General features: G+C 72.2%; 93 protein-coding genes and 3 pseudogenes. 49 read left to right on the forward strand and 47 right to left on the reverse strand.

Annotated features, from left to right (window positions below):
- The 7 genes from ABZX40_RS33415 to ABZX40_RS33445 all read left to right on the forward strand — a co-directional run.
- On the forward strand, positions 1–128 hold a 128-nt coding region (locus ABZX40_RS33415), incomplete at its 5' end, for a Fe-Mn family superoxide dismutase (protein ID WP_355746314.1).
- 383 nt (positions 129–511) lie between these two features.
- Positions 512–1,204, forward strand: a complete 693-nt coding sequence (gene cseB / locus ABZX40_RS33420; protein WP_355746317.1) for a two-component system response regulator CseB — start codon at positions 512–514, stop codon at positions 1,202–1,204.
- 5 nt (positions 1,205–1,209) lie between these two features.
- Positions 1,210–2,541 carry a HAMP domain-containing sensor histidine kinase gene (locus ABZX40_RS33425; protein WP_355746062.1) on the forward strand — a complete coding sequence of 444 codons (1,332 nt, stop codon included), beginning with the start codon at positions 1,210–1,212 and terminating at the stop codon, positions 2,539–2,541.
- A gap of 118 nt (positions 2,542–2,659) precedes the next feature.
- On the forward strand, positions 2,660–3,721 hold the full coding sequence (locus ABZX40_RS33430) for a D-alanyl-D-alanine carboxypeptidase (protein WP_355746065.1): 1,062 nt from the start codon (positions 2,660–2,662) through the stop codon (positions 3,719–3,721).
- On the forward strand, positions 3,718–4,710 hold the full coding sequence (locus ABZX40_RS33435; RefSeq protein ID WP_355746068.1) for an endonuclease/exonuclease/phosphatase family protein: 993 nt from the start codon (positions 3,718–3,720) through the stop codon (positions 4,708–4,710). Before ABZX40_RS33430 ends, ABZX40_RS33435 begins: the two co-directional genes overlap by 4 nt.
- Positions 4,711–4,816: 106 nt before the next feature.
- Positions 4,817–5,305 carry a potassium channel family protein gene (locus ABZX40_RS33440; RefSeq protein WP_355746071.1) on the forward strand — a complete coding sequence of 163 codons (489 nt, stop codon included), beginning with the start codon at positions 4,817–4,819 and terminating at the stop codon, positions 5,303–5,305.
- Between the two features lie 798 nt (positions 5,306–6,103).
- Positions 6,104–7,009, forward strand: coding sequence for a S1 family peptidase (locus ABZX40_RS33445; protein ID WP_355746074.1), 906 nt, complete (start codon positions 6,104–6,106; stop codon positions 7,007–7,009).
- A 243-nt stretch (positions 7,010–7,252) separates the two neighbouring features.
- Here the strand turns inward: ABZX40_RS33445 and ABZX40_RS33450 are convergent, their stop codons facing one another.
- The 4 genes from ABZX40_RS33450 to ABZX40_RS33465 all read right to left on the reverse strand — a co-directional run bounded on the left by ABZX40_RS33450 (position 7,253) and on the right by ABZX40_RS33465 (position 10,956).
- Positions 7,253–8,221 carry a hypothetical protein gene (locus tag ABZX40_RS33450; RefSeq protein ID WP_355746076.1) on the reverse strand — a complete coding sequence of 323 codons (969 nt, stop codon included), beginning with the start codon at positions 8,219–8,221 and terminating at the stop codon, positions 7,253–7,255.
- 676 nt (positions 8,222–8,897) lie between these two features.
- The gene (locus tag ABZX40_RS33455) at positions 8,898–9,716 is read right to left on the reverse strand and encodes an SAM-dependent methyltransferase (protein WP_355746079.1); all 819 of its coding nucleotides are present in this window, start codon (positions 9,714–9,716) and stop codon (positions 8,898–8,900) included.
- Positions 9,717–9,892: 176 nt separating this feature from the next.
- Positions 9,893–10,426, reverse strand: coding sequence for an EF-hand domain-containing protein (locus tag ABZX40_RS33460; RefSeq protein WP_355746082.1), 534 nt, complete (start codon positions 10,424–10,426; stop codon positions 9,893–9,895).
- 125 nt (positions 10,427–10,551) lie between these two features.
- Complete coding sequence (locus tag ABZX40_RS33465; protein WP_355746085.1) at positions 10,552–10,956, reverse strand: ATP-binding protein; 405 nt, start codon at positions 10,954–10,956, stop codon at positions 10,552–10,554.
- 258 nt (positions 10,957–11,214) lie between these two features.
- Between ABZX40_RS33465 and ABZX40_RS33470 the strand changes: the two genes are divergently transcribed.
- Together ABZX40_RS33470 and ABZX40_RS33475 are read left to right on the forward strand one after the other, a co-directional pair.
- Entirely contained in the window at positions 11,215–12,477 is a 1,263-nt protein-coding gene (locus ABZX40_RS33470) for an XRE family transcriptional regulator (protein ID WP_355746088.1), read from the forward strand.
- Entirely contained in the window at positions 12,474–13,007 is a 534-nt protein-coding gene (locus ABZX40_RS33475; protein WP_355746090.1) for a GNAT family N-acetyltransferase, read from the forward strand. The genes ABZX40_RS33470 and ABZX40_RS33475 overlap by 4 nt, the downstream gene beginning before the upstream one ends.
- A 121-nt stretch (positions 13,008–13,128) precedes the next feature.
- On the opposite strand, the gene ABZX40_RS33480 is transcribed toward ABZX40_RS33475, so the two are convergent.
- Positions 13,129–14,376, reverse strand: a complete 1,248-nt coding sequence (locus ABZX40_RS33480; RefSeq protein ID WP_355746093.1) for a hydrolase — start codon at positions 14,374–14,376, stop codon at positions 13,129–13,131.
- Between the two features lie 293 nt (positions 14,377–14,669).
- Between ABZX40_RS33480 and ABZX40_RS33485 the strand changes: the two genes are divergently transcribed.
- From ABZX40_RS33485 to ABZX40_RS33535, 11 genes are all read left to right on the forward strand, one after another.
- A complete protein-coding gene (locus tag ABZX40_RS33485; protein ID WP_355746096.1) occupies positions 14,670–15,854 on the forward strand; it encodes a histidine kinase in 1,185 nt (394 codons plus the stop codon).
- The gene (locus ABZX40_RS33490) at positions 15,851–16,516 is read left to right on the forward strand and encodes a response regulator transcription factor (RefSeq protein WP_355746099.1); all 666 of its coding nucleotides are present in this window, start codon (positions 15,851–15,853) and stop codon (positions 16,514–16,516) included. The genes ABZX40_RS33485 and ABZX40_RS33490 overlap by 4 nt, the downstream gene beginning before the upstream one ends.
- Positions 16,517–16,710: 194 nt before the next feature.
- Entirely contained in the window at positions 16,711–17,517 is an 807-nt protein-coding gene (locus ABZX40_RS33495; RefSeq protein ID WP_355746102.1) for an ABC transporter permease subunit, read from the forward strand.
- Between the two features lie 20 nt (positions 17,518–17,537).
- Positions 17,538–18,326 (forward strand): ABC transporter permease, encoded by a 789-nt coding sequence (locus ABZX40_RS33500; RefSeq protein WP_355746104.1) that lies wholly within the window; start codon positions 17,538–17,540, stop codon positions 18,324–18,326.
- Complete coding sequence (locus ABZX40_RS33505) at positions 18,319–19,185, forward strand: ABC transporter ATP-binding protein (RefSeq protein WP_355746107.1); 867 nt, start codon at positions 18,319–18,321, stop codon at positions 19,183–19,185. The genes ABZX40_RS33500 and ABZX40_RS33505 overlap by 8 nt, the downstream gene beginning before the upstream one ends.
- A 26-nt stretch (positions 19,186–19,211) precedes the next feature.
- Entirely contained in the window at positions 19,212–20,030 is an 819-nt protein-coding gene (locus ABZX40_RS33510; RefSeq protein WP_355746110.1) for a carboxymuconolactone decarboxylase family protein, read from the forward strand.
- A 416-nt stretch (positions 20,031–20,446) separates the two neighbouring features.
- Positions 20,447–21,241, forward strand: coding sequence for an amidohydrolase family protein (locus tag ABZX40_RS33515; RefSeq protein WP_355746112.1), 795 nt, complete (start codon positions 20,447–20,449; stop codon positions 21,239–21,241).
- A gap of 9 nt (positions 21,242–21,250) precedes the next feature.
- Positions 21,251–21,949 (forward strand): GntR family transcriptional regulator, encoded by a 699-nt coding sequence (locus ABZX40_RS33520; RefSeq protein WP_355746115.1) that lies wholly within the window; start codon positions 21,251–21,253, stop codon positions 21,947–21,949.
- A gap of 101 nt (positions 21,950–22,050) precedes the next feature.
- Positions 22,051–23,034, forward strand: coding sequence for an ABC transporter substrate-binding protein (locus ABZX40_RS33525; protein WP_355746118.1), 984 nt, complete (start codon positions 22,051–22,053; stop codon positions 23,032–23,034).
- Positions 23,035–23,126: 92 nt separating this feature from the next.
- Positions 23,127–24,209 carry a hypothetical protein gene (locus ABZX40_RS33530; RefSeq protein ID WP_355746121.1) on the forward strand — a complete coding sequence of 361 codons (1,083 nt, stop codon included), beginning with the start codon at positions 23,127–23,129 and terminating at the stop codon, positions 24,207–24,209.
- Positions 24,199–24,687, forward strand: coding sequence for a hypothetical protein (locus ABZX40_RS33535; RefSeq protein ID WP_355746124.1), 489 nt, complete (start codon positions 24,199–24,201; stop codon positions 24,685–24,687). Before ABZX40_RS33530 ends, ABZX40_RS33535 begins: the two co-directional genes overlap by 11 nt.
- Before the next feature lie 78 nt (positions 24,688–24,765).
- Here the strand turns inward: ABZX40_RS33535 and ABZX40_RS33540 are convergent, their stop codons facing one another.
- From ABZX40_RS33540 to ABZX40_RS33550, 3 genes are all read right to left on the reverse strand, one after another.
- On the reverse strand, positions 24,766–25,884 hold the full coding sequence (locus tag ABZX40_RS33540) for a PQQ-dependent sugar dehydrogenase (RefSeq protein ID WP_355746126.1): 1,119 nt from the start codon (positions 25,882–25,884) through the stop codon (positions 24,766–24,768).
- 106 nt (positions 25,885–25,990) lie between these two features.
- The gene (locus ABZX40_RS33545) at positions 25,991–26,863 is read right to left on the reverse strand and encodes an amidohydrolase family protein (RefSeq protein ID WP_355746129.1); all 873 of its coding nucleotides are present in this window, start codon (positions 26,861–26,863) and stop codon (positions 25,991–25,993) included.
- Positions 26,860–27,756 (reverse strand): aldolase/citrate lyase family protein, encoded by an 897-nt coding sequence (locus ABZX40_RS33550; RefSeq protein ID WP_355746132.1) that lies wholly within the window; start codon positions 27,754–27,756, stop codon positions 26,860–26,862. Before ABZX40_RS33550 ends, ABZX40_RS33545 begins: the two co-directional genes overlap by 4 nt.
- A 155-nt stretch (positions 27,757–27,911) precedes the next feature.
- Between ABZX40_RS33550 and ABZX40_RS33555 the strand changes: the two genes are divergently transcribed.
- The 3 genes from ABZX40_RS33555 to ABZX40_RS33565 are packed head-to-tail and all read left to right on the forward strand — an operon-like array spanning position 27,912 to position 30,694.
- Positions 27,912–28,883: an ABC transporter substrate-binding protein gene (locus ABZX40_RS33555; protein WP_355746134.1), complete on the forward strand. Its 972-nt coding sequence runs from the start codon at positions 27,912–27,914 to the stop codon at positions 28,881–28,883.
- On the forward strand, positions 28,870–29,436 hold the full coding sequence (locus ABZX40_RS33560; RefSeq protein WP_355746137.1) for a hypothetical protein: 567 nt from the start codon (positions 28,870–28,872) through the stop codon (positions 29,434–29,436). Before ABZX40_RS33555 ends, ABZX40_RS33560 begins: the two co-directional genes overlap by 14 nt.
- Before the next feature lie 13 nt (positions 29,437–29,449).
- Complete coding sequence (locus tag ABZX40_RS33565) at positions 29,450–30,694, forward strand: DUF5624 domain-containing protein (protein ID WP_355746140.1); 1,245 nt, start codon at positions 29,450–29,452, stop codon at positions 30,692–30,694.
- A 270-nt stretch (positions 30,695–30,964) separates the two neighbouring features.
- Here ABZX40_RS33565 and ABZX40_RS33570 read toward each other — a convergent pair whose 3' ends face one another.
- Positions 30,965–31,576 (reverse strand): TetR/AcrR family transcriptional regulator, encoded by a 612-nt coding sequence (locus ABZX40_RS33570; RefSeq protein WP_355746143.1) that lies wholly within the window; start codon positions 31,574–31,576, stop codon positions 30,965–30,967.
- A gap of 335 nt (positions 31,577–31,911) precedes the next feature.
- Between ABZX40_RS33570 and ABZX40_RS33575 the strand changes: the two are divergent.
- Positions 31,912–33,381: pseudogene (locus ABZX40_RS33575) on the forward strand (carboxylesterase family protein); the annotation flags it as partial.
- A gap of 19 nt (positions 33,382–33,400) precedes the next feature.
- On the opposite strand, the gene ABZX40_RS33580 reads toward ABZX40_RS33575, so the two are convergent.
- From ABZX40_RS33580 to ABZX40_RS33595, 4 genes are all read right to left on the reverse strand, one after another.
- A complete protein-coding gene (locus ABZX40_RS33580) occupies positions 33,401–34,069 on the reverse strand; it encodes a response regulator transcription factor (RefSeq protein WP_355746146.1) in 669 nt (222 codons plus the stop codon).
- Complete coding sequence (locus tag ABZX40_RS33585; protein WP_355746319.1) at positions 34,066–35,349, reverse strand: sensor histidine kinase; 1,284 nt, start codon at positions 35,347–35,349, stop codon at positions 34,066–34,068. The genes ABZX40_RS33580 and ABZX40_RS33585 overlap by 4 nt, the downstream gene beginning before the upstream one ends.
- Before the next feature lie 28 nt (positions 35,350–35,377).
- A complete protein-coding gene (locus tag ABZX40_RS33590) occupies positions 35,378–36,220 on the reverse strand; it encodes an ABC transporter permease (protein ID WP_355746149.1) in 843 nt (280 codons plus the stop codon).
- A gap of 205 nt (positions 36,221–36,425) precedes the next feature.
- On the reverse strand, positions 36,426–37,373 hold the full coding sequence (locus ABZX40_RS33595; protein ID WP_355746152.1) for an ATP-binding cassette domain-containing protein: 948 nt from the start codon (positions 37,371–37,373) through the stop codon (positions 36,426–36,428).
- 233 nt (positions 37,374–37,606) lie between these two features.
- On the opposite strand from ABZX40_RS33595, the gene ABZX40_RS33600 reads away from it, so the two are divergent.
- Complete coding sequence (locus ABZX40_RS33600; RefSeq protein ID WP_355746154.1) at positions 37,607–38,173, forward strand: hypothetical protein; 567 nt, start codon at positions 37,607–37,609, stop codon at positions 38,171–38,173.
- Between the two features lie 119 nt (positions 38,174–38,292).
- On the opposite strand, the gene ABZX40_RS33605 is transcribed toward ABZX40_RS33600, so the two are convergent.
- The gene (locus ABZX40_RS33605) at positions 38,293–39,471 is read right to left on the reverse strand and encodes an agmatine deiminase family protein (protein WP_355746157.1); all 1,179 of its coding nucleotides are present in this window, start codon (positions 39,469–39,471) and stop codon (positions 38,293–38,295) included.
- A 148-nt stretch (positions 39,472–39,619) separates the two neighbouring features.
- Here ABZX40_RS33605 and ABZX40_RS33610 point away from each other — a divergent pair, with 148 nt between their 5' ends.
- Complete coding sequence (locus ABZX40_RS33610; protein ID WP_355746160.1) at positions 39,620–40,210, forward strand: helix-turn-helix domain-containing protein; 591 nt, start codon at positions 39,620–39,622, stop codon at positions 40,208–40,210.
- 22 nt (positions 40,211–40,232) lie between these two features.
- Here ABZX40_RS33610 and ABZX40_RS33615 read toward each other — a convergent pair whose 3' ends face one another.
- Both ABZX40_RS33615 and ABZX40_RS33620 read right to left on the reverse strand, forming a co-directional pair.
- Positions 40,233–41,543 (reverse strand): DUF2254 domain-containing protein, encoded by a 1,311-nt coding sequence (locus ABZX40_RS33615; RefSeq protein WP_355746163.1) that lies wholly within the window; start codon positions 41,541–41,543, stop codon positions 40,233–40,235.
- 383 nt (positions 41,544–41,926) lie between these two features.
- Positions 41,927–43,123: an FAD-dependent oxidoreductase gene (locus ABZX40_RS33620; protein WP_355746166.1), complete on the reverse strand. Its 1,197-nt coding sequence runs from the start codon at positions 43,121–43,123 to the stop codon at positions 41,927–41,929.
- A gap of 113 nt (positions 43,124–43,236) precedes the next feature.
- Here ABZX40_RS33620 and ABZX40_RS33625 point away from each other — a divergent pair, with 113 nt between their 5' ends.
- A complete protein-coding gene (locus ABZX40_RS33625) occupies positions 43,237–43,812 on the forward strand; it encodes an amidase family protein (RefSeq protein ID WP_355746169.1) in 576 nt (191 codons plus the stop codon).
- Positions 43,813–43,920: 108 nt separating this feature from the next.
- Here the strand turns inward: ABZX40_RS33625 and ABZX40_RS33630 are convergent, their stop codons facing one another.
- Positions 43,921–44,505: a TetR/AcrR family transcriptional regulator gene (locus ABZX40_RS33630; RefSeq protein ID WP_355746172.1), complete on the reverse strand. Its 585-nt coding sequence runs from the start codon at positions 44,503–44,505 to the stop codon at positions 43,921–43,923.
- 196 nt (positions 44,506–44,701) lie between these two features.
- Here ABZX40_RS33630 and ABZX40_RS33635 point away from each other — a divergent pair, with 196 nt between their 5' ends.
- Genes ABZX40_RS33635 through ABZX40_RS33645 form a run of 3 tightly spaced genes read left to right on the forward strand, consistent with a single transcriptional unit; the run spans position 44,702 to position 46,310 of the window.
- Entirely contained in the window at positions 44,702–45,637 is a 936-nt protein-coding gene (locus ABZX40_RS33635; RefSeq protein WP_355746174.1) for an NAD(P)-binding domain-containing protein, read from the forward strand.
- 54 nt (positions 45,638–45,691) lie between these two features.
- Positions 45,692–45,952, forward strand: coding sequence for a hypothetical protein (locus ABZX40_RS33640; RefSeq protein ID WP_355746177.1), 261 nt, complete (start codon positions 45,692–45,694; stop codon positions 45,950–45,952).
- Positions 45,953–45,986: 34 nt separating this feature from the next.
- A complete protein-coding gene (locus ABZX40_RS33645) occupies positions 45,987–46,310 on the forward strand; it encodes a hypothetical protein (RefSeq protein WP_355746180.1) in 324 nt (107 codons plus the stop codon).
- Between the two features lie 102 nt (positions 46,311–46,412).
- Here ABZX40_RS33645 and ABZX40_RS33650 read toward each other — a convergent pair whose 3' ends face one another.
- The gene (locus ABZX40_RS33650; RefSeq protein WP_355746182.1) at positions 46,413–47,408 is read right to left on the reverse strand and encodes a helix-turn-helix domain-containing protein; all 996 of its coding nucleotides are present in this window, start codon (positions 47,406–47,408) and stop codon (positions 46,413–46,415) included.
- Positions 47,409–47,551: 143 nt separating this feature from the next.
- Between ABZX40_RS33650 and ABZX40_RS33655 the strand changes: the two genes are divergently transcribed.
- The 4 genes and pseudogenes from ABZX40_RS33655 (at position 47,552) to ABZX40_RS33670 (ending at position 53,816) form a co-directional block, all read left to right on the forward strand.
- Positions 47,552–48,670, forward strand: coding sequence for a saccharopine dehydrogenase NADP-binding domain-containing protein (locus ABZX40_RS33655; RefSeq protein ID WP_355746184.1), 1,119 nt, complete (start codon positions 47,552–47,554; stop codon positions 48,668–48,670).
- Between the two features lie 369 nt (positions 48,671–49,039).
- Complete coding sequence (locus ABZX40_RS33660) at positions 49,040–50,950, forward strand: alkyl sulfatase dimerization domain-containing protein (RefSeq protein ID WP_355746187.1); 1,911 nt, start codon at positions 49,040–49,042, stop codon at positions 50,948–50,950.
- Between the two features lie 1,050 nt (positions 50,951–52,000).
- Positions 52,001–52,474 (forward strand): annotated as a pseudogene (locus ABZX40_RS33665) (hypothetical protein); the annotation flags it as partial.
- 268 nt (positions 52,475–52,742) lie between these two features.
- Entirely contained in the window at positions 52,743–53,816 is a 1,074-nt protein-coding gene (locus ABZX40_RS33670) for a pyridoxal 5'-phosphate synthase (RefSeq protein ID WP_355746190.1), read from the forward strand.
- Positions 53,817–53,823: 7 nt separating this feature from the next.
- On the opposite strand, the gene ABZX40_RS33675 is transcribed toward ABZX40_RS33670, so the two are convergent.
- Positions 53,824–54,450 carry a molybdopterin-dependent oxidoreductase gene (locus tag ABZX40_RS33675; RefSeq protein ID WP_355746193.1) on the reverse strand — a complete coding sequence of 209 codons (627 nt, stop codon included), beginning with the start codon at positions 54,448–54,450 and terminating at the stop codon, positions 53,824–53,826.
- Positions 54,451–54,664: 214 nt separating this feature from the next.
- Positions 54,665–55,024: a metalloregulator ArsR/SmtB family transcription factor gene (locus ABZX40_RS33680; protein ID WP_355746196.1), complete on the reverse strand. Its 360-nt coding sequence runs from the start codon at positions 55,022–55,024 to the stop codon at positions 54,665–54,667.
- Positions 55,025–55,188: 164 nt separating this feature from the next.
- On the opposite strand from ABZX40_RS33680, the gene ABZX40_RS33685 reads away from it, so the two are divergent.
- The 4 genes from ABZX40_RS33685 to ABZX40_RS33700 all read left to right on the forward strand — a co-directional run bounded on the left by ABZX40_RS33685 (position 55,189) and on the right by ABZX40_RS33700 (position 65,033).
- A complete protein-coding gene (locus ABZX40_RS33685) occupies positions 55,189–56,712 on the forward strand; it encodes an MFS transporter (RefSeq protein ID WP_355746199.1) in 1,524 nt (507 codons plus the stop codon).
- A gap of 531 nt (positions 56,713–57,243) precedes the next feature.
- Positions 57,244–57,828: a TMEM165/GDT1 family protein gene (locus ABZX40_RS33690; protein WP_355746202.1), complete on the forward strand. Its 585-nt coding sequence runs from the start codon at positions 57,244–57,246 to the stop codon at positions 57,826–57,828.
- 300 nt (positions 57,829–58,128) lie between these two features.
- Positions 58,129–60,930: a hypothetical protein gene (locus ABZX40_RS33695; protein WP_355746205.1), complete on the forward strand. Its 2,802-nt coding sequence runs from the start codon at positions 58,129–58,131 to the stop codon at positions 60,928–60,930.
- Positions 60,927–65,033 (forward strand): hypothetical protein, encoded by a 4,107-nt coding sequence (locus ABZX40_RS33700; RefSeq protein ID WP_355746208.1) that lies wholly within the window; start codon positions 60,927–60,929, stop codon positions 65,031–65,033. Before ABZX40_RS33695 ends, ABZX40_RS33700 begins: the two co-directional genes overlap by 4 nt.
- Before the next feature lie 6 nt (positions 65,034–65,039).
- On the opposite strand, the gene ABZX40_RS33705 is transcribed toward ABZX40_RS33700, so the two are convergent.
- The 7 genes from ABZX40_RS33705 to ABZX40_RS33735 form a co-directional block, all read right to left on the reverse strand.
- The gene (locus ABZX40_RS33705; RefSeq protein WP_355746211.1) at positions 65,040–65,885 is read right to left on the reverse strand and encodes a S8 family serine peptidase; all 846 of its coding nucleotides are present in this window, start codon (positions 65,883–65,885) and stop codon (positions 65,040–65,042) included.
- The gene (locus tag ABZX40_RS33710; RefSeq protein WP_355746214.1) at positions 65,876–66,193 is read right to left on the reverse strand and encodes a hypothetical protein; all 318 of its coding nucleotides are present in this window, start codon (positions 66,191–66,193) and stop codon (positions 65,876–65,878) included. The genes ABZX40_RS33705 and ABZX40_RS33710 overlap by 10 nt, the downstream gene beginning before the upstream one ends.
- Positions 66,194–66,208: 15 nt before the next feature.
- On the reverse strand, positions 66,209–67,069 hold the full coding sequence (locus tag ABZX40_RS33715) for a hypothetical protein (RefSeq protein ID WP_355746216.1): 861 nt from the start codon (positions 67,067–67,069) through the stop codon (positions 66,209–66,211).
- A 37-nt stretch (positions 67,070–67,106) separates the two neighbouring features.
- Positions 67,107–67,316, reverse strand: a complete 210-nt coding sequence (locus ABZX40_RS33720) for a hypothetical protein (RefSeq protein ID WP_355746219.1) — start codon at positions 67,314–67,316, stop codon at positions 67,107–67,109.
- 40 nt (positions 67,317–67,356) lie between these two features.
- Positions 67,357–68,535 (reverse strand): hypothetical protein, encoded by a 1,179-nt coding sequence (locus ABZX40_RS33725; protein WP_355746222.1) that lies wholly within the window; start codon positions 68,533–68,535, stop codon positions 67,357–67,359.
- Between the two features lie 23 nt (positions 68,536–68,558).
- Positions 68,559–68,885: a hypothetical protein gene (locus ABZX40_RS33730; RefSeq protein ID WP_355746225.1), complete on the reverse strand. Its 327-nt coding sequence runs from the start codon at positions 68,883–68,885 to the stop codon at positions 68,559–68,561.
- Positions 68,886–69,066: 181 nt separating this feature from the next.
- Positions 69,067–69,981, reverse strand: a complete 915-nt coding sequence (locus tag ABZX40_RS33735; protein WP_355746228.1) for a helix-turn-helix transcriptional regulator — start codon at positions 69,979–69,981, stop codon at positions 69,067–69,069.
- 104 nt (positions 69,982–70,085) lie between these two features.
- Between ABZX40_RS33735 and ABZX40_RS33740 the strand changes: the two genes are divergently transcribed.
- Positions 70,086–71,555 carry an MFS transporter gene (locus tag ABZX40_RS33740; protein WP_355746231.1) on the forward strand — a complete coding sequence of 490 codons (1,470 nt, stop codon included), beginning with the start codon at positions 70,086–70,088 and terminating at the stop codon, positions 71,553–71,555.
- Positions 71,556–71,576: 21 nt separating this feature from the next.
- Here ABZX40_RS33740 and ABZX40_RS33745 read toward each other — a convergent pair whose 3' ends face one another.
- The 3 genes from ABZX40_RS33745 to ABZX40_RS33755 all read right to left on the reverse strand — a co-directional run bounded on the left by ABZX40_RS33745 (position 71,577) and on the right by ABZX40_RS33755 (position 73,578).
- A complete protein-coding gene (locus ABZX40_RS33745; RefSeq protein WP_355746234.1) occupies positions 71,577–72,179 on the reverse strand; it encodes a hypothetical protein in 603 nt (200 codons plus the stop codon).
- Positions 72,176–72,550, reverse strand: a complete 375-nt coding sequence (locus tag ABZX40_RS33750) for a PadR family transcriptional regulator (RefSeq protein WP_355746237.1) — start codon at positions 72,548–72,550, stop codon at positions 72,176–72,178. Before ABZX40_RS33750 ends, ABZX40_RS33745 begins: the two co-directional genes overlap by 4 nt.
- Before the next feature lie 122 nt (positions 72,551–72,672).
- Complete coding sequence (locus tag ABZX40_RS33755) at positions 72,673–73,578, reverse strand: helix-turn-helix transcriptional regulator (RefSeq protein WP_355746240.1); 906 nt, start codon at positions 73,576–73,578, stop codon at positions 72,673–72,675.
- 97 nt (positions 73,579–73,675) lie between these two features.
- On the opposite strand from ABZX40_RS33755, the gene ABZX40_RS33760 reads away from it, so the two are divergent.
- Positions 73,676–74,434 (forward strand): nuclear transport factor 2 family protein, encoded by a 759-nt coding sequence (locus ABZX40_RS33760; protein ID WP_355746243.1) that lies wholly within the window; start codon positions 73,676–73,678, stop codon positions 74,432–74,434.
- Between the two features lie 96 nt (positions 74,435–74,530).
- Here ABZX40_RS33760 and ABZX40_RS33765 read toward each other — a convergent pair whose 3' ends face one another.
- Positions 74,531–75,502, reverse strand: coding sequence for a hypothetical protein (locus ABZX40_RS33765; RefSeq protein WP_355746246.1), 972 nt, complete (start codon positions 75,500–75,502; stop codon positions 74,531–74,533).
- A 627-nt stretch (positions 75,503–76,129) separates the two neighbouring features.
- Between ABZX40_RS33765 and ABZX40_RS33770 the strand changes: the two genes are divergently transcribed.
- Positions 76,130–76,573 carry an SsgA family sporulation/cell division regulator gene (locus ABZX40_RS33770; protein ID WP_355746249.1) on the forward strand — a complete coding sequence of 148 codons (444 nt, stop codon included), beginning with the start codon at positions 76,130–76,132 and terminating at the stop codon, positions 76,571–76,573.
- Here ABZX40_RS33770 and ABZX40_RS33775 read toward each other — a convergent pair.
- From ABZX40_RS33775 to ABZX40_RS33790, 4 genes are all read right to left on the reverse strand, one after another.
- On the reverse strand, positions 76,554–77,504 hold the full coding sequence (locus ABZX40_RS33775; RefSeq protein WP_355746252.1) for an AraC family transcriptional regulator: 951 nt from the start codon (positions 77,502–77,504) through the stop codon (positions 76,554–76,556). The two genes, ABZX40_RS33770 and ABZX40_RS33775, sit on opposite strands and share 20 nt — an antisense overlap.
- Positions 77,505–77,659: 155 nt before the next feature.
- Complete coding sequence (locus ABZX40_RS33780; protein ID WP_355746255.1) at positions 77,660–78,691, reverse strand: alpha/beta hydrolase; 1,032 nt, start codon at positions 78,689–78,691, stop codon at positions 77,660–77,662.
- A gap of 143 nt (positions 78,692–78,834) precedes the next feature.
- Positions 78,835–79,842, reverse strand: a complete 1,008-nt coding sequence (locus ABZX40_RS33785) for an alpha/beta hydrolase (RefSeq protein ID WP_355746258.1) — start codon at positions 79,840–79,842, stop codon at positions 78,835–78,837.
- A 204-nt stretch (positions 79,843–80,046) separates the two neighbouring features.
- Entirely contained in the window at positions 80,047–82,845 is a 2,799-nt protein-coding gene (locus tag ABZX40_RS33790) for an AAA family ATPase (RefSeq protein ID WP_355746261.1), read from the reverse strand.
- Between the two features lie 411 nt (positions 82,846–83,256).
- Between ABZX40_RS33790 and ABZX40_RS33795 the strand changes: the two genes are divergently transcribed.
- Positions 83,257–84,483 (forward strand): hypothetical protein, encoded by a 1,227-nt coding sequence (locus ABZX40_RS33795; RefSeq protein WP_355746263.1) that lies wholly within the window; start codon positions 83,257–83,259, stop codon positions 84,481–84,483.
- A 267-nt stretch (positions 84,484–84,750) separates the two neighbouring features.
- Positions 84,751–85,179 (forward strand): annotated as a pseudogene (locus tag ABZX40_RS33800) (GtrA family protein); the annotation flags it as partial.
- Positions 85,180–85,304: 125 nt separating this feature from the next.
- On the opposite strand, the gene ABZX40_RS33805 reads toward ABZX40_RS33800, so the two are convergent.
- A complete protein-coding gene (locus ABZX40_RS33805; RefSeq protein ID WP_355746266.1) occupies positions 85,305–86,156 on the reverse strand; it encodes an alpha/beta hydrolase in 852 nt (283 codons plus the stop codon).
- Between the two features lie 717 nt (positions 86,157–86,873).
- Here ABZX40_RS33805 and ABZX40_RS33810 point away from each other — a divergent pair.
- On the forward strand, positions 86,874–88,040 hold the full coding sequence (locus ABZX40_RS33810) for an FAD-dependent monooxygenase (protein ID WP_355746269.1): 1,167 nt from the start codon (positions 86,874–86,876) through the stop codon (positions 88,038–88,040).
- A gap of 136 nt (positions 88,041–88,176) precedes the next feature.
- Here the strand turns inward: ABZX40_RS33810 and ABZX40_RS33815 are convergent, their stop codons facing one another.
- Entirely contained in the window at positions 88,177–88,326 is a 150-nt protein-coding gene (locus tag ABZX40_RS33815; RefSeq protein WP_355746272.1) for a hypothetical protein, read from the reverse strand.
- Here ABZX40_RS33815 and ABZX40_RS33820 point away from each other — a divergent pair.
- Positions 88,325–89,317 (forward strand): WD40 repeat domain-containing protein, encoded by a 993-nt coding sequence (locus ABZX40_RS33820; RefSeq protein ID WP_355746274.1) that lies wholly within the window; start codon positions 88,325–88,327, stop codon positions 89,315–89,317. The genes ABZX40_RS33815 and ABZX40_RS33820 overlap by 2 nt on opposite strands.
- A gap of 123 nt (positions 89,318–89,440) precedes the next feature.
- Here ABZX40_RS33820 and ABZX40_RS33825 read toward each other — a convergent pair whose 3' ends face one another.
- Complete coding sequence (locus ABZX40_RS33825) at positions 89,441–90,061, reverse strand: TetR-like C-terminal domain-containing protein (RefSeq protein ID WP_355746277.1); 621 nt, start codon at positions 90,059–90,061, stop codon at positions 89,441–89,443.
- A 179-nt stretch (positions 90,062–90,240) separates the two neighbouring features.
- On the opposite strand from ABZX40_RS33825, the gene ABZX40_RS33830 reads away from it, so the two are divergent.
- Entirely contained in the window at positions 90,241–91,512 is a 1,272-nt protein-coding gene (locus tag ABZX40_RS33830) for an MFS transporter (RefSeq protein WP_355746280.1), read from the forward strand.
- Between the two features lie 71 nt (positions 91,513–91,583).
- Positions 91,584–92,381 carry an alpha/beta fold hydrolase gene (locus ABZX40_RS33835; protein ID WP_355746283.1) on the forward strand — a complete coding sequence of 266 codons (798 nt, stop codon included), beginning with the start codon at positions 91,584–91,586 and terminating at the stop codon, positions 92,379–92,381.
- Positions 92,382–92,459: 78 nt separating this feature from the next.
- On the opposite strand, the gene ABZX40_RS33840 is transcribed toward ABZX40_RS33835, so the two are convergent.
- Both ABZX40_RS33840 and ABZX40_RS33845 read right to left on the reverse strand, forming a co-directional pair.
- The gene (locus tag ABZX40_RS33840; protein ID WP_355746286.1) at positions 92,460–93,899 is read right to left on the reverse strand and encodes an APC family permease; all 1,440 of its coding nucleotides are present in this window, start codon (positions 93,897–93,899) and stop codon (positions 92,460–92,462) included.
- Positions 93,900–94,109: 210 nt separating this feature from the next.
- Entirely contained in the window at positions 94,110–95,078 is a 969-nt protein-coding gene (locus ABZX40_RS33845) for an aldo/keto reductase (protein WP_355746288.1), read from the reverse strand.
- A 198-nt stretch (positions 95,079–95,276) separates the two neighbouring features.
- Here ABZX40_RS33845 and ABZX40_RS33850 point away from each other — a divergent pair, with 198 nt between their 5' ends.
- Both ABZX40_RS33850 and ABZX40_RS33855 read left to right on the forward strand, forming a co-directional pair.
- On the forward strand, positions 95,277–95,675 hold the full coding sequence (locus ABZX40_RS33850; RefSeq protein WP_355746290.1) for a RidA family protein: 399 nt from the start codon (positions 95,277–95,279) through the stop codon (positions 95,673–95,675).
- Positions 95,676–95,858: 183 nt separating this feature from the next.
- Positions 95,859–96,548, forward strand: a complete 690-nt coding sequence (locus ABZX40_RS33855) for a TetR/AcrR family transcriptional regulator C-terminal domain-containing protein (RefSeq protein WP_355746293.1) — start codon at positions 95,859–95,861, stop codon at positions 96,546–96,548.
- A 323-nt stretch (positions 96,549–96,871) separates the two neighbouring features.
- Here ABZX40_RS33855 and ABZX40_RS33860 read toward each other — a convergent pair whose 3' ends face one another.
- The 7 genes from ABZX40_RS33860 to ABZX40_RS33890 all read right to left on the reverse strand — a co-directional run bounded on the left by ABZX40_RS33860 (position 96,872) and on the right by ABZX40_RS33890 (position 106,568).
- On the reverse strand, positions 96,872–97,822 hold the full coding sequence (locus ABZX40_RS33860) for an aldo/keto reductase (protein WP_355746295.1): 951 nt from the start codon (positions 97,820–97,822) through the stop codon (positions 96,872–96,874).
- Between the two features lie 270 nt (positions 97,823–98,092).
- Positions 98,093–99,304, reverse strand: a complete 1,212-nt coding sequence (locus tag ABZX40_RS33865) for an FAD-dependent monooxygenase (protein WP_355746298.1) — start codon at positions 99,302–99,304, stop codon at positions 98,093–98,095.
- Positions 99,305–99,443: 139 nt separating this feature from the next.
- On the reverse strand, positions 99,444–101,660 hold the full coding sequence (locus ABZX40_RS33870) for a xanthine dehydrogenase family protein molybdopterin-binding subunit (RefSeq protein WP_355746301.1): 2,217 nt from the start codon (positions 101,658–101,660) through the stop codon (positions 99,444–99,446).
- 18 nt (positions 101,661–101,678) lie between these two features.
- Positions 101,679–102,650 carry a xanthine dehydrogenase family protein subunit M gene (locus tag ABZX40_RS33875; protein ID WP_355746303.1) on the reverse strand — a complete coding sequence of 324 codons (972 nt, stop codon included), beginning with the start codon at positions 102,648–102,650 and terminating at the stop codon, positions 101,679–101,681.
- Positions 102,650–103,282, reverse strand: a complete 633-nt coding sequence (locus ABZX40_RS33880; protein WP_355746306.1) for a (2Fe-2S)-binding protein — start codon at positions 103,280–103,282, stop codon at positions 102,650–102,652. Before ABZX40_RS33880 ends, ABZX40_RS33875 begins: the two co-directional genes overlap by 1 nt.
- 194 nt (positions 103,283–103,476) lie before the next feature.
- Positions 103,477–105,279, reverse strand: coding sequence for a methyltransferase (locus ABZX40_RS33885; RefSeq protein WP_355746308.1), 1,803 nt, complete (start codon positions 105,277–105,279; stop codon positions 103,477–103,479).
- Between the two features lie 62 nt (positions 105,280–105,341).
- On the reverse strand, positions 105,342–106,568 hold the full coding sequence (locus ABZX40_RS33890) for a 4-hydroxybenzoate 3-monooxygenase (RefSeq protein WP_355746311.1): 1,227 nt from the start codon (positions 106,566–106,568) through the stop codon (positions 105,342–105,344).
- Between the last annotated feature and the right edge of the window lie 206 nt (positions 106,569–106,774).

The raw sequence follows: 106,774 nt of genomic DNA on the forward strand, positions 1-106,774 counted from the left end.
ACCTCCAGTACAAGAACCAGAAGGTCGACTTCATCGACGCGATGTGGGCCGTCGTCAACTGGCAGGACGTGGCCCGCCGCTACGCCGCCGCCAAGGAGCGCGGCGACAGCCTGCTGCTGGCGCCGTGACGCGGTAGCACCCCCTGGCGCCCTGCCGCGTGATCGTCTTCTCACCGATCGACGGCAGGCGGCACGTGAAGGGCTTCCGGCACGGACAGGACATGACCTGACCGAGCCGGAAGCCCTTCGTCATGGAACGGGACCGCCGGTGCCGCCCGGCCGCATGGATAGGGACCGCCGATACCCGGCCGCATGCAACGGGACGCCGGTGCCGCCCGGCCGCCCGGACCCCGCCGCCCGCAGTCGACAAATCGCCAGAGGTAGGGTGATCAGCTCGGAACCGGATGGAGGGGACTGATGGAGGGGACTGAGTGAGCGCCGAAGCGGAAGGTGCCGTCGGGGGCGGTGACGGGGCAGGTGACGGGGGCGGGGCCGAGCGGAGCGCCCCGGCGCTGCTCCTGGTGGAGGACGACGAGGTGATCCGCACCTCGGTCTCGATGGCGCTGGAGCGCTACGGCTACCGGGTCACATCGGCCGCCGACGGTCTCACCGGCCTGGAGTACTTCCGGGACCGGACGCCCGATCTGCTGCTGCTGGATGTGATGCTGCCCGAGCTGGACGGGATCGGACTGTGCCGCAAGGTGCGGGAGACCAGTCAGGCGCCGGTGCTGATGATGTCGGCGCGCGGGGACGCGCTGGACGTGGTGTCGGGCCTGGAGGCGGGCGCCGACGACTATGTGGTCAAGCCCGTCGACACCCCGGTGCTGGTGGCCCGTATCCGCGCCCTGCTGCGCCGCGCCACCTTCACCCCCCAGGGCGCGGAGGCGCCGGAGCGGGCTGCGGGGCCGACTGCCGGGGCGGACCGGCTGGTCTTCGGGGATCTCACCGTGGACACCCGTGGCCTCGAAGTGTTCCGGGACGGGCAGCGGATCGCCCTGGCCCCGACCGAGCTGCGGCTGCTGCTGGAGTTCGTGGCCCACCCCGGGATCGTCCTGGACCGGCAGACCCTGCTGCGCAAGGTCTGGGACTACGGCTGGGACGGCGACAGCCGGGTGGTCGACCTGTGTGTGCAGCGGCTGCGCAGGAAGATCGGCGCGGACCGGGTCGAGACCGTCCGTGGCTTCGGCTACAAACTGCGGCGCTGAGCACCATGGACGTACGGAGCATGGCGGCCACGGTGTGGCGCAACCTGTGGAACTGGAGATCGCTGCGCTGGCAGATCGCCGCGCTGGTGGTCACCGCGTCCTGCGCGGTCGCGCTGGCCGTGGGACTCCTCGTCCACAACGCCACCGTCGACCGCCACCAGCGGGAGGGCGCGGCCCGTGCCGTCGAGGAGCTCACCTCCTCCGTGGACGCCTACCGGAGCAGCGGCGGCACACCCCCGCAGGGAGCCGTCATGGACCCGGCGGAGATGCCGTCCGAACTGCTGGACCAGGTGCGGGGCCCGGACGACCCGGTCGTCTGGTACGACACCGGGGACCGCAACGGCCCGTGGATGTGGGCCGCGCGGCCGGTCGACGGCGGGGTGCTCGCCGTCGCGGTGCACATGGGCAGCGAGCAGATGAACCTGGCCGCCCTCGACCGCACCATGGCCAAGGTGTCGGCGGCGACCCTCCTCGTGATCGTCCCCCTCTCCCTCGTCGTCACCGAACTCCTCAACCGCCGGCTGCGCAAGGTCGCGCGCACCGCCCGCCGGATCGCGGACGGCGAACTGGACGCCCGCACCGGAGCGGGCACCGGGCGCGGCGACGAGATCACGGAGATCGCGGGCGCCGTCGACTCCATGGCCCACTCCCTCCAGGCCCGTCTGCGCACCGAGCAGCGCTTCACCGCCGATGTGGCCCATGAACTGCGCACCCCCCTGATGGGCCTGGTCACCTCCACCGAACTGCTCCCCGAGGGCCGGGCCACCGCTCTCGTACGGGACCGGGTGGGCGTGCTGCGGGCGCTGGTCGAGGATCTGCTGGAGATCTCCCGGCTGGACGCGGGAGCGGAGGCCGCCGACGCGCGGCCCGTCCCGGTCGGCAGTGTCGTGGCGGACGCGGTGGCCCGGACCGGGCAGCCGACCCGCACGGTGGTCGCCGACAACCGGCGGATCATGACCGACCCGCGCCGACTGGACCGCATCATCGCCAACCTGGTCCACAACGCCCACCGCCATGGCCGGGCGCCGGTCGAGGTCCATGTCGACGGCGGGACCATCGTCGTACGCGACCATGGGCCGGGCTTTCCCGAGGCGCTGCTCGCGGAGGGGCCGCAGCGGTTCCGGACCGGGGCTCCGGAGCGGGGGCACGGCCATGGGCTGGGGCTGACCATCGCCCTGGGTCATGCCGGGGTCATCGGGGCCACCCTCGACCTGGCCAACGCGGACGACGAGGACGGCGGCGGTGCCGTCGCCGTACTGACCCTGCCGGAGCCGGAGCCCTGCGGCGACGAGGGCGGGGACGGGGTGGCGGCCGAATACCGGGGTGCCGGGCGCTGATACACGGCGGACACATTCCCGAGTGGTAACCGATGTGCCGTCTCCGCGGGCCGGAGATCACCGTTTCGCAGGGTGGGGGACACGCGCAGTTCCGCGCGCTCGTCCCCGGAGGCAGCCCATGTGTGACCGGCTCACCTACAGTCCCCGTCCCGGCCCGTCCGGCGGCCGTCGGCCGCCCGTGCGGACCCTCGTGCTGTGGGGCGCGCTGACGGCCCTGATCCTGACCACCCTCGGCGGCTGGGTCGTGGCCACCCAGACGGCACCGGACCGGGTGGGCACGACCGCCGAACCGGCCGCCGGGACTGCCGCACTGTCGCTGCCCTGGCCCGAGGAGGGGCAGGCCAGCGTCATCGACACGGGGAGCGGCCGTTCCGGGACGAGCGGGGCGCAGCGCCCCGTACCGATCGCCAGTCTCGCCAAGGTGATGACCGCGCATGTGATCCTCACCGGGCACCGGCTGGGGGAGCGGGAGTCCGGCCCCGAGGTGCGGGTCGACCGGCGGGCGGCGGAGGAGTCGTTCTCCTCGGCGGAGTCGACGGTGATCGTCCAGGAGGGGCAGCGGTTCAGCCAGCGGCAGCTGCTGGAGATGCTGCTGCTGCCCTCCGGGAACAACATCGCCCGGCTGCTGGCCCGCTGGGACGCGGGCAGTGAGGCCGCCTTCACCGCGAAGATGAACCGCGCGGCGACGGCCCTCGGGATGACCCGGACCACCTACACCGGCGCGAGCGGCATCGAGCCCACGACCACCAGCACCTCCGACGACCAGCTCCGGCTCGCCCGCGCGGTCATGAAGGACCCGGCGTTCCGGGCGATCGTCGCCACCCGCGAGACCACCATCGGGCAGGGCGTCGGGACGATCACCAACACCAACAAGCTGCTCGGCACCTCCGGCATCGTCGGCGTCAAGACCGGTTCGAGCACCCCGGCGGGCGGCGCCCTGATGTGGGCGGCCACGGCCCCCCGGGACCCGGCGGCGACCCCGCGAAGTCCCGAGGCGGCCCCGCGAAGCCCCGAGGCGGCTCCCCGGGACCCGGCGGCGGCCCCCCGGGACCCGGCGGGGCTGATCCTCGGCGTCGTCCTGCACCAGGACCCCGGCACGACCCCCGCCCAGGGACTCCGGACCGCGTTCGATGTGACGGAACGCCTCGCCGCCGCGGCCCAGCGCGGAGCCGGACGATGACCACGGCGCAGCAGGCGCGGGACAGGACGGAAGCCCCCCGGCCCCCCGACGTGCCCAGACGCTGGACCGACCCGCGCCGGGGCCGCCGGACCGCCGGACTGGGCGCGGCCTACGCGGTCGCCCTGCTCGCCCTCCCCCTCCTCCCCGACACCCCCGGAAACCTCGGCAGCCTCGCCGCGACCTTCCTCCCCTGGTCGGCCCTGGCCGTCCCCCCACTGCTCCTGTACGCCCTGCTCCGCCGCTCCGCGCTCGCGGTGATCGGTGTGCTGCTCCCGGCGCTGGCCTGGCTGACCCTGTTCGGGGACACGGTCACCGACAAGAGCGCCCGGGGCGGTGAGCTGACGGTGGTCACCCACAACGTCGGTGAGGACAACCCGGACCCGGCCGGTACGGCCCGCGCGCTGGCGGCGACCGGCGCCGAGGTGATCGCCGTGCAGGAACTGGCACCCCAGGCGCGGGACGCCTTCCGGGAGGCGCTGCCCGCCCGCTACCGGCATCACACCGTCCAGGGCGGGGTCGGGCTGTGGAGCACGTACGCGATGACCGGGGCCGAGGCCGTGGACATCATGCCGTGGCCCCGGGCCCTGCGCGCCACACTCATCACACCGGCGGGCCCGGTCACGGTGTACGTGGCGCATCTCGCGTCGGTGCGGGTGGCGGTGGGCGCCGGGTTCACGACCGCCCGCCGGGACGAGGCCGCCGGGCTGCTGGCGGACGCCGTGCGCCGGGACCGGTCGTCGCGCACGCTCCTCGTGGGTGACTTCAACGGCACCACCGACGACCGCGCGCTCGCCCCCCTCGTACGGTTGCCCGGGATGACCTCCGCGCAGGAGACGGCGGGAGCGGGCTTCGGGTTCAGCTGGCCCGCCGCCTTCCCCCTCACCCGCATCGACCACATCCTCACCCGGGGACTGCGCCCGGTCTCCGCGCGGACCCTGCCCGCCACCCCCAGCGACCATCTGCCGGTGAGCGCGTCCTTCGGCTTCTGACCGGACGTCACCGGCTGCCCGCGCGGGTGCGCTGTTCGGGTCCGGTTCGCGAGGGTGCGGCGGGTTGCGGTGGGCCGCGCCGGGGAGGGCGGCGCAGGATGCGGGGATGTTGCCCGGATTCCTGGCGCGAGCGGTCGAGGCGCTGCTGGGCCGCCATGGGCGCTCCCTGCACCTGAAGGCGGCGGGCGCCGCGACGGCGATCCTCATCGTCGTGACACTGGTGGGCGCCTACGGGATCGTGGCGGCCGAACGGGGAGCGCCGGGCGCGCGGCTGACGACCTATCCGAGGGCCCTGTGGTGGGCGGCGGAGACCGCGACGACCGTCGGGTACGGGGACTTCTACCCGGTGACCTTGTGGGGACGGCTGGTCGCCGTGGCCGTCATGCTCGTCGGGATCACCGCGTACGGGGTGGTCACCGCGGCTCTGGCGACCTGGTTCGTCGGACGGGACCAGGAGCGCCGGCACCGGGCGGTGCGGCGGGCGGAGGCGGCCGTGGAACGCGACTACGCGGAGGCGACCCGGGCGCTGCACGAACGGTTCGACCGGCTGGAGGAACTGCTGGGCAGCGGTGGCGGGGGTGGCCACGGGCGCTGACCTTCGCGGGTCGGGTGGGGACGGTGGGGCGAGGGTGCTGTGCCGCGCGGAGGCCCGCATCGGGGGCAACTAACCGGAGGTACAGCTTCCGAAGGGGTGGCGGAACGACTCCCTTCGGCGCGGACGCCGAACCGGACACCGGCGCCGGAGCCACAACGAGGGCAATCCACCCATACGGACCCGGCCGCCCGCCGCGCCCCGCATGCATTTCCCGCCGTCACGTGCGGCGCGCCCCCGGACCTTCCGCCGCCCCCTCCGCCGGGAGCGATAGATGCCCCCACCACGGGCCCGACCTCCTCCGGCACATCACACCGCGTACCGGAATCCTCCATTCGATCTTCGCGAATCGGCCACGCCGGAATCTGGGGCGGCCGGATCGGTCCTCTCCCCGGCGTCGATGTGACGCTGAGCAGCCATGCCTTTACCTCGCCTTGGGGTAAACAGGGAACGTCGGCGGCCCGGCGGATGGCGCGATTGCCCCGGACGCTCCCCGCCCGGCCCCGCGGCGGAATCCGCGGCGCGCTGACACGTAGAACCGACGGCGTGCGCGGCCCGCCGAACGCCCCCGCACGTGCCCCCGGATCGGGCAAGAGCGGCTTCCTGCCAACGATGTCGTGCGGATGAAATCCCTTGTGGGAGCGGCCGAAAGCCGAACTTGTTGTCAGGGACGAGTCACCTCGACCATCGCAACTGTCGCCGTGGCGACCCCAGGACGCCCGTCCGGTCCCCGGAGCCGCCGCGGACAACGCCGAGGGCCCGGACCGCCAACCGGACCCGCACCCCCACATCGGAGGACATGTGAAGGTCAAGACGTTCCTGCCGTCGGACTCCGTCACCCGGAGAGCCCGCGTCGCCACCGTCGTCGCCAGCCTGGCGGCCGTCTCCGCGCTCGTCGCGCCCACCGCCGTGGCGGCCCAGGCGCCCGCCGTCGCCAAGCCCACCGCCGGCCAGCTCGCCGCGGCGAGCGACGCCGTCCTCGGCGCCGACATCGGCGGTACCGCCTGGTACACCGACAAGGCGTCGGGCAAGATCGTGATCACCGCCGACAGCACGGTCTCGGCGGCCGAGATCAACGCGATCAAGCAGGCCGCCGGTGCCCAGTCCGGCGCGCTGGAGATCAAGCGCACGCCGGGCAAGTTCAGCCGTCTGATCGCCGGCGGCGAGGCCATCACCTCGGCCGGCGTCCGCTGTTCCCTCGGCTTCAACGTCATCAACTCCGCCCGCCAGTACTTCGCGCTCACCGCGGGTCACTGCACCTCCGGCCGGCCCAGCTGGAACATCGGCACGGCGGTGTCGGGCCAGACCGTCTTCCCGAACTACGACCACGGCGTCATCGCCCACTCCAACCCGGCCGCCGCCGACGGCCGCGTCTTCCTCTACAACGGCACCTACCGGGACATCATCAACTCCGGTACGCCCACCGTCGGTACACGTATCGAGCGCTCGGGCAGCACCACCGGCTACCGCACCGGCACGGTCACCGCGCTGAACGCCACCGTCAACTACGGCAACGGACAGGTGGTCTACGGCACGATCCAGACCAACGCCTGCGCCCAGCCCGGCGACAGCGGCGGCCCGCTCTTCGGCGGCAACACCGCGTACGGCCTGCTCTCCGGCGGCAGCGGCAACTGCACCGTCGGCGGCACGACGTTCTACGAGCCGGTCACCCGGCCGCTGGGCCTGTACGGCCTGAGCGTCTTCTAGACGGCCCGCGGGCCCGCCGCACAACCGAATCAACCGAACCAGTCCGTAGTACCCGGCGGTCGCCGTTCCTCAGGGCGACCGCCGGTCGGTTTGCCGGGCGTTATGGGCGGGGGAGTTGCTCGGTAGCGGCTGGGCCGTCGATGGGGCGACTGTCGGTCGGTTTGCCGGGTGCTACGGGCGGGGGGAGTTGCTCGGCGGCGGCGAGGCCGTCCATAGGGCGACCGCCGATCGGCTTCCCGGGCGCTACCGGCGCGAGGGCGGACCCGGCCGTCCGCCCGAGGAGAGCCGCTCCGCGGCCACCAGGGCGTTCATCCACTCCACGGGCAGGCAGGCGGAGGTCCCGGCCGCCTCGGGGACACCGGGAGCCTCGTCGGTGAGGAGCCGGGCGAGACAGTGCGGGGGCAGACCGGGGTTGCCCGCCGCCGCGGCACGGACCGGTGGCTCGCAGTCGGCGGCGAGCCGCTCCAGGAGGTGCGGCGCGAGCGCGGTGGCCGCGGCTGCCGCCCGCAGCGGGGCGCGCGGCGAGGAGGCCAGCCGGGGGAACGCCTCCGGCGGGAAGTCGGGGCGGCCGAGGATGCCGGGGCGGATCTTGCGGTGATCCCCGTGCTCCCGCACGACCCGCTCCAGTTCCCCCGGCGGCGGGGACACCGCGCGCAAGGCGGCGATCCGCTGCACCTGGGGATCCGGATCGCGCAGCAGCCGAAGGACCGCGTCACCGGGCAGCCCATCGCTACGCGAGGCCACGGCACGCCGCAGAAAGGCCAGGGGTGAACCGGCGTACCGCAGCCGCTCCCCGGCGGACGCCCGCCGCAGCCAGCCCAGTTCATGCCCCATCCAGGCCGCCCCGAGCACCGCGTCCAGCGGGAACCAGTCACCGCCGGGCGCGGCACTGGTCTCCTCATACAGCCGCTTCCGGTCCGGTTCCGGGGTGTGCGCCGACACCAGGAGCGCGTACCGCACTTCGTCGTGGTGCTCGGCGGCGAGTTCGTCGCGCAGTGCCTGCGGCAGCGCGGGGTTGAGGGCGACGGCGGCGCGCACCTCCTCGTCCGGGTCGCGGGCGAGTTCGGCGGCGAGGGCGGGGGTGAGTCCGGCGTGGGGGCCACCAGGGCCCGGGTCTCCGGGGCGGCCAGCAACCCTGGGCGGAGGTCCCCGGGCGGGACGGGATGCCGGGGCGAGCAGACCGCCGCGCGGACCGACGGCTCGGCGTCGCACAGCAGCACGCGATGGACCTCCGGCGGCGGCGTCCACCACCACGTCGCCAGCGCGACCCGCACCGCCACGGCCGGATCCGAGGCCAGCGTGGCGCGCACCGGGTCAGGTGTGTCGCGGTGGGCGGCGACCCCGGCCCTTACGCCGGGGTCCGGGTCGGACGCGAGCCGGGTCAGGGCGGCGACGGGGAGCGCGCGGCCGGGTTCGTCCGGGGGCCGCGCGAAGCGCCTGACCGCACTCGCCCGGACCTCGGCATCGGCGTGGCGGGCGAGGCGCTCGCGCACGGCGGCGGGCAACTCCCGGTTCCGCCCGAGCGCGACCGCGACCGTCCGGTCCCGGGGCTCCAGCAGCGCGGTGGCGAGTTCTACGGTCATCCGCTCCCGTCCGGCGATCTCCACCGCGGCGTCGGGCCTCGCGGCCATGAGCCGGTGCAGGACGGGCTCGGGGGCGGCCGGGTTGCGCGCCACCCCGGTGAGGACGCGGCGGCGGGCCGGGGCGGTGATCGACGGCAGTTCCATGGGCGGAGCGTAGTCAGCGGCCGGGTGACCGGGCGGCGGGGTGGCCGGGTGGCCGGGTGGCCGGGTGGCCGGGACCTGGAGTCACTAACCCCCGACCACCAACACCCGACCACCAACCCCCGACCACTAACCCCTGACCACTGAGCGGAGACCCGGTCGCGTCAGGGCTTGCGTCCCACGCCGCCGAACATGGCCACCTCGGCGGGAAGGTCGGCCTGGGGGTCGTCCGGACGCCAGCGGTTGGCGGACACCACGCCCGGGTCGAGGAGTTCCAGCCCGTCGAAGAAGCGGGTGACGGCGGCCGGGGTGCGCTGCGTCAGCTTCGGTGTGCCGTGCTCGTTCCAGAAGGCCACGGCGGCATCGACGTCCGGCATGTCGGACCGGGTGATGGTGTGGGTGAGGACGAGATGGCTGCCGGTGGGGAGTGCGTCCATCAGGCGCCGGACGATGCCGTAGGCGTCCTCGTCGTCCTCGATGAAGATGACGACCCCGAGCAGCATGAGCGCCACCGGCTGATCGAAGTCGAGGGTCTGTGCCGCCTGCTCCAGCACCGCGTCGACATTGCGCAGATCCTCGTCGAGGTAGGCGGTGCGTCCCTGCGGGGTGCTGGTCAGCAGGGCCTTGGCGTGAACCAGCACGATGGGGTCGTTGTCGACGTAGACGACCCTGGACTCCGGCGCGACGCGCTGGGCGACCTCGTGGGTGTTGTCGGCGGTGGGCAGACCGGTGCCGATGTCCAGGAACTGGCGTATCCCGCACTCCCCGGCCAGATGCCGCACGGCCCGTCCGAGGAGCAGCCGGTCGGCACGGGCGTAGTCGCCGATGCCGGGGTGCAGTTGGCGGATCTGGTCCCCGGCCGCCTGGTCGACCGCGTAGTTGTCCTTGCCGCCCAGCCAGTAGTTCCAGATGCGGGCGGTGTGCGGCTGATCGGTCTTGATACGCCGGCGGGCTTCGATCGAGGCGGCGGGTGTCTCGGTCATGCGTTGTCCTCCGGACCGGTCGATGAGAGGTCAAGGAGCAACCTAGCGAATGGAGTTGGGGGGTGGGGCGGGTTGTCCGGAGAGGGGCGCGTCGGGCGTCGGAGCCGGAGGTGGTGGCCCTGTCCATCCGGCGGCTCCGCTGGCCGCCGGATGGAACGGAGTGCCGGAACGGCGTGTCAGACCCCCGTACCGGTGACGAGATGGTCACCGGCGATGCCCGCCTTGTCCGGGGCGTAGTAGTCCTTGATCCCTTCGAGCCAGGTCGTCCCGAGGATGCGGTCCTCGGCGGTGGGGCCGAAGGCGTCGAAGAGGGTCTCGATGTTGGCGGGCCGGAAGCCGATCGCGATCATCAGGGCGGTGAAGTCGGAGCGCTCGATGAACCCGTCCCCGTCCGGGTCGCCGATCGCCACGAGGGCTTCCCCGAAAGCGGTGACCGCCGGCGCGAAACGCTCGGGCGACAGGACGCAGGCGGTGAACTCGTCCAGGCTGATCACCCCGTCGCCGTTGGCGTCGAGATGAGTGCGCAGGGCCGTCCAGTACCCCTCGAAGGCCGCGCGCATCGCGTCCTTGGTGTCCTGGTCGGCCAGGGGCGCCGCGTCGGCCACGCGGTCGTACATGAGCGTGAAGTCCTCGGCGTCCAGGACTCCGTTGCCGTTCACGTCGAACAGGGAGAACACGAGTGTGACCCGCTGAATGGCCTCGGTACGCATGACTCTGTCACCTTTCTCCACCATGACCACGGACCGGGCGTCCCGGCCCCGGAGTGGCTGCCCGGTCCGGGGCCGGGTAGTCGTGGACGGGGGCTGGTTGGCTCGAACGGGGGAGTGGTGATGCGTCAGCGCGGCGAGGGGTGTCCGGGTTCGGTGGGGGAACATCGGCCGGCATGGGGCTCGGTCTCGCATGACAGCTCGCCCCAGACCCGCTTCCCCCATGGGAAGAGGTCGGTGCCCCAGCGCTCGGAGAGGGCATCGACCAGGATCAGCCCCCGGCCGCCCAGAGAGACGTCCTTCAAGGAGAGATCCCCGTCTTCGCCGTCGGACCCGTTGACCTCGGGAATCTCCGGCATGGTGCGGGATGTGTCGACCACGGCGATCCGTACGTATCGCGTGCTCGGCCGGGAGATGACGACCCGGATGGAGCGGCTGTTGGTGTGCTTGACCGCGTTGGCCACCAGCTCGGTGACGAGGAGCTTTCCGTCGTCCGCCAGTTTCTCCAGGCGCCAGGCGGACAGTGCCGTCATGACGAGTGTGCGGGCGGCCCCGGTGCTCTCCTCCAGACCGGGGAGGGTCTCTGAAAATCTCGGATGCCCTGTCGGGCGCGGATGGGCTGACACGATCATCTGGACCTCAGGGGGTGTCGGCGTACGACGGCCTCGCTTCAGTCAACGGCCGTGGGGTTGCGCCGAGGAGGAAAAGTGAGGTGCCGGTGTCTCGCGGCAGACCGGAAAATTCTCGGTACGCCGTCTCACGGAGGTGATCCGAGTGGCTACCGTGGGTGCATGAAGGGGAACGTGAGCCTCGTCGGCGCGATGGCTGAGCTGGGCCTGAAGCAGGCTGAGTCGGCCGCGGTCGTCAACGACTTCCTGCGTGCTCGCGGGTACAGCGGTACGGTCGGCGACCGTACGGTCAGGAACTGGCTGAGCGGAAAAACCCGTTGGCCCCACCCCCGTCAGCGGGAGGCCCTCGGGGCAGTGTTCGGATGCACGGCCGAGGACCTGGGCTTCAGCCGGCCACCGGCAGGATCCATCACCACCGAACCGGAGTCGTCCGTGAGGCGCAGGAACTTCTTTTCCGCCACCACAGGCACCGCCGTCGCCGTGGCTGTCCCCGTGGACTCCAGACCGGCCCGTGTGGGTACCTCCGATGTGATCAGGCTACGGTCCGGTCTGGACGCTCTGATGGCCTTGGACGACAACCGGGGCGGCCACGAGGGTCTGGAACGGGCCGCCCTCGCCGGGGCCGAGGACGCGCTCGACAAGGTCAAGCAGGCGTCATCCCAGCGGATTCGTCAGAGGCTCTTCTCCGTGGCCGCCGACTACACCGCGACAGCGGCTTGGAGCGCGTTGGACGCCCGTCGGTCCGACCGGACTCAGCGGCACCTGGACCGGGCTCTGTACCTGGCGGGGATGGCCAACGACCCCATCGCCGAGATAAGGGTCTGGAACTCCTACGCGATGCTCGCCCACCAGCGGAGCCAGTACACCCAAGCAGTGGACGCCGGGTACGCGGCTCAGGCCACCGCCGTCACCCGACGAGATCCGTTCTTCGCCTCTCTTGCGCACGCCCGGACGGCCGTCGGCCACTCGACCCTCGGGGACCGCACGGCCGCCCTGCGTTCCCTGGGGTACGCCCAGGAAGCCCTGGCGAAGGCATCCCCCGACGAGCCCCGGCCGAGCTGGGTGGCCTTCTACGGAGGCGCCGAACTGTCCGCCATCACCGCGATCGTCCGGGACCGGATCGGGGACCCGACGCAGGCGGAGGCCGCGTCCCACCGGGCTCTGGCCGGTATCCCCGAGCAGTTCCGCCGGAACCGGGCGCTGGCCACCACACGGCTCGGTCTGGCGCAACTCCGCCAGGGGGACATCGATCAGGCCTGCGCCACGGCATCCACGGTCTTCGACCTGATGAACGGCGACCCACTGCCCGGGCGGATGCGGACTCTTCTCGGCGACTTCCACCGCGCACTGATCACCCTTGCGCCGGACTCCGGAGCCGCACGAGAGTGGGGCGACCGCTTCCGATCCCCGTGGAGTCGATCGTGAGTTCCGCAGGTCTGACCGTCCGCCGCTTCACGCACGCTGACCTCCCTAAGATCCGCCAGACACTGATCGATGTGCACGCCGATGCCTATGCGGACGCCATGGACGACGAGTTCAACCAGCGCTTCCCCTGGTTCGCCGACCACTGGGGCAGTAACCCCGATTTCGACTGTGTGATCGCGTACGACGGCGACGAGGCGGTGGCCTTCGCCTACGGAGCCCCGTCGGCCGCCTACCGCGAGTGGTGGCGCGAGTACCTGTCATCGGCCCCCGAGCCCGGGAAGGACCGGACGTTCTCCTACTCGGAGCTGGCCGTCCGGACGGGGTACCGGAAGCAGGGGGTGGCCGAGTTGGTCAGCCGGGCGCTCTTGGAGGCACGGCAGGAGGATCTCGTCGTCCTGCTCGTCGACACACGACACCCACGCGTCCAGGTGATGTACGAAGGCTGGGGCTTTCGGAGGGTGGGCGAGCGGCAGCCGTTCGCGGACTCCCCGGTGTACGCCGTGATGCTGGCCGAACTCCCCCTGGAGTAGGCCCGGAACACAACAGGTGGAGTTCGGTCGCCGGAACGGAGCCCGGGGCGGCGCTTGAGGAAGGTGGGGCATGTCCCGTCACCCGTCACCCGTCACCCGTCCCCCCAGCACCCGTCACCCGTCACCCCAGCACCTCCACCTCCGGATACCGCGCCCCCGGCCGCTCGAAGAAGCCCGTCGGCCGGTTCCTCAGGTGGAGGTCGAAGAACGCTGTCACCGCCGTGCGCTGGGCCGCCAAGGAGCGGGCGGGGGAGATCGTGCCGATCAGCTCCGCCGCCGCGGGGATCTCCAGATGTGGGGTGAGCTGCGGCAGGATCGTCTGGAGGTCGGTGTACGAGCCGTGTGCGGAGCCGCGTAGTCGCAGTGCGCGCTTCCAGCCGGTCGAGGCGGCCCAGAAGGAGTCCCAGCCGGGGACGGTGTCGAGGGAGTGCGGGCCGGAGGCCAGGAGGAGGAACGGTGTGGTGACGCCCGAGTCGGCCACCGGGCCGATGAACTCGCCGTCCAGGTTGACCGCCGCGCCGACGCGCGGGTCGTCGTGGGCGAGCTGCGCGGCCACCGAACCGCCCAGCGACTGGCCGAGCACCCCGGTGCGGGAGAGGTCCAGTGCCGCCGCCAGGCCGGGCGGGAGCGGTCGCGCCCCGGCGTCGGGGTTGCCTCCCTGGGCCAGGGTCTCGATCTGGCGGAGGACGAATCGGGCGTCCGCCAGGCGTGCGCGGGAGTGCTGTGCCAGGAGCGCCGCGATGATCTCCGGGGTGAGTTCGTCGGGCAGGGGGACGGCTCGTTCGACCCGGCCGCCGGGGAACTCGACCTGGTCCGCCTCATAGGTGGAGTCGACGGTGACCACGGCGTAACCCCGGGCGGCCAGTTCCTCGACCAGGGTGGTGCCCAGCGCGCGGACGCCGCCGTCGCCGGGGAAGAACAGCACCACCGGGAGCCGTCCCGCCGAGCGGGCGACCGGGGCGCCGGTGCGTGCGTGGGTCCGGATTCCCTGCCAGTCCACCGCTCCGGTCGGGATCGTCAGGCCCGGTGCCGAGTGCTGGTCCCAGTCGGCCGCCGCGGCCGGGCGCAGCCACGGGGCGGTGGGGTACGTACCCCACCGCTGCGCCGGGTACCAGAGGCCGACCATCAGCTCCCGGAAGGGCTTCGAAGGGAGGAGGGGGTCGGGGCGTGTCCGGTCCACCAGGTGCAGTTCGGCGGTGCCGATCGGGTGGGGTGCGGTGGGCGCGGGGAGGGTCACGGGGCGGGAGCGGGGCTGGGGGGAGGGGGTGACCGGGCGGGCCTGCGCCGACCCGGCGGTGTGGGCGGTGGCCGTGGCGGCCAGGGCGGCTGCGCCCAGCTTCATCAGGGTTCGGCGGGTGGGGCGTGGCATGGCGCGGCTCCTTGCGGTGGGTTGGTGGTCAGGTGCGAGAAGTTTTTCAACGGGTGGTGGGCCGCGCGCCGTGCCGCCGGATGATCCGCCCGGGAGACGGCGGTCTCCTTCCGGGGCGGTCCTCCTCCCTGGGGAGGAGGGGCACGTCCGGATCCTCAGGGCGTACGCCGCTCTCCCTCCCTGGTCGGATCCGGATGGGCGGGGCGGGTGTCTAGCGTGGGGGAGCATCTGTTACCGCGGCAGCGGCAGCGGCAGCATCAGCAGCAGCGCAGAACTCACTAGGACGTACACCGATGACCCAAGCCCCGCCCGGCGGTCCCCGTCTCCCTCTGCCGGTCTTCTCGCAGGTCAAGCGTCTGCTGGTGCGTGTGGTGTCGTTGCCGTCCGTCGTGCAGGACTCGGTGCTCGCGGTGGTGCTCTTCGGGGTGACCTTCGGGCAGGGGCAGCTGGAGGGCGCCCGGGGCGTGGCGTTGCAGACGGCGCTGGTGCTGCCGCTGGTGTGGCGGCGGCGGGCGCCGCTCACCGTGTTCGGGGTGATCGCCGCCGTCGCCTGCGTGCAGTGGCTGCTGGGTGTTCAGCTGCCCGCCGATGCCGCGTTGCTGATCGCGCTCGGCACGGTCACCGCCCGCTCCCCGGCACGGCCCGCGCTGGTGGCCGTGGCCGTGCTGGAGGTCGGCGCCCTGATGTCGGCGGCGCGCTGGGCGCCCGAGGGGCGTCTCCTCGCCTCGGCCGGTGCGACGACCGCCCTGGTCGTCGCCTCCGCCCTCCTCGGGGCGAACGTACGGATCAGACGCCGGGCCCAGGAGGACCGCGTCGCCCATCTCGAACGCGAGCGGGACCAGCGGGCGCGGCTCGCCGTGGCCGAGGAGCGGGCCCGGATCACCCGGGAGATGCACGACAGCGTCACCCACAACCTGTCCGTCATCACCGCCCTCGCCGACGCGACCGTGCACACCCGGCCCGACGACCCCTTCCCGATGGTGGACCAGATCGCCAGGACCGGGCGGCAGGCGCTCACCGACATGCGCCGCTCGCTCGGCATCCTCCGGGCGGCGGACGGGTTCGACGCCGAGCGTCATCCGGCGCCCGGTGTCCCGCAGTTGGAGGCCCTGTGCGCGCAAGTGCGTGCCGTGGGGCTGCCGACCCTGCTGCGGCTGGACGGTGACCCGGCGGTCGTGCCCGCCGCGGCCCAGCTCACCGCCTACCGCATCGTGCAGGAGTCCCTGACCAACACGCTCCGGCACACACCCCCGGGCACCCGCGCCGAGGTCCGGGTGTCCTGCTCGCCGCGGGCCGTCACCGTCGAGGTGAGCGACGACGGTCCCGCCGTCCCCGCCCACCCCGCCGGGCCGCCCGGCCGCGGTCTCGCCGGGATGCGGGAACGCGCCGCCGCCTACGGCGGAACCCACCGGGCGGGCCCGGAACCCGGCGGGGGCTGGCGGGTCTTCACCCGTCTCGACCTGGAGGGCACCGTATGACGACCCGCGTGCTCCTCGTCGACGACGAGGAGTTGCTGCGCGTGGCGTTCACCATGATCCTGCGCGCCGAACCCGATCTGGAGCCGGTCGGCGAAGCGGCCGACGGCGAGACCGCCCTGCGGCTGACACGCGAACTGCGCCCCGATGTCGTCCTGATGGACATCCGCATGCCCGGCACCGACGGCATCGAGGCGACACGGCGGCTGCTCCGGGAGTCGCCGCACACCCGCGTGCTCATCCTCACCACCTTCGACCTGGACGAGTACGCCTTCGACGCGCTGCGCGCCGGGGCGTCCGGCTTCCTGCTGAAGAACACCCGGCCCGAGCAACTGCTCACCGCGATCCGGGATGTCGCCGCCGGGGAGGCGGCCGTCTCCCCGCGGGTCACCCGGCGCCTGCTGGAGACCTTCGCGCATCAGCTGCCCCCCACCCCCGGCGGCCCGGACGCCGACGACCGGCTGCGGCTGCTCACCGCCCGTGAGCGCGAGATCCTCGTCAGTGTCGCCCGTGGCCTCACCAACTCCGAGATCGCCGCCGCCACCCGGCTCGCCGAGCCCACGGTCAAGAAACACCTCGGCCGGATCCTCGCCAAGCTCGGACTGCGCGACCGCGTACAGGCCGTGATCCTCGCCTACGAGACCGGTCTCGTCCGCCCGCTCTGACCCTCCCCGAAGCCCGCATCCCGTGCCCCGCTGGACAAAAAGGGACGCAGCTCCCCTCCCGCACACCAGGGGTTCGGAGATATATCTGCCATGTATGCGCCGGGTTGGCCGGACTTACGATGCCGAGCACTTAGACGACCGGTCGTCTGGCCTCTACAAGGGAGTAGAACCATGCGCGAGCGCGGTGACACGTCATGATCGGCCTGAAATCACGCCCGGCGGCCCCCGGCCGACCACCGGCCGCCGAAACCGTCCCGGCCCGGGTCGCCCGCTGGGGCATCCTGCTGCTGGCCGGCCTCGCCCTCTGGCAGTGGCTGGCGGTGGCCGTCGACAGCCCGGTGCTCCCGACGGTACCCGCCTTCCGTAGCGCCGCCGCCCAGGTGGTCGTCTCGGACACCTTCTGGAACGCCCTCGGGCAGACCCTGCTCGGCTGGTCGATGGGGCTCGCCCTGGCCTTCCTCATCGGCGTACCCATCGGTCTGCTCATCGGGACCTTCACCATCCTGGACCACGCCACCCGGGTGTCCGTCGACATCCTGCGGTCCCTGCCCCTGATCGTGGTCACCCCGATCCTGGTGCTCACCTACGGGACCTCACTGCTCACCAAGGTGATCCTGGTCTTCCTGGCCACGGTCGCGCAGATGATCCTGCACGCCGCCTACGGGGTGCGCGAGGTGGACAAGGTCGCCAAGGAGACGGCCGTGTCCTACCACCTGACCCTGCCCGACCGGATCCGCTTCCTCTACGTCCCCAGCGCCGCCGGGTTCATCGGCACCGGACTGCGGATCGCGGCCACCATCGCCCTCGGGGTGTGCATCGGCGTCGAACTGATCACCAGCGTGCCCGGACTGGGCCTGGAGATCCTGCGCAGCAGCGCCAACGCCCGACCGGGTATCGCGTTCGTCTACTTCGTCGCCGCCTCGGTCCTCGGCCTGGTCATCGCGTACGTCTTCCAGCGCGTCGAGCGGACCGCCCTGTTCTGGAACCCCAAGTTCCGATGACCGCCCGGAAGGTACGACCGATGCCGCACCTCACGCGCAGGCGGGCGCTGACGACCGCCGTCGAGTTCTCCGTCCCCGCCGTCCTGGTCTTCGCCTGGTGGCTGAGCGGCGAACTGGGCATGACCTCCTTCTACTTCCCGGCGCTCAGCGCGATCTGGGACAGATTCGTGGAGACCTGGTTCTCGGAGCGGTTCTTCGACGATGTGATGCCGACGCTGTCGGCGATCGTGCTGGGCTACGCGTTCTCCGTGGTCCTCGGGGTCGCGCTCGGGGTGATCCTGGCCCGGCTGCCGCGACTGGAGCGGCTCATCGCCCCGCTGCTGGAGTTCTTCCGGGCCATGCCCGGCGCCGCCATCGTCCCGATCCTCATCGTGATCATCGGGGTCGGCATGGAGATGAAGGTGTTCCTCGTCGTCTTCTCCGCCATCTGGACCGTGCTGCTCAACACCCTCGACGGCGTCAAGGCGATCGAGCCGACGGCCCGCGACACCCGGCGCAGCTACCGGCTGTCCGGCCCGACCGCACTGCTCTTCGTGACCCTCCCGGCGGCCAGTCCGCAGATCGTCGCAGGTATGCGGGTCGCGCTGTCCCAGTGCATCATCCTGATCATCATCTCCGAGATGGTCGTCTCCTCCTCCGGCATCGGCAACTTCATCAGCCAGGCCGAGGGCGCGTTCGACATGACGGCGCTGTGGAGCGGGATTCTCGTCATGGCCTTTATCGGGTTTTTCCTTAACAAGCTGTTTCATCTCTTCGAGCACCAGGTTCTCGCCTGGCACCGCGGCCTGCACGGCAGGACGCATGCCTGAGCGTGAGCCGACCCACCCCGACGGGAGCGATCTGATGACGACGACGTCCGACGTCGAGCCCGCGGCGCCCGGCGCCGCGCCCACCACCCACCGCCGGATCGAGGCGAAGGGACTCGGCAAGACCTTCCAGACCCGCAACGGACCCCGGGCCGTCCTCGACGGCCTCGACTTCCGGGTCGACGCCAACGAGTTCGTGTCCATCGTCGGCCCCTCCGGCGCCGGCAAGACGACCCTGCTGCGCTGTATCGCGGGGCTCGAACGCCCCACGGCGGGCGGGGTCTACGTCGACGGCGACGAGGTGCACGAGCCGCCCCGGCAGGTCGCCCTGGTCTTCCAGGACTACGGCCGCTCGCTCTACCCCTGGCTGCGGGTCGAGGGCAATGTCGCGCTCCCGCTGCGCACCAAGCGGCTGAGCAAGAAGGCCCGCCGCACCGCCGCGCTGGAGGCGCTGGAGGCGGTCGGGCTCGCCGACGCCGCCCACCAGTACCCCTGGCAGCTCTCCGGCGGGATGCAGCAGCGCGTCGCCATCGCCCGCGCCCTCGCCTACGAGCCGGAAGCGCTGCTGATGGACGAGCCGTTCGCGTCCGTCGACGCCCAGACCCGCTCCGACCTGGAGGACCTCGTCCTGAGCATCCGCTCACGGTTCGACATGACCGTCATCCTGGTGACCCATGACGTGGACGAGTCGGTGTACATGGCCGACCGGGTGCTCGTCCTCGGGAAGGCGCCCGCGCGGATCATCGAGGAGGTGGTGGTCGAACTGCCCGCCGAACGGGACCAGATCAGCACCAAGTCCGACCCGGCCTTCGTCTCCGCCCGTACCCGCGTGCTGACCGCGGTCCAGAACGCGAAGGGCTGACCGTGCCCCGAGTTGCGTTCGCGCCGGTGCCCGGCGAAGTCGGTGAGCAGGTCCGGGCCCGGCGCGGGGGAGTCGTCACCGCGCTCGACGCCACCCTCGCCCACAATCCCGCCCTGCTCGACGCCTGGAACGGGTTCCTGGGCACGGTACGGGGTGGCCTCACGATCGGTGCCGATGTCGTGGAGACGGTCGCCCTGCGGGTGGCCGTCCTCAACGGCGCCGCCTATGAGTGGGCGGCGCATCTGCCGCCGGCGCGGGCGGCCGGGCTGGACGAGGGGGTGATCGAGAGCCTGCGTACGGAGGGGCCTGTCGGGTTGGGTGGGGCCGTGGGGCCTGTCGGGTTGGGTGGGGCGGAGGGTCCTGTCGGGTTGCGTGCGGCGGACGTTGCTGTCGGGTTGCCTACGGCGGACGGTCCTGTCGGGTTGCCTGCGGCGGACGGTCCTGTGCGGCTGGGTGAGGACGGCGGTCCAGTGGACCTGCGTGAGGGCGGTTCCGTGCGGTTGGGTGAGGACGGTGGTCCGGTGGACCTGCGTGAGGGCGGTTCCGTGCGGTTGGGTGAGGACGGCGGCTCGGTGGACCCGCCCGAGGACAGTCCCGTAGAGCTGCGCGAGGGCCCCGTACCGGGTGCCGCCGCCCGGCTGCGGGTCGTCGTCGCGGTGACCGACGAGCTGACCCGGACCGCCGGGCTGACCGACGCCACCGCCGCGCTGGCGGCGCGCGAGTTCCCGGAGCCGCAGCTCGTGGAGCTGTTCGCGGTCGTCTCCTGCTACAACATGGTGTCCCGCTTCCTCAACGCCGCCGGTCTCGCGCCCGAGGACCGCGTGGTCGAGGCGGGCCGCCCATGACCGAGCCGCGCCCTGAGCCCGCCGGCTCCCGTCCTGCCTCCCCGTCGCTCTCCGAGACCCCTGGCCTCCGTCCCCTGCCGGAGCGGTCGCTCCCCGAGACGCCCGGCCCTCGCCCCCTGCGGGAGCCGTCGCTCCCCGAGACCCCTGGCCCCCGTCCCTTGCCGGAGCCGTCGCTCTCCGAGGTCCCCACCCCCCGTCCCCTGCCGGAGCCGTCGCTCTCCGAGGTCCCCACCCCCCGTCCCCTGCCCGAGCCGTCGCCCCCCGGGACCCCCACCCCCCGTCCCCTGCCCGAGCCGTCACCCCCCACGACCTCCGCCCCCCGTCCCCCGTCCCCGCCGCGCCCCACCACCCCCGGTCCCCGCCCCCTCACCCGGCGTCCCCGGCTCGTGCCGCCGCCCGGCTCCTGTGACGCGCATGTGCATGTCTTCGGACCGCACGCCGTCTTCCCGTACGCCGACGACCGGCCCTACACTCCCGAGGACGTGCCCCTGGAGCGGCTGCGGGAACTGCACCGGGCGCTCGGCTTCGACCGCGCGGTCATCGTGCAGCCCACCTGCCATGGCCGCGACCACTCCGCCCTGCTCGACGCCCTGCACCGCGGCGCCGGACGCTACCGGGGCGTCGCCCTGCTGGACACCGCCACCGACCTCCCCACCCTGCGCCGCTGGCACGACACCGGGATGCGCGGCGCCCGGGTGCAGTTCACCCCCGCCTCGGAACCGGGCCGCGCCGAGTTCGCCCGGACCCTCGGCCTGGTCGCGGAACTGGGCTGGCACCTGGACGTCCATGTCATCGGCACCGGCATCCTGCGGTTCGCCGACCGGCTGCGCGCCGAGGACTACCGGGGCCGGGTGGTCATCGACCACATGGGCCGGATCGACCCCCGGGACGGCCCCCAGCGGGACACCCTCCGGACCCTGCTGGACACCGGCGACACCTGGGTCAAACTCAGCGCCGCCGACCGCCTCGCCCGCCGGCCGCCCGCCCTGGACGACGCGCTGCGGTTCGCCCGGGAACTCTTCGAGCACCGCCCCGACCGCTGTGTGTGGGGCTCGGACTTCCCCCACCCCAATACCCATGGATTCATTCCGGACGATGCCGATCTGGTCGACGGAATCTCGATTGTCTGTCACGATGAATCGACACTCAACCGGCTTCTCGTGGAGAATCCGGCCGAGTGTTTCGATTTTCCTCCCGTCCCGAACGGGTGATGATCTTCCATGACATTCCTGTGGCATCCCCAATCGGCGACGGACATCAGCCCGGCACCCTCATTGGGTGACCGCGTCAGTGAACACATGCGGGAAGCATTGCTGAATGCGACCTGGAAACCGGGCGATCTGCTGCTGGAGGCGGAACTCGCCGAACAGTACGGAGTCTCGAAAACCCCGGTGCGGGAGGCGCTGCGGCTGCTCAGTCAGGAGGGCTGGATCGACATCGCGCCCCGCCGCGGCTACATCGTGCGCCGGCTGCGACTGCACGACGTCCGGGAGATCTTCGAACTGCGGGTGATGATCGAACCCGCGCTGATCGCCCGCACCGCACGCTTCGCCACCCTGCGCGACATCAGTGAGCTGCGGCGCAGGACCGAGGAGCCGATCGACCCCGTCGACGGACTGGACGGCCAGTCGCCACCCGGCCGCGAGTTCCACCTCACCTGCGCCCGGCTGTCCCGCAACGAACGCGCCGCGACCACCGTCACCAATCTCCTCAACCAGGTGCGCCGGCTGCACCATCTGATGGCCGATATCGACACCCACCGCCCCATGTCGGTGATCATCGACGACCATCTCGCGATGGTCGACGCCCTGGAGTGCCGGAATCCGGAGACCGCGCACCGGCTCATGCGCGAACACATTCGCGCGGACGGGGCGAAAATGCTGGACCAGGCGAAGCGCAATCTCACCGCCGGGCACTGAAGATATATCTTCCATATCGCTGTCGGAACGCCCCTCCTATGCTCTGCGCAGGACGCGCCGCCACGTCGGAGCGCTCCCACCGGACTTCAGGAGCAAAGCAAATGCGTTCAATGACGAGAGCATGTGCAGCGGGCCTGGCGATCTCGATCGTCGCGCTGGCAGGATGCAGCGATTCCGGCGCCGATGCGGAATCCGCCGACGGACTCACGCCGGTCAGGGTGTCCGTCGGCGCCATCGCCGGATCCTCCACGCCGATGTACATGGCCGTGGACAACGGGACCTTCGAGGACCTCGGTCTCGATGTCACCATCGAGACCGCCACCAGCGGATCCCTCGCCGTGCCGACGATCCTGGCCGATCAGTTCCAGTTCGCCATGACCGGGTTCGACTCCTACATCAGCGCCCAGAGCGAGGGACTGCCGGTCACCATGGTCTCCGCCGTCAACCGGCTCCGGTCGGCCGACAGCGGCTACGACGGACTGATCGTCCCCACCTCCAGCACGGCGACCGACCTCGGTGATGTCAGCATCCTCGCGACCCCCGACTCCGCCCGCACCGCGCTGATGGACCTCCGGGTCACCGGCATGGGCGGCGACTACGAGGCGATGCAACTGCTCCAGGTGCCGCTGGGCTCGATCGGCGACACCGTGGCCAGCGGCGCCGCCGACGCCGGCTACCTCTTCCAGCCGTTCCTGGGTCAGGCCCTCGAAGGCGGCGACGTCAAGCTGCTGGAGAGCGGGTCCGCCGAGGACCTCACCGTGGCCGGTGCGCCCAGTGCCGTCCTCATCGCCTCCGAGGAGTACCTCGGGGACCACGAGGACACCGCGGAACGGTTCGCCCAGGGCGTCCTGGAGGCGTACGCGTACGCGGCGGCCCACCCCGACGAGGTCTCCGAGGCCAGCGTCGGCACCGGCCTCGTCGACGAACCCGTCCCCGCGGACAACCTGCCCGACTACGCCGCCGAGGCGATGCCCGTCGCGGTGGTCCAGCGGCTCCTGGACGTCTACTCCGAACTCGGCTACCTGCCCGAGGAGACCACGGCGAACGACATCGTCTGGCTCCCGGGCGGCAACTTCGCCGAATGACCCCCACCACGCAAGTGACCCCGCTCGCAGGTGATCCCACCCGCAAGTGGCCCCACTCGCAACTGATCCCACCCGGCAATGAGAGGAACCCCATGGGCAACGTGCTGTCCGAAATCCAGCGGATCCCCACCTCGGCGGCCCGCGCCGTCGAGTACTTCGAGGTGGACGGCGCCGGCCACCTGATCGTCCCGCAGCTCGCCTACGACGCCGAGGGCTCCCCGGGCGGCATGAACGGCGGCAACTCCAACACCGACGTCCTGGTGCTGCGGCGCGAGGGGGACACCTTCACCCCCGCCGGGAAGCTGCCCGGCACCGGCGGTGAGGACGCCGAGTTCTTCGAGATCGACGGACGCCGCTTCCTGGCCGTCGCCTCCATCCGGATCGGCAGCGGCCCCTACAACTTCCTCACCGGATCCCCGATCTACGAATGGGCCGACGGCGGCTTCGTACCGTTCCAGACGGTGTCGAGCTACGCCGCCAAGCAGTGGCGGCACTTCGAGATCGAGGGCACCCACTTCCTCGCCCTCGCCCAGAACCGGCCCGGCGACCTCGATGTCAGCTCCGCCGTGTTCCGGTGGAGCGGCGAGCGCTTCGAACGGTTCCAGGACATCCCCTCCCGGGGCGGCTACAACTTCGAGTACTTCTCCCTCGACGGCCAGCACTATCTGGCGCACGCCGACCATGTCCTGCCCAGCCGGCTCTACCGCTGGGACGGCACCGCCTTCGTCGACCACCAGGACCTGGTGCCCACCGGCGGACGCGCCTTCGCCCTGATCGCCACCGGCGGCACCACCTATCTCGCGGTCGCCTCGATGTTCTCCGAGTCGCAGCTGCTGCGCTGGAACGGCGGCGAGTTCGTCGCCCACGCCACCCTGGAGGGCGGCCCCGGCGGCCGTGAGTTCGCCGTCGTCGACGCCCCCGGCGGCCCGTACCTGGTCCGGGTCACCTTCGTCACCGGCGGCCAGGCCAACCCGACGCCGCAGCAGACGTCCTACGTGTACCGCATCCAGGACGGGAAGCCCGAGGTGGTCGACACCTTCGCCACCACCGGCGGCACCGACGCCGTGGTCATCCCGGCCGGTGACGGCGGCATCCTGCTGGCCGTCTCCAACGCGCTCGCACCGGATGTCACCTTCGCCACCGACACCGTCCTCTACCGGTTCGATGCCTCCTGACCACCGAACGGGCCGCCGACTCCTCGTCCTGGAGTCGGCGGCCCTCCGCCGTCCGCACCTGCGCCACCTCGTATCCCTGACGGACGACGGCCAGGAACTGGACCTGCACTACCTCACCACCGCGCCCGCCACGGCACCCGAGGCGTACACCCAGATCCACAGCTCCACGCCCGCCCCGGCACCGGACGCCGCGGTCGCCTGCCAGCTCCATGTCGCCATGACCTCCACCGACCCCGGCGCGCTGCTCGCCTGGTACCGCGACGAGCACATCCCACTGCTGCTGCGCAACCCCGACTGGCTGGCCGTACGCCAGTACCGCCGACTGCGCGGCACCGGCGAGGAGTTGCTCACCGTCCACGACCTCACCCACCCCGGCGCGACCGACCATCCCGCCTGGCGGACGGCGACGACCACCGCTTGGCGGGACCGCGTGCTGGGAGATGTCGTCCGGCGGACGCGGCGGCTTTATGGCTGCTGAGCACGGACAGGGGGACGACATGCCCGCGCGGCGGTCGCACCGTGCACGCGACCGCCGCGGGGACCGACTGCCCGCGCCCTAGCCGCCGTTCTCCAGCTCCACCGAGAGCAGCCGCTCGTCGCCCTCGCGCGGGTCGCCGTTGCCGTCCGAGTTGCTGGTCAGCAGCAACAGGGAACCGTCGGCTGCGACATCGACCTCGCGCAGCCGGCCGAACTCGCCGCGGAAGTGGGTCGTCGAGCGGGCGTCCGCCGGGTCGGAGACATCGATGGCGATGAGCGCCTCGCCGCGCAGCGCGGCCATGAACACCGTGTCACCGACGACCGCGATCCCGGCCGGGCTCGCGTCGGCCACCGACCAGGTGGCGACCGGCTCCAGGAAGTCGGACGAACCGCCCTCCCCCTCGACCTCCGGCCAGCCGTAGTTGCCGCCCGGCACGATCCGGTTCAGCTCGTCCCAGGCGTCCTCACCGAACTCGCTGGCCCACATCGTCCCGTCCTCCGACCAGGCCAGACCCTCGATGTTGCGATGCCCGAGGCTGTAGACATACGAGTCGGGGTCCGGGTTGTCGGCCGGTATCCCGCCCTCGGGCGTCAACCGCAGGATCTTCCCGGCCAGGGAGTCCGGGTTCTGGGCATGGGTGCGGTCCGGGTCGCCGACCGCCGCGTAGAGCATGCCGTCCGGGCCGAAGGCGATCCGTCCGCCGTTGTGCCGCTCGCCCGCCGGGATCTCCCCGAGGACCGTCTCGAACGCGCCGAGGGCATAGCTCCCGGCGCTCCCGGTCAGCGGCGCGCGCACGATGCGCTGGCCGTCGGTGGCCGTGTAGTAGGCGTAGAGATGGCTCGGTTCGCCGGGGAGGACCGCCAGGCCCAGCAGACCGGACGACCCCTCCGCGACGACCCCCTCGATCACCGCCAGCTCGCGCACCTCACCGTCCGGGGACAGCTCGCCGATCCGGCCGGTGTCACGGAAGCTGACCAGCGACGACTCCGCGTCCATGACGATCAGCTCCCACGGCGTGCCGGTCAGCCCCTCGGCCAGCACCCTGGGGTCACCGGCCGGGACCACGGCCGCCGAACCCGCCGGTGACGGTGCGCCCTGTGTCGCGGTCGGTGGTGTCTCGTCGGCGTTCCCGCCGGTGCAGGCGGTGAGAGTACCGACGAGGGCGAACGCGGCGGCGTACACGTACCGGCGGGGCATGGGGGGTCCCTTCATGAAGCGGATCAGGTGAATCGGGTGAATCGGGTGAATCGGGCGAGTTCGGCGCGTGGGGCGCGTCGGGTGACGTGGTCGCGGGGGTGGCGGCTCAGGAGTAGAAGAGCCGGGTCGGGCCGTCGGTGAGGATCGTGCGGCGGTCCCGTTCGTCGGGCGCCCAGTCGCGCAGCAGATTGAGCACCTCACCGGTGTCGCGCTGCCCGTCCGGCAGATGCGGCCAGTCCGAGCCCCAGACCAGCCGGTCGGCCCGCGCGGCCACCAGGGCCCGGCCCAGCGGCGCGACCGACGACAGCGGCGCGGACCCGGCGACCCGGTAGGGCCCGGACAGCTTGATCCAGCAGTTACCCGTGTCCAGCAGGCCGGTGAGCGCCTCGAAGTCGGCCTCGCCGAAACCGTCCGAGCGCTTCATGTACCCCATGTGATCGATGACGTAGGGCACATCGAGCGGGGCCAGATACGGGATCAGCGCGCGGACGACGGCGCCCGGCGCGTAGAACTGGAGATGCCAGCCGCGCTCCCGCACCCGCTCCGCCTGCGCCATGACATAGCTGCGCAGATCCTCCAGCGGCCAGTCGGCGCGGGCGAACAGGTCCAGCCGGATCGCGCGGACCCCGCGTTCGTGCCAGCCGTCCAGGACCCGGTCGGAGATGCCGTCGCCGACCCGGACGACGCCCCGCGCGCGGGGTCCGAGCCGGTCCAGGGCGTCGAGGAGCAGGGTGTTGTCGTCGCCGTAGAAGGTCGGCTGGACGAGGACCATCCGGTCGAACCCGAGATGCCCGGCCAGCTCCGCGTACTGCTCCAGCCGCCCGTCCGGGAAGGTGTAGAGCGGGGCGTCGACATGCGGGAACCCGTCCTCGAACACATGGAAGTGGGTGTCGCAGGCGCCCGGCGGCATGGTGAAGGCGGGCGCGGTGTTGGTGCCGGCCGCGCGCATCGGCAGGGTCTTCAGGGGCTGGATCGTCACGGTCGGCTTCCTGTTCCAGTCGTCTCGGAGAGGGATCCGGCGAGGGCGCCGGGCTCGGCGGTGGTGGGTCCCGCGACCGCCCCGGTCAGGGTCTCCTCGCACCACCGCCGATATCCGTCGGCGCGGCTGCGCGCGCTCGCGTAGAGCAGCTCGGTGTCCATACCGGTGAGGATCAGCGGGCAGGCGCCCCCGCGCAGATGCCGGGCGAGGATCTCCCGGTCGCCGACCCCGCCGAGCATGAACAGCTTGCCGTGCCGCCGGCAGGCGTCCGCGACGGCGGCCAGGGCCCGTTCCATCTCCGGGGTCGTGTAGTCGCCGGGGCTGCCCAGCTCCGCCGACAGGTCGTTCGCCCCGACGGCGACGATGTCCACCCCCGGCACGGCGGCGATCTCGTCGCACCGCTCGATGCCGAGCGGGCTCTCGATCAGGACCTTGACCACGGTCGCGGCGTTGACCGGCCCGTTCGTCACGCGGGCCGGCATCGGGGTGAGGCCGTACTGGAGCAGCTGCGCGGTCTGCGACCGGTGCCCCTCGGGCGGGAAACGGCACGCGCCCGCGATGTCCGCGGCGGCCACGGCCGACTCGATCCGGGGCGCGACGACACCGGTGGCACCGCCGTCGAGGAGCGGCCCGATCATGCCGTACTCGCGCTCCGGGACCCGGACCAGCGCGGCCAGCCCGAGATCGGTCGCCTCACGGCACATGGTGGTGGCGGTGTCCAGTGACATCGGCGCGTGCTCCAGATCGACGAGCACACCGTGATGCCCGGTGCTCGCCGCGATACGCACCGCGTCTCCGGTCCGCGCGCTGCGAATGCCCATGAGGAAGGTGGGCTCCCCGGCGCGCAGCCGTGCGACAAGGGGGACCGGCTCGCCGGCAGGGGTGGCAGTCATCCCGTCACGCTAGGCGCGGGGCGGCCGGAGCGGCGAGGTCACATATATCAGCGGTGCGCCCACAAATATCAGGGGCGGGCTCGGATATTTCAGAGCTGGAGCAGCCCGGCCGGGCTTCCTATCCTCACCCCACTCGATCTCTTGGAGGTGGAACCATGCGCACAAAGACGTCGCTCGCCGTTCTCCTCGTTCTCTCCGCGCTCGTGTCCTGTTCGGGCGGCGGAGAGACGGAACCCGAATCCGAATCCGGCACCACCACGGTCCGGGTCGCCGTCAGCCCGGCCGCCGGCACCTCGGCCCCGCTCTTCCACGCGGTGGAGTCCGGCACCTACGAGGACCTGGGCCTGGACGTGCGGCTCGACACCGCCACCGAGACCAGCGTGGTCGTCCCGCAGCTGATGAACGGCCAGCTGGACTTCGCGATGGCCAGCTTCGAATCGTTCATCAACGCCGCAGCCGAGGGACTGCCCATCCAGATGATCGCCCCCGCCAACATCCTGCGCGGCGGCGACAGCCGCTTCGCGGCGGTCATCGTGGACGCCGGCAGCACCGCCACCGACCTCAGCGATACCGATGTCTTCGCCGTCCAGGACGCCGCGCGCGGCCCGCAGATGGAGCTGGAGGTGACCGCCCTGAACGGCAACTACGACGAGATGGAGATGCTTCAGGTGCCGCTCGGCTCCCTCGCCGAGGCCGTCGCCAGCGGCGCGGCGGACGCCGGACACCTCTTCGAGCCGTTCCTCGGCCAGGCCCTGGACTCCGGCGATGTGGAGGTGCTCAGCTACGTCACCGACGAGATGACCCGGCCCGGCGCCCCCGGCGCGATCCTCATCGCCAACGCGGACGCCCTGGAGGACCGCCCCGAGGTCGCGCGGAGCTTCGTCGAGGGCACGATGGAGGCGTTCCGCTACGCCGACGCCAACCGCGAGGAGATCTCCGCCTACACGGTCGAGACCGGCCTCACCGACAACCCCGTCGCCCCCGCGAACCTGCCCCTCTACCCGGTCGAGCCGATGCCGGGCTCCGTGGTGCAGGACTTCATCGACTTCTACACCGAGTACGGCTACATCCCCGAGTCGCCGCCGCTCGCCGAGGCCGTCTGGCTGGACAGCGGTGCGTTCTCCTAGCCCACCGCCGTCCGTCCTGCTCCTCGTCGAGAGCGACCCGGGCGCCGTCGACACCGACGCCTTCCACCGCTGGTACGACGGGGAGCATGTGCCCGCGCGGATGGCGCTGCCCGGATTCCGGTCCGGCACGCGCTACCGCGCCACCGACGGCGCCCCCCCGGGCTGGCTGGCGCTCTACGACGTCGACCCGCGCACCCTGGAGAGTGCGGCCTACCGGCGGCTGCGCTCCCACCGCTCGGAGGCCGAGCGCCTCGTGATGCAGCGGCTGGCCGTGCTGCGGCGGCGGGTCCTGACCGTCGAGCGGCACCAGGGCGCGGCCCCGGCCGCCACGCCGTATCTGATGAGCGTCGGCCCCGGCGCGGCGCCGGACCGGCTGGGCGCCCTGCCGGGCTGGGTCTCGACCACGCGTTACGCTCCCACCGGCGCGGACGCCGAGCCGCTCACGCTCGTCCGGCTCCTTCAGGAACCCCCTCCCGACCCGGCCGGACGCCGCTTCGCCCTGTGGCGGCACTGGCCGGGGCCGGTCGGCGGGACCTCCACGATCCATGGATGAAAAGGCTTCGACGATGGAACGAAACGAGCTGCTCCGCACCGACATCCGCGAGTTCCCCGGGGCCTTCCCCGAGAACGCCGAGCTTGTCGAGCTGTTCCGCGCCTACACCAACCCGAGGGTGCCCGGCCGCGACTCGACCGGCGACCATCTCACCCAGGCCGCCTACGACCGCATCCTCGACTCACCCCTGATCGTCGCGACCGCCTCCGACCTCGCCCTCTACCCGGGCAGTGGCCGCCGCCCCAGCACCCAGCACTTCCGGCTGAACGTCCCCGGCTTCAAGGAACTCGCCGGGGTCTCCCACCTGGGGCCCGCCCTCGCCAGCGTGGTGCGCCTGGGCGAACTGGGCCTGGAACGGGAGTGGCGCGCGGACGCCGAACGGCTGCTGGCGGCATGCGTCGCCGCGCGGGACTCCCACTCACTGGAGTTCTGGCGCGACGAACTCAAGGCCGAGTCGTTCGCGGGCCGAGAGGAGGAGATCGCCGCCATGATGGACTACGGCCTCGCCGTCTCCATCCGCTATCTGCGCCGCGCCCTCGGTGAACCCGGCTATCTGTCCGCCCGCACCCTGCGCGACGACTATCTGATCGGCGTCGGACAGCCCGAGCTGCCGGTCCCGTTCACCAAGGTCGTCATCGCCACCTTCAGCCTCGTCGGCCTGGACTCCGTCAGCACCATCATGCGCTGGGTCACCTCGTTCGACCTGGACTGGAGCCGCACCTATGTGATGATCGCGGGCCGCCAGGGCCGCCCGACCAGCGGTATCACCAAGGGCACCAACTCGATGGCGCGGATCATCCACTTCGCCGCCCGGGGCGCGCTCCCCCCGTCGCATCTGCTGATCGCCCCGCACGCGCCGACGTTCCTCACCCCGCGCACCTCCGACGACCTGGACGAGGTGAGCCGCCTGGAGGACCCGCTGCGCTGGATGCTGGCCCGGGTCGTCGCCGGGATCGAACTGGCACCCATCATGTACGAGGGCTGGCCGTCCTACGAGGAGGCGCCCATGTTCGGCCCCGACCTGGAGCCGGGTACGCGCACCCTCTCCGACCTGCCGCGCATCCCCGCGCCCGACGCCTGGGACGTGATGTACGCCCGGCTGCGGCTGTCCCTGGAGGACCCCCGCCAACTCCTCGCCAGCGGAGTCTCCGACTATGTCGCCGAGCAGCTCGCCACCCGCCCGGACGGCGACTTCGTCGTACCGGGACTGGACAACGAGACCTATCCGCCCTTGGGTTCGACACCGGACATCGCCTGACGGCCGCCTGGGGCACGGGGCTCGACCGGGCCTGAGGGGGACCCGGATTTCACTTCCGCAACTCGGTTGCCGAAGTGAAATCCGGGTCCCCCTTCCGGCCGCCGACAACCATGCCGCTCTCATGACCGCCGCCCGGAAGATCCAGGCGGAACGGCCGTCCCGGTCAGCAGGATGCGTCACATCTCCCGCCCCCCTGCACCGATCTCACCGCGGCCCTGCGCCACCGTGACCCGTGACCTGCGGCCACTGCCGGACGGACTCACCCCCCGCTCAGGCCGGGTCCGCGAGCGCGGTGCCGAGCGCGGTGAGACCGGCCGTCAGCTGCCGCAGCGTGACATCCGCGACCAGATGGTGACTGATGATCAGGCCCGGCATGAGCGCGAAGAGCACGGCGGCGGTCGCCTCCGGATCGGCGTCGGCGCTCAGCCGGCCGTCGGCCCTCCAGCGTCCGGCGAGTTCGGCCAGCCGTTCGCGGGCGGCTGTGTAGCGGTCCTGCGCGAAGCTCCTCAGCCCGGGGTTGCCGAGGACTTCGGCCCATGCCTGGACGGCGAGTTTGGTCATGTCATGGCCGGGCTGGGCCATGCGGGTCTCCAGCTCGCCCACGAGGATCGCCAGGGTCTGGGCGGGGGTGGGGGTGGGGCGGAGGGTGAGGAGGCGCGCGAAGGTGTCGTGCACCAGGCCGAGCCCGCGTTCCGCCGCGGCCTGTATCAGCTCCTCCTTGCTGCGGAAGTGGCGGTAGACGGCGCTGGAGGACCAGCCGGTGGCGGCGATCACATCGTCCATGGACGTGGCATGGAACCCCTTCTCGGCGAAGCAGGTCAGTGCGCTGGTCAGGACGTGTTCGCGGCGCTGGGCGCGGGTCTGTTCGGTGAGCCGGGGCATGACCCCAGCATAAACGAAAACGTTCGTTTGCGTTTATGGGACCCCCGGCCCTAGACTGACGACGACGGAAGGCACCGGCGGTGCATTCCGCCCGTCGGCGGGAGCGGGCGGCCCGACCCGATGGCTCCCCCGGTCCGTCCCGGCGGAGAGCGCACGCACCTGGCCCCGTATCCCGTGCCGCCCCCGGCCCGTGACCGTCACCGAGCCCGCCCGAGCCGTCGAGACGCGCGCAGCGGCAGTGAGCCCTCCACGCCCCGCCGGAGCGGGCAGACCACTCCTCTCACCGGAGGCATCACCGTGCAGCCCATCGTCCAGACCCAGCAGGGCCCGTCCAAGGCTTCACCGAGCAGGGCGTCCACACCTTCCTCGGCCTGCCCTACGCCGAACCGCCCGTCGGCGCGCTGCGCTGGCGGTCACCCGTCCCGCCCGCCGGGTGGACGGACGTCCGGCAGGCGACCGAGTTCGGGCCCATCTGCCCGCAGACGGCCGGTGCGGTGTTCCGGACGCGGGCCTCGCGGGAGAGCGAGGACTGCCTGTATCTCAATGTCTGGACCGGCACGGTCGACCCCGAGGCACGTCAGCCGGTGATGGTGTGGATCCACGGCGGCGGCTACCTCGGCGGCGGAGGCTGCGAGGACGGCACGGACGGCTCCCACCTCGCGTCCCTGGGCGTCACCCTCGTCACCATCAACTACCGGCTGGGCGCCTTCGGTTATCTGGCCCACCCCGGCCTCGGCAGCAACTTCGGTGTCCAGGACCAGATCGCGGCCCTGCGATGGGTGCGGGAGAACATCGCGGAGTTCGGCGGCGACCCCGACCGCGTGACCGTCTTCGGCCAGTCCGCGGGCGGCCACTCCGTGCGCACCCTGCTGAGCGTGCCTTCGGCGGCGGGACTGTTCCAGCGCGCGATCCTCCAGAGCGGCGGGAGCGAGCGCTTCACCTTCGACCCCAAGCAGCCCGACGAGAACACCTACAACGCCAGCAGGACCTTCGTCGAACGCCTCGGCGGCGGGGGAGCGGACGCGCTGCGCGGCGTACCCACCCGGACGGTCAAGGAACTCTCGCACCGGCTCAGCGGGGTCATCCCGAAGAAGGGCCGGGTGCACACCCCCGCGAAGCTGACCTGGATGCCCGTCACCGACGGCGAGATCGTGCCGGCCGACGCCGACTCCCGCCCGCTGAGTGCGGTACCGCTGCTGCTCGGCCACACCTCGAACGAGTCGCGGTACTTCATCAAGCCGGGCATGCTCCCGTACAACACGCTGCTGCTCCGGGTCCTGACCCGTGCCCTGGCCGGTCCCCGGGCCAAGGCGGTGCGCCGGGAACTGGCGGCGCGGGGCGGGCCGATGTACGACCGCTTCGACCGCGTCTACACGGCCGCCGTCTTCGCCGAACCCCTCCTCGCCACAGCGGAACGACTCCTGTCGACCGGCCATGACTTCTTCTGCTACCGCTTCGACCGGGTCTCGCCCGGCGCCGAGAAGTCCGGCTTCCGCGCCCAGCACACCGCCGAACTCCGCTACCTCTTCGGCACCCTCACCCCCGACGTGTACGACGACGAGGACCGGCGGATCGCCACCTGGATACAGCGCCAGTGGATCTCGTTCGCCCGCGACGGCGCCCCGGCGGACCACGACCACTGGCCGCGCTACGACCAGGACGGCCTGATCGTGACCATCGACGGCACGCTCGGCCGGGGCCGCATCGACGACGACCCCGTCGTGTCCCTCCTGCACACGCGCCGGACGGCCGCGCCGCCCGACCCGGAGTTCCCGGGCCTCGGCCCCGAGCACAGCCGACTCTGACCCCACCGCCTGCCGGGGATCAGCGGGCGTTGGGGCGGGCCAGGCCGTGGTCGTAGGCGAAGATCACGGCCTGGATGCGGTCGCGGGCGCCTATCTTGGCCAGGACCCGGCCGACATGGGTCTTCACCGTCGACTCGGACAGCACGAACCGCGCGGCGATCTCGCCATTGGTCCAGCCCTTGCCGATGGCGACGAGGATCTCCCGCTCGCGTTCGGTGAGCGAGCCCAGGACCCGGTCCCCGGCCAGGTCCGTGCGAGGGGCCGGAACATAGCGGGTGAACTCGTCCAGGAGCCGCCGGGTGAGGGCGGGCGCGATCACCGCGTCACCGGAGGCGACGGCACGGATCGCGGCGAGGAGTTCCTCGGGGCGGGCGTCCTTGAGGAGAAAGCCGCTGGCACCGGCGCGCAGCGCGGAGTGCACGTACTCGTCCAGGTCGAAGGTGGTGAGCACCAGCACCCGGGAGCGGCCACCGGAGGCGACGATCCGGCGGGTGGCCTCGATACCGTCCATCCCGGGCATCCGCACATCCATCAGGACCACGTCCGGCCGCAGTTCGGCGGTCTTGCGCACGGCCTCGGTGCCATGGGCGGCCTCACCGACGACCTCCGTCTCGGGGACGGAGTCCAGCAGCAGATGGAAGCCGTACCGCTGGAGCGGCTGGTCGTCCACGATCAGTACGGTCGTCATCGGTCACCGTCCGCAGGGGTGAGGTCGAGGACGGCGTCCACGCGCCACCCTCCCTGGTCCGTCGGCCCCGCGGTGACGGTTCCGCCGTACAGTGCCGCTCGTTCGCGCATGCCCACCAGACCGTGTCCTTCCTCGCCGGGCGATCCGGGCCGGGCGGCCGGGCCGGTGTCCTCGACCCGGACGGTCAGCCGCCGCCCGTCCTCGGCATGGACCGCCAGCCGCACCCGGGTACCGCTGTCCGCATGCTTCAGGACATTGGTGAGAGCTTCCTGAACGAGACGGTAGACGGTGAGCTGCACGCCCCCGTCGAGGGTGTCCACCTCGCCGGACGTCCGGTAGACCACCTCCAGCCCGGCGGCCCGCACCGTGGCGCACAGCGCGCCGATATCGGTGACGCCGGGCTGCGGGCTGAGCGGGGCCGCGCCCGGGGGACCGTTCGTCGTCTCGCGCAGCACACCGAGCACCCGCCGCAGCTCGCCGAGGGCCTGACGGCCGGTGTCACCGATGAGCCGCAGTGTCTCCTTGCCCCGCTCGGGGTCGATGTCCGTGGCGTAGGCACCGGCGTCGGCGAGGGTGATGATGACGGCCAGATTGTGGCCGACGACATCATGCATCTCCCGGGCGACCCGGGTGCGCTCGGTCGCCGTGGCCAGCCTGCTGCGCTGATCGCGCTCGATCTCCAGCTGGGCCGCCCGCTCCCGCAGCCCCGCGAGCTGGGCCCGCCGGGTACGGATCATCAGACCGAGCGCCAGGGCCGCCGTCGCCGTGCTCAGCAGGAAGAACAACGTGTCCCAGACGGACACCGCCGCCGAGACCCGCACCGCGGCCAGCACCATCGCCCCCGCCATGGCCGCGCACGCCCACGGCAACTGCCGCAGCGGCCCGTGCAGCGCCAGGCTGTAGAGGGCGATGAAGAGGGCGACATCCGCGCGCAGCACGGCACCCAGCGACCACTGGAGGACGAACACCGCCGTGATCGCCGCGAACGCGTACAGCGGTCTGCGCCGCCGCCACAGCAGCGGCAGGACGAGACCGGCCTGCAACAGCAGCGTCGCCACCACCGGCAGGGGAACGAAGACCGGCCGCAGCCGGCGCGGCCCGTCGCCGTTGCCCACCGGGCCGTGCAGCAGATCGGGCAGGCAGAAAGCGAGGAAGACCAGGGCCACGACCGCGGTGTCCAGCACCCACGGATGCTCCCGGTCGGCCCGCCGCAGCCGCCGGCCGCCCCGGGACAGACGGGCGACCAGCGGTCCCATCGCGGTGATGTCATCGGCGGTCACTGAGGTCACCCTGCCATGGTGCGCCCGGTCAGGCGTCGGTGCGGACGAGCCGGTGGGCCGCGCCCGCCAGCGCCAGGCCGGTCCAGCCGAGGAAGACCAGCAGCCCGGCCGACGGCGACAGCGTGGTCGCGTCATGGGTGAGGGCGAACATCGCCTCCCCGGCGCGGGAGGGAAGGTAGGGGCTGATGTCGTCCTGCCAGGAGCTGGGCAGCAGCGAGATCAGCCCGGGGACCAGCATGAACGTCGCGACGAGGACCGAGATGCCGCCCGCCACGGACCGCAGCAGCGCGCCCAGCGCCGTCCCGATCACACCGACCAGACCGAGGTAGAGGCCCGCGCCCAGCAGACTCCGTGCCACCCCCGCGTCCGACAGGCTCAGGGCCGCGGGAGTTCCGGACAGGATCGCATTGCCGATCAGGAACGCGACGAACCCGCCCAGCGTTCCCACGGCCAGCGACACCAGCCCGTACACCGCCGCCTTCGACCACAGCACGGGCAGCCGGCGCGGTACGGCGGCCAGCGTCGAGCGGATCATGCCGGTCGAGTACTCCCCGGCCGTGACCAGCACACCGAGGACACCCAGGGCGAGCTGGGCGAAGCCGGTACCGAAGAGGGACAGACTGACCGCCGTCGCGTCGGCGAAGTCATCGCCCGGCCCGCCGGAGCCGGAGCCCGAGGTGTAGCGACTCGCCGAGATCAGACCGAAGGCCACCAGGAACAGCAGACCGAGGCCCAGGGTGATCCAGGTCGACCGCAGGGACCACAGCTTGGCCCACTCGGAGGCCAGCACCCGCCGTCCGGTCACCCGGTAGCGGGGGCGGACGGGGGCGGTACGGAGGTCGTCCCCGGTCGCTTCGGTGACGGTGCTCATAGGGGCCTCGCGGGGGTGTCGGGGCGGGTGGGGGTGGTCGTGGTGGTGCCTATGCGGGGCTCCCGGAGGGTGTGGTGACCCGGGGTGGGCGAGGGTGTCCGGCGATCACCTCGGTCTTCTGACGTCGTGTTCACACGGGCGTCCCGGAGGACCACGGCGACCCGGCGCGGGCCGGTGCGCTCACCCCGGTCTCCCCGGTGCGCGCTCACGCTGGCCTCCCCAGCCCGAGCCCGGCCTCGCCAGCCCCCGTCGAACCGTGGTACTCCACCGCGTCCCGCGTCAGATCCATGAACGCCGACTCCAGTGACACCGTCCGCGCGGTCAGTTCGAACAGCGCGATCCCGTGCTCGGCGGCCTTCAGCCCGATCTCGCGGGCGGTCAACCCGGCCACCTGCAACTCCTCGGAACCGATCCGGCCGGTGACCGAGACACCCGGCCCCGCCAGGATGTCCCGCAGCCGTCCCGGGTCCTGCGTCGCCACGGTCACCGTGTTCCCGCCCGCGTCGCGGATCAGGTCCGTCACGGTCGTGTCGGCCAGCAGCCGACCGCGCCCCACGATGATCAGATGGTCCGCGACCAGCGCCATCTCGCTCATCAGATGCGACGACACCAGCACCGTCCGCCCCTCCGCCGCCAGCGTCTTCAGCAGATTGCGGATCCAGAGCACCCCCTCCGGATCCAGCCCGTTCACCGGCTCGTCCAGCATCACCGTCTGCGGGTCGCCCAGCAGCGCCGCCGCGATACCCAGCCGCTGCCCCATGCCCAGGGAGAACGCGCCCGCCCGCTTCCGCGCCACACTGCCCAGCCCGGCCAGGTCGATGACCTCGTCGATCCGGCGCCCCGGAATGCCATGGGTCAGCGCGAGCGCCCTGAGGTGCTGATACGCCGAGCGCCCCGGATGGATCGACTTCGCCTCCAGCAGCGCGCCGACCTCCTGGAGCGGCGCCCGATGGCGGGCGTAGAGGCGGCCGTTCACGGTGACGGAACCGCTCGTCGGCGCGTCCAGGCCGACGATCAGCCGCATGGTCGTGGACTTCCCGGCACCGTTGGGCCCCAGGAACCCGGTCACCGAGCCCGGCCGCACCACGAAGTCCAGCCCGTCCACCGCCGTCTTCTCGCCGTACCTCTTGGTCAACTGCCGTGCCTCGATCACGCGCGCTCTCCCTGTCGGCCTCGGGCACCCGCTTCCGGCGCCACACCTGTGACGCTAGGCGCCGGAACACCCCGCCCCGGTGGTACCGGGAGGCCGCACCCACCCTCCGGGTGGTACCCCGGTACTACACCCGCCCGATGACGGACCGGCCCCCACCCGGCCCGACCGGAGCCCCTGCGGCCGTACGATGCCGACGGGCGGCGGGCCGGGGCCCACCGGGGGAGGCAGGGGACATGGAACAGCTGTGGCCGGCGCTCGTCGCGGGACTCGCCGGGCTCATCGGCGCCGCACTCGGTGGGTACTTCGCCCGCTCGGGAGCCATCACCGGCGCCCGGACGGCCGCCGACGCCATCGCCCGGCAGGTCGACCAGCAACGGGCCAACGAACTCCACCACTGGATCCGCCAGGAGCGCCGCACCGCCTACGACGAGGTCATCCGGGCCCAGGGAGTGCTGGCACGGCACCTGGCCGCGTTCCGCTCGGCGCTGGAGCACCAGGAGCCGCGCGACACGATCGACGAGGAACTGGACGCCGCGTGGGCATCGCTCTCGCTGGCGCTCAGCCGCACCCGCCTGTTCGGGCCCGAGCCGGTCTGGACAGCCGCCGTCCGGCTCCGGGACGCGGCCCACGCCGGACTCGCCGCCCACCGCGCCTTCGCCGGGCGGCTCGATTCCGCGCCGCCCGGCACCGCCTTCCCGGGGTGGCGGGAACTGACCGCTCCCCGTCAGGGGATGAAGGACGCCGGAGCGGAGTTCTTCGACCGGTGCCGGGCCGCGCTGGAGATTCCGCCGGACCGCTGAGCCACCGGGAGCACCCACCTCAAAGGATCTAAATCCAGGCTGAGTTGACACCCGGCGCAGTGTGCTCACAGGCGCCCGTACCCCCTTGACGCGCGTCAAGTCACCCCATGGGGCCGGGGTCAGTCGACCGGTTCCCCCGGCTGGTCGTGTGTGGCGCAGTGGATGCCGCCGCCCCCGGAGGCGACCGTGTCGATCACGACCGGCACGATGTCGCGGTCCGGGAAGTGTTCCTGGAGGATGCCCCGCGCCCGGTCGTCGGCCTTCCGGTCACCGAACCGGGGCAGGAACACCGAGTCATTGGCGACATAGAAGTTGGCGTACGTCGAGACGAAGTCGTCGCCCTCGCCCGTGATCCGGTCCAGGTCGGGCTGCGGCAGGTCGATCACCTCGAACCGCCGCCCCCGCGCATCGGCAGCCTCGCTCAGCACCGACCTCGCCTGATCGGCCGCCCGTGACCAGGAGTCCGGCGGCGTACCGGGAAACACCTGGTCCAGCAGCACCACCCCCGGCGCGGTGAACCGTACGAGACTGTCGACATGGGCGTCCGTGATGTCCTCGCCGCGCACCCCCTTGAGCCACACCACCTTCTCGACCCCCAGGGTGGCCATCAGGTCCGCCTCGATGTCGTCCCTGCTCAGACCGGGGTTGCGGTTCTCGTTGACGATCGAGCTCTCGGTGATCAGCAGGGTGCCCTCGCCATCGGTCTCGAAGGAGCCGCCCTCCGAGACCAGGGGCGCCGACATACGGGGGAGCCCGTACTCGGACAGCACGGTCCCGGCGACCCGGGCGTCATGGGTGTGCTCCTGCTTGCGGCCCCAGCCGTTGAAGTGGAAGTCGACCCCGACGACCCCGCCGTCCTCCTCCACGAACACCGGCACGGTGTCACGGGCCCACAGATCGTCGACCGCGATCGGAACGACCTCCACCTGCCTCCCGCACGCCCGCTGCGCGGCCTTGGTCTGCTCGGGCCGGGCCATCATGACGACGTACTCGTAGTCCGCCACCGCGCGCGCGATCCGGGCGATGTCCTCCCGGACGTACGGCAGATCCTCGCCCCACACCGACTCCAGGGCGGGCCATGACATGAACGTACGGGCGTGACTCTCCCACTCGGCACCGAAGCGGCGCCCGGCGGAGGCGTTCGGGGACGGGATCGCGGAGGGGGTTGTGGAGGCGGCTCGGGAGGCGCTGGACGCTCCGGCCGCGCCCGGTCCGCAGGCCGCCGCGCCGAAGGCGAGCGCGCCGAATCCGGCGAGGGTCCGCAGGGTGGTGCGGCGGGTGGGGGGAGGGTGGGACACGATGCGCTCCGAATGTTGCTGCGTCTGCTGCTTCTGCATTTGTTTGTGCTTTTGCTTCTACCTCGGTCTGTGCCCGCACTCTGACACTGACTGAAAATTCAGTCAAGCTGAGTGGTGGCGATGATCCACCCGGGTAGGGTTACGCGTCATGGCGTCCCGCAGTACTCGCAGTACCCAGATTCTCGAAGCGGCGGCCCGGCTGATCGCCCGGCGCGGTGTCCGTGGCCTGCGTGTGGAGGAACTCGCGGCCGAGGCGGGTGTCTCCACGGGGCTGATCTACTACCACTTCAAGGACCGCACCGGGATCCTGCGCCACACCCTGGAGTTCATCAACGACCGGGCCGAGCGCTACACCACGGCCCGCGACCCGGAGGCCCTCCAGCCGAGCCCGCGCGAGGAACTCGAACAGCTCCTCCTCCTGGAGTTGCAGGACACCGAAGAGGTCCGGGAGAACAGCGCCGCCTGGGGCGAGCTGCGGTCGAGCGCCGTCTTCGAACCCGCCCTGCGGGAGGACCTCGCGAGGGCGACGCTGGTGTGGGTGCGGGAAGTGGCCGCGCTGCTGGGCCAGGTGAGTCCGGCGACCCCGGCCGGGACCCTGACCGCCACCGCCGAGCGGCTCACGGCACTGCTGGAGGGCCTCAGCATGCGCTGGCTCAGCGGCGGGCTCGGCGTCGACCGGGCCCGGACGCTGATGCTGGGTGCCGTCGAGGCGGAACTCACGGGTCTCGACCGGCGCTAGCGCGACCGCCGTCCCGCGGCTCCTACTTCCCACCCAGCCCCTGATGGTCGGACCGGCCGGCCACCTCGTTCAGGAGGGGATCGGGGAGCGCGGCGGCGGTCAGCCGGCGCAGCGCGTCACGGCGTTCGAGGAGCGGGGCATGGCGCTCGGCCGGGGCGACGGCGAGCACCCGGTCCAGGAGGGCGTGCAGCCGCCGGGCGGCCTGAGGATTGCCCGCACCGTACAGAAGGGTCTCGTCCAGGGCGAGGGAGACCAGGCCGGGCCAGTCGGAGGCCGGGCACAGCACCCGGGGCCGGTCGGCCCGGTCCAGCAGCCAGGCGGGACCGAGGGGCCGCCCGGCGAACCGGAGCAGCCCGTCCTCGATCTGGTCCAGGGCCTGGACGGCGGTCGTGGGGTCATTGACGGCCGGGGACAGGGCACGTACGGCGATATCGGCGAGCAGCCGCAACCCGTACCCGGGATCCTGCTCGACGGTACGGCCGGGCCCGTACCGCAGACAGGCGGCGACCCGGCGGACGAGCCGCGCGCTGACCGGCCGGTCCCCGGCCCCCTCCACCCGCGCCACGACCGTGCCCGTGCCGACGAAGTCACCGACCGCGTGGGGCAGCCGGACCCGGAGATCGTGCCGGGCGGCGAGCCGGGCCAGCCGGGGTTCCTTCACGGCCTGGAGGATGGCCGGTCCGCCGCCGTACGGGACGGGCACGGTGCTGTCGCCGACGGGCGGGGCGAGGCCGGGTACGGCGGTGACCGGCGGGGCCGTCGGACTGGTCTCCTCGATGACGACGCGCAGCCGGTCGCCGACCGAGCGGGCCAGGCCGCCGCCGGTCACCGCGTGCCGCAGCGCGCCGATCAGGAGGAGCACGGTCACCGCGTCGATCAGCACCAGGCAGACGGCGAGGGTCACACTCGTGCGGGGCACGTTGTCGCCGCGCACATCGCTGAGCGCGACCAGCGCGTACAGGGCGGTGCCGATCAGCAGGCCGAAGAGGACCAGATACCGGCTGAAGTGACCGAGCGCCGCGACCAGCCGGGGGGACATGGACTGCACGGTCTGGATGACGAGGGTGATGGCCGTGATGATGAACCCGGCCAGGGTGATCATGCCGCCCGCGATGGCCGCGAGGGTCGCCTGCGCCGTGGACGCGTCGAAATCCAGCTCGGCGTCCGGCAGATGCCCCTCCCACCGGGGCAGCGCCCACCCGAGCACCGCCCCCGCGACCACCAGGAAGAGCGCCAGTCCGAGGCTGCGCAACCGGCGCCGCCGCTGACTGCCCCGGCCGCGGCGCGGATACCGGGTGCGCACGGCGGCGCCGGGGGGCGGTGGCAGGGTCATGGGCGGCGGCGGTCGGATGTCACCGGAGGGCACCTCCGCGCGGGAGAGGGAGGGGACATGATCAACGGTACGGTAACCGAAATGTCCGGTTGGCGGGAGCGGGGGAGGGCCGAGAGGGCGAAGGGGGCGAAGGGGGCGCTGTCGATGCGCGGGGGCGCGACCCGTGCTGCGGGTGGCCCGACCTGGGCTGCGAAGACGCGACCTGTGCTGCGGGTGGCCCGACCCATGCCGCGGAAGTGCGACCTAGGCTGCGGCGTCGCGACCTATGCCGCGGCGGCGCGACCTAGGCTGCGAAGACGCGACCTGTGCCGCGGGCGGCCCGACCCATGCCGCGGAGGCGCGACCTATGCCGCGGCGTCGCACCTACGCCGCGGTGGCCCGACCTATGCCGTGGTGGCCGTCACTCCCGCCCGGTCCGGCCCGGCGGTGTTGACGCGGTGCCTGCGCAGGGGTTTGCCGAAGGTCGGGTGGCCGATGCTCCAGGCGGCACCCCGGAGCACACCCGACTTGATCCGCGCGGCGGGTCGGCCGCCCAGGTACCAGGACTTCGGGCGGGCGTCCCCGTCCACCAGCTGGACGATCGCGTCCCGCCGACCGAGGCTGATGTGGTTGCCGTGGTACTTGAGCCCGGTGGACGGGACGTGACTGCCCGTCAGCCGGGCGACGATCGCGGCGATGGCCTGCTTGCCGGTGAACCCGGCCGAGGCGCAGGACATCGGCAGCGGCAGCCCGTTCTCACCGATCGCGTAGGCGCTGTCGCCTGCGACGTAGATGTCCGGGTGGGACACCGAGCGCATGGTGCCGTCCACGACGATCCGCCCCGTCCCGGTGACCTCCAGACCGGCGTCGGCCGCGAGGGGGTGCGCGGCGAACCCGGCCGTCCACACCGTCACCTCGGCCGGGATGGACGTACCGTCGGCGGCGACCGCCCGGTTCGGCTCCACGGCCTCGACGGCGGTGTGCTCGTGGACGGCGATGCCCAGCCGGTCGAAGGCGCGGCGCAGATGGGCGCGGGCCTTCGGGGACAGCCGGTCGCCGAGTTCGCCACGGGCGGCGAGGGCCACCGCGAGGTCGGGCCGGGACTCGGCGACCTCGGTGGCGGTCTCGATACCGGTCAGCCCCTCGCCGACGATCAGTACGGTGCCGCCCGCGCCCAGGGCCGCCAGCCGCTCGCGCAGCCGCAGCGCCGAGGGCCGTCCGGCCACATCGAAGGCATGGTCGGTGACACCGGGGACGCCGTGGTCGGCCACCGAGCTGCCGAGGGTGTGGAGCAGGGTGTCGTAGGGGAGGTCGCTGTCGCCGTCCTCGCCGCGCAGGGCGACGGTCCGGCGCCCGGGGTCGATACCGGTGACGCGCGCCACGCGCAGCTGTATGCCGGTGCCCGCGAAGATGTCGGCGAGCCTGCGGGAGCCGAGGTCCCGACCGGTCGCGAGCTGGTGGAGCCGCATCCGCTCGACGAAGTCGGGTACGGCGTTGACGACAGTGATCTCGATGTCCTCCCGGGAGAGCCGACGGGCCAGGTTCCCGGCGGTGTAGGTCCCCGCGTATCCGGCGCCCAGTACGACGATGCGGTGCTTCATGACAATCCTCCGGTCTCGTGTGGATGCCACTTGGACGAGAGGGCGGCCCGGTCCATGACATGGGGTGGGTGTGATGCCGGTCACTCGGGGTGGGGGGGCTTGGTCCTGGTCTCGTGGCCGCCCCGGGCGCGGGCACCGTCCCCCCGCCCGTACGACGGCGCGTCCGGGTCGGCTGGCCCGGCGACTGGACGGCCCCCGCCGACCCAGTGGTGAACGCGGTCTGCCGTGCCGCACTCGCGGCGCTGCCCGCCGCCATCGAGGTCGTCCCCCTGGATCTGCCGTTGACCGCCCGGACCTCGGTGACCGCCCATGTCGCCGTGCTCGCGGCGGAGGCGGCGACCGCGCTGGGGCCCCTGGTGTCGGACGGGTCCACCGATCCCCGCGCGCTCGCGCTGATCTCGGCGGGCGCGCACCTCACCGGGGACGAGGTACGTGCCGCGCACCGGCAGCGGCGGCGGATCGCGTGCGAACCGCACACCGCGCTGCGCTCGGTCGATGTGATCGCCACCCCCACCGTCGCCGTCACCGCACCGCCGATCGGCGCCACCGTGATGCCGCTGTCCGACGGGCGCACCCTGCGCCGGCCCGACATCGGCGACCACTTCACCGTCGCCGCCAACAGCACCGGCGTTCCGGCCGTATCACTGCCCGCAGCCAGGTGGACGGCCTTTCCGTCGGCCTCCATCTGATCGCCGGTCCCCACGAGGACGCCCGGCTGCTGCGGCTCGCCGCGCTGCTCGAACCCGCGCGGGAGTGACGGGCGGCCCGACGCCGCGCGGAGATCCGTCGGACCCTCCTCAGGGTCGGCTGGCGTCGATGAGCAGAGCCAGATGTCTGCCCGCGACCAGCAGCGGTGCCTCGGATCTGAACACCTGGGCGGTGAGTTCGGCGCCTTCGAGGGTGTTGATGACCGTCATCGCCAGCTCGCGCGCGTCGTCCTCGTCGAAACCGGCGGTACGCAGGGTGTCGGCGACCAGGTCCTGCCAGTGCTGGAAGACCTGGGCGACCGCGCGTTCGATCGCGGGGACCCGGCCCGTGGTCTCCAGCGCGGTGGCGCTGATCGGGCAGCCGTTCATCCAGTCGGACGCCTTGAGATGGGCGGCGAGCGCGCGGGCGCAGCCGTCGACGGCCTTGGCCGGGTCGGGCTCACCGGCCAGGGACGCCGTCAGCATCTCGGCGAACTCCTGATCGCCGTGCTCGATCGCGGCCACGGCCAGTTGCTCCTTCCCGCCGGGGAAGAAGTGGTAGACCGAGCCGAGCGTGGCCCTGGCCTCACCGGCGATCTGCTTGATGCCCGTGCCCTCGTAACCCCGCTGCTGCATCAGCAGTGAGGCGGCGCGCACGATGCGGTCCCGGGTGCCCAGTTCGGTCGTGGAAGTCATCTGCCCAGCGTACTGGTTAGAACGTTCATTTTAGGTTGCGGGTCGCGGTGCGCCCCTGTTAGCGTCGCCGTTGTTAGAACGTTCTATCTAACGCCCCTCGCTAGCGCAAGGGCCCGGAGCGGCGCTCCGCCCGGCTCCCCCCCCGACCCATCACCCCGCCGGTGGACACACCGAGCGACGAGAGGAACGAAACGACATGCCCGCGGACATGACCGCCGAGAAGTCACCCGACAAGGCACAGGCACCTGTCAAGTCACCCGTCAAGGCCCCCGTCACCGTCATCGGTCTCGGCCCGATGGGAGCGGCCATCGCCGCCGCGTTCGTGAACGCCGGCCACCCCACGACCGTGTGGAACCGCACCGCGGCCAAGGCGGACGCCCTCGTCGCCGACGGAGCCGTACTCGCCGCGTCCCCCGCCGAGGCCGCCGAAGCCAGCCCGCTGGTGATCGTCTGCGTGCTCGACTACGACGCCTCGGACGCGATCCTGCTGCCCCTCGCCGACACACTGAAGGGCCGTACGCTGATCAACCTCACCGCCGACACCCCGGCGCGCTCCCGCACCGCCGCCGCCTGGGCCGAGCGGCACGGCATCGACTACATCGACGGTGCGATCATGTCGCCCACCTTCACCATCGGCACCCCCTCCGCCGTCGTGCTCTACAGCGGCCCCGAGGGGACGTACCGCGCCCACCGCGAGACCCTGGCCGCGCTGGGCGGCTCGCACACCCATCTGGGCGCCGACCCCGGTCGCGCCGCGGGCTTCGATCTGGCGCTGCTCAACATCTTCTGGACATCCATGAGCGGTCTCACCCACGCCTTCGCCCTGGCGGAGGCCGAGGGCATCGACGCCGTGGATCTCGCCCCGTTCGCCCTGGGGATCGTCGGGCTGCTGCCCGAGTCCGTCGCCGACATGGCGGGCAAGCTCGATCGCGGCGAGTTCCCGGCCGACGGCTCCAGTATCGAGTCGAACGTGGCCACGATGAACCACATCATCCACGCCGCCGAGAGCCGCGGCATGGACCCCGGTCCGCTCGGGGCCGTCCGCCCCCTCGCCCAGGCGGTCATCGACGCGGGCCACGGCACCGGCAACTTCGCCCGTCTCACCCGCCACTACCTGGAGAACCGCTCCTGACACCCCGGCTGATCTCCGACGGCCCCCTTTGACGCGCGCCACCGAACCGAGACCGTGCCGCAGCCGCAGCCGCAGCCGCAGCCGCAGCCGAAGTCGCAGCCGAAGTCGCAGCCGAAGTCGCAGTCGAACCAGGAAGCGCCCCCGCCCAGGAAGGGATCAGCGGAAGCGGACGGGCCGACACCGCGGCGACGATGGACGGTACTGGCCGTCGTCCCCGTCGAACGCGCCGCAGCCTGGGTGACGGCGATTGCCCCGTACCTGGCCGAGGGCAAGGGGGCCCTGGCGTTCGAGCGGACGGTGGAGGAGATCGCCTGAGGGGGCCGACCACGCGCCGCGTACACTCCCGCCCATGGACGCGTTCCTGCCGTTCGTGATCGTCCTCGGACTTCTCGCCGTGGTCCTCGGCTTCTTCACCTGGCTGGCATCGCGTATCCGCCGCCGGGGTCTCGCGGGCGGGGCGATGAGCGCGGCGCTGGCCTCGTACGAGGAGGCGTTCCGGATCACGGCTCACGAGTCCCATGTCGAGATCCGGGCCCAGGCCGACCGCAAGGCACCGGTTCTGTCGCCGGACGCCCCCTGGGGGAGAGGCGGCTCCGGCGAGCGGGAACCCCGTCGGCCCCAGCCCCGCAGACGCCCCGGCCGCTGGACCCGCCGTCCGAGGCGGGGCCGCTGACCGGCGGCGGGGGTGCGCGGACGCCGGTGGCAGCGGGCAGCGGCGGTGCGGGGGTGCGGCGGTGCGGGGGTGCGGCGGTGCGGGGGTGCTCATGAAGTCACGTCATGAGTCCGCCAGCACCGACGAGACCCCCTCTCGACGTATCCCCTCATGCCCCACCGCCCGCGCGCGGAACGTACGCCGGTAGGTGTCCGGCGGGACGCCCACCGTGCGGTTGAAGTTGCGGCGCAGTGTCGTGGCCGTCCCCATGCCCGTGGCCGCCGCGATGCTGTCGATGCCGTCGTCCGTGGTCTCCAGCAGTTCCTGGGCGTGCCGGATGCGCTGGGTGAGGAGCCATTGCAGGGGGGTTGTTCCGGTCACGGATCTGAAGTGGCGGCCCAGATGGCGTGAGCTCATCCGGGCCTGGCGGGCGAGATCCTCGACGGTCAGCGGCTGGTCCAGGCGGGCGATGACCCAGGGGAGCAGCTCGGCGAGCGGGTGGTTGTCCGGCGCCGGGACGGGCGTGGTGACGTACTGGGCCTGCCCGCCGTCCCGGTGCGGTGGCACGACCAGGCGGCGGGCCAGGGTGTTGGCCAGCGCCGAGCCGTGGTCGAGGCGGACGATATGGAGGCACAGGTCCATGGCGGCGGCCTTCCCCGCCGAGGTGAGCACGCTGCCGCTGTCCACATAGAGGACATCCGGGTCGACCGTCACCCGGGGATGGCGCTCGGCCAGGTCGCGGGCGTGCGCCCAGTGTGTGGTCGCGCGCCTGCCGTCCAGCAGACCGGCGGCGGCCAGGATGAAGGCACCCGTGCACAGGGAGGCCACCCGCGCCCCCGCCTCATGGGCCGCGCGCACCGCGTCGACCAGTTCGGCGGGCGGCTCCCGGTCGATGTCGGTCCAGCCCGGGACGATCACGGTGTCCGCGTACGGCAGCCGGTCCAGCCCGTGATCGGGCTCCAGACGGAACGGGCCGACCCGCACCGCGCCCGGCCCGCAGACCCTGAAGTCGTACCACTGGCCGGTCACGCTCGCCGGGGGTGAGCCGAACACCTCGCACGCCAGGGCCAGTTCGAAATGCAGCATCCCGTCGGTGACGGCCAGGGCGACAGAGTCCATGTCCGTAATTGTACGAGGCCCGTCGTTTCGGACACTCGCAGTGAGGGTGGGGCACTCGACAGGATGGTCATGACGGAACGGCACATCACGGCGGCGGATCGGGCTCGATCGCGGCCGGTCGGCTCAACTGAGGGAGAACGGCCATGAGTTCAGCGCAGACGGTGACGGTGTTCGGCGCGTACGGGCACACCGGGCGTTTCGTGGTGGCGCGGCTGCGGGAGCGCGGGTTCGTCCCGGTCCTCTCCGGCCGCGACGCCGGAAAGCTGAAGGAACTGGCGGAACTTGTGGACGTGGCGGAAATGGGGGAAGCGGCGGAACCGGGTGAACCGGGTGATCTGCGGGAACCGGGGGGATCCGAGGCCGGGGCGGCGGGGCTCGACATCCGCCCCGCCTCCGTCGACGACCCCGCCGCGCTCGACCGCGCCCTGGCCGGCGCGTCCGCCGTCATCAACTGCGCCGGACCCTTCGCCACGACCGCCGCCCCCCTCATCGAGGCGGCCCTGCGCGCAGGCATCCCGTACGTGGATGTCGCCGCCGAGATCGAGGCCAACGTCGACACCTTCACCCACTTCGCCGACCGCGCCCGCGCCGCGAACGTGGTGGTCGTCCCCGCGATGGCCTTCTTCGGCGGACTCGGCGACCTGCTGGCCACCTCCGCGATGGGCGACTGGACGGCGGCGGACGAGGCACACATCGCATACGGGCTGAGCAGTTGGCACCCCACCGCCGGGACCCGCGCGGCCGGGGCGGTCTCCCGGGAGCGGCGGGACGGCGCCCGGGTCGTCTACACCGGCGGGGAGCTGACCCACCGTCATGACGCCCCGCCGACCCTGAAGTGGCACTTCCCCGGAACGATGGGGACGCGGGCCGTCATCGGGGAGTTCACCATGGCCGATGTCGTCACCATCCCCAGCCATCTGGCCGTCCCCGAAGTCCGCACCTATATGACGGTCGAGGCGGCCGGTGACCTCGCCTCCCCCGACACCCCGGCACCGGCCCCGGCCGACCCGCAGGGCCGGTCCGCGCAGACCTTCCTCGTCGATGTCGTCGTCCGCCGCGGTGACACCGAACGGCGTGCCACCGCCACCGGGCAGGACATCTACGCCGTCACCGCGCCCCTCGCCGTGGAGGCCGTCGAGCGCATCCTCACCGGCCGGACCAGGACGACGGGTGTCGCCTCCGCGGGCGAGATCTTCGACGCCCCCGACTTCCTGCGGGCACTGTCCCCGCACATCACGCTGGCCACCATGGACCGGGCGTGACCGGCACCGGAGACCGGGGACCCCGGGAGCCGCATCGTTGCCCGCCGATCCGGACCCTCACCGGTCCCTTCGGCACTCGCCCCGGCCCCCAAGCGACCCTCACCGGTTCCTTCGGCCCCCGCCCCGCCCCCCACGCGACCCGCACCGGCCCCCTCGGCACTCGCCCCGCCCTCCACGCGACCCCCACCGCCCCCCCTCGGAATCCCCACCACCCCGCCCCCGCGCTCACCCGCCCCGCCCCCGCGCTCACCCGCCCGGCCCTCACCCGTTCGCCGCCGCCCCCGGAGCGGGCCAGGGTGGCAGTGGCCGCCCGTTCGCGCCGGGCCGCCGGGCGAGGAGAGCGCGCCGGAGTGAGCGAAGGAGAGCCGCATGCCGCAGAACGCCGAACCCCGGCCCGCCGAACCGTCCGTCGCCCAGGCCAACGAGGACGTACTGCGGCGCTTCCCCTTCGACGACACCCAGGACCTCCAGGACGCCCGCCGCGGATTCATGGGCACGGCCAGGGAGAGCGTCGTACGGGACGCCGCCGGGCACACCGTCTGGGACCTCGGCGCCTACGGTTTCCTCGCCCAGGACTGCCCGGCCACCGCCAACCCCAGCCTGTGGCGGCAGAGCCGCCTCTGCTCCGACCACGGCCTCTTCGAGGTGACCCGGGGCATCTACCAGGTGCGCGGCTTCGACCTCTCCAACATGACGCTCGTGGAGGGGGAGCGCGGCATCCTGGTCATCGACCCGCTGATCTGCGCCGAGACCGCCGCCGCGGCCCTCGCCCTGTACCGCGAGCACCGCGGGGCACGCCCGGTGACCGGCGTCCTCTACACCCACAGCCACATCGACCACTTCGGCGGGGTGCACGGCGTCGTCTCCGACGCGGAGGTCGCCGCCGGCGTCCCCGTCCTCGCCCCGCACGGCTTCCTGGAGCACGCGGTCAGCGAGAACGTCTACGCCGGTACGGCGATGAACCGCCGCGCCGCCTATATGTACGGCGCCGCCCTCCCCAAGGGCGACCGCGGGCAGATCGGCGCCGGGCTCGGGCAGACCACCTCGACCGGCACCGCCGGACTGATCCCGCCCACCCTGGACATCACCCGCACCGGGCAGACGGAGACCGTCGACGGCATCCGGATGGTCTTCCAGCTCACCCCCGGCACCGAGGCACCCGCCGAGCTGAATCTGCACTTCCCCGACCACTCCGCCCTGTGCATGGCCGAGAACGCCACCCACAATCTGCACAACCTCCTGACCCTGCGCGGCGCCGAGGTCCGCGACCCGCGCGTCTGGGCCGCCTACCTCACCGAGGCCGTCGACCTCTTCGCCGACGGCACCGAGGTCGCCTTCGCCTCCCACCACTGGCCCACCTGGGGCCGCGAGCGGGTGATCGCGTTCCTCACCGGGCAGCGGGACCTGTACGCCTACCTCCACGACCAGACGCTGCGCCTGCTCAACCAGGGCCTCACCGGCCCCGAGATCGCCGAACGCGTCACCCTGCCCCCGGCCCTGGAACGGGCCTGGCACACCCATGGCTACTACGGCTCGGTCAGCCACAACACCAAGGCCGTCTACCAGCGTTACCTGGGCTGGTTCGACGGCAACCCCGCCCATCTGTGGGAGCACCCGCCCGTGGAGGCCGCCCGCCGCTATGTCGACTTCATGGGCGGCACCGCCGAACTCCTGAGCCGCGCCCGCCAGTCCTACGCCGACGGCGACTACCGCTGGGTGGCCCAGGTGGTGCACCACGCCGTCTTCGCCGACCCGGACAACGCCGAGGCCCGGACCCTCCAGGCCGACGCCCTCGAACAGCTCGGCTACGGCAGCGAGAACGGCACCTGGCGCAACTTCTACCTCATGGGCGCCCATGAACTCCGGCACGGCCCCGTCGCCACCCCCACCTCCACGGTCTCGCCCGACCTCCTCGCCGCCCTCACCCTCGGCCAGCTCCTCGACTCGCTCGCCATCCGGATCGACGGCCCCGGCAGCTGGGACGCCGACATCACCGTCCGCTGGCGGCTCACCGACGGTGACGGCGACCCCCTCACCCTGCGGCTGCGCTACGGCGTCCTCACCCATGTCACCGGCACCGGACCCGCCGCCGCGGGCGACGCCGACGCCGAGTTCACCCTCGCCGAGGCCACCCTGCGCGCCGTACTCCTCGGCACGCTCCCACCCGACGAGCTGCCGTCCCACGACGGCGTCGAGGTCACCGGCGACCCCACCCGACTCACCGAGCTGCTCGGCCACCTCGACACCCCGGACCCGGACTTCCCGATCGTCACCCCATAGAACGCCCGTCCCATTTCAGACGCCGTTGTCCGCTCCCTCCCGGTGACGTCATAGTCGGGCGGAGGCAACCGGGTGGGGGAGCGGTCCATGTCCAGGTCCAGTTCCATGCCCATGTCCGGATCCGAGGCCAGGGCCATGTCCGGGGCCAGTTCCGGATCCATGCCGGACGTGGATCCGGATCCGTGTCCTGGCCTGCGCCGACGGCCATGTCCGAGGACGCCATGAAGGCGCTGGGCCGTCTGGTCATGGACCGCCGCGACCCGCACCGCGCTGGCCCGGCTGCATGCCTTCACCTCCGACCCGCCCGCCTCGGTGGAGGTGCTCCGGGTCCCGTTCGCCGAACTGGCCGCCGCTCCAGGGGCCACCGCCGAACGCGTCCTGACCTGGCTCGGCCTGCCCGTCACCGACGCGCTGCGCTCCCGCTGGGCGGACCATCTGCGCCGCCATCCGCGCAGCCCGCACCACCATCCGCGCGCCGCGTGCGGCCCGCCACCGGTACCCGACCGCGAACCCGCCACCAGAGGGGTCATCGCGGTGGGCGCCGGACCGGGCCTTGTGACGGATGCCGGGCCAGCCCCTGCGGTGGGTGCCGGGCCAGCTCCTACGGGGGTGCTGGACCAGCCCCTGCGGCGGATGCCGGACCAGCCCCTGCCGCCCCCGCCGAACCGCCTCCTGACCCCAAGGCTGAGCCCACCCCCCTCGAACCAGGGGCCGCCCCCGCTGCCCCCGAGCCGGGGCCCGAGCCCGCCGCCCCCGAATCCCAACCCCCCGCTCCCGAGCCGGAGGCCACCCCCACCCCCGACCTGGAACCGACGCCCTCCCCCCAACCCCCCGCCGCCCCATGACCCCCCTCGCCTACCCGTTCCCCCGGACAACGCCCTCGCCCCCCTCCCACACACCGCCCTCCTCGACCGCGACGAGCTGACCCGCGTCCGGATGTCCAGTGGCGACCCCGCCCATCTCGCCGTGCGCCACGCGGATGTCGTCCGTGCGCTCACCGACCCCCGGCTGAGCAGACGGGCCATGCTGACCGTGCCCGGCGGTCCCCGTATGACCCTGGCCGATCTCGACGAGCCCAGCCTCCTCGGTCTCGATCCGCCCGACCACACCCGGCTGCGCCGCCTGTGCACCCCGTCGTTCCGCCCCGCCGCTCTCGCCCGTCTGCGCGCGTCCGTACAGGCCCGGACCGATGGTCTCCTCGACGCGCTCGCGGGCGTGCCCGGACCCGTGGACCTCCACGCGGGGTTCTCCCTGCCGCTGGCCATCGGCGTGGTGTGTGATCTGCTCGGCGTCCCCGAGGCGGGCCGTGAGCCGCTCCTCGACGGAGCCCGCCGCAAGCTCGCCCTGACCGCGCTCCCACCCGACCGGGCCCGCGTCGGCCACCAGGCCCTGCGCGCCCACTGGAGCGCCCTGCTCTTCGGCGGGGCCGACCGCGACCCCCGGGTCTTCGACCGCTCCGGCACCTTCGACATCACCCGCCCCCGCCGTCCTCATCTGGCCTTCGGCCACGGCCCGCACCGCTGCGTCGGCGCGCCGCTGGCCCTCCTGGAACTCCGTGCCGCCCTCACCACCCTTCTGCACCGCCACCCCCGCCTCCGGCTCGCCGAACCCCCCGAGCGCCTCCCCTTCGGCAACGGCTCCCTGATCGGCGGCGTGACCCGACTGCCCGTCCTCCTCGACCCCAGCGCCCGGCGACCTGATCCCGGCCCCGGACGCCTCCCGTCAGGGAGAATCGACGGGACGCCGACGCGGGATCCGTACGTCCCGCGCCACCGTGAGCCAAGGAGACACCGTGAGCCAGACGCCGTCCTCCGACGGGCAGCCCGAACCCGGCGAGAGCCCCCAGTACCTGTTCTCCTACGGCACGCTGCAACTGCCGCAGGTGCAGCTCTCCCAGTTCGGGCGGCTGCTGGAGGGGCGTCCGGACCGGTTGCCCGGCCACCGGACGACCAGCATCCTGATCACCGACCCCGCCGTGATCGAGGCCAGCGGCACCGACCGGCATCCGCTCGTCGTGGCCTCGGCCGATCCGGCGGACGGGGTCGAGGGCCAGGTCTTCACGGTCGGCGCGGCCGATCTCGCCCTGGCCGACTCCTACGAGGTCGACGACTACGCCCGAGCCCTGGTCACCCTGGACTCGGGCGTACGCGCCTGGGTCTACCTGGAGCGCCCGCGACCGGCCGCCGGGACGGAGCGGCCGACCGACCCGGACGGCATACGGCGGTGGCTGCGAGGTCTGGAGGTCTTCGCCGGGCCCCTCGCCGAGTTCGACCCCGCCTCGGCGCCCGCCGACCCGGTCGCTCTGTTCCTCGACTGGCTGCGCGCGGCGGTCGCGGCCGGGGTGCCCGACCCGCACGCCATGACACTGTCGACGGTGGGGGAGGACGGCATCCCGGACGCGCGGGTGCTGATCCTCAAGAACGTGGACGACGACGGCTGGCAGTTCGCCGTGCACGGCGACAGCCCCAAGGGACGCCAGCTCGCCCGGCGGCCCGGCGCGGCCCTCACCTTCTACTGGCCCCCGCTGGGCCGTCAGATCCGGCTGCGCGGCACGGTCGAGGCCGCGCCCGCCGAGCAGAGCGCCGCCGACCTGCTCGCCCGCGCCACCACGGCCCGCGCCGAGGCGCTGATCGGCCGCCAGAGCCGGCATCTGACCGGCCCCGAGGAACGCGCCTCGGCCCTGCGCGAGGCACGCGCCCGGATCGCGGCGGACCCCGGCCTGGTCAGTCCCGAGTGGACCCTCTACACCCTCGTACCGACCGAGATCGAGTTCTGGCAGGCCGACAAGGACCGCCTCCACGAGCGGCTGCGCTACGAACGCCCCGACCGGCGGGGCCCCTGGGCGCGGTACCCGCTGTGGCCGTGACCGCCGGTCAGGGGGAGGCGGGCGCCTCGTCGTCCTCCTGGTAGGAGTGGCGCTGCTGCTTCCAGGGGTCGGCGAGATTGTGGTAGCCGCGCTCCTCCCAGAAGCCGCGCCGGTCGGCGGTCATGTACTCGATGCCGCGCAGCCACTTGGGGCCCTTGTAGCCGAACAGCTGGGGCACCACCAGCCGCAGCGGGAATCCGTGCTCGGCGGTGAGGGGCTCGCCGTTGTGGTGGGTCGCCATCAGGGTGTGCGGACTCGTGAAGTCGCGCAGCCGCAGGTTGGCGGAGTAGCCGTACTCGGCCCAGGCCATGACATGGGTGACCCCGGGCGCGGGCGGGACCAGTTCCAGGACGGTGGTGGCGGGGATGCCGTACCACTCGTGCCCGCTGGAGGTGGGTCCGCTCGCGCAGTGGTGGTCGGCGACGACGGTGGTGCGGGGGAGGGCGGACAGGTCGTCGAAGGTCCACTCCCGCACCGCGCCGGAGGCGGTGGCACCGAAGACCCGGAGGTTCCAGCGCTCGGGGCGGAAGCGGGGGACCGGGCCGTAGTGCGAGACGGGCCAGCCGTGGACATGGCGCTGGCCGGGCGGCATCCGCTCCGGCGCCCCGGTGAGCGGGTGCGGCTCGTCGGTCATCTGGGCACCGCCCTTTCCCTGTCCCCGCCCGTCCGTCCTCGGGGAAGCCTATGCGGGCGGGGTCGGTGCCATCGAAGGGGCACGACCGGCGCGGCCAGGGACGGGCGAAACGCCGGGCGCGCGAGCGTAGGGCGGCGGAGGCCCGCTCCGGACCCCGTACGCCTGATCCCGTACGCCCGACGCGTGGAGGCGACCGGCGGACGCGGGGCGGGCGTCAGTCGTGCAGGGCCTCGCCGCTGATGCGGTGGTCGGCGTGGCTGAGCGCCTCCACGACCAGGCGCCGCAGATGCCCGTCCCGGAGGCGGTAGTAGATGTGCCGGCCCTCGCGGCGGGTGTCGACCAGTCCGGCGAGCCGGAGCTTGCCGAGGTGCTGGCTGACGGCCGTACGGGAGGCGTCGGTGCGCTCGGTGAGGGTGCCGACGTCCGCCTCGCCCTGGGCGAGCAGCCAGAGCAGATGCAGCCGGGTCGGGTCGGCGAGCATCGCGAACACCCCCGTCGCCTCCGCGAGTCGGGCGCTGTCGGGCGTCAGCACATGCTCATGGATCGCAGCTGGGAGGGACTGGCTCTCGGACATACGGCAAGGGTAGAGCCCCGGGTGCCCGGAACGCGGCCGGGTGCGGGGTGCGGGGTGCGGGGTGCGGGTGTGCGGTGGATCACATTGGCCATCATGTGCGCAGCTGCGCACATGAGTGTTATATTTGCGCCAGCCGCCGGAACCACACCCCGGGAGCCGCCCGTATGTTCGCCATCCTCCGCAACCGCATCTACCGCAACCTCTTCGCCGCCCAGGTCATCGCCCTGATCGGCACCGGCCTGGCCACCGTCGCCCTCGGCCTGCTCGCCTACGACCTGGCCGGCGCCGACGCGGGCTCGGTCCTCGGCACCGCCCTCGCGATCAAGATGGTGGCCTATGTGACCATCGCCCCGGTGATCGGCGCCCTCGCCGACCGGCTGCCGCGCCGGACCCTGATGGTCACCGCCGACCTCACCCGGGCCGGGGTCGCGCTGTTCCTCCCCTTCGTGGACCAGGTGTGGCAGGTGTATCTGCTGGTCTTCCTGCTCCAGTCCGCCTCCGCCGCCTTCACCCCGACCTTCCAGGCCGTCATCCCCGATGTCCTGCCCGAGGAGCGCGAGTACACCCAGGCGCTCTCCATGTCCCGGCTCGCCTACGACCTGGAGAGCCTGTTCTCCCCGGCGCTCGCGGCGGCCCTGCTCTCGGTCATCACCTACAACTGGCTCTTCACCGGCACCATGGTCGGCTTCGTCGCCTCGGGCGTGCTGGTGCTGTCGGTGGTCCTGCCGAAGCGGACACCGGCACCGGCGGAGCGGTCCACGTCGTCCAAGACCGGTGGCGGTGCCTACGCCAAGGCGACGGCCGGCGCCCGCCTCTTCTTCACCGTCCCGCGCCTGCGCGCCCTGCTCGCCCTCAACCTGGCCGTCGCCGCCGCGAGCGCGATGGTCACCGTCAACTCGGTCATCTACGTACGGGACTTCCTGGACCTGTCGTCCGGCGCGGTACCGCTCGCGCTCGGCGCGTACGGGGCGGGCTCCATGATCGTGGCGCTCATCCTCCCCCGGGTCCTGGACCGGGTGCCGGACCGTACGGTGATGCTGCGCGGGGCCCTGCTCCTCGGGCTGGTCTTCGCGGCGCTCACGGTCGTCACCTCCGCGACCAGCGGCGGCTGGCGCTGGCCCGCCCTGCTGGCGGTCTGGGCCGCGTTCGGCGCCGCCAACTCGATGGTCCTGACCCCGGCCGGACGCCTGATCCGCCGCTCGGCACCGGCCGACCAGCGCGCGTCGGTCTTCGCCGCCCAGTTCTCCCTCTCCCACGTCGCCTGGCTGGTCACCTACCCGCTGGCGGGCTGGCTGGGAGCGGAGGCGGGGCTCCGGACGGCCGCGATCACCCTGGGCGCGATCGCCCTCGTGGCATCGCTGGGCGCGGTACGGCTGTGGCGGACGGACGAGGGGGCGGAACGGGCCGGTTCGACGCCGGTCACGGCGAACGGGCCGGTACGGGCCACGCTCACGCGGGCCGCTACGACGCGGGTCGCCGCGACCCGGACGGCCTCGATCCGGACCACCCCGACCCGGACGGTCTCGGCGCGGACCGCGCGGACCGCGCGGGGCAGCGGAGAGGGGGCTCTCGGGGACGCCACCCCGGGTGTCGGCGGCCCCCGCCCCACCGCCACCGGGGTGACGGCTGAGGGCACGCAGCACAGCCACCCGCATACAGCCAGTGGGCTGCGCCCGGCCCATTGCTGAGAGCCGGCGCCAAGGGCTGGCGCCGAGAGGCGCGCGGGGAACCGCGTCCCACAGCGGGGAGACGACCGGAGAGGCCGTCTCCCCGCAGCCCTGCCATGATCGGCAGCCGTTCCCGGACCCGACCCGTTCCCGGACCCGACCCGGACCCATCCCGGTCTGACCCCGCCCCAGCACAGGACACACGGGCCGCGCAGGCCGCACAGACGCGCAGGGCGACGACACCCCCGAGTGACATGTCCCACCCACCCCCCGCCTTACCACCTCCCTAAGGGCTGCTTACACTGGAGGCAGCGAAGGGGAGTAGTCCCGCAATACCGCTGGTCGACATACTGGACGGCGTCCCACCAGGGCGTTTTCCCGGCCATCGGGCCCGGCGCGCAGCGCTGCGGCGGACGAGACCTTCGGTCTTGCATGACCCGTGTCCTCACACCTGTGGGGGCCCGATCCGTCGTGCCGGGCCGAATCGGTTCCCCGTCGCCCGCTCGGGTGTCGTACGAGCCCTTCGGCCCGGCCCCAGCAGAAAGCACCGGGATGACTCTCGACCCAGTGGCGATCGTCACCGCCTTCGGGCTGATCTTCCTCGCCGAACTCCCCGACAAGACGATGTTCGCGTCCCTGGCCATGGGCACGCGGATGCGTCCGTTGTATGTGTGGTTCGGGACGTCGACCGCCTTCATCGTGCATGTCGCCATCGCCGTGGGCGCCGGCAGCCTCCTCAGCATGCTGCCGAACATGGCGGTGAAGCTGGTCTCGGCGGCCCTGTTCGCCTTCGGCGCGTTCGTGCTGCTCAGGGGCGCGGGCGACGACGACGATGACGAGGCCGGAGCCAAGACGATCACCGGCTTCTGGCCCGTCTACACGACCGCGTTCATGGCCGTGTTCATCAGTGAGTGGGGTGACCTGACCCAGATCACCACCGCGAACCTGGCCGCGACCAATGGCTGGCTGCCGACGGCCATCGGATCCGCCGCCGCCCTGATGTCGGTCTCCGCCCTGGCACTGCTCGCGGGCCGCTTCATCGCCAAGCGGGTCCCGCTGCGCACGGTGCAGCGGATCGGCGCGCTGTGCATGGCCGGTCTCGCGATCTGGACCCTGATCGAAGCGTTCACCGGCTGAGTCCGGCCCCGCCTCCCACATCGGCCCCGACCCGGACGCCGACGTGGGAGGCGGCCGGGTCGGGGCACCGGGATCGACGAGTCGTCACCTCCCGCTCGCGCAAGGGCCGGAGTGAGGGTGACGCCAGCACCCACCACCCATTCGGACAAGGGCACCCATCGCCCGCCCAATTGTCCACTGGCAGCCCCCCAGTGATGGTGAGACCCTGGAAAGGGGAGTGTGCTGCCCGGCCGGGTTCCAAAGGGATTCCATTGATCTCAGGAGCTGGTGCCGATGTGCGCCGCGCCCTCAGGGACGCCCATGGACGGAACCACCGTCACCATCCTCCGTCGTGAGGACATGCTCGTCCTGGACTTCACCTTCTCCAACATCTCCCGGTCCGGTACGGCGGGTGCCGTGGTGCTCGGGCCCAGTACACCCGGTACCGCGGGGACGATCACCGCTCACTTCCCGCCGCAGTCCGCCCTGGAGGAGGCCACGCTCCTGGCGGCGGCCTCCACCGGCACCAAACGGGTGCGGTACTCCGGCGAGAGCACCGTCGCCCTGCGCGTACCGCCGGGCGCGTCCCTGCCGTTCACCGCGGACGGGCTGCTGTCCTGGGCCGCGCTTCAGGCCGTCCAGGCCGGTACCGTCCTCGAATGCGTCTGGGGCCTCTTCCTCGCGCCCGCCTCCGCCGACCTGGTGTGGCGGCATGTGACCGCCCCCGTCACCGGCAGCTCCGGTGCCACCGGCATCTGGCACACCCGGATCGCCCCGGCGTCCGCGCCCCTGTACGAGGGCGGCCCCGTGGGTCTGGTGGGGGTCGGGTCACCCCGGGCATCGCAGCCCTTCACCAGCTCGCTCTCCGCGCCCCACCGGCAGCAGATCCACAACGCCACCGGCACCCGGCCGGTGACCGCCAACGGGGTCGTGCTCTCCGCGCTCGGCGCCTCCACCGATCTCGCCGGGGACTGGAAGGACTGCCCCGCGCTCGGCATCACCGGCTACCGCCACCACTCGACGGGCGGCCGGGACATCGTCGTCCAGGTCGACGAACGCGGCTACCTGCTGCCCTTCGGATTCCCCGTCCAGGTCACCACCCGCACCGAGCGGCGGCTCGACCTCGGACTCGTCCAGGCCGTCCGGCTGATGGTGCTGAAGCCCGAGATCACCTACGACGGCGTCGCCACCCTCCCCGACGGCGGCCGGGCCTTTCCCTTCACCCGTGTCCGGGTCGACCAGCCGACCGACACGGACATCGCCGTCGGGACCTCACTGGAGCGGGTCGGCTACTGGGTGCACCGCGCCGACGCGCCCGCCACCCCCCTGCCCTTCTCGCTCAGCGCCGACGACCTGCTCGGCCACCGCGTCCACTTCACCGCGCCCCTCGTCTTCATCCGGGGCGACTTCGCCTACGGCGGCCTCAGCGGCCCCCTCACCAGCTACGAGAACATCACCCGGAACCTCCCGCTGCCCGCCACCGGCCGGCTCGCACTCGCCCCCGGCGGCACGGGCGACGAGAAGTCCACGCTCGACATCGCCCAGCTGTGGGTCGGAGCCCAGCCCTCGCAGGCCACCCCGGCCCAGCTCATGGCGGCCGGACGGCTGGCCGCGCACCCCCGGCTGCTCTCCGTCGGCGCCCGGATCCCGGCCCTGGACGCCCTCGCACCCCCGCCCACCGGCACCGGGGTCAGCGCCGCCGCGCCGCCCGCCGTCACCGGCACCGTCCACCAGCTCAAGCTGTACGACGCGTATGTGAGCGGCGGCCTCGCCGCGGCCGGTCAGGTCTACGCATGTCTGCCGCAGGCCGCCGACTTCGCGCCCCCGCCCGCCGCCTCGGGTGCCGTCGCCGCGCTCGCCCTGCCGGTGACCGGCCTCTCCACCACCACGGGCCTCGTCGGCGGGAAGCTGGACGCCTTCGCCGCCGGGCAGTTCACCCCCACCGCCTACTTCAAGCCGCCCGCCACCACCGGTGAGCTGCCCACCCGGCTGCTCGGGGTGATCGATCTGACGCAGCTCGTCGAGGGCGGGGCCGTCGGCGCGGGCGACGGCGACGGCGCCCCGAAGATCCTCACCACCGTCGAACACCCCCAGGGCAAGCCCCCGACCGCCGTCCGGACCGAGATGATGTGGCGCCCCAGGACCAAGGTCACCACCCTCGGCCCGCTCACCACCACCCGCCCCGACAGCCTCGACATCCGGTCCACCAGCCTGGTCCCCTTCGACGGTTCCCCGGCGACCGGCGAGGTCCATGGCGAACTGCGGGACTTCTCCCTCAGCTTCGCGAAGATCCTCCGTATCGAGTTCCGGCGGCTGGCGTTCACCAGCAGACCGGGCAGCAGCCCCGACCTCGATGTCACGATCGGTGACGTCGGCTTCGACGGCGACCTCCGCTTCCTCGACAAGCTCCGCGACTATCTGCCGTCCCCCGCAGGCGGCCCCCGTATCGACGTGGACCCCGAGGGAGTCGAAGTCGGCTACGGACTCGCCGTACCGACCGTCGGCGCCGGAGTGTTCCTGCTGCAGAACCTGGCCCTGTCCATCACCGTACGGCTCCCGTTCGACGGTTCGCCCGTCCGCGCCACCTTCCAGGTCTCCGCCCGCGACCACCCCTTCCTCGTGACCGTCTCCCTTCTCGGCGGTGGCGGATTCCTCTCCCTCACCGTGGAATCCGGCGAGGTCACCGTGTTGGAGGCCCAACTGGAGTTCGGTGCCGCCGCGGCCCTCGACCTGGGTGTGGCCAGCGGCTCGGTCTCCATCACCGCCGGTGTCTACATCCGGCTGGACCATGGCGCGAGCCTGCTGGAGGGCTTTCTGCGGGCCGTCGGCGCCCTGGACGTCCTCGGCATCATCAGCGTCTCCGTCGAGTTCTACCTCTCCCTGCGGACGACCGAGGTCCCCAAGGACCCCGCGCACCCGAGCGGCCCCCGGCGCACGGAGATCATCGGCTCCGCGCAGGTGACCGTCCGCGTCCGTGTCGCCTTCTTCTCCCAGTCCGTCAGCATGTCGATGGAGCGCCGGTTCGGCGGCGGGGGCGACCCCTCGTACGGCGACGCCTTCCCCACCCAGAACGCGTGGAGCAAGAGGTGCGCCGCCTTCGCAGCTCTGGAGGACGCGCCGTGATCAAGCAGACCCTCGTCTGGACCCTGCTGCCCGATCCGGCGGCGCCCCCGACCAGCGCCGGGACGACCCAGCTCTCCCTCGTCCTCAGCATCCGGCTCTCGAACGACGAGGGCAGCCCACCCGGCACCGCCGTCCTCCCCCTCTCCCGCTACCCCCAGATCGCCGCCTTCCCCACCCTCGGCTTCCAGCCGCTGACCGTGATCGTCAAGAAGGCCGACAACACCTCCATCACCCCCGTCGCCACCCTCGTCGACCAACCCCCCGACACCGCGCTCTGGCAGGCGCTCTTCCCCGGATCGCTGCTGGTCGAACCCTTCGTCTTCGCCCAGCACACGGCGCGGGAACCCCTCGGCTCCTATCCCGCCGCGAAGGTCGGCGCCGCCCTGTCCGACCTCTACACCCGCTTCCTCGCCGCTGCCGTCGACACCGCCGTCCAGGGGCCCTACGACTCCTCCGCCGACCGCCCCCGGGACGACGGCCCGGACTGGGAGACCGTGGAACGGTTCGTCCGGCGCGTCGGCGCCCCCGACCGCTCGGACCCCGGCATCACAGCCCTCCGCCGGGAACTGCTGCGCACCGGAGCCGTCGAGGACGACGACGCACGCGACCCCGAGGGCTGGGCCCGGCTCGCGGAGTTCCACCGCCCCCTGGCGCCCACGACCCGCGCCCTCACCCGCATGGGCCCCGGCACACCGAGCCCGTACGAGTTCCACGCCCTGCTGGCCGCGCTCGCCGACCATCCGGCGCTGATGGTGCCCCTCGGTCTGGTCCGCCGTCTCACCGTCACCCTCCCCACGGACCTCGACGAACCCGTCACCCTCCAGGCCGTCCCGCACCAGCTCCAGTTCATCCAGAACTACCGGCCCCGGACCCGGTGCTTCGCCCGGAACGGGAAACTCACCCTCGCCCGCCCCGACGGCACCCCGGGCTCCCCCTGTCTGCCGCTCGACGACAGCGGCGTCTACCTCCCGATCGACGTCGATCTCGACGCCGGCGGACTCGCCCTCCAGAACTACGCCCAGGCCCTGACATCCCTGCCCCGCGACGAGGCCCCACCCGGGATCGAGCCACCCGCGCTGCGCTCCGCGGGCATCTTCGTCGCCGAGACGAACCGCCAGATCGCCTTCCAGAACATCCTCGATGTGATCGCCTCCATCGACGACGACCTCAAGAACGGCGGCGAGGGCGACGCGAAGACCCTGGACGCCTCCACCCTCCAGCAGGGCATCCGGGTGGACGTCCACGACGCGGGCTCCGACCGCTGGTACCCCCTCTGCCGACGCCAGGGGGCGTACACCGTCGACCACTACGGCACCCTGCCCGTGGACGACGAGGGCTGTGTCGCCGACGCCCTCACCCATGGCACCGACGAGAGCGGCGACGCCACCGGGCGCCTCACCCAGGCCGTCTTCCGCTGGAACAACTGGAGCCTGGTCACCGAACCCCACGGCAGGACCCTCGGCGTCGACAGCGAGGTCACCGACCCCGGCCCCGAGACGGACCCCGCCCTGCCCTTCACCGCCGCCGTCGACTGCCCCGACAACACCCTCCCGGGCCTCCGCTTCGGCCGCACCTACCGCTTCCGCGCCCGCCTGGTCGACCTCGCGGGCCGCAGCACCCCCTTCACCTCCACCCCCGCCCCGGACGAGCCGACCACCGTCCCCCTGCCCTTCTCCCGCTACGACCCGGTGCCCGCTCCCGTCCTGGAGCTGCGCCGCCCCGTCGCCGCCGGCGAGTCCCCGGCCGACCTCGTCGTCCGCACCGACAACGCCGACCCCGCCGCCCCCGTCACCGGCCCCGCCTGCGAACGGCATCTGCTCCCGCCGAAAGCCTCCGTGGAACTCGCGGAACGCCACGGGATGCTGGACCTCCCGGCCGGACACCGCCCCGACCCCGCCGTCCACGCCCTGCTCACCCGGTACGACGGCGGGGAGATCACCGGCACCCCGGACCCGGGCGCGGGCGGCAGCCCGTACCGGGACACCGACACCGTCGAACTGCCCTGGCTGCCCGACCCGCTGTGCCGGGGCGTGGCCCTGCACGGCGTCCCGGGCACCCCCGAACTGCTCACCGCCTGGCCCGCCGGGGGCGCCGGCTGGTACCAGCGGCTGCCGATGCGGCTGGTCGTCGGGGCCGGACCGACCGGGAGCACCCGGTCCACGGCCGTCGCCGACCCGGCCACCCGGACGATCCGCGTGACCCTGCATCCGGCCGCCTCCTTCCCCGCCGCCCTCAGCTCGATGCTGACCCCGGGCGACCAGGACCTACTGGGCCAGTGGCGCTGGTACGCCGACCGGGTACGAGCGGCCCAGGTACCGGACGAAGCCCCGGACACCGCTACCGGCCCCGCCATCGCCACCAGCACCGAAGGCGCCGCGTCCGAGGTCCACGACCTGCTCGCGGACGCGACGACCACCGCACCCGAGCGGTTCGGGCCCACCGGGAGCAGCGAGCGCGACGACGAGATCCCCGCCCTGTCCGCCGCCGACTACGAAGCCGCCCTCCAGGCCCTTCTCGCGGGCCGCATCGGACAGCTCACCCCGCCGACCGGCCTCACCCTGGTCCACGCCGTCCGCTGCCCCGTCACCCCGCCCGCCTTCACCGGCCCGCGCATCCTGCGGGAGCCCGAGCAGACCGTGTACGCCCTCGACGAGGCGGCGATGGCCGTCCACGGCGCCTCCACCCTCACCGTGCACACCCGGGCGTCCTGGACGGAGTACTCCGACCTGACCGGTGACGGCCTGGCGACCTCCCCGGCCTGCGCCGTGCTCCGCCCGGAGACCGACTCCCTCGGCACCCCCGGCGGCCCGGCCCTGACCCAGATCCCGTTCCGGACCCGCCACGACCCCGGCGACACCCGCCACCGGCTCATCACCTTCACACCCGTCGGCGCGTCCCGTTTCGTGCCGTACTTCACCCAGCGCCGCACGGTCGTCCTCACCGGCAGCCTGCCCGCCCAGGTCGCCCCCGCCTTCGTCCCGGGCACGGCCGTCGTACGGGCCGCCGCCCCGCAGCTCACGGCCGACGGCACCCCGGCCGCGCCCGGCCCGACCTACCACGTGGGTACCGACGTGACCGTGAACGACGACAAGGGCGAGGTCACCCGGGTCGCCGGCGGGGCGGTCCCGGACGGCGCGCAGGTGGAGGTCTCGTACGTCGTGCCGCCCGTCATCCGCGACGGGCCGCCCGTCACCCTCCATGTGCCCTCGACCGTGCGGCCTCCCGCGCCCGTGGTGCACTCGGTGGTGCCCGCCTTCGCCTGGCAGCGGACCACCACGGGCAACGCCACCACCAGCATCCGCACCGAGGGCACGGTCCGGGTCCATCTCAAGCGGCCCTGGTATCTCACCGGGGAGGGCGAACTCCTCGGCGTCCGGGTCGTCGACGCCGCGACCTCCCCCGACCCCTCGGCGCAGAGCTGGGCCACCACCTGGGGCCGCGACCCGGTCCGGGGCGCGGGGGACGCGCCCGTCATGGCCTACCCCACCCCCGCACACCTGGACGAACGGGCCGTCGACGTACCTCTCGACCAGGGCCACGCGCTGGGCTTCCCCGTCGACTACGACCAGCAGCGCCATCTCTGGTACGCGGACGTGCGGTTCAAGGGGGACACCCTCTACCAGCCCTTCGTCCATCTGATGGTGGTCCGGCTCCAGCCCGACTCGCTCACGGCCCCCGACGACCTGCGGGCCTCCCCGGTGGTCGACGCCGGCTGGGTCCAGCTCCCCGCCTACCGGCGCACGAAGGTCGTCGTCGGGGGGACGGCGGCGGGCTCGCCGGTGAAGGTGTCGGTGGTGGCACCGGAGCCACCGCCCGGACCGGACGGACTGACATCCGAGTTCACCGTCAGCGTGCAGTTCCGCACCCCGCTGCTGCCCGACGACGCCGGCTGGCTGGAGGTCGACAATGTGTCCCCCGCCCTGATGGACCGCCAGTCGGGCACCGGCCCGGTCGGCGTATGGACCCAGCAGGTCGCGCTCCCGGCCGCCATGGGATCCCGCCCGATGCGCGTGGTGGTACGCGAGTACGACGTCCTCCCCGACAGCCCCGAACCGGGCCGGACCACCCGCCGGATCTCCTACCTCGACACGATCCCCCTGTGACCCCGGCTACACCGATGCGGTGCGCAGCACCTCATAGGCGTGGGCCGCGTCGAGGTGCGGGGGGACCACGGAGGGGCGGCGGGCCGGGGGCCGGGGCGTGGTGACGGCGTCGCGTACCGCCGGCGCGCAGGCGTGCGGGAAGAGGGACCACAGCAGCGCCACCGCCCCGGTGACGACGGGCGCGGCGGCGCTGGTGCCGGAGAGCCCGCGGGGGAGCGCCGGTGCCGTCAGACCGTGGCGGCCGATCGCCCGGCCCAGCGTCGATGTGGGCAGGGGCGAGCCGTCCGGGTCGCAGGCCACCACCGGGATCACCCAGGGGTGGCGGACCAGCGCAGGCCCGCCGAGGTCGCCGTCGTTGCCGGCCGCGGCGACCACGAGGACCCCGTGACGGCGGGCGAGTTCGACGGCGTCGAGCAGTGCGGTGACACCGGGGTCGTGGGTGGGTGCCGTCTCCGGGAGGCGTTCGAGTGTCAGGCTCAGGTTGATGACGCGGGCACCGGCGCCGATGACATCCGTCAGCGCGTCGGCCAGGACGGCGGGTGCGGCGGGCGGGATGTCGACCCCGGGGACGGGGCGGACGACGAAGGAGCAGCCCGGACAGAGACCGGGCGCCGGTGCGCCGGGCCGGGCGGCCAGCGCCGCGAGCACCCGCGTCCCGTGCCCCGGGGCGGTGCCCGCGTCCCGCGCCGGGAGCGGGGGACCGGCGAACCGTACGGACTGGAGCGGCGCCAGGGCCGGATCGCCGGGGTCGGCGGCTCCGTCCACCACAGCGACGACGACCTCGGGGCGGCCGGTCGTGCGGGCCGTGAGGGCGGACAGCGGGCCCGGCTCGGGGGAGCCGGTCAGTCGCATGTGGGTTTGATCCGCACGGGTATCGATGAGGTCTCGTTCCCGTCGCAGTCCACGCAGGTCTCGACCGACATGGTGGTCCCGTAGTCGTCGCAGTAGGTCGTCGTGGAGCACAGCGGCGTGCAGAGGCAGGTGGTCATACAGCGGTCCCGGCACTTCTGCCGGCACTGTGCCGGGTTCCAGGAGTTCTTGCAGGTCTGGGTGCACTCGTGGCCGCACTCGTCCGAGCAGGTGCCGTAGGAGACCTGGGCCGGGAAGACACCGTAGGCGCCGCGCACACTCGATTCGGCGGTGAATCCGGGCAGGGTCACCGCGATCACCTCACTTCACAGGCTCGGCCCGAGACGGGTCAGCAGATAGGGGTTCAGATAGCGGGTGGAGACCAGTACGGAGTAGTTCTCCGTGAGGTCGGTGGTGCGGCTGGTGTAGGAGACGGTGAAGCTCATGACGCCCTGGTCGGCGCCGACCGTCGCCGGGCGGACCTCGATCGAGGTCAGCGCGTAGTCGTCGGTGAACGCCTCGAAGGTCTTGAGATACACGGCCGCGTACCGGCAGGCCACGAAGTTCGCGGCACGGTCCTCGGGCGTGGCGCCCGCGTTCTCCGTGATCTGGAGGATCTTCGTCAGCACTTCGTCGGCGGTCGACCGGAATCGCTTGGCCGACATGCCGTCCGGCTTCTCGATCGCCGTGAAGAGCGAGGGGCGGTCGAAGGAGTACAGCTGCTGGAACTCCAGGACCGGAAGGGCGAGTCCGGAGCAGGAGTCGGCCGCCGGGTGGGGGTCGCGGAGCCCTACGACGACATCGAGATCGAGGGAGGTGGGCGCGGGACGCACGGCCGCGATCAGCTTGTCGAAGTCCTCGGGGTAGCGCGGTACGACGTCATAGGTCTCCACGCCCTGGATCGTGAGGACGTACTGCATCTGCCGGGCGAGATAGCGGTTCTCGGGGCGGGCGAGCACCTCCCGCAGCACCTCGTCCGTGGTGAGTCCCTTGGTGTCGGCCGCCCCCACCGCCTGGGTGAACTCCTTCTCGACCCCGGGGTCGCGGGACCGGGCGCGGATCTGCCCGATGGCGAAGACATAGGGGTGGTGGTGCTCATGGTGGGCATGGGGTGTGTGGTGCTCGTGCGGCTCTGCGGCGGCCGGTGACGGAGCCGCCGCCTCCGGAGTGAGGGCGTCGTCGCTCATGAGTGGCTCCCGGTGTCCCATCGGCCGGCCGCGGGTGTCAGCGGCGTCGTGTGGAGAAGGTGACCCATGCGTTCATCCGCCGGGCCCGGCGCCCGCAGCCGCCGCACGGGTGGACGCCCATGGCGGTCGTCGCCCGGCCCACCAGGTCGCCGAGACCGATCTCGTCCTCGCGGACGAACCCCGGCAGACGGAGGTCGTGACGCGCCTGCCGGTCGCGTCCGCGGTGTTCGTCGTGCTCTCGGGTCATAGGGGTTGCTCCTGATGCGGGCCTGCCCGGTGCGGCCGGGTCAGATCACGGTGATGTCCAGATAGTCGAGGATCCACAGGAGGTGAGAAGCGACCGTGATGCCGGTGCCGGGGGCTCCGCCGATGACCAGGCCGACGGGATTGACATTCGCGTCGGACGCCCAGACCACCGCGCCCGAGTCACCTCCGGTGGAAAAGGCGTAGCCGGGATTCTGGATGAGGATCTGCCCGTCGAACGGGAGGGTGGTGAGGGTGTACGGGTCGCTGACCAGACCGCCCCAATTGGTCTCCAGGACGCGTCCGAACGTGGTCTGCGTGAAGCAACCCGTCTTGCCCACCCACATATTGGGCGTCGCCCATTGGCCCACATGCCCGATGCCGTAGTACTGGGGGCCGACCCCCGGTACCTGATGGACCTGGAGTTGCTCCTGGACCACTTCATCGGGGTAGCACCACGCCCTCGCGCAATCGGCGTAGTTGTTGCTCGAGAACGTGAGATCCAGGGGCAGGATCTTGTCGAGCAGGGCGATTCTGTCGGCGGGGCAGCGGCCCCCGTCCGCCGGAGCGGGCTGCACGATGCAGGAACCGTAGGCCGCGGCGTTCTTCTTCGCGATGACATGGTTGGCGCTGACCAGATAGAGGTTCTGCGTCTCGGACCCGCTGCGGCCCCGGGCGAGGAAGCCCAGGGTGCCCTGGGGTCCGGTCTCGTGCCCGATGGAGACACCGCCCGCCGCCTTGCGCTGCCGGTGCGTGAGGTTCTGGAGTCTGATCACACCGGAGTGGACGACCTGGAGGGGAAGGTCTCCGGCCGCGCGGACGCCGAGGGCGTCGACCACGATCTCCCGTACGGGCTCCGCCCCTTGAGGCTCCGCCACATAGACCCGCAGCACCTCGGTCCCGGGGACCGTATCGGGGCCGTCGCCCGGCCCCCAGCCGACCCCCTGGATGTTCCCCGGCCCCACGAATGCGTCGGCGTCGCGTGGCCGGTCCCCGTGATGTCTGCGTGCCGCGTCGGTGATCAGGGCGGCCAGGACGTCGTCCCTCGTGCTGCGGATGCGGTGATCGGTCAGGCCGGAGGCCCGCTCCAGTTCCGCGCGGCTCTCCGCCGACGGTTCACGCGCAGGGACCCGGAAGCCGTCCGGTTCGTCGCCCGGGGTGCCTTCGGGGGGCAGGTCGGGCGGTACGGCGATGTCGCGTTCGCCTCGGTCTCGCTCACTCATGGTGACGGTTCCTCACCGGAGCATCACTCGGGGAGCCGCTCCTCGGGGTTGGCGTGGTGCTTGGCCGCCCTCGCGAGCAACTCCGTCGCCGGGGCGGCCTGGTTGTAGCCGACCGGCTGGAGCGCGAAGTAGAAATAGAAGGCTTCCGGGTTCACCTGGTCGGTGTTGTAGACAAGACCAGGGTGATAACCGGACGCTTCGGCGTGGAAGTTCTGATTCTCCCCCACGCCCACCAGGTACCACCCCGGATATCCCTGCTGCAGTTGAGATGCGTAGTTGGGAAAGGTGGCATTGTTGAGGGGGATGTTGGCGCCGCCCACGGCGTTGTAGACATAGACCAGGTACGTCATTTTCTCGGTCTCCCTGCGTTGCTGCTTTCTCTGCCTGTTCCGGTCGCCGAATGCGGATTCCGGTCGTCGATATCTCCCGACGGCGACAGAGGGTGCCGTCGGGGAACGAAACAGTGCGGGTGAGATGGGGAGATGGCTCACTGCCGGGGATTCATACTCAATTCCACGGTAAACCCCCGCTTCAGGCGCCGCAATCGCACCGCTCACCGCCGCTGGACCGGTGCGCACCGGTGGATGGGCGGACGGCAGAGGCGGGCCCTGTCACCCGCTGCGCCAGGATCCTCAACGCGTCCGCCGACGACGGGTCGTTGGGGGTGTAGATCTCCAGGCGGTGATCGGGGCTGTCCGGCTGGAGCCAGACCTGGTAGGCGATGTCCAGCGCTCCGATGGTGGGGTGGCGCAGCCGCATGTCGCCGGTGGTGCAGTCGGCGACCTCGCCGCTGGCCCACATCGAGGCGAACCGGTCGCTGCCCATGCTGAGTTCGCCGATGAGGTTGGCCAGTCGGGCGTCCGTCGGGAAGCGGCCGGCGGTGAGGCGGAGGTAGGCGACATGGATGCGGGCCAGGTCCTCCCAGTTGCTGTGCAGATGCTGGGTCAGGGGGTCGAGGAAGAACATCCTCGGGATCGAGGGGCGGGTGTCCGGGTCGTGGGGTGCCGTGAAGTCGAGGTGCTCGGCGAGCAGTGCGTGACCGGCGCGGTTCCAGGCGAGGACATCTCCGCGCCTGCCCAGCAGGATCGCCGGGGTCGTCTCGGCCAGTGAGGCGAGCAGGGCGAGGACACGGGGGTGGGGTTCCTCGCGGGGCGGTTCGGTCAGACCGGGGCGGGCCGGCTGGCGGGCCAGATTGTGCAGGTGGGCGGTCTCCACCTCGTCCAGCTCCAGTACCCGCGCCAGTGCGCCGAGGACCTGGTCCGACGCGCTCTCGGCGATGCCCTGTTCGAGCCGGGTGTAGTAACCGGCGCTGACTCCCGCGAGATGGGCGAGTTCCTCACGGCGCAGCCCCGGAACGCGGCGGACCGTGCCATAGGTGCGGAGCCCGATCCGGTCGGGGGTGATCCGGTCGCGGCGGCTCTTCAGGAACGCTCCGAGGTTCTCCATGAGGGCGAGCCTAGACAAGCACCGGCCCATGCCGGGTGTACCCACGAGGTGTACCCATGGCAGGTGGCTGGCTGCGCGGTGCCGCGAGCCGGAGGGTGGGCGGCATGACGTACCCCACCACCACCTCACGCACCACCGATGTCCGGGCCTGGCTCGGGCTGGTGGTCGTCCTCGGGCCCGTGCTGCTGGTCGCGATGGACGGCTCGATCCTGTTTCTCGCCATGCCCCGGGTCAGTCAGGCACTGGCCCCCAGCGCCGATCAGGCGCTCTGGGTGCTGGACATCTACGGCTTCGCCGTCGGCTCCCTGCTCATCGCGTTCGGCAACCTCGGCGACCGGTACGGCCGCCTCCGGCTCCTCATGACCGGCGCGGTCTTCTTCGGCCTCGGCTCGGTGGGCGCCGCGTTCGCCCCGACACCGGAGCTGCTGATCGCGGCCCGTGCCGTGATGGGCGTCGCGGGAGCCACCCTGCTGCCGTCCGCCCTGGCGGTGCTGAGCGAACTGTTCACCGACCCGAGGCGGCGGGCCCGAGCCATCGGAGTCTTCGCCGCCGCCTTCGCGGCCGGGTTCGCGATCGGGCCGGTCATCGGCGGGGTCCTGCTGGAGCGCTTCTGGTGGGGATCGGTGTTCCTGGTCAACCTCCCCGTCATCGCCCTGTTCCTGTGCTTGGCGCCCGTGCTGCTCGGCGAGGTGCGGGCGGCCGACCGCCCCGGCCGGATCGACCTGCCCAGTGTGATCACCTCGGCGGTCGGCCTGCTGCTCACCATCTACGGACTCAAGCACACGGCGACCGAGGGCGTGACGGCGGCGGCGCTCGCCACCGGGCTCGCGGGAATCGCCGTACTGGGCTGGTTCGGCGCCCGGCAGCGGCGGCTGGAGCATCCGCTGATCGACTTCTCCCTCTTCCGCGACCGCGTCTTCACGGTCGCCGTGATCACCGGGCTGCTGCCGCTCGCCGCCTGGTCGGCCACCGCCTATCTGGCCGGCATCTACCTCCAGTCCGTGCACGACATCCCGGTCCTGCGGGCCGCCGCGCTGGCCCTGCCGGGAGCCGTCGTCCTCACCGTGACCTGCATCGTGACACCGGCGCTGGTCGAACGCGTCGGCAAGCGGGCCGCCCTGCTCGGCTGCCACTTCTCCATCGCCGCCGGGATGCTGCTGCTCCTGCCCGCCGCTGTCACCGGCGGGATCGGCTGGTACCTCGCCTCCACGGCCGTCGCGGGTCTCGGGTACGGCATCTCGTTCGCCGTCGTCGCCGACACCGCCGTGGCGGCGGTCCCGCCGGAGCGGGCGGGTTCGGCGGGCGCTCTCGCCGAGACCAGCAACGAGATCGGCAACGCGCTCGGCATCGCCCTGCTCGGCTCGCTCGCCGCGCTGCTGTTCCGGCTCCAGGGCCCCGACCTCGCCCCCACCCTGGACGAGACACTCCACCTCCCCGGTCTGGCCGAGCGGGCGGCCGACGAGGCCAAGTCGGCGTTCGTCACCGGGATGCGGGTGGCCGCGGGGACGGCCGGGCTGCTCCATCTGATCCTGGGCCTGGTCGCGCTGCGGGTCCTGCCACGCGCCGGACGCTGACGGACCGCTCGCCGCGCCGTCTCAGGCGCGGCGGGACCGCCACAGCCAGACCGCCGTGCCGATGATCAGGGCGAGGCTTCCCAGGTTGCCCAGCAGGGCCTGGATCTCTGTGGCGGCATGGCCCGAGATCAGGTTCCCGGTGACGATGACGGTGGTCGGCACGACGAAGGTGAGCAGGACGCCCGTGGTCTTCTGGACGGCCGTCCAGTGCACCGAGGTGCAGAGCAGCACCGCACCGGTGATCCGGAACAGCACACCGAACACCGGGCCGGGGTCGAACGCCGCCTCCGGGCCCATGGAGAAGAGCATCGTGAAGGGCAGCGAGAGCGTGAGCATCAGGAGCGGCACCAGGGGGTGCACCTTGCCGCGCCGGACGGGTGCGCTCCCCGGGGCGCCCGCGGCCCCGTTCCCCGCCTCGGTCAGCGCGGTCGCCGCGATCGTACGGGGGTCGCCCAGCTCCGCGAGTATCGCGCCGACGGTGGTGCCGGGGCGTTCGGCGGCGGTCACCTCGATGTGTTCGGCGAGATCGGCGAGGAGTTCCTGCCGACGGTCGGCGGGCAGCGCGGTGGCCTCGCGCTCGACGGCGGCGAGGTAGTCACGGACGGGATCGGCAGCGGTCTTCATTCGGGGTCTCCGGTGGAGGTGTGCGGGTCGGTCAGAAAGGCGTCGACGGTGTCGCGGAAGCCGGGCCAGACGCGGGTGAACTCATCCAGCGCGGCCCGGCCGCTGTCGGTGAGCGCGTAGTAGCGACGGGGTGGTCCGGAGGCGGACTCCTGCCAGGTGGTGGTGACCAGGTCGTCGCGGCGGAGCCGGGAGAGCAGCGGATAGACCGTGCCCTGGCTGGTGGCCAGGGCGCCGGAGTCCTCCAGCGCGTGCAGCAGCTCCACGCCGTAGCGAGGGCGGTCCCGCATCAGGGCGAGTACGCAGTACTCCAGGACCCCCTTGCGCAGCTGGGCGGCAGCCCGAGCCTGCTTGGTCGAATCACCTGGTTCCATGCGATGCAAGATACCTGGTCGGGCAAGTGGGTCGGGAAGGGGGGTGCGTGCCAGCCGCCCGGAGAGGCCGTACGCGCACCGCTACGCCTGCTGATGGTCCGGGCCGGGTGAGGGTCTGCCGGTCACCGCTGCCCGGCACGGAAGCTGCCCGGGGTCCGGCCGGTCGCGCGGGTGAAGAACTTGCTGAAGTTGGTGGGTTCGCTGAAGCCGAGGCGGTGGCTGATGGCGGCCACCGGGAGATCGGTGTGGGCCAGCAGGCGCTTGGCCTCCAGGGTGACGCGGGCGTCGATCAGCTGCTTGGCGGTGTGGCCGGTGGCCCGGCGGCAGGCGCGGTTGAGGGTCTTGAGCGAGTAACCCAGACGCGCGGCGTGGTCGTGGGCCTGGCGCAGTGTGCCGAAGGAGCGTTCCAGTTCGTGCTGGAAGAGGCGGTACGGCTCCGCCGCGGAGCGGGGCCGGGCGCTGTCGTCCGGGGCCGGGAGCCGGGCGATGCGGAGCAGGACCCCGGCGAGGAGCTGGCGCAGGAGTTCCCTGGTGAGGTCGTCCGGGTCCTGGTCCTGGTACCGGAGGTCGGCGTACTCGGCGGCCAGATCGGCCAGGGCGTGGCGGAAGCGGCCGTGGTCGTCCGGCCCGAGCTGCCAGGAGGCCGGGCCGAAAGGATCGTCGGTGACCTGGGCGGTCGCCGGGAGCCGAGGTGGGAAATCCGGGGTGAACAGCACGATCGTGGCATCCAGGTCGGCCGGGTCGCCGTCCGGCGTCATGGGCAGGCGCTGCACCTGCCCAGGGCGGATGTGCAGCAGCGTGCCCGGTCGGCAGGGGCGGTCGACGAAGTCGACGGTGCCGACGCCCTCACCCGCGTGAACCAGCGTGAGGTGATGGAAGTCCAGCCGGTGCCCCCGCCGGAACTCCCCGCCCGACAGGCGCTGCCGCAGGTCGGCGAAGGTGAGCACCTCCAGCCCCAGGCCCGGCCGGGTCGGATTGCGGTAGCCGCGCTTGATCAACGGAGGCTGTCCCATTTCGACCATAAGCATGCCTGACCCTACCGTGCGCCCGGAGGCCCGCGCGACGAGAGTGGACCGCGGCCGGTGAGCAAGGTGTCACCGGGAATGCGCAGACAGGAGCAGTGCGATGGGCAGCAGGGAAATCGTCGTCAAGGCGGCCGGGGAGCTTTTCGGGGACAAGGACCCGGGCGCGGTGGATCGCTGGGTGGCCGCTGACTACCGTCAGCACAGCAGCCTGGCGGCGGACGGTCCGGAGGCGCTGCGGGGGCTGGTGGCGGGTCTGCCGGAGGGCTTCCGTTACGAGGGTGCCCGGGTGATCGCCGATGGTGATCTGGTGGCGCTGCACGGGACGTATCACGGGTTCGGGCCGCAGCCCCTGGTGGCCTTCGATCTGTTCCGCGTCGATGTGGACGGCAAGCTGGCGGAGCACTGGGACGCGCTGACCCCGGTCGTGACCTACACGGCCTCCGGCCGCTCGCAGACCGACGGTCCGGCCACCCCCGGCGACCTGGACCGGACCGAGTCCAACCGGGCACTGGTGACGGAGTTCGCGGAGCAGGTCCTCAAGGGTGCCGACTACTCGGTGCTGACCCGGTACATCTCCACCGAGACCTACCACCAGCACAACCCGGAGGCCGCCGACGGGCTGGCCGGTTTCGGGGCCGCCGCCGCGCAGTGGGCCGAGCAGGGCAAGAGCCTGGTCTACAAGACCATTCACCGGGTGGTCGCCGAGGGTGACTTCGTCCTGGTGCAGTCCGAGGGTGAGTTCGGGGTGGCGGTCGCCTACTGGGACCTGTTCCGGGTCGCCGACGGCAAGATCGTCGAGCACTGGGACATCATCGTCCCGGTTCCGGAGGAACTGCCGCACTCCAACGGGCTGTTCTGAGCGGGCGGGTCAAGCCGACCGGCCCTGTGCGGGCGGCTCAGTGGGAGTGGGGCGTCGCGCAGGTCATGGGCTGGCTGACCTGCGCGACGGCATGCGCTACTTGCCGCGCGTGATCCGGGCGGTGAGCAGGTTGGGGTCTTCGTTGGTGAAGTAGGCCGCGCTGGCGACGAAGGTCCTGGTGCCGCGGACGGCGAGCGAGGTGGGGTTCTGGAGCCCGTCGGCGCCGGTCAGCACCACCCGGTGACTGCCGTCGGACCGGACGAGCGCTACCTCGTTGTCCACGTTGATCGCGGCCAGCAGGGTGTTTCCGGAGCCGGTGAAGGCGATGTCGTCGATGTTGACCAGACCGGTGGCCCGGACCCCGACGCGCCCGGCGGTGCCCTGAGGGGTGACCGGGATGCGCAGCACGGTGCCCTGGTCGAGGTTGGACACCCAGACCGCGCCGTTGTGCACCTTGATCCCGTTGGCTCCCAGGAAGCCCCTCGCCTCCAGCTCGGGGGCCGTGGCCCAGCGGGTGGGGGTGCCTCCGCCGACGGGGATCCGCCAGACCGTGCCCAGGACCGAGTCGGTGGCGTACAACTGGCGCTGCCGCTGGTCCAGGGCCAGGCCGTTGGGCAGGCCGTCGGCGGGCAGCGCGGCGATCCGCTCCGGTGCCCCGCCCGGCCGCAGCCGCCACAGCCCGGTCAGGTCGCTGGTGCCGGTGGCGTAGAGGAAGTACAGGGTCCCGTCGTGGGTGCGGACGATGCCGCCGAGGAAGGGCGAGGCCAGCACGGGGGTGCTCGCATCGGCCGGCGGGGCCGGCAGGGTGGCCAGGACATCGACCTCTCCGGCGCGGTCGATCCGGGCGATCTGGCGGCTGAAGGCGAAGGTGACCACCGCGCTGCCGTCGGGTTCCAGGGTGATGTTCTCGGGACGCTGCCCGTCCGCCATGTTCAGATGCGCCACGACCCGGACGTGGGATATCGGGGCCTCGGCGGCGTTCGCGGGGCCCGAGAGCGCGGTGACCAGCGCCACCGTGACGGCTGTGGCGAGCAGTCCGGTTCGCCTGGGCGGAGAGATGAGTGACATATGTGTTGCCTATCTGTGCGTGGTCGTCAGGTGAGGGGCGAGAGGTGACGGGTGGCAGGTGGCAGGTGGCAGGTGGCAGGTGGCAGGTGACCGGCCGGACGTACCACGGCCGGGGGAGCGGCGCCGAGGTCGGACGGTGAACGGTTGCCACAGTTCGCCGATCCCCTCCAGAACGCTGACCTGTTCGTCTCCGGCGTCACCGGCATCCTTCCTCCGTCACCGCCGGGAGTCCCACGCCGAATCCTTGAGGAGATCGGCGGGTGGCCTTTGCCGGTGCCCGCATCGGGACCGTTCCCTCAGCGCACCGACCACCGGCCCGGAGGGGGACGGCACTTGGGGCGGACGGCTTCGCCGACGCGCCGCGCGGCCGGGCGGGATCCGGCGCCGGGCAGGGGCGCCGCCGCTCCGGCTGCCGCACGGACTTCCCGATCGTCGGCCGGGCGGAGTCCCGGCCGCAGCCAACCCGCAGACCGTCGCCCGCCCTTGAGGGACGGCAGGGTCCGAACCCGGTCGCGGCGGGCCCTTCCGGACAACACCCGGTACGCAGGTCGGCAAGCCATGATTCCCACGGACTTTAGGGTCATTTGCATATCTGTTCTCCCATAAGGACGCTGATCGGGGTAAGAAATGACGCAGCCGTCTTCCGGTGCCGCACCTGGCGCTTCGATCACCCATGAGGTCGTGGTGCGTGTCGTCGTCAGAGCGGATCCGCCGGTGCCGCTGCCCGCCGAACTGCGGTACCGCAGGGCCGACCCCTATGCGGTGTGCGTCTCGGTCGGCGGGCCGTCGGGCGATCCGGTCGACTGGGTCTTCGCCCGCAGTCTGCTGGCGCAGGGGATGCGCCGCCCGGCGGGTGCCGGGGACGTGCTCGTGATCCCACGGCACGGCTGCCACCGCGACGCGGTGCGGATCGTCGTCAGGTCCCGCAGGGGCACGGCCCAGCTGGACATCGCCGCCCCCGCGGTCGTCGCGTTCCTGGCGGAGACGGAGACGCTCGTGCCGTCGGGCACGGAGCAGCGGCACATCGACCTCGACCGCGTGGTGGCCGAACTCATGGCCGGAAGCGAGTGACCACCGGGTCGGGCGAGGGCACCGGGTCGAGCGCCCCGATCTCCGGAACACCGGCCCGGCGTCCCTCGGTCCCCGCCTCCGTGTCCGGTGAGTGCAGCACCGACCACCTGCGGGTCTGCCACTCACTGGGCGACATGCCATAGGCGTTGCGGAACACCCGGCTGAAGTGCGCGTGGCTGATGAAACCCGATCTGCGGGCCACGGCGGCCACGGTCAGTCTGCGGTTCGACATCCGCCCCAGTTCCCGCCGGCTGAGATGGAGCCTGCGCTGCCGTACCCACTGATTCACCGTCACACCGGTGTTCTGGAACAGCTTGTGCAGATACCGGACGGAGATGTGGTGGGCCTGGGCGATGGCCGTCGGGGACAGATCGCGGTCCGCGAGATGGCCGTCGATGTACTCCTTGATGCGCGCCAGCATCTCGTCCCGCACGGGCGACACGGCGTCCCTCCGCCGTCCGCCGCCCTCCTGGGCGTGCAGTTCCTCGACGAGGGTGGGGACGAGGTCGAGGACACCGTGGACGAGCCGGTCGCCGACCCGTGTCCCCTGGGCGTCCGTCCCGGCGGCGAGCGCCGACAGGAACACCGACACCATCGCGCCCATACCCTCACCGCCCGGCACCCGCACCCCGAGGACACCCCGGAGTTCCGGCTCGGGGATCGCGAGATGGCGCAGGGACATCCGGAACACCGTCACCCGGCAGTCACCCCCGAGGGGCAGGAAATGCAGTCGGTCCGGCTCGCTGAGGACGAGGTCGCCCGGCTGGAGGACGACCTGTGCGCCCCGGGGGGAGATCACCGAGGAGCCGTCCACCTGCATGCCCAGATGCAGGAACTCCAGGTCCTGGTCCTCGGGATCGCCGATCGGAGAGAGGGTCAGTACCCGCTCGACACCGTTCTTCGGGGCGTGACACATCACCGGCTTGGTCATGGGGAACTCCGTGCCTGGGTCGTCGTTCGTCGTCGCGTGAGGCGTGCGCTCGGGGCGCCCTCGCCGCGGATTACGGGGATTACGGGGGGATTTCGGGGAGCGTGGGGAGTGAGTGCGGGGATCAGGGATGGGAGGGGGTTGCGCCCCTCACCGCGTCAGCAGCCGTGCAGCGCCTCGCCGAGGAACTCGCAGCCCTGCCCGATCGCGGCCCTCGCCGCGACGGTGTCCCGCATCGGATCGAGCACGGCGAAGCCATGGATGACGCCCTGGTAGCGCACGGCCGTGGTGGGCACCCCGGCGGCGCGCAGCTTCGCCGCGTACGCCTCGCCCTCGTCGCGCAGGACCTCCGCCTCGGCGACGACGACCAGCGTCTGCGGCAGCCCGGCCAGATCGTCCGGGGATGCCCGCAGCGGCGAGGCGGTGATCTGCGCGCGCTCGGCCGGATCGGTCGTGTACCGGTCCCAGAACCACTTCATCGCGTCACGGCTGAGGAAGTAGCCCTCGGCGAACTGTTGATAGGAACAGGTGTCGAAGTTCGCGTCGGTCACCGGGGACAGCAGCAGCTGCGCCGCGAGGTCCGGGCCCTTGCGCCGCTTGGCCAGGAGGGTGACGGCGGCGGCGAGGTTGCCGCCGGCCGAGTCCCCGGCCACCGCGACCCGGTCCGGGTCGAGCCCGTACGCGGTGCCCCGCCGCGCGATCCAGAGCAGTACGGCGTAGATCTCCTCGACGGCCTTGGGATAGCGAGTGTGTGGTGCGGGACTGTGGTCGACCAGGACCGTCGCGGCCCGGGTGCGTACGGCGAGCTCGCGGGCGAGGCGACCGGGTGTGCCGGGTGTGCCGGGAGCGCCGAGAGTATTGGGAGCGCCGGTGGCGCCGGTGGTGCCGGGTGTGCCAGGTGTGCCGAACACCCAGCCGAGGCCGTGCAGGTACAGCACCACGGGCAGTGGCCCCCGGACACCGGCCGGGCGGATGACCCGGACCGGCACCCCGCCCGACCCGCCCGACGGACCTGTCGCCACGACCAGATCCGTCACCTCGGCGTCGGGCACCGGGACATCGGTCCGCTGGAGTCTGCCGAGGACCTTCCGCAGCTCGGCCGGGCCGAGTTCGTGGAGGGAGGGAAGGGTGGACATCGCGGCGGCGAACGCCTGCGCGGCTGCTTCGAGGGAGGGTGGGACGGTGGCCATGCTGTCTCTTCCGTGGGCCGGATGCGCCGCCGTCGGCGGCCTCGCACCCCACCCTGCAAGCGGCCCGCCGCCCAGGCATCAGTATGTTGACGGTCCCTTTCCGGGAGCAGCAACCGGAACTACCCCCTCCGCCGAGCCGCCCCTCAGTGCCGTCCGGCCAGGGCCTCCCGGAGGAAGGCGCCGCCCTGCCGGAGCGCGGCCCCCGTCGGCGGACTGTTCCGCAGGGCGCACAGCGAGGCGAAGTCGTGCACCGTCCCGAGGTAGCGCACGGCGGTCACCGGCACGCCCGCCTCTCGCAGCAGACGCGCGTACTGCTCCCCCTCGTCCCGTACGACATCCGCCTCCGCCGTCACGACCAGCGCCGGAGGCAGACCCGCGAGGTCCTCCCGGGCCGCCCGCAGCGGCGAGGCCGTGGGCTCGGCCAGCTCGTGCTCGTCGTCGGCGTACTGGCGCCAGTACCACTCAAGCGCCGCGCGGGTGAGGAGATAGCCCGACGCGAACTGCTCCCGCGAGGGTGTGTCGCAGTCGGGGTCGGTCATCGGTGTGTAGAGCAACTGCGCCCGGACACGCGGGCCGCCGCGCTGCTTCGCCATCATGGTCAGCGCCGTGGCCATGGTCGCCCCGGCACAGTCCCCGGCCACCGCGAGCCTCCCGCCGTCCAGCCCCAGCCCGGCGGCGTGCTCGGCCAGCCAGGTCAGCACCGCGTACGACTCCTCCAGCGCGACCGGATAGCGGGCCTCGGGTGTGCGGGTGTACTCGGGCACGACCAGGGCCGCGCCGCTCCGGTCCGCCAACTCGCTGATGATGCCCGCGTGCGTGCAGGCGTCGCCCAGCATCCACCGGCCGCCGTGCAGATACATGACCATGGGCAGCGGACCGGGCGGCCGGGAGGGCCGGAACACCCAGAAGCCGACGAGCCCGGAAGGGCCGACCGGCGCCACCCTGAACACGGACTCCACTCCGAAGTCGCCGCGCGTGCCGCCCTGGATCTCCACCAGCGCCTGCCGCGCGTCGACCGGACCCAGTTGATGCAGATACGGCGGTGCCGCGGAGGCGTCGACGAGCCGCCGCACGAGGGGATCGAGGACGACGGCGCTGCGGTCCGGCCCGCCGCCCGGTCGCCTGCTGGCCTCGAAACTCACACTGCTCACGTTCCTTCTTGTCGAAGCGATCGAGCGATCTAAGCGATCTAAGTGGTCGAACCGATCTAAGTGGTCGAAGCGATCTAGGCGCTCGAAGCGATCTCAGCGTCCGCCGAGCCCGCCGGGTCCGCCGGGTCCGGGCGGCGCCCAAGGGTTCGGGTCCCGGACCGCGTCGCACGCACCCACGGTCATCGGCGACAGCCCACGAAAAGGTCACAGGTCGTCGAGGAGCGCGCGCAGCTGATTGCGGCTGCTGACACCGAGCTTCGGATACACCTGGTAGAGATGGGAACTCACCGTCCGGGGCGACAGCATCAGCTGCTCGGCGATCTCCCGGTTGCGCAGCCCCTGGGCCGCCAGCCGGACGATCTGGCGCTGCTGGGCGGTGAGTTCCGCGAGCGGGTCGGCGCTGGTGGGCGCGGTGCCCACGCCGCTGGCCCGCAGCTCGGCGAGCGCCTCCCCGGCCAGCCCGGACGCGCCGAGCCGGGTGAACGACTCCTCGGCCGCCGCCAGCAGGGGGCGCGCGTCCAGCGGGCGCCGCCGACGCCGTAGCCACTGGGCGTAGCGCAGCCGCGCCTGCGCCCGGGAGAGCGGCCACTGGTCCCCGGCGGGGTTGACCGTGGCGAGCCGGAAGTGGTGCTCGGTGTCCTTCGGTTCGCCGGTCAGCGCGGCGGCGTGGTGCAGCAGCAGCGTCATCCGGGTCGTCGGGCGCGGCCCCACCGCGGCGCGCACCGCGGCGAGGACGAGGGCCCCTTCCTGCCGTCGCCCCGTGCGGTGCGCGGCGGCGGCGAGTTCGGTGATCGACCGGGGTGAGAGGAAGTAGTGCAGGGGGCTGCCGTCCGCGCCGAACAGCTGCCGGAAGTGCCGGTACGCGCTGTCGAAGTCACCGGTCGCCGCGGCGGCGGTCCCGGCGGCGTGCAGCAGACGCGCGTGGGTGGCCCGGTTCTCGTCCAGGCCGACGGCCGCCCAGGCGGGGTCGGTCGGCAGGTCGGCGGGGTCCCCGCGCAGGGCGCGCAGGGTGGCCCGCAGCGCCTCGACATCGATCTGGAGGTGCCTCAGCTTGTGGACGGTGGCCAGGGTGGCGGTCTCCCGGAGGTGCTCGTCGGCCTCCGCCCAGCGTCCGGTGTCGATCAGCGCCGAACCCAGCACGGCGAACGTGGTCGCGGCGGCGCCGATGTACCCGTAGGACTTGAGCATCACGTAGGCCTGGCGGAAGGACTCCACGCTCAGGTCGGACTCGTCGGCGAACCAGGCGACACCGGCGAGGGCGTGGACCCGGGTCATCTCCGCGACCTCGGCCGCCGCCTTCGGGCCGCGCTGACCCCGGCGCAGGGGGTGCAGCAGGTCGAGCGCGGCGGCCGGGTCGCTTCCGGCCAGGGCCACCGCCCGCACCGCGGCGAAGGCTTCGGCCGTGGCCAGCTCGGCGTAGCGACTGCCCCGGCCATCGGCCTCGATGTGCTCGACCAGACCCGCGATCGGGCGTCTGACCTCCGCCAACCCCGACTGGAAGGCGACCCCCTGGAGCACCGAGGTCAGGGCGACCGTGAGCTTCCCGTCCTCGGGCGGTCGCGGCTCCAGTGCGCTCAGCAGCACCTGCGCCGCCTGCCGCTGGCGGCCCAGCAGCGACAGGGCCAGCCCCGCGCCACAGGCCGCCGAACCCAGCGCGTGCCGGTCCTGGGGGAGGGCGACGACCTTCTCGTACAGCTCCTGCACCCAGGTGGGGTCCCCGGCGTTGGCGGCGGCGTGCAGCGCCCTGGCGTAGCGGCGGGCCCGGTCGGTGAGGTCGGGGGTGCACTCCGCCGACCGTTCCAGTGCCCGCGCGGCGGCGAAGAAGCCACCGCGCCGCTCGGCGAGTCCGGCGGTCTCCTCCAGGGCCGCCGCCACCGACTCGTCCGGGCCGAGGCAGGCGGCGGCCAGGTGCCAGGCGCGGCGGGCCGGATCCGCGGTGAAGGCCGCCGCCAGCTGCTGGTGCGCGCGGTGCCGGAGATGGGCCGGGGCGCCGTGATAGGAGCCGGCGCGGGCCAGTGGATGCCGGAAGACCACCCGTCCTTCCACGATGGTCACCAGGCCCGCTCGCTCCGCCGGGGCCCATGCTTCGAGATCCTGCCCCGTGCCCGCGGCGGCCATGATCAGGGCGAGGTCGTCGCGTTCCGAGGCCGCGGCGTGGAGCACCAGCAGCTGGGTCGTGGGCGGGAGTTCGCGCAGCCGGGCCGCGTACAGCTCCTCGATCCGGGCCGAGTGGAGGAGCAGTCCGCCGGGCAGGGCCACCGAGCCGCCGTTCCCGGCCGCGCGGCACAGCTCGATGAGGGCCAGCGGATTCCCGCGCGCCTGCCGCAGCAGTTCCAGCCGGGTCCGGCCGGTGGGAACGTGCGGCTGGGCGTCGACCAGCTCGGCCGCCGCGTCGTCGGCCAGCGGGCCCAGCAGCAGTGTGGGCAGATTCGCGGGGAATCCGTGGGGGGCGTGCTGTCCGCGGGCCGTCAGCAGCACCGGCAGGGTGTCCGTCGTGATCCGGCGCAGCACGAAGCCCAGTACGTCCAGGGAGTCCCGGTCGAAGTGCTGGAGGTCGTCGATGGCCAGCAGGACGCGCTGCCGCCGCGCGACCCGGGCGAGGAGTGTCTGCACGGCGACACACAGCCGCATCGGGTCGTGCGGCCCCTCGGCGGGCGCCAGCCCGAACGCGGTCTCCAGCGCCGCGCGCAGATGACCGGGCAGCTCGGCGAGTTCGGGCAGCAGCGGGAACAGCAACTGGTGCAGGGACGCGAACGACTGCCGCGACTCCGCCTCACTGCCCTGGGACGTCAGCACGAGCATCGCCGTGTCCCGGGCCTGTGCGACGGCTACCGCCAGCAGCCCGGACTTCCCCGTGCCCGCCTCACCGAGCAGAAGCAGCAGCCGCGGCCCGCCGGGTCCCTCCGCGACGATGTCCAGAACCTCGGCGATCTCCGTCCGCCGGCCCACCAGCTCCCCGACGGATGGGGAGCCGCGCCTCGTTCTGCTGCCGGGGGTGTTCACCACGCGAACTGTACGGGATCGACCTCGCTGGTGAATGGGGTCGTGTTGACCGGACCGGTGGGTGGATCGGGCGGTGGGACGGGTTCCTGACCGGCAGCGGAGGGGGGGCGACGGACGGGCCGGGCCCCTCGCGGGGCACCCTCTCCCGTGCGCTGCCGAGCAGCACCCCATTCCCTCCCGGGCAACACCGCCACTATCGTCCCGGGCAACACCGCCACCGCCACCGCCGCCGTCCCGGACATGGCGTCACACCGTACAGGCACCCGCACCGGCACCCGTACCGGCACCCGCACCCAGCGTCACGTGGCCACCCACGATGTCCGTAAACAGGACTAGTCGATTGACATGTCCCTGAATACCGTCCCCTGTGCCGACACAGGCGCCGCACAGGCGGTGCCGATTGGGGGGCTCATGAAGAACATGATCCGCTGCACCCTCGCCGCCGCGGCGGCCTTCGCGCTGCTGCCGATGACTGCGGCGTCCGCCGCCCCGGACACACCGAGGCCGCTGTCCGTCGAAGAGGTCGCGGCGATGTCACCGGCGCGGCAGGGCGAGGTCCTGCGTCCGCTGAGGGTGGTGGCCGACGCCGTCGCCCAGGTCGGACAGGGGGACCGCGCCGATATCTACACCCAGGTCGAGATGGCCTCCGACTACCGCTCGGTCAATGTCTATCTGACCGATGTGAGCCAGGCACGGAGCTTCCTGGCCTCGGTCCGCCGCGCCAACCCCAAGGCGGACACCGGGCTCGTCAACGTCCTCCAGGGCAAGAAGTCCCGTCAGCAGCTCAAGAAGGAGATCGACGCGATCGTCGCCGACCCCGCGCTGCCCTTCGATGTGGGACTGGCGGGTACGTCGGTCGACGGCGGCTCGATCGAACTGGCCGTGGACGACCCGGCGGCGGCGAGAACGTATCTGGCACAGCCGGCCGTGGCCGCCGCGCGCTCCGCCGCCGGCGGCACCTCCGTTCGCGTCACCCAGGCCGCGCCCGCACGCCCCCTGAGCCGCTGGAACGACAGCTCGCCGTTCTACGCGGGGGCGGCTCTCGGGCCGGCGTCCGGCGCGCAGTCCTACTGCACCAGCGGCATTCCCGCCGTCAGTACCTGGGACGGCCGCCAGTGGCTCGTCACGGCCGGCCACTGCTACAACGTCAACGACTACGTCTACACGGCCGGCGGCAACTACATCGGCCAGGTCAAGTACGATCTGCCCGCGATCGACGCGCTCTTCATCGAGACGCCCACCTACCGCAACACCTGGGACGGCATCGACGCCGCCGGGTACACCCGCTATCTCAACGGCGTCCGCAATGTCGCCGTGGGCGACTTCACCTGCCAGCTCGGCTACAACTCCAAGGTCGTCTGCAACATCCGCACCGTGTACGCGGGCAACTCCGCCTGGACCGTCAACGGCACCACGGTGTGGGGCAGTTACGGTGTTCCGCACGGCGGCGGAATCGTCGGCCGGGGCGGTGACAGCGGTGGTCCGGTGATCTACCTCAACGACCCCAACAGCCGGCAGCTCAACGGCATCGTCAGCGTCGGCTGGGGCTGCGGCGTCAACGGATGCACGACCGGACTGGGCTGGGTCGATGTGTGGTCCATCTTCAACACCTTCGGCATCAAGCTGAACCCGTCCTGATCGGTATCGCCCCTATCCCTCTCCCCGGGGGTGGCGCCCTCCGACGCCATGTCGGTGTACGCCGCCCCCGCCCGCGTTCCCGGCCGCGCCGAGTGGCTGACCTGCTGATACGCCAGCTCCCGCGCATGTCGTGACGCCATGGCTGGCGCCATAACGCCTCTATCGGCTCGCAATGGCGCCATGAATGTGCCATGATGGCGCAACGCGATGCCGTCGGTCCGGGGGCGGAGCGGTCAGCCGGTGAGCCGGTCAACAAGGGGGCGGATCATGAAGACAGCACAGAGCCGACAGCAGGCGGAGCCCGGCGCCTTCACCGCCTTCGTCCGCTTCGTGCTCTGCGGCGGGGGACTGGGGCTCGTCTCCAGCGTCGCCGTGGCGGCCCTCGCCTCCCTGGTCCCCTGGATCCTGGCCAACGCCCTGATCACCGTGGTCTCCACGCTCCTCGCCACCGAGCTGCACGCCCGCTTCACCTTCGGCGCGGGTGGACGGGCGACCTGGCGCCAGCACACCCAGTCGGCCGGGTCCGCGGCGGCGGCGTACGCCGTGACCAGCGGGGCGATGCTGGCGCTGCATCAGTTCATGGCGACACCCGGTGCGCTGCTGGAGCAGGTCGTCTATCTGACCGCGTCCGCCGTCGCCGGTGTCGCTCGGTTCATGGTCCTGCGCCTCGTGGTCTTCGCACGGAACCGCTCCCGGACCGCGGCCACCGTCACGCCCACCCCCGCACACGCGGTGCGGCGACCGGCACGGGAGGTCACCCGTCCCGGTCGCCGCGCCTCAGCGGCCGGTGGTTCCCGGCCGAGGCACCTCTGCCCGGCGGGTCAGCTGACTGCCTTGGCGGCGTCGTGGATGAGGTCCGCGACCACCCGCGGGTGGCTGAGCATCACGACGTGCGACGACTGCGGCACCTCGACCACCTTGCGGGCGTCGGCCCGGTCGTACATCCAGCGCGCGCAGGCCGGCGGAATCGCCTTGTCGCGGCCGGCGACCAGCCCCCACGACGGGATGGTCTTCCAGGCGGCGGCCGTGGTCGGGTAGATGAAGGAGTCCGCGTCGAAGGGCCGCTGCGTGGCCTGGAGGACGCGGAACTCGGAGGTGGAGATATCGGCGGCGAAGGCGGCCTGGCCGTCCTTGCTCAGATACAGATCGATGCCCGTCGTACCGTCGGCCTTCGTGTACGGGACCGGCACGCTCACCGGCTCGACCTCGCTGCCCGGGAACTTGGTGATCAGCTCCCCTTGCGTCTCGCCCACCTCGGGTGCGAACGCCGCGATGTAGACCAGCGCCTTGACATTGCTCTTCCCGGCGGCGGCGTTGGTGATGACCGTGCCACCCATGGAGTGCGCGACCAGGACGACGGGTCCGCTGATGGAGTCCAGCAGACTCGCGACATACGGGGCGTCGGTCGGGATGCCCCGCAGCGGGTTCGCCGCGGCGATCGTGGTGTAGCCCTTGCGCTGCAACCTCTCGATGGTGGCGTTCCAGCAGGAGGAGTCGGCGTAGCCGCCGTGCACCAGGACGATCGTGGGCTTCACCTTCGACTTCTCCTCATCCGTGCGGGCTGTGGCCGGTGCGGCGCCGGCGGTTCCGGTGGAGCCGGCGATCACGGCCGCCGACCCGGCCAGCGCGGCTCCGGCCGCCAGGACATTGCGGCGGGACATGTCAGTACTCATGGGCACTCCTCGTACAAGTGGCTTGGGGAAGTGGTGGGTCCGGCGGAGAGCTCGCCAGTGAGCCGCCGAGTCGCCGAGCCGCGGGGTGCGGGGTGCGAGTGGCGGTCGGTGGGTGGTCCGGTCCGTCGGTACGGGTGGGCTGGCGAGCCTTGGTCTGGCGTACCTGTGCGGCCGAAGGGGCGGCGAGCGCCGGCTGAACGGGCCTGCCCTCAGGAGTGGGGCTCGGCCGATGGGCTCAGTCGCGCATGGCTGATTTCACGCGGTGTGGCATGTCACGGACTTTATGAAGACCACATGTGCCCAGGCATCCGTCATATGACGTACATTCCGGCGCTCACGACCTCGCGATGACCCTCGCCCATCGCCCCTGACGTGGGCCGATGCCCATTCCGGCCGCTGAGCCATATGAAGGGAGCCGATCCGGTGATGGGTATTTTAGGTGAACTCCTGGTGAATGAAAGGGGTGATGGTGTATGACGGGGCATCCCGCCGCGCCGTCGCCATCGGCGGCGACTCCGCGCCCCTCCCCTGCCCCTCCCCTGCCCCTCCCCTGCCCCTCGCGCGTCCCCTCCCGCACCCGTCGTCGCAGCCGCCCTCCGCCAGCACGCGAAGACCACCGGCCGCCTCCCCGACGAGACCGGTGCGACCAGGCAGGATGGGGGTGGACCGCGCCGCCGGGTGGCGGGTGCGGGCGGAACAGGTTCGGGAAGGCGTGCGATGGAGCCGAGCAGGACAGCCAGAACCGTGATCGTCGGAGGGTCCCTGGGCGGGCTCGCGGCGGCGCATGAACTGGCGTCGGTGGGTGCCGAGGTCGCCGTGTACGAGCGGTCGGCGGGGAACACGCGGGCGCGGGGCGCGGGCATCGTGATGCAGCCCGAGGTCGAAGACCTGCTCGGGCGGATGGGTGTCACGGCACGCCAGGTGTCCGTGGAACTGTGGGAGCGTCAGCAGCTCCACCTGCACGGAGAGCCCGACCGCTACGCGATGCCCCAGCAGATGACCTCCTGGGACACCCTCTACCGGACCCTGCGCGCACCCCTGGAGGGTGTCTGCCACCGCCGGGACAGCGCACTGCGGCGGGTCACGGTGGAGGGCGCGGCGGTCACCGCGGAGTTCGGGGACGGCTACACGACCCAGGGCAACTTCCTGGTCGGCGCCGACGGCATCGGCTCGGCGACGCGCCGACTGCTCGACCCGGCGACGCGGCCCTCGTACTCCGGCTATGTGGCCTGGCGCGGACTGGAACCGGAGTCGGCACTGCCGGGCGACCTGCGGGACCTGCTGTCGGGCCGGTTCACCGTCTTCGGTACGGAGGGCCAGCAGCTGCTGTGCTACCTCGTGCCCGGCGCCGACGGCGAGCTGAGCGAAGGGGCGCGGCGGGTCAACTGGGTCTGGTACACGAATGTTTCCGAGCGGAGTCTGCCCAGACTCCTGACCGGCCGCTCGGGCCGGACGCACTCGACCTTCCTCCCGCCCGGCGAGATCCTGCCGGAGACGGACAAGGAACTGCTGGCCACGGCGGAAGTGACACTGCCCGCGCAGCTCACGGCGCTCATCGAGGCGTCGGAGGTCTTCATGCAGCCGGTGTACGACCTCCCGCCGTTCCGGATGGTCGCCGACCACGCGGCACTCATCGGCGACGCGGCGGGAACGGTACGGCCGCACACCGCGTCCGGCACCTCCAAGGCGTTCGGCGACGCGGCGGGACTCGCGACGGCGCTGCGGGACTGGACCCCGTCCCGGCCGCTGCCCGCCGAGCGCCTGGCCCAGTGGGAGGAGAACCGTCTGATCGAACTGCTCACCCTCGCCGAGGCGGGCATGGACCTCGCCGCCCGCTCACAGCTCGGGACGCCGGGCGGACGGAGGTTCTTCACGGGGGCGTGAGCGGGGACGCGCACCGCGCGTCGACCGGCGTCCTGCTCCCGTAGCGGCACGGGCACGGGAACGAGCCGCGTCAGGACGCCCGTCCCCGGCCCTCACGTCGGACGCCCGGCACCCGACCGAACAGAACGCGGCGTTCTCACCGGGCCACCGTGCGCTCCCGCCGCGCGTGCGGGATGCTGTTGCTGTCCGGCCCGTCGCACATCCCCCGAAGCGACGGGCCGGGCCCGTGCCACCGGCGGGCGATCCCGACGCCGATGTCACCGCCGAGGCGTACGGTAGCGATCATGTCCGACCGCATCCCGCCGCCAGAACCGCCCACACCCGGAGCCCGGTTGGCGTGGGCCGGGGGCACTCAGCTGTCCCGGCACGCCCTGGCCTGCGGCGCTCGGGTGCGTGCCCTGGCCCTCGCGGTGGTGGCGGGGCGGGACGCGGTGGTCACCGGCGGTGAGGACGGCACCGTACGGGGGTGGGACCTGGCCACCGGGGAGCCGGTCGGCCGGACGGTCGCGGGGGAGCACGGCGGGGTGGTCGCGCTGGCGACGGTGGAGGGCAGCGCGTGCGCGGTGGTCGCCGACGACCGTGCACTGAGGGTCTGGGATCTGGCGTCCGGGCAACTGCTCCGCACCGGCGGCTCCGGCTCGGTGAGCGCGCTGGCGGCGACGGTACTGGACGGTCGCGCCCACGCGGTCACGGGCGGCCAGGATGGGGCGGTACGGCTGTGGGACCTCACCACCGGCCGGCAGGCCCATGAGTCACCTACCGGTGGGCATGAGGGCGCCGTCAGGGCCGTGGCGACGACGTTGGTGGACGGTTCCGCCGTCGCCGTCACGGCAGGTGAGGACGCGACGGTCCGGCGCTGGGACCTGGCCTCCGGGCGGCGGATCGGCGAGGCGCTCACCGGGCACGCCGACGCGGTGTGGGCGGTGGCGACGCTGGTGGTGGACGGTCGCCCGATAGCCGTCACCGGGGGCGACGACGAGATGGTGCGGGTGTGGGACCTGGCTGCCGGTGAGCAGGTCGGTCGTGCCTTGATCGGTCATGGCGGGCGGGTGTGCGGCGTGGCCGCGGGGGTGGTGGGCGACCGCGCGTTCGTGGTCAGTGGAGGTGAGGATCAGTCGGTGCGGGTGTGGGACCTCGCCGCCAGAGAGCAGATCGGGCCGCCGCTGGAGTTCCCGTCGGCGGTGGACGCGGTGAATGTCGCTGCGGGGGGCCGGTTGGTGGTGGGGTCCGGCGGGGAGGTCGCGGTGTTCTCCGGGTCGGCACCGACCGGTCGCTGAGCAGGGGTCTTCGTTCCGGATGCGGTGATTCGGGACGGGCTGCGAGGGGCTGACCGGCGAATCATGCGACCGGACTGCGCCTCAGAGGTCCTTGCAACGAAGGCCGTGTCGATGCAGGGTTCGTCATTTCGCGAGCTGGGTGTCCGACGCGGAGTCAGGTGCCTCGGCGGGGCCGCTCTCGGCGGGCAGCAGGTGGGACACCAGGCCGTGTGCCCACTCGGAGGTGAGGGGCTCGTTGGTGAAGACGGCCCGGTAGTAGAGGGGGGCGAGTACGGCGTCGGTGGTCCGCTCCAGAGTCGGGTGCCCCTGGCCTCTGGCCTGCTCGCGTTCCAGGATCGCTTCGAGTTGCTGCTGGCGTTCGCCCCGGCAGGCGGCAGCGCCCTGTTCTCCGCCGATGCCGATGGTGGCTCGCACCAGAGCGAGGGTGTCCGGGTCGCAGAGGTCTTTCGCCAGGTCGGACGCGTACCGCTCCAGGTCGCCGCGGAGGGTCCCGGTGTCCGGAACCACGATGTCGCCGGAGAAGCGGCTCGTGGCCACGTCGGCGAGCAGTTCGCCGATGGAGCCCCAGCGTCGATAGACCGTGGTGGCGTGCACTCCGGCGCGAGAGGCCACGACCGGGATGGTCAGTTCACCGGCTTCGTCGGTGAGGAGGTCCTTGACGGCCTGGTGGACGGCCGCCCGGACCCTGGCAGAGCGGCCACCGGGCCGAGTTTCGGTGCGGCGCGGGGATGTCGAAGCAGGCATATGACCAGTATTGCATTGATCACTGCCTTTGTAGCGCATCGATCGCTGCGTTTGTGTTAGCCTCAAGCCGCTAACGCAATGATCACTGCGAGATTTCACCGCAGGGTTCTGTGTGCCTCAGGAGGTGAGCCCCCTGTGTGAGAGCGGAGCCGCAGGCGGAGGGGCGAAGGGAAAATCCGATGACATCCATCAAACGCGCTGCCGAGGACCCCGGTGGGGCGTCCGACAGCGGCGCTTCGCATCGCGGGCCGGGCAAGGGCGCCTTTGCCGCCGTGGCCGCGGTGTTCATTCTCTTTCTGGCCGCTTCCAGCGCGCCCTCCCCGCTCTATGTGATCTATCAGGAGCAGTGGCAGTTCGAGGCGTGGGCGCTGACCGTCGTCTTCGCTCTCTATGTCTTCGGTCTGCTGGCCTCGCTGCTGACCGTGGGAGGGCTGTCGGATCATCTCGGTCGTCGGCCGGTGCTCGCTGCCGCGCTGGCACTGGAAGCGGTCGCGCTGGTCCTCTTCCTGGTCGCGGAGAACGTGTATGTCCTGTCCGCCGCCCGCGTGGTGCAGGGCATGGCGACCGGGGCCGCGACAACGACGCTGAGCGCCCTGCTCGTCGACCTCGAACCCGTGCGCGGGCGGGCCGGGGTCGTCACCTCCATCGCGCCGCTGAGCGGACTCGCGGCCGGTGCTCTGGGCAGTGGCATCCTCGTGGAACTCGCCCCGGCACCGACCCGGTTGATCTACGCACTGCTGCTCGCCGCGATGGCAGCGGCGGCGGTGGTGGTCGCGCGGACCCCCGAGACCTCGCCGCGTCGCCCGGGTGCCGTCGCCTCGTTGCGCCCGAGGGTCGCGATGCCCGCCCATCTGCGCGCCGACCTGGTGCCGCTCGTGCCTGCGGGAATCGCCGCCTGGGCCCTCGCCGGCATGTACCTCTCCCTCGGCCCGTCCGTCGCGGCCGAGTTGCTGGGGCTGCACAGCCATCTGATCGGCGGCGTGGTCGTGACGCTCCTGGCGGGCACCGGAGCGGTCGCCATCACCCTGCTCCGCTCCAAGCCGGCGTCAGTACTGCTGGCTCCCTCGTCTGCACTGCTCGGGATCGGCACGTTGATCTCCCTCACCGGGGTGGCGCAGGGCCTCGCCTGGCCGGCCGCCGTCGGGACCGTCGTCTCCGGTATCGGCTTCGGCGCCTCGGTACTGGCCGCCTTCGGGACGTTGGCACGCGTGGCCGAGCCGCATGAGCGCAGCGCGGTCTTCGCCTTGGCGAACACCGTCAACTACCTGGGAAACAGCGTTCCCGCCGTACTCGGGGGAATCGCCGTCACCAGCCTCGGACTGAGAACGGCAGCGGTGATCTACGCGCTCGCCGTCACCGCGATCACCTTCTCCGCGCTGGCACTGCGCCTCAACCAGCTACGCGCGGAGCGCCACTCGGCTGTGACCGCCGAGATCGTCCCGTGCAGATGAGCGGCCCAGCCGTATCCCCCTCCACACCACCGACCGGCATGGCTTTTCACCACCTTCGAAAAGGAGACATCATGACGACCAGGGCAAGGAAGCATCGTGAGGTTCAGCGGGAAGACCACACGACCATCCGGTACACGGTCAGTGGTCCCGACTCGGGAACGACGCTGGCGCTCATCCATGGCTGGGGTGTGGATCGGACCGATTTCGACGCGGTCACCGACCACCTGCCTGACAGTGTTCGGGTCATCGCCGTCGACCTCGCCGAGCACGGTGAGTCGCGATCGACGCGGGACGTCTGGACGATCGAGGAGTTCGGTCGTGATGTGGCCGCTGTCCTGGCGGCGGAGTCGGTCGACATGGCGGTGGTCGCGGGGCACTCCCTTGGCGGGGCGGTCGCCGTCGAAGTGGGCCGGCAGGTGCCCGACCAGGTGTCGCACATCGTCGCCCTCGACGCGCTGCACTATCTGGGCCTGTTTCCCGCGCAGAGTGCGGAGCGGATCGAGGCGACGGAGAACCTCTTCCGCCAGGACTTCGAAGGAGGGGTGCGGGGGCTGGTGGAGGGAGGTTCGCCCGCTGGAACCGACCAGGCCCTCAAGGACGCCTACTTCGCGAGGATGGTCGCGGTGCGGCAGCCCGCCGGCCTGCATGCCATCTGCGGCCTGGTCCGCTGGGACATGGACGCGGCACTGAGCGAGACCAAGCAGCCGATCACCGTCTTCGCGGTACGGGACCTCATGGATCGGAAGGCGGTCGAGCGCTACGGCGACCGGGTCGACATCGTGCTCATCGACCTCGGCAGCCACCACTTCCAGGTGGAGGCACCCGAAGGCACGGCACAGCTTCTGGCGGGTGTGGTGGGCTGCGAGTAGGCCGCCCTGCTCCACCGTCCGCCGCCGCCCACAGCCCCGTCACCAGGGCCGTCGGCGGCGGCGGGCAGCCGGTGGGTGTCAGGGGCCGGCCACCGCTTCCGGGCCGTCCGGCGTCGGCAGGGTGACCGGGCGTGCCGGGTGCTGGCGGCGCCAGGCCAGGGCGGCGCCGGTCACCGCGCCGAGGACCAGGACGACCGGCATGGAGTTGATGAGGGCCGAGTCACTGCCGGTGACGGTCGGGTAGTTGGCGACGATCACCACCGTGCAGGCACTGAGGGCGAGGAAGGAGAGGCCCGGGGCGATACGGGTGGACCAGAGCGAGCCGGAGAGGGTGCCCCGTGCCGCCGAGACGACGACGCTCGCGCTGCACAGGATCATCAGGGTGAGCAGGCCGAGCGCGGTGACGCCACCGAGCGCCGGGAGCAGGCTGAGGAGCGGGTCGAGACCGCCGACGGCGAACGGGATGAGGAAGGCGACCACCACGACCACCTGGGTGGTGTGGGCGTGGTGCGGGGTGCCCCGGCGCGGGTGGACGGACGAGAGGGCGCGCGGCAGCAGTCCGGCACGGCCGAGGGAGAAGAGGTAGCGGGAGGCGATGGTGTGGACGGAGACCGTGGCGCCGAAGAAGCTCACCGCGATGCTGCCGGTGAGCACCGGTCCCACCCAGTCGCCGAGGTGGGTGGTGGCCACGCCCGCGATCAGCCCGGCGGGATCGGTCTGGGCGGCGGTGGCGACATCGCCGACGGAGGCGACGATGGTCCACGCGGCGGCGACGAAGAGCACGGTCAGTCCGCCGAGCGCCAGATAGGTCGCCCAGGCCACCTGCTTGGCGGCGTCGCCCGCCTCCTCCGAGTAACAGGCGCTGGCCTCGTAACCGGCGAAGGCCAGCAGGATGAACAGGATCGACAGACCGATATGACTCCCGAAGACATGGTCAGGGGAGAAGACGGCGGTGCTGTAGGAGGCGCGGGAGTCGACCAGTACGGCCATCATCAGCGCGAGCACGATGGCGAACTGGAGCAGACAGACCGCCGCGGTGACCTTCGAGGCGATCGAGACCCCGAGATGGCCCAGCACCGCGGTGGCGGCGACGGCCACGGCCGCGTAGAGCCACCAGGGCAGATCCACCCCGAAGGTCGACTCCATGAACCCGTCGGTGAAGTACCCCGAGAGCACCGCCATGCCGACCGCGCCCGCGTTGTACTGGACCGTCGCCACCATGGCCGAGGCCGCCCCGGCCACTTTGCCGAGGCCGTGCTCGATATAGGCGTAGTAGGCGCCGCTGTTGACGACCGTGCGGGCCATCGCCAGATAGCCGACGGTGTAGATCGCGAGCAGTGCCGCGACGACGATGATCACCCCGACCGTGCCGACGCCCGCACCGAGGGCGAAGGTCAGGGTGAAGTTGGCGGACAGCGCGGTGAGGGGCGCGGTCGCGGCCAGGACCATGAACAGCATTCCCGGTACGCCGACCGCGCCCCGGGTGAGGGTTTTTCCGGAGCCTGAGAGCTTCTGCACGGTGATTCCTCCGGCGGTTCGAGGCGGGGGAACAGGGCAGCCGGACGATGCCGGGGCCCTGCGCCGCCCGATAGATTCTTGGTCAGGGACCAAAAATTTTCCCCAGTAGAAGCGACGCGGGATCTGCCGTCAAGAGGTCGTGCGCCATCGGAGGAGCCGTGGGGAGGGTGTCCGGGGCGGCCCGGGAGGTCGGTCGCCGGGGGCCGGGGGTCAGTGACCGGACACCGGGTGCGGGATGTACGGCAGCTCCAGTTCCTCCAACTCCTTGTCGGAGAGGGTGAGTTCGATGGCGGCGACCGCGTCCTCCAGATGGCCGGGCTTCGACGCGCCGATGACGGGCGCGGTCACCGTGTCCTGGTGGAGCAGCCAGGCCAATGCGATCTGGGCGCGCGGGACACCCCGCTCGGCGGCGATCCGGGCGACCGCCTCCACGACCCCGCGGTAGCCCTCCTGGTAGAGCGTGTTGCCGTAGGCGTCCCCGGTGCTGCGTTCGGTGACCGTGCCCCAGTCGCGGGTCAGCCGCCCCCGGGCGAGCGGGCTCCAGGGCAGGACCCCCACCCCCAGGTCCGCGCAGAGCGGGAGCATCTCGCGCTCCTCCTCGCGGTAGATCAGGTTGTAGTGGTTCTGCATGACCACGAACCGTGTCCAGCCATGGGCCGCGGCGGTGTACTGCGCCTTCGAGAACTGCCAGGCGTACATCGAACTCGCCCCGAGATAGCGCACCTTGCCCGCCCGCACCAGATCGTGCAGCGCCTCCAGGGTCTCCTCGATGGGGGTGACCGGGTCCCAGCGGTGGACGTAGTACAGGTCGACGTAGTCGGTGCCGAGGCGGGTCAGGCTGCGGTCGATCTCCGTCATGATCGCCTTACGGGACAGTCCGCCGCCGTTCGGTCCGGGCCGCATCCGGCCGTGCACCTTGGTGGCGAGCACGATCTCGTCGCGGTCGGCGAAGTCGCGCAGCGCCCGGCCGACGATCTCCTCGCTGGTGCCGTCGGAGTAGATGTTGGCGGTGTCGATGAAGTTGATCCCGGCGTCGAGCGCCTGCTTGATCAGCGGGCGGGTGCGCTCCTCGTCGAGCGTCCACTCATGGGTGCCGCGGTCGGGTACCCCGTAGCTCATGGTGCCCAGACAGATCCGGGACACATCCAGGCCGGTCGAACCGAGTTTCATGTACTGCATCGCTGCTGCTCCCTGTGTCATCAGGTGGATTCAGGTCAGGTCAGGTCGGTCATCGAGGGGGCGGCCGTCGGCCGTGCGGGGGAAGGGGCCGGCGTGCGCTGGTTCCGCCGGGTCCTTGACGTGTTAACGGTGTTGTCATTACCTTCGCCTGGCATGGTAACGCCGTTATCGGCTCGTTGGCTGCCGAAAGGACCAGGAATGTCGGTCAGTTACATCAATGCCCCCGAACTCCCGCCGCTGCCGGGGGTTCTCTCCCATGCCGTCGTGCTGCACTCGGCCGGACTCGTCTACACCTCGGGACAGGTCGCCTGGGATGTGAAGGGCGAGGTGGTGGGCGATGATCTCGCCACCCAGTTCGAGAAGGCGTACGACAATGTCGAGCTGGCGCTCCGTGCGGCCGGGTCCTCCCGCGAGAAGATCATCAAGGAGACGATCTATCTCGCCGGTTACACGCCCGAGCAGTCGGACCAGCTCGCCGGACTGCTGGTCGCGGCCCGCAAGGGACACCCCACGCCACCGGCCAGCACGGGGGTGAGTGTCGCCGGTCTGTTCCGGGAGGAGTTCCTGGTGGAGATCGAGGTGGTGGCGACGCTCTGAAGGCGGGGCGAGTGCGGCGCCGTACGGGTCTTGTCGCGCCGCCTCATCCGGCGCCCGCTCCAGGGCCCCGGCCTCGGTCGCCGCGCCCCGTCTCGTCCGCAACCGCCCGGCGGGCTCGGCGATGCGCCGCCCGCCGGGTACTGTCGGACCCGGTGCCGGGTGCGGGGCGTTAACATCGTTAACATGCCGACCGATCGAGAAGTCACCCCCACCGGACGAACCGGCGCCCCACCCCCCGCGACCCGCGCCCAGGCCCTGGTGGTCGCCGCCCTGCGCCTCGTGGACGAGGGCGGTCTGGAGGGGCTCACCATGCGGCGCCTGGCGGACATCTGCAAGCTCCAGCTCCCCGCCATCTACCGGGTGTTCAGCAACAAGGGCGCCCTGCTGGACGAGATGGCGGAGAAGATCCTCTCCGGCGCCCTCGTCGAGCGCCGGGACGAACCCTGGGAGGCCGATGTCGCCCTGCTCGCCCGGCAGTTGCGGCGAGCCCTGCTGGCCCAGCGCGACGGCGCCCGGATCGTCGGGGGCAGTTACGCCGCCCAGCACTACAGCCTGGCCTTCGCGGACCGGCTGATCGCGGCCATGCAGCGGGCCGGTCTCCAGGGTGTCGCGGCGCTGTGGGCGACCTCCTCGCTCTTCAGCTATGTCCTCGGTGAGGCCCTGGAGCAGCAGGGCCACGCCGAGGGCGAGATCGGCAAGCTCGACGCCACCGTCAGTGCCGGGACGTATCCGCACCTCTTCGCCACGCCCGTCGAAGAGATCGCCGACTTCGACGGCCGCTTCGAGTTCGGCCTGGGGTTGTTCCTGGCGGGCCTTCGGGAACGGGCGGCCGGCGAGAGCGCTGCCGGTCCCCGGGCCGCCGGTGCGGGCTGACCTCTTCCCTGCGGGTCCCGGTGAGAGCGCTGCCGGTCCCTGGGTCGTCGGTGCGGGCTGACGCCTTCCGGCGGGTCGCGGCGAGGGCGCTGCCGGTCCCCGAGCCGCCGCCGAGGGCTGACGCCTTCCGGCCGGTTCCGGCGAGAGGGCTGCCGGTCCCCGGGCCGCCGCCGAGGGCTGACGCCTTCCGGCGGGTCGCGGCGAGGGCGCTGCCGGTCCCCGGGCCGCTGCCGAGGGCTGACCCCTTCCGGCCGGTCCCGGCGAGAGCGCCACGGTGAGGGCGGATGGCCTCCTGAGCATCCGCCCCGCTCGCCCGCAGCCGTTCAGTACCGGCCGCCGACCACCTTCTCCGCCAGCGCGTCCAGCGTCGTGACATCCTCCGGCGTCAGGGCGATGGACGCGGCGGCGGCGTTCTGCTCCAGCCACTTGACCCGCCGGGTCCCCGGGATCGGCACCACCGGCACGCCGAGCTGCTCGCCCCGGGCGTGCACCCAGGCCAGCGCGATCTGCGCCGGGGTGACACCCCGGGTCTCGGCCAGGGCGCGCACACCGTCGGCGATGGTCTGGTTGTCCGTGGTCTGGAAGCGCGGCAGCCGCCTGCGGGCGTCACCGGCCGGCAGCGCGGTGACATCGACGGCGCCGGTGAGGAAGCCGCGTCCGAGCGGCGAGTAGGCGACCAGGCCCACACCCAGCTCGCGCAGGGCGTCCGCGACCGTCTGCTCCAGGTCACGGGACCAGATCGAGTACTCGGACTGCACCGCCGTGATCGGGTGCACCGCGTGCGCGCGGCGCAGCTGCGTGCCGTCCACCTCGGACAGGCCGATGTGGCCGATCTTGCCTTCCTTGACCAGGTCGGCCAGCGCCCCGACCGACTCCTCGATCTCGGCGTCCGGGGCGACCCGGTGCAGGTAGTAGAGGTCGATGTGGTCGACGCCCAGGCGCAGCAGGGAGGCGTCACAGGCGCGCTTGAGGTAGGTGGCGTTTCCGCGCAGGGCCCAGGTGTCGCCGCTCATGCGCTCGATGCCGGCCTTGGAGGCGAGCTGGATCTCGTCCCGGCGGCCCGCGATGGCGCGTCCGACGAGCACCTCGTTGTGGCCGAGGCCATAGGCGTCGGCGGTGTCGATCATGGTGATCCCGAGGTCGATGGCGCGGTGGACGGTGGTGACCGCCTCGTCCCAGCTCCCGGGGCCGTAGGGCGGGTAGCCCTCGCTCATGCCCATGCAGCCGAGGCCCTGGGCCGAGGTGGTGAGGTCACCGAAGGAAACCCTGTTCATGGACTGTCTCCGATCAAAAGGCGTTCGATCAGCGTGCGTTCGATCACGATGTGGTCGATCACGATGCGTTCGGGATGTGGTCCCGGAGGGTCCCCGGCGGCCGTCCCGGCCAAGGCGGATGGTGGACGGCGGGCGCGGACACCAAGGGCGTCCGATGCCGAAACCGGAGGACCCTCCGGTTGTTAACGACGTTACCGGAGGGTCCTCCGGCATGCAAGGCGGAGGGAGGAGGGGGGAGGGGGAGGGGGCATCCGGGCGCGCCCGGATGCCTCAGTCGGCCACCAGGTGATCGGAGTAGTCGTCCAGCTCGAAGGCGTTGGACATCTTGTCGGGTCCGCCGAGCAGCCGGTCCTTCGCGGGGACCAGGGCGAGCAGCCGTACCAGCTGATCGCGGAACTGGATGCCGAGGGGTGTCTCCGGGGTCATCAGGCGTCCCTGGCCGGGCGCGGAGCGCTGGATCCAGTCGAGCCAGGGACGCAGCTTGTCCTCGTACCGGGCGAAGGCGCCGGCCGGGTCGCCGGGGGTCCGGGCCAGCTCACCCGCGAGGACATGGGCGCCGACCACGGCGACGGTGGCGCCGTGCCCGGACAGCGGGGAGGCGCAGTACGCGGCGTCGCCGACGAGTCCGACCCGCCCCTTCGACCAGGACGGCAGCCGTACCTGGCTACAGGTGTCGAAGAAGAAGTCGTCGGCGGTCTCCATCTGCGCCAGCAGTGTCGACGCCTCCCAGCCCATGCCCGCGGCGTGCGCCCGGACGATGCGCCGCTGCGCCTCCAGGTCGCGGTGGTCGTAGGAGGGCAGGGCCGCGCGGAAGCTGAGGAAGGCCATCACCTTGGTGTTGCCGAGGATCGAGCGCATACCGACGGTGCGGCCCGGTTCGCTGTAGGCGACGGTCCAGTCCTTGAGGCCGAGATGGTTGTCGGCCGTCCAGAAGGACACATACGTCCCGAGGTGGTGGAGGAAGTCCTCGCCGGGGCCGAACAGCATTCCGCGCAGCTCGGAGTGCAGACCGTCCGCGCCGACCACCACGTCGTAGCTCTCCGGACGGCCGGAGCGGAAATCCACCCTGACCTGTTTCCCGGTGTCGTGCACGGCGGCGATGCTGTCGCCGAAGCGATAGGTCACCCCCTGGGCGAGGGAGCTCCGGTGGAGGACGTCGGAGAGCCTGCCGCGGAGGATCTCGATCTCCGCGACCGGGCCGTCACCGCCGAAGTGCTCGGCGCGCAGATCGCCCCGGCGGCGGCCCCGCTGGTCCACGAACGACATGCCGTAGTTGGCCTCGCGGGCGGCGCGCACCTCGGCGTCCACCCCGAGCCGCCGGATCGACTCCCGGGACACTCCGCGCAGATCGACGAGCTGGCCCCCGCGGCGCAGTGCGGGGGCGCGCTCCACGACGGTGACCTCCGCGCCGTAGCGGGAGAGCCACAGGGCGAGCGCGGGACCCGCGATACTCGCTCCGGACACCAGGACCTTGAGGGGCATGAGGGGTCTCGATTCCCGGGAGGTGGCCTCCCGATGGATCCTCGCCCGCCGGTAACAGTGTTGTCGGCGGTGTGCGGCCTCAAGGTAGTGTTAACGGTGTTATCGAGTCAATCGTCCGGTCGCCCTTCGGGACGCCTCCTCAGAGCAGTTTCTCGATGGTGATCGGCAGATCCCTGACGCGGATCCCGGTCGCGTGGTGCACCGCGTTGGCGATGGCCGCCGCCGCGCCGATGTTGCCGAGTTCGCCGAGCCCCCGGGCGCCGACGGGACTGACATCGGTGTCCGGGTGGTCGAGGAGATGGACGTCGATGTGCGGGGCGTCCGCGTTCACCGGGACCATGTAGTCGGCGAGGTTGGCGTTGAAGATCCGGCCGGTGCCCGCCTCCAGATGGGCGTCCTCCAGAAACGCCTGGCCCAGACCCCAGATGACCCCGCCGACGATCTGGCTGCGCGCGGTCTTGTGGCTGATGATCCGCCCGGCGTCGACCACGCTCACGAACCGCGACAGCCGGGGCTCGCGCGTCCAGCGATTGACCCGGACCTCGCAGAAGTGCGCGGAGAAGGACTGGAAGGAGACCTCGCTCTCGGCCGGTGCCTCCGGCGTGGTCGCCACCGCCTCCACCGCCGGTGCTCCGGTCCGGGCCAGCAGTTCGGTGAATCGCATCGACCGGCCGCCGCCCGACAGCACCCCCGCCCGGTAGACCAGCTCCCCGGCGGCCGTGCCCCGGAACGGGGAGCGCGGGTGGGTCACCGCATGGTCGATCAGCGCGGCGACCGCGGCCTGGGCGGCGGGCCCGACGGCCGGGGCCACACTCGCCGTCGCCTCGGAACCGATCGCCCCGGCGGCCGAGGAATCGGTGCTGGGCAGCGTCGAATCGCCCACCTCGGTCCGGATCCGGGACAGCGGCAGCCCGAGCGCGTCCGCCGCCATCACGGCGAGGACCGTCCGCATCCCGGTGCCGATGTCGGCCGTGGAGCTGGCCACGCTCGCGGTGCCGTCCCGGCGGAACGCCACCCGCACGCTCACACTGAACGCGGGCGCCGAGCCCAGGCCCGAGGTGGCCATACCCACGCCCACCAGCCAGTCGCCGTCCTCGGTGGTGCCGGGCGCGGCGGCCCGCCGGTGCCAGCCGATGCGCTCGGCGCCGATGCGGTAGCACTCCTCCAGATGGTTGCTGGACCAGGGCAGGCCCTCGGCGGGATGGACATCGGCGAAGTTGCGGCGCCGGATCTCCAGCGGGTCGATGCCCAGTTCCTCCGCCAACTCGTCGAGCGCGCACTCCAGTCCGAAGGAGCCCGGCTGCTCGGCGGGCGCCCGCATGATGGTGACGGGCGGGATGTTCAGCTTCAGCCCGAAGTTGCGGGCCCGGACGTTCGCCACCTTGTAGGAGCGCAGGGCGGCCATGGCGGGCGCCTCGAAGCCGTTGCCGGTGACCGAGCCGCGGCAGTACCCGTCGTGCCGGATCACCGAGAGCCGCCCCTGCCGGTCACTGCCCAGCCCCACGGTCTGCACCGCCGCTGCCCGGTGCCCGGTCACCGTGTAGAGCTGCTCGCGGGTGACCACGACCTTGACCGGGCGGCGCAGCGCGCGGGCCGCGGCGGCGGCCAGCAGGGTGGGCGACCAGGTGGTGGCCTTGCCGCCGAACCCGCCCCCCACATGCGGGCTCACCACATGCACCTGGTCCACCTCCACCCCCAGCGCCGCGGCCACCTCGATGGCGTGCAGCCGGGGCCCCTGGGTGCCGGTGTACAGGGTGAGGGTGTCGCCGTCCCACTGGGCGACGGCCGCGTGCGGCTCCATCGCGTTGTGATGCTCGGCGGGCTGACGGTACGTCCGCTCCAGGGTGACCGGGCTGGCATCCCACGCCTGCGCGACCGCCTCCGCGGAGGGCAGTGTGATCGACGGGGGATAGCCGAGTTCCTCGGCCTCGTCGAGCCGCTCCTCGAAGGTCAGGTCGGTGGGCTGGGCGTCGTAGTCCACTTCGATCAGGGTGGCGGCGTCGCGGGCCTCCTCGACGGTTCCGGCGAGGACCAGGCCGATGATCTGGCCGCGGTAGCGCACGCCGGTGCTCTGGAGCGGCGGGTCCAGCTCGCCGAACGCCTCGGCGGCGCCGCCCCCGGGCAGCGGGGCCAGAGCCAGCGGGTCGAAGGGGCTGTAGACGGCCACCACACCGGGGGCGGAGCGCGCGGCCCGGACATCCATCGCGCGGACCGTGCCCCGGCTGACGGTGCTGAGCAGCAGCTGGCCGTACACCATCCGGGGCAGGACGTGGTCGGCGGCGTAGCGGGCGGTGCCGGTCACCTTGTCGCGGCCGTCGACGCGGTCGACGGGGGTGCCGATCAGGTTCTGTGCCATATCAGTTCACCGGATCCTTCAGTTCACGAGGTCCATCAGGGCCCGTGCGATCGTGCTGCGCAGCAGAGCCGGTTTGAAGGCGTTGTAGGTGAGCGGCTGTGCCCCGTCGGCGGCCCGCTCCACCGCCGTGACCACGGCCGACTCCCGCAGGGGCTGCCCGATGAGGGCCTGTTCGACCTGGCGCAGCCGCCACGGCCGGGTGGCCACACCGCCCACCGCGATCCGGACGTCACGGACCGTACGGCCGCGCAGATCGGCGGCGACGGCGGCGGAGGTGAGGGCGAACTCGTAGGACTGGCGGTCGCGGACCTTGAGGTAGACCGAGCGGCGGGCCCAGTGCAAGGGGGGTACGACGACCTCGGTGATGATCTCGCCGGGGCGCAGGTCGTTCTCCACCTCGGGGGTGTCGCCGGGCAGCCGGTAGAAGTCCTCCAGGGGCAGGCCGCGCGTACCGTCGGGGCCGGTCAGCACCACCTTGGCCTCCAGTGCCACCAGCGCCACCGCGAGATCGCTGGCGTGGGTGGCGACACAGGACTCACTGGTGCCCAGGACGGCGTGCGAGCGGTTGACCCCCTCGCGCGCCGGGCAACCGCTGCCCGGCTCCCGCTTGTTGCAGGCGACGGTGATGTCCCGGAAGTAGGAGCAGCGGGTGCGCTGGAGCAGATTGCCGCCGATGCTGGCCATGTTCCGCAGCTGCGGGGAGGCGCTGAGCAGCAGGGCCTGGGAGAGCATCGGGTAATCCTGGACGACCGTGCGGTGCGCGGCCACATCGCTCATCCGCTCCAGGGCGGCGATGTGCAGTCCGTCGCGGCGCCGGGTGATGCCGCGCAGCGGCAGCCGGTCGATGTCCAGCACCTGACGCGGAGTCATCACGTCGAGCTTCAGCAGATCGACCAGGGTGGTGCCCCCGGCCAGATAGACGGTGCCGGAGTCGTACCGGCGCAGCGCGTCCGTCACACTCGCCGGGACGGTGAACTCGATGGGCCGCATCAGCGGGCCCCCTTCCGTACCGCGTCGACGATGTTGGGGTAGGCGCTGCACCGGCAGATGTTGCCGGACATGTGCTCGCGGATCTCGTCGTCGGAGCGGGCCCGGCCCTCCCGGACCAGCGCCACCGCCGACATGACCTGGCCGGGGGTGCAGAACCCGCACTGAAGGCCATCGCAGTCGATGAACGCCTGCTGCATCGGATGCAGCCGCTCCCCGTCGGCGAGCCCTTCGATGGTGGTGACCTCCCGGCCGCGCACCGAACCGACCAGGGTGAGACAGGCCAGGACCCGGCGCCCCTCGATGTGCACGGTGCACGCCCCGCACTGCCCCCGGTCGCAGCCCTTCTTCGTGCCGGTCAGGCCCAGCCGCTCGCGCAGCGCGTCGAGCAGGGTTACCCGCGCGTCCACGGCGAGCGTGACGGCCCGCCCGTTGACGGTGAACGCGACCCCGCTGTCCTCCCCGTCGTCCCCGTCGTCCTCGGGTGGTCCGGGGGCCGCCACCGATTCCTGCGGTTTCGCCCCGGCGGTGACGGCCATCGCCCCGGCCGCTCCCGCCGTGGTGGCCAGAAAGCCGCGCCGCCGGAAACCCGCGTGCTCGGGCTCGGGTTCGGGTCCGGGTTCGAGGTGGTTCATGGCGTGTCGCCTTCCCTGTCGGTCGCCGGGGTGGGTGTCCGCGGTGAGTTGGCGTCAGCTAATGTTTTGGTCATAGACCAAGAATCATTCCGCTGGGAACCGGAGCCCTCTCCGCCTGTTAACGACGTTACCGGAGGATCCTCCGGTAAGCAAAGGACACCCCAAGAGACGACGAGTGGGGGAGGGCTCCTCGGTCAGGACACGGACACCGGGGCGATGCCACCCGCCGATCGCCCGGCACCCGCACCCGGCCCCGCCCGCCCCGCCTTGCGCACATGCAGCACGTGGGCGTCCAGCGGGAGCGGGGTGTGGGAGAGGAGGTCGAGGCCCGCGCCGGACAGCAGCTCGGCGTAGTGGGCGGCGGTCCGCTCCCGGCCGCCGACGTTGCACATCATGTGCAGGTCCCAGGCGACGGCGAGGGAGGGCCCGCCGTCGGCGGGCAGCAGACGTTCGACGATGAGCAGATCGGCCTCGGCCGGCATCGCGCGGGCGCACTGCCCGAGGATCTCCCGGCACCGGTTGTCGTCCCAGTCGTGAAGAACCCGGGACAGCACATACACATCGCCGCCCGGCGGTACGTCCCGGAAGTCACCGGCCAGATAGACGCACCGGTCGGCACAGCGAGCGGCGGCGAGGGTGCGGCGGGCCGCCTCGATGGCATGGGGGCGTTCGAGCAGGACCCCGTGGAGACGGGGGTGCGCGGGCAGAAGGTGAGCGAGGAGCGCGCCGTTGCCGCCCGCGATGTCGACGACCGTCGCCGGGGTGGACGCCCCGGCCGCCGCGGTGATGACCGGGTGGGCCGCCAGTGGGGCGAACATGGGGGTGCTCGCGGCCATCGACCGGTCGAAGAGATCGGCGAGGTCGGGACGGCGGGCGAAGTGGTCGAAGTGATGGGCGCCGAAGTGGTGGTCGAAGGCGGTCCGGCCGGTGCGGACCGTATGGCCGAGCGCGGCGAAGGACTCGTAGAAGGGACCCCCGTAGAGAAGGGCCAGGGGGCGCAGGGAGCCCGGGGCGTCGGTGCGCAGCAGGGCGCCCGAGGGGGTGAGGCGGTGGCCGTCGGGGGTGCCGGTGACGACGCCGAGCATGGTGAGGTAGCGCAGCAGTCGGGTGAGGCTGCCCGGGTCGGTGCCGGTCCGCCGCGCGAGCGGCCCGGCGGCGACGGCGGTCTCCGTGCTCATCGCGTCGGGGATGCCGAGCTGGGCGAAGGTGGCCAGGGCCTGGGTCGTCCAGGCCCCGGTCAGCAGGTGCAGGAGCGTTTCCGCCGGGGGCTGCGGGGCCGGTGATGCCGCCGTCCCCTGCTCGGCGCCGAGGTGGCCGGTGAGCACCTCCCGGTGGTCGCCGGGAGCGTACAGCTCCACCCGCCGGTACCCCGACTTCGCGTCGTCGGGGGCGGTGAAGTAGAACACCGTGCCGTCCTCGTGCGGGTTGTAGCCGCCGCCGTCCGGGCGCGCGCCCCGACGGGCGAGGATCGCGCAGATCCCGCGCAGCACCAGCGGATCCGGCCGCCCCACCTCGAACGCCACATGCGCCTCGTGCTCCTCGGCGCGCTCCCGCTCGGCGATGGCCGCGACGCCGTCCGGCGCGCACTCGGCGTCCACCGCCAGCAGAAACACCTCGACCGTACGGTGCCCGCCGTGCGGTCCGGGGACCGGTGGGCGCAGGATCCGGACGTCCAGCCCGGCGGCGTCGAGCCGGTGGCGCACGGCGAGCCGATCGCGGACGACGACGCTGGGTACCGGGGGAGTCGCCGGGTCCACGGCCAGTCCGCAGGCGGCCAGTCGGGCGTGGAGCGCGGGCAGGTCGGGCGGGAAGACCAGCAGGCCGGCGTGCGAGAAGCGGCAGTGGTCCACCAGCGCCCTCGTCTCCGCACCGTCGAGGCCGGGCAGGAGCAAGGGGAGCAGGGTGGCGGTGTCCTGCGCCCGGACGAACTCGGCTGCCGCGCGCAGGCGGGCCGGGTCGCCGGGGGCGGTCGTCGACGGTGTCGTGGTGGGCGTCATCGCAGTGGCGTCCTCGGATTTCAGGGGGGAGGGGGTGCGGAGAGGAAGGGCGGGGGTGGATCTCAGATGCCGACGTACTGCTCGGCGAACCAGTCCTGTTCCGCGCGCGACGTGCGCAGGGTGTCCAAGCAGGGACGTTTCTGGAGCGGCTCGTGGTACGGCGAGGTCTCGGCCCGGCCCGGAGGGTGGGGAAGGTCGTGCAGCAGACGGGTCATCCACTGGGAGAATCGTTGCGCCTGACGGACATGGGTGAGACAGCGCGCCGAGTAGCCGTCCAGTTCCTCGGTGGAGCCGCGCCTCAGCGCCGCGATCAGCGCGTCGGCGAGGAGTTCCGCCTCCAGCACCGCGAGATTGGCGCCCTTGGCGGCGGACGGGCTGAGCAGACTGGCGGCGTCGCCCGCGAGGAGGAGGGAGCCGTGGCGCAGGGGCTCCAGCACATCGGACTCCAGGTCGATCACCATGCGCTGGAGGAAACGGCCCCGGTGCAGCGGACCGTGCTCGGCGGCGCGCATCCGCAGGTCCAGCTCGCCCCAGATCCATGCGTCGGACCCGTGGTCGACGGGCGTGCCCCGGGCGCACTGGAGGTAGTACCGGGTGACCTCGGCGGTCCGCGGCATGTGCCCGGCGAATCCCCTCGCGTGCACCGCGTAGCCGATCGCGTCGAGGCTCGGGGGCGCCTCGGCGAGCAGCCCGAGCCAGGAGACCCCGAGGTCGAGGTGGTGGCGCCGGACCGTGCCCGGCGGGAGCGAGCGGCGGGCCGCGCCATGGCGGCCGTCGCATCCGGCGATGTACCGGCCCTGCCAGCGGCCGGGGCGGCCGTCCTCGGCCCGGACCGTCACGGAGGGCCGGGTGCGGCCGGCGTCGGCGTCGGTCACGGCGAGGGCCTCCGCCGCGAAGCGGATCCGGCCGCCCGCCTTCTCGTACCGCGCCAGCAGATCGGCCACCAGGTACTGCTGCGGGTAGAGGGTGTGCCGCTCGCCCCGGCCGAGGCTGCCGTAGTCGAGCCGGAACCGGCCGCCGTCGGTGCGGAATTCGCAGGTGCTGTGCTCCTTGCCGTGCCGCCGGAGTCCGTCGGCGAGGCCGTGGCGGTCCAGGATGCGCACGGTGTTCGCGGCGAGGAAACCGGCCCGTGCCCGGGTCCGCAGCTCCGCGCGAGCGGCCCGCTCCAGGACCACGCAGTCGATTCCGGCCGCCCGGAGGATATTGCCCAGCACCAGCCCCGCCGGGCCCGCCCCAAGGATGATCACCTCTGCCGTGCCCTGCACGGCGCCCGCTCTCTGACTGTCCATCACAGCAGCGGATCGTATGCTTCAAAAGATCGCTGAATGCGCCAGGTTCACCCGTACGGTGGTAAAAGGGAGTTAAGGGAGCTTCTCGCTTGCCGGGGGATGGGGCGCTGGGCTAGGGCGTGTCTTCAATTGATCTTGCGTGGTGGATCATGGTCGGGTGATACGTCGTCATGAGCTGTCTGATGAGGAGTGGGAGTTCCTCCGTC

This window comes from Streptomyces sp. NPDC004610 (assembly GCF_040609715.1).
Lineage (GTDB): Bacteria > Actinomycetota > Actinomycetes > Streptomycetales > Streptomycetaceae > Streptomyces.

Excerpts from the sequence above, each read along its gene's own strand:
- ABZX40_RS33425 (WP_355746062.1), top strand. The coding sequence starts at position 1,210 with ATGGACGTACGGAGCATGGCGGCCACGGTGTGGCGCAACCTGTGGAAC.
- ABZX40_RS33430 (WP_355746065.1), top strand. The coding sequence starts at position 2,660 with ATGTGTGACCGGCTCACCTACAGTCCCCGTCCCGGCCCGTCCGGCGGC.
- ABZX40_RS33435 (WP_355746068.1), top strand. The coding sequence starts at position 3,718 with ATGACCACGGCGCAGCAGGCGCGGGACAGGACGGAAGCCCCCCGGCCC.
- ABZX40_RS33440 (WP_355746071.1), top strand. The coding sequence starts at position 4,817 with ATGTTGCCCGGATTCCTGGCGCGAGCGGTCGAGGCGCTGCTGGGCCGC.
- ABZX40_RS33455 (WP_355746079.1), bottom strand. The coding sequence starts at position 9,716 with ATGACCGAGACACCCGCCGCCTCGATCGAAGCCCGCCGGCGTATCAAG.
- ABZX40_RS33460 (WP_355746082.1), bottom strand. The coding sequence starts at position 10,426 with ATGCGTACCGAGGCCATTCAGCGGGTCACACTCGTGTTCTCCCTGTTC.
- ABZX40_RS33465 (WP_355746085.1), bottom strand. The coding sequence starts at position 10,956 with ATGACGGCACTGTCCGCCTGGCGCCTGGAGAAACTGGCGGACGACGGA.
- ABZX40_RS33470 (WP_355746088.1), top strand. The coding sequence starts at position 11,215 with ATGAAGGGGAACGTGAGCCTCGTCGGCGCGATGGCTGAGCTGGGCCTG.
- ABZX40_RS33480 (WP_355746093.1), bottom strand. The coding sequence starts at position 14,376 with ATGCCACGCCCCACCCGCCGAACCCTGATGAAGCTGGGCGCAGCCGCC.
- ABZX40_RS33485 (WP_355746096.1), top strand. The coding sequence starts at position 14,670 with ATGACCCAAGCCCCGCCCGGCGGTCCCCGTCTCCCTCTGCCGGTCTTC.
- ABZX40_RS33490 (WP_355746099.1), top strand. The coding sequence starts at position 15,851 with ATGACGACCCGCGTGCTCCTCGTCGACGACGAGGAGTTGCTGCGCGTG.
- ABZX40_RS33495 (WP_355746102.1), top strand. The coding sequence starts at position 16,711 with ATGATCGGCCTGAAATCACGCCCGGCGGCCCCCGGCCGACCACCGGCC.
- ABZX40_RS33500 (WP_355746104.1), top strand. The coding sequence starts at position 17,538 with ATGCCGCACCTCACGCGCAGGCGGGCGCTGACGACCGCCGTCGAGTTC.
- ABZX40_RS33505 (WP_355746107.1), top strand. The coding sequence starts at position 18,319 with ATGCCTGAGCGTGAGCCGACCCACCCCGACGGGAGCGATCTGATGACG.
- ABZX40_RS33520 (WP_355746115.1), top strand. The coding sequence starts at position 21,251 with ATGACATTCCTGTGGCATCCCCAATCGGCGACGGACATCAGCCCGGCA.
- ABZX40_RS33525 (WP_355746118.1), top strand. The coding sequence starts at position 22,051 with ATGCGTTCAATGACGAGAGCATGTGCAGCGGGCCTGGCGATCTCGATC.
- ABZX40_RS33530 (WP_355746121.1), top strand. The coding sequence starts at position 23,127 with ATGGGCAACGTGCTGTCCGAAATCCAGCGGATCCCCACCTCGGCGGCC.
- ABZX40_RS33535 (WP_355746124.1), top strand. The coding sequence starts at position 24,199 with ATGCCTCCTGACCACCGAACGGGCCGCCGACTCCTCGTCCTGGAGTCG.
- ABZX40_RS33540 (WP_355746126.1), bottom strand. The coding sequence starts at position 25,884 with ATGCCCCGCCGGTACGTGTACGCCGCCGCGTTCGCCCTCGTCGGTACT.
- ABZX40_RS33550 (WP_355746132.1), bottom strand. The coding sequence starts at position 27,756 with ATGACTGCCACCCCTGCCGGCGAGCCGGTCCCCCTTGTCGCACGGCTG.
- ABZX40_RS33555 (WP_355746134.1), top strand. The coding sequence starts at position 27,912 with ATGCGCACAAAGACGTCGCTCGCCGTTCTCCTCGTTCTCTCCGCGCTC.
- ABZX40_RS33565 (WP_355746140.1), top strand. The coding sequence starts at position 29,450 with ATGGAACGAAACGAGCTGCTCCGCACCGACATCCGCGAGTTCCCCGGG.
- ABZX40_RS33570 (WP_355746143.1), bottom strand. The coding sequence starts at position 31,576 with ATGCCCCGGCTCACCGAACAGACCCGCGCCCAGCGCCGCGAACACGTC.
- ABZX40_RS33580 (WP_355746146.1), bottom strand. The coding sequence starts at position 34,069 with ATGACGACCGTACTGATCGTGGACGACCAGCCGCTCCAGCGGTACGGC.
- ABZX40_RS33590 (WP_355746149.1), bottom strand. The coding sequence starts at position 36,220 with ATGAGCACCGTCACCGAAGCGACCGGGGACGACCTCCGTACCGCCCCC.
- ABZX40_RS33600 (WP_355746154.1), top strand. The coding sequence starts at position 37,607 with ATGGAACAGCTGTGGCCGGCGCTCGTCGCGGGACTCGCCGGGCTCATC.
- ABZX40_RS33610 (WP_355746160.1), top strand. The coding sequence starts at position 39,620 with ATGGCGTCCCGCAGTACTCGCAGTACCCAGATTCTCGAAGCGGCGGCC.
- ABZX40_RS33615 (WP_355746163.1), bottom strand. The coding sequence starts at position 41,543 with ATGACCCTGCCACCGCCCCCCGGCGCCGCCGTGCGCACCCGGTATCCG.
- ABZX40_RS33620 (WP_355746166.1), bottom strand. The coding sequence starts at position 43,123 with ATGAAGCACCGCATCGTCGTACTGGGCGCCGGATACGCGGGGACCTAC.
- ABZX40_RS33630 (WP_355746172.1), bottom strand. The coding sequence starts at position 44,505 with ATGACTTCCACGACCGAACTGGGCACCCGGGACCGCATCGTGCGCGCC.
- ABZX40_RS33635 (WP_355746174.1), top strand. The coding sequence starts at position 44,702 with ATGCCCGCGGACATGACCGCCGAGAAGTCACCCGACAAGGCACAGGCA.
- ABZX40_RS33645 (WP_355746180.1), top strand. The coding sequence starts at position 45,987 with ATGGACGCGTTCCTGCCGTTCGTGATCGTCCTCGGACTTCTCGCCGTG.
- ABZX40_RS33650 (WP_355746182.1), bottom strand. The coding sequence starts at position 47,408 with ATGGACTCTGTCGCCCTGGCCGTCACCGACGGGATGCTGCATTTCGAA.
- ABZX40_RS33655 (WP_355746184.1), top strand. The coding sequence starts at position 47,552 with ATGAGTTCAGCGCAGACGGTGACGGTGTTCGGCGCGTACGGGCACACC.
- ABZX40_RS33660 (WP_355746187.1), top strand. The coding sequence starts at position 49,040 with ATGCCGCAGAACGCCGAACCCCGGCCCGCCGAACCGTCCGTCGCCCAG.
- ABZX40_RS33675 (WP_355746193.1), bottom strand. The coding sequence starts at position 54,450 with ATGACCGACGAGCCGCACCCGCTCACCGGGGCGCCGGAGCGGATGCCG.
- ABZX40_RS33680 (WP_355746196.1), bottom strand. The coding sequence starts at position 55,024 with ATGTCCGAGAGCCAGTCCCTCCCAGCTGCGATCCATGAGCATGTGCTG.
- ABZX40_RS33685 (WP_355746199.1), top strand. The coding sequence starts at position 55,189 with ATGTTCGCCATCCTCCGCAACCGCATCTACCGCAACCTCTTCGCCGCC.
- ABZX40_RS33690 (WP_355746202.1), top strand. The coding sequence starts at position 57,244 with ATGACTCTCGACCCAGTGGCGATCGTCACCGCCTTCGGGCTGATCTTC.
- ABZX40_RS33695 (WP_355746205.1), top strand. The coding sequence starts at position 58,129 with ATGGACGGAACCACCGTCACCATCCTCCGTCGTGAGGACATGCTCGTC.
- ABZX40_RS33705 (WP_355746211.1), bottom strand. The coding sequence starts at position 65,885 with ATGCGACTGACCGGCTCCCCCGAGCCGGGCCCGCTGTCCGCCCTCACG.
- ABZX40_RS33715 (WP_355746216.1), bottom strand. The coding sequence starts at position 67,069 with ATGAGCGACGACGCCCTCACTCCGGAGGCGGCGGCTCCGTCACCGGCC.
- ABZX40_RS33720 (WP_355746219.1), bottom strand. The coding sequence starts at position 67,316 with ATGACCCGAGAGCACGACGAACACCGCGGACGCGACCGGCAGGCGCGT.
- ABZX40_RS33725 (WP_355746222.1), bottom strand. The coding sequence starts at position 68,535 with ATGAGTGAGCGAGACCGAGGCGAACGCGACATCGCCGTACCGCCCGAC.
- ABZX40_RS33730 (WP_355746225.1), bottom strand. The coding sequence starts at position 68,885 with ATGACGTACCTGGTCTATGTCTACAACGCCGTGGGCGGCGCCAACATC.
- ABZX40_RS33735 (WP_355746228.1), bottom strand. The coding sequence starts at position 69,981 with ATGGAGAACCTCGGAGCGTTCCTGAAGAGCCGCCGCGACCGGATCACC.
- ABZX40_RS33740 (WP_355746231.1), top strand. The coding sequence starts at position 70,086 with ATGACGTACCCCACCACCACCTCACGCACCACCGATGTCCGGGCCTGG.
- ABZX40_RS33745 (WP_355746234.1), bottom strand. The coding sequence starts at position 72,179 with ATGAAGACCGCTGCCGATCCCGTCCGTGACTACCTCGCCGCCGTCGAG.
- ABZX40_RS33750 (WP_355746237.1), bottom strand. The coding sequence starts at position 72,550 with ATGGAACCAGGTGATTCGACCAAGCAGGCTCGGGCTGCCGCCCAGCTG.
- ABZX40_RS33755 (WP_355746240.1), bottom strand. The coding sequence starts at position 73,578 with ATGCTTATGGTCGAAATGGGACAGCCTCCGTTGATCAAGCGCGGCTAC.
- ABZX40_RS33760 (WP_355746243.1), top strand. The coding sequence starts at position 73,676 with ATGGGCAGCAGGGAAATCGTCGTCAAGGCGGCCGGGGAGCTTTTCGGG.
- ABZX40_RS33765 (WP_355746246.1), bottom strand. The coding sequence starts at position 75,502 with ATGTCACTCATCTCTCCGCCCAGGCGAACCGGACTGCTCGCCACAGCC.
- ABZX40_RS33770 (WP_355746249.1), top strand. The coding sequence starts at position 76,130 with ATGACGCAGCCGTCTTCCGGTGCCGCACCTGGCGCTTCGATCACCCAT.
- ABZX40_RS33775 (WP_355746252.1), bottom strand. The coding sequence starts at position 77,504 with ATGACCAAGCCGGTGATGTGTCACGCCCCGAAGAACGGTGTCGAGCGG.
- ABZX40_RS33780 (WP_355746255.1), bottom strand. The coding sequence starts at position 78,691 with ATGGCCACCGTCCCACCCTCCCTCGAAGCAGCCGCGCAGGCGTTCGCC.
- ABZX40_RS33795 (WP_355746263.1), top strand. The coding sequence starts at position 83,257 with ATGAAGAACATGATCCGCTGCACCCTCGCCGCCGCGGCGGCCTTCGCG.
- ABZX40_RS33805 (WP_355746266.1), bottom strand. The coding sequence starts at position 86,156 with ATGAGTACTGACATGTCCCGCCGCAATGTCCTGGCGGCCGGAGCCGCG.
- ABZX40_RS33810 (WP_355746269.1), top strand. The coding sequence starts at position 86,874 with ATGGAGCCGAGCAGGACAGCCAGAACCGTGATCGTCGGAGGGTCCCTG.
- ABZX40_RS33820 (WP_355746274.1), top strand. The coding sequence starts at position 88,325 with ATGTCCGACCGCATCCCGCCGCCAGAACCGCCCACACCCGGAGCCCGG.
- ABZX40_RS33815 (WP_355746272.1), bottom strand. The coding sequence starts at position 88,326 with ATGATCGCTACCGTACGCCTCGGCGGTGACATCGGCGTCGGGATCGCC.
- ABZX40_RS33825 (WP_355746277.1), bottom strand. The coding sequence starts at position 90,061 with ATGCCTGCTTCGACATCCCCGCGCCGCACCGAAACTCGGCCCGGTGGC.
- ABZX40_RS33830 (WP_355746280.1), top strand. The coding sequence starts at position 90,241 with ATGACATCCATCAAACGCGCTGCCGAGGACCCCGGTGGGGCGTCCGAC.
- ABZX40_RS33835 (WP_355746283.1), top strand. The coding sequence starts at position 91,584 with ATGACGACCAGGGCAAGGAAGCATCGTGAGGTTCAGCGGGAAGACCAC.
- ABZX40_RS33845 (WP_355746288.1), bottom strand. The coding sequence starts at position 95,078 with ATGCAGTACATGAAACTCGGTTCGACCGGCCTGGATGTGTCCCGGATC.
- ABZX40_RS33850 (WP_355746290.1), top strand. The coding sequence starts at position 95,277 with ATGTCGGTCAGTTACATCAATGCCCCCGAACTCCCGCCGCTGCCGGGG.
- ABZX40_RS33855 (WP_355746293.1), top strand. The coding sequence starts at position 95,859 with ATGCCGACCGATCGAGAAGTCACCCCCACCGGACGAACCGGCGCCCCA.
- ABZX40_RS33860 (WP_355746295.1), bottom strand. The coding sequence starts at position 97,822 with ATGAACAGGGTTTCCTTCGGTGACCTCACCACCTCGGCCCAGGGCCTC.
- ABZX40_RS33865 (WP_355746298.1), bottom strand. The coding sequence starts at position 99,304 with ATGCCCCTCAAGGTCCTGGTGTCCGGAGCGAGTATCGCGGGTCCCGCG.
- ABZX40_RS33870 (WP_355746301.1), bottom strand. The coding sequence starts at position 101,660 with ATGGCACAGAACCTGATCGGCACCCCCGTCGACCGCGTCGACGGCCGC.
- ABZX40_RS33875 (WP_355746303.1), bottom strand. The coding sequence starts at position 102,650 with ATGCGGCCCATCGAGTTCACCGTCCCGGCGAGTGTGACGGACGCGCTG.
- ABZX40_RS33880 (WP_355746306.1), bottom strand. The coding sequence starts at position 103,282 with ATGAACCACCTCGAACCCGGACCCGAACCCGAGCCCGAGCACGCGGGT.
- ABZX40_RS33885 (WP_355746308.1), bottom strand. The coding sequence starts at position 105,279 with ATGACGCCCACCACGACACCGTCGACGACCGCCCCCGGCGACCCGGCC.
- ABZX40_RS33890 (WP_355746311.1), bottom strand. The coding sequence starts at position 106,568 with ATGGACAGTCAGAGAGCGGGCGCCGTGCAGGGCACGGCAGAGGTGATC.